At 62.4% G+C, this 109,990-nt stretch carries 118 protein-coding genes, 3 tRNA genes and 2 pseudogenes (1 of these 123 running past the window's edge); 45 read left to right on the forward strand and 78 right to left on the reverse strand.

Annotated features, from left to right (window positions below):
* The 4 genes from D8Y22_RS22615 to D8Y22_RS20380 form a co-directional block, all read right to left on the reverse strand.
* Positions 1–1,749 (reverse strand): Hpt domain-containing protein (locus D8Y22_RS22615; RefSeq protein WP_217350915.1); only part of this gene is annotated, 1,749 nt, incomplete at its 3' end.
* Positions 1,742–2,950: a chemotaxis protein CheB gene (locus D8Y22_RS20370; RefSeq protein WP_141466475.1), complete on the reverse strand. Its 1,209-nt coding sequence runs from the start codon at positions 2,948–2,950 to the stop codon at positions 1,742–1,744. The genes D8Y22_RS22615 and D8Y22_RS20370, both read right to left, overlap by 8 nt.
* A complete protein-coding gene (locus D8Y22_RS20375; RefSeq protein WP_141466476.1) occupies positions 2,947–3,309 on the reverse strand; it encodes a response regulator in 363 nt (120 codons plus the stop codon). Before D8Y22_RS20375 ends, D8Y22_RS20370 begins: the two co-directional genes overlap by 4 nt.
* A 301-nt stretch (positions 3,310–3,610) precedes the next feature.
* Positions 3,611–4,270: a chemotaxis protein CheW gene (locus D8Y22_RS20380; RefSeq protein WP_141466477.1), complete on the reverse strand. Its 660-nt coding sequence runs from the start codon at positions 4,268–4,270 to the stop codon at positions 3,611–3,613.
* 149 nt (positions 4,271–4,419) lie between these two features.
* Between D8Y22_RS20380 and D8Y22_RS20385 the strand changes: the two genes are divergently transcribed.
* Positions 4,420–4,875 (forward strand): chemotaxis protein CheW, encoded by a 456-nt coding sequence (locus D8Y22_RS20385; RefSeq protein WP_141466478.1) that lies wholly within the window; start codon positions 4,420–4,422, stop codon positions 4,873–4,875.
* Between the two features lie 30 nt (positions 4,876–4,905).
* Here D8Y22_RS20385 and D8Y22_RS20390 read toward each other — a convergent pair whose 3' ends face one another.
* From D8Y22_RS20390 to tfe, 3 genes are read right to left on the reverse strand one after another with little or no spacing between them, the layout of a single operon-like run.
* Positions 4,906–5,679: a DUF5803 family protein gene (locus D8Y22_RS20390; RefSeq protein ID WP_141466479.1), complete on the reverse strand. Its 774-nt coding sequence runs from the start codon at positions 5,677–5,679 to the stop codon at positions 4,906–4,908.
* A 1-nt stretch (position 5,680) separates the two neighbouring features.
* Positions 5,681–6,367 (reverse strand): DUF2110 family protein, encoded by a 687-nt coding sequence (locus D8Y22_RS20395; RefSeq protein WP_141466480.1) that lies wholly within the window; start codon positions 6,365–6,367, stop codon positions 5,681–5,683.
* Positions 6,367–6,891 carry a transcription factor E gene (gene tfe / locus D8Y22_RS20400; protein WP_141466481.1) on the reverse strand — a complete coding sequence of 175 codons (525 nt, stop codon included), beginning with the start codon at positions 6,889–6,891 and terminating at the stop codon, positions 6,367–6,369. The genes D8Y22_RS20395 and tfe overlap by 1 nt, the downstream gene beginning before the upstream one ends.
* Positions 6,892–7,034: 143 nt before the next feature.
* Between tfe and D8Y22_RS20405 the strand changes: the two genes are divergently transcribed.
* Positions 7,035–8,027 carry an MBL fold metallo-hydrolase gene (locus tag D8Y22_RS20405; protein WP_141466482.1) on the forward strand — a complete coding sequence of 331 codons (993 nt, stop codon included), beginning with the start codon at positions 7,035–7,037 and terminating at the stop codon, positions 8,025–8,027.
* 87 nt (positions 8,028–8,114) lie between these two features.
* Here D8Y22_RS20405 and D8Y22_RS20410 read toward each other — a convergent pair whose 3' ends face one another.
* Positions 8,115–8,375 (reverse strand): amphi-Trp domain-containing protein, encoded by a 261-nt coding sequence (locus D8Y22_RS20410; protein ID WP_141466483.1) that lies wholly within the window; start codon positions 8,373–8,375, stop codon positions 8,115–8,117.
* Between the two features lie 144 nt (positions 8,376–8,519).
* Here D8Y22_RS20410 and D8Y22_RS20415 point away from each other — a divergent pair, with 144 nt between their 5' ends.
* The 5 genes from D8Y22_RS20415 to D8Y22_RS20435 all read left to right on the forward strand — a co-directional run bounded on the left by D8Y22_RS20415 (position 8,520) and on the right by D8Y22_RS20435 (position 12,863).
* Entirely contained in the window at positions 8,520–8,753 is a 234-nt protein-coding gene (locus D8Y22_RS20415) for a hypothetical protein (protein WP_174811935.1), read from the forward strand.
* A 65-nt stretch (positions 8,754–8,818) separates the two neighbouring features.
* Entirely contained in the window at positions 8,819–9,229 is a 411-nt protein-coding gene (locus D8Y22_RS20420) for a DUF7124 domain-containing protein (RefSeq protein WP_141466484.1), read from the forward strand.
* A gap of 66 nt (positions 9,230–9,295) precedes the next feature.
* Positions 9,296–9,832, forward strand: coding sequence for a DUF5815 family protein (locus tag D8Y22_RS20425; protein WP_141466485.1), 537 nt, complete (start codon positions 9,296–9,298; stop codon positions 9,830–9,832).
* Positions 9,833–9,997: 165 nt separating this feature from the next.
* A complete protein-coding gene (locus tag D8Y22_RS20430; RefSeq protein WP_141466486.1) occupies positions 9,998–10,504 on the forward strand; it encodes an LUD domain-containing protein in 507 nt (168 codons plus the stop codon).
* Between the two features lies 1 nt (position 10,505).
* Positions 10,506–12,863 carry an LUD domain-containing protein gene (locus D8Y22_RS20435; RefSeq protein ID WP_141466487.1) on the forward strand — a complete coding sequence of 786 codons (2,358 nt, stop codon included), beginning with the start codon at positions 10,506–10,508 and terminating at the stop codon, positions 12,861–12,863.
* 34 nt (positions 12,864–12,897) lie between these two features.
* Here the strand turns inward: D8Y22_RS20435 and D8Y22_RS20440 are convergent, their stop codons facing one another.
* Positions 12,898–13,152 carry a DUF3194 domain-containing protein gene (locus tag D8Y22_RS20440; protein ID WP_141466488.1) on the reverse strand — a complete coding sequence of 85 codons (255 nt, stop codon included), beginning with the start codon at positions 13,150–13,152 and terminating at the stop codon, positions 12,898–12,900.
* Positions 13,153–13,551: a prefoldin subunit beta gene (locus D8Y22_RS20445; protein WP_141466489.1), complete on the reverse strand. Its 399-nt coding sequence runs from the start codon at positions 13,549–13,551 to the stop codon at positions 13,153–13,155.
* Positions 13,552–13,657: 106 nt separating this feature from the next.
* Between D8Y22_RS20445 and D8Y22_RS20450 the strand changes: the two genes are divergently transcribed.
* Both D8Y22_RS20450 and D8Y22_RS20455 read left to right on the forward strand, forming a co-directional pair.
* A complete protein-coding gene (locus tag D8Y22_RS20450) occupies positions 13,658–13,915 on the forward strand; it encodes a DUF7350 domain-containing protein (RefSeq protein WP_141466490.1) in 258 nt (85 codons plus the stop codon).
* A gap of 27 nt (positions 13,916–13,942) precedes the next feature.
* Positions 13,943–14,710 carry a HalOD1 output domain-containing protein gene (locus tag D8Y22_RS20455; RefSeq protein ID WP_141466491.1) on the forward strand — a complete coding sequence of 256 codons (768 nt, stop codon included), beginning with the start codon at positions 13,943–13,945 and terminating at the stop codon, positions 14,708–14,710.
* Positions 14,711–14,778: 68 nt separating this feature from the next.
* Here the strand turns inward: D8Y22_RS20455 and D8Y22_RS20460 are convergent, their stop codons facing one another.
* The 7 genes from D8Y22_RS20460 to surE form a co-directional block, all read right to left on the reverse strand.
* Positions 14,779–15,252 (reverse strand): DUF2243 domain-containing protein, encoded by a 474-nt coding sequence (locus D8Y22_RS20460; protein ID WP_141466492.1) that lies wholly within the window; start codon positions 15,250–15,252, stop codon positions 14,779–14,781.
* Positions 15,253–15,298: 46 nt separating this feature from the next.
* Positions 15,299–15,586 carry a KEOPS complex subunit Pcc1 gene (locus tag D8Y22_RS20465; protein WP_141466493.1) on the reverse strand — a complete coding sequence of 96 codons (288 nt, stop codon included), beginning with the start codon at positions 15,584–15,586 and terminating at the stop codon, positions 15,299–15,301.
* Between the two features lie 12 nt (positions 15,587–15,598).
* Positions 15,599–15,733, reverse strand: a complete 135-nt coding sequence (locus tag D8Y22_RS20470; protein ID WP_092928879.1) for a DNA-directed RNA polymerase subunit P — start codon at positions 15,731–15,733, stop codon at positions 15,599–15,601.
* Positions 15,734–15,754: 21 nt separating this feature from the next.
* Positions 15,755–16,018: an eL43 family ribosomal protein gene (locus D8Y22_RS20475; protein ID WP_141466494.1), complete on the reverse strand. Its 264-nt coding sequence runs from the start codon at positions 16,016–16,018 to the stop codon at positions 15,755–15,757.
* Positions 16,019–16,152: 134 nt separating this feature from the next.
* Entirely contained in the window at positions 16,153–16,365 is a 213-nt protein-coding gene (locus tag D8Y22_RS20480) for a hypothetical protein (RefSeq protein ID WP_141466495.1), read from the reverse strand.
* Between the two features lie 137 nt (positions 16,366–16,502).
* Positions 16,503–17,261: a DUF2103 domain-containing protein gene (locus D8Y22_RS20485; RefSeq protein ID WP_141466496.1), complete on the reverse strand. Its 759-nt coding sequence runs from the start codon at positions 17,259–17,261 to the stop codon at positions 16,503–16,505.
* Between the two features lie 79 nt (positions 17,262–17,340).
* The gene (gene surE, locus D8Y22_RS20490) at positions 17,341–18,171 is read right to left on the reverse strand and encodes a 5'/3'-nucleotidase SurE (protein WP_141466497.1); all 831 of its coding nucleotides are present in this window, start codon (positions 18,169–18,171) and stop codon (positions 17,341–17,343) included.
* 120 nt (positions 18,172–18,291) lie between these two features.
* Between surE and D8Y22_RS20495 the strand changes: the two genes are divergently transcribed.
* The 4 genes from D8Y22_RS20495 to D8Y22_RS20510 all read left to right on the forward strand — a co-directional run bounded on the left by D8Y22_RS20495 (position 18,292) and on the right by D8Y22_RS20510 (position 25,320).
* Entirely contained in the window at positions 18,292–18,684 is a 393-nt protein-coding gene (locus tag D8Y22_RS20495; protein ID WP_141466498.1) for an FxLYD domain-containing protein, read from the forward strand.
* Positions 18,685–18,732: 48 nt separating this feature from the next.
* A complete protein-coding gene (locus D8Y22_RS20500; RefSeq protein WP_141466499.1) occupies positions 18,733–20,253 on the forward strand; it encodes a flippase in 1,521 nt (506 codons plus the stop codon).
* 202 nt (positions 20,254–20,455) lie between these two features.
* Positions 20,456–22,636, forward strand: coding sequence for a sensor histidine kinase (locus tag D8Y22_RS20505; RefSeq protein WP_174811936.1), 2,181 nt, complete (start codon positions 20,456–20,458; stop codon positions 22,634–22,636).
* 194 nt (positions 22,637–22,830) lie between these two features.
* Entirely contained in the window at positions 22,831–25,320 is a 2,490-nt protein-coding gene (locus D8Y22_RS20510; RefSeq protein ID WP_141466501.1) for a DNA topoisomerase I, read from the forward strand.
* Positions 25,321–25,337: 17 nt separating this feature from the next.
* Here the strand turns inward: D8Y22_RS20510 and D8Y22_RS20515 are convergent, their stop codons facing one another.
* From D8Y22_RS20515 to D8Y22_RS20525, 3 genes are all read right to left on the reverse strand, one after another.
* Positions 25,338–25,928, reverse strand: a complete 591-nt coding sequence (locus D8Y22_RS20515; RefSeq protein ID WP_141466502.1) for a TlpA family protein disulfide reductase — start codon at positions 25,926–25,928, stop codon at positions 25,338–25,340.
* Positions 25,929–26,015: 87 nt separating this feature from the next.
* On the reverse strand, positions 26,016–26,690 hold the full coding sequence (locus D8Y22_RS20520; RefSeq protein ID WP_141466503.1) for a TlpA family protein disulfide reductase: 675 nt from the start codon (positions 26,688–26,690) through the stop codon (positions 26,016–26,018).
* Positions 26,691–27,011: 321 nt separating this feature from the next.
* The gene (locus D8Y22_RS20525; protein WP_141466504.1) at positions 27,012–27,938 is read right to left on the reverse strand and encodes an MBL fold metallo-hydrolase; all 927 of its coding nucleotides are present in this window, start codon (positions 27,936–27,938) and stop codon (positions 27,012–27,014) included.
* A 137-nt stretch (positions 27,939–28,075) separates the two neighbouring features.
* On the opposite strand from D8Y22_RS20525, the gene D8Y22_RS20530 reads away from it, so the two are divergent.
* Entirely contained in the window at positions 28,076–29,224 is a 1,149-nt protein-coding gene (locus D8Y22_RS20530; protein ID WP_141466505.1) for a sensor histidine kinase, read from the forward strand.
* Between the two features lie 8 nt (positions 29,225–29,232).
* Here D8Y22_RS20530 and D8Y22_RS20535 read toward each other — a convergent pair whose 3' ends face one another.
* Positions 29,233–30,138, reverse strand: coding sequence for a cation diffusion facilitator family transporter (locus tag D8Y22_RS20535; RefSeq protein ID WP_141466506.1), 906 nt, complete (start codon positions 30,136–30,138; stop codon positions 29,233–29,235).
* A 192-nt stretch (positions 30,139–30,330) separates the two neighbouring features.
* Here D8Y22_RS20535 and D8Y22_RS20540 point away from each other — a divergent pair, with 192 nt between their 5' ends.
* The 4 genes from D8Y22_RS20540 to D8Y22_RS20555 all read left to right on the forward strand — a co-directional run bounded on the left by D8Y22_RS20540 (position 30,331) and on the right by D8Y22_RS20555 (position 31,930).
* Entirely contained in the window at positions 30,331–30,720 is a 390-nt protein-coding gene (locus D8Y22_RS20540) for a fluoride efflux transporter FluC (protein WP_141466507.1), read from the forward strand.
* On the forward strand, positions 30,717–31,109 hold the full coding sequence (locus D8Y22_RS20545; protein WP_246084536.1) for a fluoride efflux transporter FluC: 393 nt from the start codon (positions 30,717–30,719) through the stop codon (positions 31,107–31,109). The genes D8Y22_RS20540 and D8Y22_RS20545 overlap by 4 nt, the downstream gene beginning before the upstream one ends.
* Positions 31,110–31,185: 76 nt before the next feature.
* Positions 31,186–31,410 carry a DUF7123 family protein gene (locus D8Y22_RS20550; protein ID WP_141466508.1) on the forward strand — a complete coding sequence of 75 codons (225 nt, stop codon included), beginning with the start codon at positions 31,186–31,188 and terminating at the stop codon, positions 31,408–31,410.
* A gap of 79 nt (positions 31,411–31,489) precedes the next feature.
* Positions 31,490–31,930 carry a CoxG family protein gene (locus D8Y22_RS20555; protein WP_141466509.1) on the forward strand — a complete coding sequence of 147 codons (441 nt, stop codon included), beginning with the start codon at positions 31,490–31,492 and terminating at the stop codon, positions 31,928–31,930.
* Positions 31,931–32,354: 424 nt separating this feature from the next.
* Here D8Y22_RS20555 and D8Y22_RS20560 read toward each other — a convergent pair whose 3' ends face one another.
* From D8Y22_RS20560 to D8Y22_RS20630, 15 genes are all read right to left on the reverse strand, one after another.
* Positions 32,355–33,161, reverse strand: coding sequence for a CBS pair associated ParBc domain-containing protein (locus D8Y22_RS20560; protein ID WP_141466510.1), 807 nt, complete (start codon positions 33,159–33,161; stop codon positions 32,355–32,357).
* 45 nt (positions 33,162–33,206) lie between these two features.
* Complete coding sequence (locus D8Y22_RS20565; protein WP_141466511.1) at positions 33,207–34,703, reverse strand: DHH family phosphoesterase; 1,497 nt, start codon at positions 34,701–34,703, stop codon at positions 33,207–33,209.
* A gap of 86 nt (positions 34,704–34,789) precedes the next feature.
* Positions 34,790–36,304: an NADH-quinone oxidoreductase subunit N gene (locus tag D8Y22_RS20570; protein WP_141466512.1), complete on the reverse strand. Its 1,515-nt coding sequence runs from the start codon at positions 36,302–36,304 to the stop codon at positions 34,790–34,792.
* The gene (locus tag D8Y22_RS20575) at positions 36,304–37,842 is read right to left on the reverse strand and encodes a complex I subunit 4 family protein (RefSeq protein ID WP_141466513.1); all 1,539 of its coding nucleotides are present in this window, start codon (positions 37,840–37,842) and stop codon (positions 36,304–36,306) included. The genes D8Y22_RS20570 and D8Y22_RS20575 overlap by 1 nt, the downstream gene beginning before the upstream one ends.
* Positions 37,842–39,875, reverse strand: a complete 2,034-nt coding sequence (gene nuoL / locus D8Y22_RS20580; RefSeq protein ID WP_141466514.1) for an NADH-quinone oxidoreductase subunit L — start codon at positions 39,873–39,875, stop codon at positions 37,842–37,844. Before nuoL ends, D8Y22_RS20575 begins: the two co-directional genes overlap by 1 nt.
* A gap of 1 nt (position 39,876) precedes the next feature.
* Positions 39,877–40,182 carry an NADH-quinone oxidoreductase subunit NuoK gene (nuoK, locus tag D8Y22_RS20585; protein ID WP_141466515.1) on the reverse strand — a complete coding sequence of 102 codons (306 nt, stop codon included), beginning with the start codon at positions 40,180–40,182 and terminating at the stop codon, positions 39,877–39,879.
* Positions 40,179–40,625, reverse strand: coding sequence for a hypothetical protein (locus D8Y22_RS20590; RefSeq protein WP_141466516.1), 447 nt, complete (start codon positions 40,623–40,625; stop codon positions 40,179–40,181). The genes nuoK and D8Y22_RS20590 overlap by 4 nt, the downstream gene beginning before the upstream one ends.
* Positions 40,622–40,894 carry an NADH-quinone oxidoreductase subunit J gene (locus tag D8Y22_RS20595; RefSeq protein ID WP_141466517.1) on the reverse strand — a complete coding sequence of 91 codons (273 nt, stop codon included), beginning with the start codon at positions 40,892–40,894 and terminating at the stop codon, positions 40,622–40,624. The genes D8Y22_RS20590 and D8Y22_RS20595 overlap by 4 nt, the downstream gene beginning before the upstream one ends.
* Entirely contained in the window at positions 40,891–41,352 is a 462-nt protein-coding gene (locus D8Y22_RS20600; RefSeq protein ID WP_141466518.1) for a NuoI/complex I 23 kDa subunit family protein, read from the reverse strand. The genes D8Y22_RS20595 and D8Y22_RS20600 overlap by 4 nt, the downstream gene beginning before the upstream one ends.
* A complete protein-coding gene (locus D8Y22_RS20605; RefSeq protein WP_141466519.1) occupies positions 41,349–42,467 on the reverse strand; it encodes a complex I subunit 1/NuoH family protein in 1,119 nt (372 codons plus the stop codon). The genes D8Y22_RS20600 and D8Y22_RS20605 overlap by 4 nt, the downstream gene beginning before the upstream one ends.
* Positions 42,464–44,116, reverse strand: coding sequence for an NADH-quinone oxidoreductase subunit D (locus D8Y22_RS20610; RefSeq protein WP_141466520.1), 1,653 nt, complete (start codon positions 44,114–44,116; stop codon positions 42,464–42,466). Before D8Y22_RS20610 ends, D8Y22_RS20605 begins: the two co-directional genes overlap by 4 nt.
* Positions 44,113–44,820 (reverse strand): NADH-quinone oxidoreductase subunit B, encoded by a 708-nt coding sequence (locus D8Y22_RS20615; RefSeq protein ID WP_141466521.1) that lies wholly within the window; start codon positions 44,818–44,820, stop codon positions 44,113–44,115. Before D8Y22_RS20615 ends, D8Y22_RS20610 begins: the two co-directional genes overlap by 4 nt.
* Entirely contained in the window at positions 44,817–45,230 is a 414-nt protein-coding gene (locus D8Y22_RS20620) for an NADH-quinone oxidoreductase subunit A (protein WP_141466522.1), read from the reverse strand. Before D8Y22_RS20620 ends, D8Y22_RS20615 begins: the two co-directional genes overlap by 4 nt.
* Positions 45,231–45,589: 359 nt before the next feature.
* Positions 45,590–46,219 carry an AIR carboxylase family protein gene (locus D8Y22_RS20625; RefSeq protein ID WP_141466523.1) on the reverse strand — a complete coding sequence of 210 codons (630 nt, stop codon included), beginning with the start codon at positions 46,217–46,219 and terminating at the stop codon, positions 45,590–45,592.
* 65 nt (positions 46,220–46,284) lie between these two features.
* Positions 46,285–47,451 carry a 5-(carboxyamino)imidazole ribonucleotide synthase gene (locus D8Y22_RS20630; protein WP_141466524.1) on the reverse strand — a complete coding sequence of 389 codons (1,167 nt, stop codon included), beginning with the start codon at positions 47,449–47,451 and terminating at the stop codon, positions 46,285–46,287.
* 204 nt (positions 47,452–47,655) lie between these two features.
* Between D8Y22_RS20630 and D8Y22_RS20635 the strand changes: the two genes are divergently transcribed.
* The 5 genes and pseudogenes from D8Y22_RS20635 to D8Y22_RS20655 all read left to right on the forward strand — a co-directional run bounded on the left by D8Y22_RS20635 (position 47,656) and on the right by D8Y22_RS20655 (position 52,501).
* Complete coding sequence (locus tag D8Y22_RS20635) at positions 47,656–49,758, forward strand: methyl-accepting chemotaxis protein (protein ID WP_141466525.1); 2,103 nt, start codon at positions 47,656–47,658, stop codon at positions 49,756–49,758.
* Between the two features lie 72 nt (positions 49,759–49,830).
* Positions 49,831–50,244, forward strand: a complete 414-nt coding sequence (gene ribH / locus D8Y22_RS20640) for a 6,7-dimethyl-8-ribityllumazine synthase (protein ID WP_141466526.1) — start codon at positions 49,831–49,833, stop codon at positions 50,242–50,244.
* 4 nt (positions 50,245–50,248) lie between these two features.
* A complete protein-coding gene (locus D8Y22_RS20645; RefSeq protein ID WP_141466527.1) occupies positions 50,249–51,445 on the forward strand; it encodes a pyridoxal phosphate-dependent aminotransferase in 1,197 nt (398 codons plus the stop codon).
* Positions 51,446–51,547: 102 nt separating this feature from the next.
* Positions 51,548–52,297, forward strand: a pseudogene (locus tag D8Y22_RS20650) (HNH endonuclease).
* A 100-nt stretch (positions 52,298–52,397) separates the two neighbouring features.
* Positions 52,398–52,501, forward strand: a tRNA-Gln gene (locus D8Y22_RS20655).
* 232 nt (positions 52,502–52,733) lie between these two features.
* On the opposite strand, the gene D8Y22_RS20660 is transcribed toward D8Y22_RS20655, so the two are convergent.
* From D8Y22_RS20660 to D8Y22_RS20670, 3 genes and pseudogenes are all read right to left on the reverse strand, one after another.
* On the reverse strand, positions 52,734–53,570 hold the full coding sequence (locus D8Y22_RS20660; protein WP_141466528.1) for a carbohydrate ABC transporter permease: 837 nt from the start codon (positions 53,568–53,570) through the stop codon (positions 52,734–52,736).
* A 24-nt stretch (positions 53,571–53,594) separates the two neighbouring features.
* A pseudogene (locus tag D8Y22_RS20665) lies at positions 53,595–54,750 on the reverse strand (ABC transporter ATP-binding protein).
* A 193-nt stretch (positions 54,751–54,943) separates the two neighbouring features.
* On the reverse strand, positions 54,944–55,534 hold the full coding sequence (locus D8Y22_RS20670; RefSeq protein ID WP_141466714.1) for a metal-dependent hydrolase: 591 nt from the start codon (positions 55,532–55,534) through the stop codon (positions 54,944–54,946).
* A gap of 67 nt (positions 55,535–55,601) precedes the next feature.
* Between D8Y22_RS20670 and D8Y22_RS20675 the strand changes: the two genes are divergently transcribed.
* The 5 genes from D8Y22_RS20675 to D8Y22_RS20695 all read left to right on the forward strand — a co-directional run bounded on the left by D8Y22_RS20675 (position 55,602) and on the right by D8Y22_RS20695 (position 58,342).
* Positions 55,602–56,315, forward strand: a complete 714-nt coding sequence (locus D8Y22_RS20675) for an alpha/beta hydrolase family protein (protein ID WP_141466529.1) — start codon at positions 55,602–55,604, stop codon at positions 56,313–56,315.
* A 106-nt stretch (positions 56,316–56,421) separates the two neighbouring features.
* Positions 56,422–56,769 (forward strand): winged helix-turn-helix domain-containing protein, encoded by a 348-nt coding sequence (locus D8Y22_RS20680; RefSeq protein ID WP_141466530.1) that lies wholly within the window; start codon positions 56,422–56,424, stop codon positions 56,767–56,769.
* Positions 56,766–57,077 (forward strand): DUF7521 family protein, encoded by a 312-nt coding sequence (locus tag D8Y22_RS20685; protein ID WP_141466531.1) that lies wholly within the window; start codon positions 56,766–56,768, stop codon positions 57,075–57,077. Before D8Y22_RS20680 ends, D8Y22_RS20685 begins: the two co-directional genes overlap by 4 nt.
* 503 nt (positions 57,078–57,580) lie before the next feature.
* Complete coding sequence (gene trmY, locus D8Y22_RS20690) at positions 57,581–58,177, forward strand: tRNA (pseudouridine(54)-N(1))-methyltransferase TrmY (protein ID WP_141466532.1); 597 nt, start codon at positions 57,581–57,583, stop codon at positions 58,175–58,177.
* Between the two features lie 92 nt (positions 58,178–58,269).
* A tRNA-Pro gene (locus D8Y22_RS20695) sits at positions 58,270–58,342 on the forward strand.
* 58 nt (positions 58,343–58,400) lie between these two features.
* Here the strand turns inward: D8Y22_RS20695 and D8Y22_RS20700 are convergent.
* The 5 genes from D8Y22_RS20700 to tatA all read right to left on the reverse strand — a co-directional run bounded on the left by D8Y22_RS20700 (position 58,401) and on the right by tatA (position 60,905).
* Positions 58,401–58,610, reverse strand: coding sequence for a hypothetical protein (locus D8Y22_RS20700; RefSeq protein WP_141466533.1), 210 nt, complete (start codon positions 58,608–58,610; stop codon positions 58,401–58,403).
* A 97-nt stretch (positions 58,611–58,707) separates the two neighbouring features.
* Positions 58,708–59,109 (reverse strand): TIGR03618 family F420-dependent PPOX class oxidoreductase, encoded by a 402-nt coding sequence (locus tag D8Y22_RS20705; RefSeq protein WP_141466534.1) that lies wholly within the window; start codon positions 59,107–59,109, stop codon positions 58,708–58,710.
* 57 nt (positions 59,110–59,166) lie between these two features.
* Positions 59,167–59,556, reverse strand: coding sequence for a hypothetical protein (locus D8Y22_RS20710; RefSeq protein ID WP_141466535.1), 390 nt, complete (start codon positions 59,554–59,556; stop codon positions 59,167–59,169).
* Positions 59,557–60,501: 945 nt separating this feature from the next.
* A tRNA-Arg gene (locus tag D8Y22_RS20715) sits at positions 60,502–60,574 on the reverse strand.
* 13 nt (positions 60,575–60,587) lie between these two features.
* A complete protein-coding gene (gene tatA, locus D8Y22_RS20720; protein ID WP_141466536.1) occupies positions 60,588–60,905 on the reverse strand; it encodes a twin-arginine translocase TatA/TatE family subunit in 318 nt (105 codons plus the stop codon).
* 498 nt (positions 60,906–61,403) lie between these two features.
* Between tatA and D8Y22_RS20725 the strand changes: the two genes are divergently transcribed.
* Both D8Y22_RS20725 and D8Y22_RS20730 read left to right on the forward strand, forming a co-directional pair.
* On the forward strand, positions 61,404–61,883 hold the full coding sequence (locus D8Y22_RS20725; protein WP_141466537.1) for a redoxin domain-containing protein: 480 nt from the start codon (positions 61,404–61,406) through the stop codon (positions 61,881–61,883).
* 48 nt (positions 61,884–61,931) lie between these two features.
* Positions 61,932–62,747, forward strand: a complete 816-nt coding sequence (locus D8Y22_RS20730) for an HD domain-containing protein (RefSeq protein WP_141466538.1) — start codon at positions 61,932–61,934, stop codon at positions 62,745–62,747.
* Here the strand turns inward: D8Y22_RS20730 and D8Y22_RS20735 are convergent.
* Positions 62,744–62,971 carry a MarR family transcriptional regulator gene (locus tag D8Y22_RS20735; protein WP_141466539.1) on the reverse strand — a complete coding sequence of 76 codons (228 nt, stop codon included), beginning with the start codon at positions 62,969–62,971 and terminating at the stop codon, positions 62,744–62,746. The two genes, D8Y22_RS20730 and D8Y22_RS20735, sit on opposite strands and share 4 nt — an antisense overlap.
* 265 nt (positions 62,972–63,236) lie before the next feature.
* On the opposite strand from D8Y22_RS20735, the gene D8Y22_RS20740 reads away from it, so the two are divergent.
* A complete protein-coding gene (locus tag D8Y22_RS20740) occupies positions 63,237–63,431 on the forward strand; it encodes a XapX domain-containing protein (protein ID WP_141466540.1) in 195 nt (64 codons plus the stop codon).
* A 46-nt stretch (positions 63,432–63,477) separates the two neighbouring features.
* Here the strand turns inward: D8Y22_RS20740 and D8Y22_RS20745 are convergent, their stop codons facing one another.
* The 6 genes from D8Y22_RS20745 to D8Y22_RS20770 all read right to left on the reverse strand — a co-directional run bounded on the left by D8Y22_RS20745 (position 63,478) and on the right by D8Y22_RS20770 (position 68,437).
* A complete protein-coding gene (locus tag D8Y22_RS20745) occupies positions 63,478–63,666 on the reverse strand; it encodes a hypothetical protein (protein ID WP_141466541.1) in 189 nt (62 codons plus the stop codon).
* Positions 63,667–63,763: 97 nt separating this feature from the next.
* Positions 63,764–65,602 (reverse strand): FAD-binding protein, encoded by a 1,839-nt coding sequence (locus D8Y22_RS20750; protein ID WP_141466542.1) that lies wholly within the window; start codon positions 65,600–65,602, stop codon positions 63,764–63,766.
* 1 nt (position 65,603) lies between these two features.
* Positions 65,604–66,479, reverse strand: coding sequence for a succinate dehydrogenase/fumarate reductase iron-sulfur subunit (locus D8Y22_RS20755; RefSeq protein ID WP_141466543.1), 876 nt, complete (start codon positions 66,477–66,479; stop codon positions 65,604–65,606).
* A gap of 1 nt (position 66,480) precedes the next feature.
* Entirely contained in the window at positions 66,481–66,849 is a 369-nt protein-coding gene (locus D8Y22_RS20760) for a succinate dehydrogenase (protein WP_141466544.1), read from the reverse strand.
* A complete protein-coding gene (gene sdhC / locus D8Y22_RS20765; protein WP_141466545.1) occupies positions 66,849–67,280 on the reverse strand; it encodes a succinate dehydrogenase, cytochrome b556 subunit in 432 nt (143 codons plus the stop codon). The genes D8Y22_RS20760 and sdhC overlap by 1 nt, the downstream gene beginning before the upstream one ends.
* 107 nt (positions 67,281–67,387) lie before the next feature.
* On the reverse strand, positions 67,388–68,437 hold the full coding sequence (locus tag D8Y22_RS20770) for a succinylglutamate desuccinylase/aspartoacylase family protein (RefSeq protein ID WP_141466546.1): 1,050 nt from the start codon (positions 68,435–68,437) through the stop codon (positions 67,388–67,390).
* Between the two features lie 101 nt (positions 68,438–68,538).
* Between D8Y22_RS20770 and D8Y22_RS20775 the strand changes: the two genes are divergently transcribed.
* From D8Y22_RS20775 to D8Y22_RS20790, 4 genes are all read left to right on the forward strand, one after another.
* Entirely contained in the window at positions 68,539–69,288 is a 750-nt protein-coding gene (locus D8Y22_RS20775; RefSeq protein WP_141466547.1) for a GNAT family N-acetyltransferase, read from the forward strand.
* 265 nt (positions 69,289–69,553) lie between these two features.
* Positions 69,554–71,017 (forward strand): flippase, encoded by a 1,464-nt coding sequence (locus D8Y22_RS20780; RefSeq protein WP_141466548.1) that lies wholly within the window; start codon positions 69,554–69,556, stop codon positions 71,015–71,017.
* Between the two features lie 88 nt (positions 71,018–71,105).
* The gene (locus D8Y22_RS20785) at positions 71,106–72,449 is read left to right on the forward strand and encodes a putative ATP-dependent zinc protease (RefSeq protein ID WP_141466549.1); all 1,344 of its coding nucleotides are present in this window, start codon (positions 71,106–71,108) and stop codon (positions 72,447–72,449) included.
* An 84-nt stretch (positions 72,450–72,533) separates the two neighbouring features.
* Positions 72,534–72,767: a PRC-barrel domain-containing protein gene (locus D8Y22_RS20790; protein WP_141466550.1), complete on the forward strand. Its 234-nt coding sequence runs from the start codon at positions 72,534–72,536 to the stop codon at positions 72,765–72,767.
* A gap of 39 nt (positions 72,768–72,806) precedes the next feature.
* Here the strand turns inward: D8Y22_RS20790 and D8Y22_RS20795 are convergent, their stop codons facing one another.
* Genes D8Y22_RS20795 through proC form a run of 3 tightly spaced genes read right to left on the reverse strand, consistent with a single transcriptional unit; the run spans position 72,807 to position 75,721 of the window.
* The gene (locus D8Y22_RS20795; protein WP_141466551.1) at positions 72,807–74,114 is read right to left on the reverse strand and encodes a glutamate-5-semialdehyde dehydrogenase; all 1,308 of its coding nucleotides are present in this window, start codon (positions 74,112–74,114) and stop codon (positions 72,807–72,809) included.
* Positions 74,107–74,955: a glutamate 5-kinase gene (proB, locus tag D8Y22_RS20800; protein WP_141466552.1), complete on the reverse strand. Its 849-nt coding sequence runs from the start codon at positions 74,953–74,955 to the stop codon at positions 74,107–74,109. Before proB ends, D8Y22_RS20795 begins: the two co-directional genes overlap by 8 nt.
* Entirely contained in the window at positions 74,948–75,721 is a 774-nt protein-coding gene (proC, locus tag D8Y22_RS20805) for a pyrroline-5-carboxylate reductase (protein ID WP_141466553.1), read from the reverse strand. Before proC ends, proB begins: the two co-directional genes overlap by 8 nt.
* 255 nt (positions 75,722–75,976) lie before the next feature.
* On the opposite strand from proC, the gene katG reads away from it, so the two are divergent.
* Positions 75,977–78,160 carry a catalase/peroxidase HPI gene (gene katG / locus D8Y22_RS20810; protein ID WP_141466554.1) on the forward strand — a complete coding sequence of 728 codons (2,184 nt, stop codon included), beginning with the start codon at positions 75,977–75,979 and terminating at the stop codon, positions 78,158–78,160.
* Between the two features lie 24 nt (positions 78,161–78,184).
* Here the strand turns inward: katG and D8Y22_RS20815 are convergent, their stop codons facing one another.
* A complete protein-coding gene (locus D8Y22_RS20815; protein WP_141466555.1) occupies positions 78,185–79,456 on the reverse strand; it encodes a hypothetical protein in 1,272 nt (423 codons plus the stop codon).
* A 474-nt stretch (positions 79,457–79,930) separates the two neighbouring features.
* Complete coding sequence (locus D8Y22_RS20825; RefSeq protein WP_141466556.1) at positions 79,931–80,521, reverse strand: DNA-3-methyladenine glycosylase family protein; 591 nt, start codon at positions 80,519–80,521, stop codon at positions 79,931–79,933.
* 347 nt (positions 80,522–80,868) lie between these two features.
* Here D8Y22_RS20825 and D8Y22_RS20830 point away from each other — a divergent pair, with 347 nt between their 5' ends.
* A complete protein-coding gene (locus D8Y22_RS20830) occupies positions 80,869–81,399 on the forward strand; it encodes a metal-dependent hydrolase (RefSeq protein WP_141466557.1) in 531 nt (176 codons plus the stop codon).
* On the opposite strand, the gene D8Y22_RS20835 is transcribed toward D8Y22_RS20830, so the two are convergent.
* The 3 genes from D8Y22_RS20835 to pan1 all read right to left on the reverse strand — a co-directional run bounded on the left by D8Y22_RS20835 (position 81,390) and on the right by pan1 (position 86,145).
* Complete coding sequence (locus D8Y22_RS20835; protein ID WP_141466558.1) at positions 81,390–83,960, reverse strand: heavy metal translocating P-type ATPase; 2,571 nt, start codon at positions 83,958–83,960, stop codon at positions 81,390–81,392. The two genes, D8Y22_RS20830 and D8Y22_RS20835, sit on opposite strands and share 10 nt — an antisense overlap.
* 135 nt (positions 83,961–84,095) lie before the next feature.
* The gene (locus D8Y22_RS20840; protein WP_141466559.1) at positions 84,096–84,839 is read right to left on the reverse strand and encodes a helix-turn-helix domain-containing protein; all 744 of its coding nucleotides are present in this window, start codon (positions 84,837–84,839) and stop codon (positions 84,096–84,098) included.
* Between the two features lie 88 nt (positions 84,840–84,927).
* On the reverse strand, positions 84,928–86,145 hold the full coding sequence (gene pan1, locus D8Y22_RS20845; RefSeq protein WP_141466560.1) for a proteasome-activating nucleotidase Pan1: 1,218 nt from the start codon (positions 86,143–86,145) through the stop codon (positions 84,928–84,930).
* Positions 86,146–86,269: 124 nt separating this feature from the next.
* Here pan1 and D8Y22_RS20850 point away from each other — a divergent pair, with 124 nt between their 5' ends.
* From D8Y22_RS20850 to rad50, 3 genes are all read left to right on the forward strand, one after another.
* On the forward strand, positions 86,270–86,539 hold the full coding sequence (locus D8Y22_RS20850; protein WP_141466561.1) for a MarR family transcriptional regulator: 270 nt from the start codon (positions 86,270–86,272) through the stop codon (positions 86,537–86,539).
* A 174-nt stretch (positions 86,540–86,713) separates the two neighbouring features.
* Entirely contained in the window at positions 86,714–88,012 is a 1,299-nt protein-coding gene (gene mre11 / locus D8Y22_RS20855; RefSeq protein WP_141466562.1) for a DNA double-strand break repair protein Mre11, read from the forward strand.
* The gene (rad50, locus tag D8Y22_RS20860) at positions 88,009–90,708 is read left to right on the forward strand and encodes a DNA double-strand break repair ATPase Rad50 (RefSeq protein ID WP_141466563.1); all 2,700 of its coding nucleotides are present in this window, start codon (positions 88,009–88,011) and stop codon (positions 90,706–90,708) included. The genes mre11 and rad50 overlap by 4 nt, the downstream gene beginning before the upstream one ends.
* Positions 90,709–90,822: 114 nt before the next feature.
* On the opposite strand, the gene D8Y22_RS20865 is transcribed toward rad50, so the two are convergent.
* Together D8Y22_RS20865 and D8Y22_RS20870 are read right to left on the reverse strand one after the other, a co-directional pair.
* Complete coding sequence (locus tag D8Y22_RS20865) at positions 90,823–91,326, reverse strand: DUF7346 family protein (protein ID WP_141466564.1); 504 nt, start codon at positions 91,324–91,326, stop codon at positions 90,823–90,825.
* A gap of 43 nt (positions 91,327–91,369) precedes the next feature.
* The gene (locus tag D8Y22_RS20870) at positions 91,370–92,095 is read right to left on the reverse strand and encodes a protein sorting system archaetidylserine synthase (protein ID WP_141466565.1); all 726 of its coding nucleotides are present in this window, start codon (positions 92,093–92,095) and stop codon (positions 91,370–91,372) included.
* A 105-nt stretch (positions 92,096–92,200) separates the two neighbouring features.
* Between D8Y22_RS20870 and D8Y22_RS20875 the strand changes: the two genes are divergently transcribed.
* Positions 92,201–92,641 (forward strand): cupredoxin domain-containing protein, encoded by a 441-nt coding sequence (locus D8Y22_RS20875; protein WP_141466566.1) that lies wholly within the window; start codon positions 92,201–92,203, stop codon positions 92,639–92,641.
* Between the two features lie 40 nt (positions 92,642–92,681).
* On the opposite strand, the gene D8Y22_RS20880 is transcribed toward D8Y22_RS20875, so the two are convergent.
* The 4 genes from D8Y22_RS20880 to D8Y22_RS20895 all read right to left on the reverse strand — a co-directional run bounded on the left by D8Y22_RS20880 (position 92,682) and on the right by D8Y22_RS20895 (position 97,719).
* Positions 92,682–93,032, reverse strand: coding sequence for an ArsR/SmtB family transcription factor (locus D8Y22_RS20880; protein WP_141466567.1), 351 nt, complete (start codon positions 93,030–93,032; stop codon positions 92,682–92,684).
* Between the two features lie 74 nt (positions 93,033–93,106).
* Entirely contained in the window at positions 93,107–94,780 is a 1,674-nt protein-coding gene (locus D8Y22_RS20885; RefSeq protein WP_141466568.1) for a type II/IV secretion system ATPase subunit, read from the reverse strand.
* Between the two features lie 15 nt (positions 94,781–94,795).
* Positions 94,796–95,554, reverse strand: a complete 759-nt coding sequence (locus D8Y22_RS20890) for an ATPase domain-containing protein (RefSeq protein ID WP_141466569.1) — start codon at positions 95,552–95,554, stop codon at positions 94,796–94,798.
* Positions 95,551–97,719, reverse strand: coding sequence for a FlaD/FlaE family flagellar protein (locus D8Y22_RS20895; protein ID WP_141466570.1), 2,169 nt, complete (start codon positions 97,717–97,719; stop codon positions 95,551–95,553). Before D8Y22_RS20895 ends, D8Y22_RS20890 begins: the two co-directional genes overlap by 4 nt.
* Before the next feature lie 312 nt (positions 97,720–98,031).
* Between D8Y22_RS20895 and D8Y22_RS20900 the strand changes: the two genes are divergently transcribed.
* A complete protein-coding gene (locus D8Y22_RS20900) occupies positions 98,032–98,688 on the forward strand; it encodes a DUF7500 family protein (RefSeq protein WP_141466571.1) in 657 nt (218 codons plus the stop codon).
* Between the two features lie 68 nt (positions 98,689–98,756).
* Here D8Y22_RS20900 and D8Y22_RS23215 read toward each other — a convergent pair whose 3' ends face one another.
* From D8Y22_RS23215 to D8Y22_RS20950, 11 genes are all read right to left on the reverse strand, one after another.
* Positions 98,757–98,891 (reverse strand): hypothetical protein, encoded by a 135-nt coding sequence (locus D8Y22_RS23215; protein ID WP_281282426.1) that lies wholly within the window; start codon positions 98,889–98,891, stop codon positions 98,757–98,759.
* Between the two features lie 96 nt (positions 98,892–98,987).
* Positions 98,988–100,715 carry an archaellar assembly protein FlaJ gene (gene flaJ / locus D8Y22_RS20905; RefSeq protein WP_141466572.1) on the reverse strand — a complete coding sequence of 576 codons (1,728 nt, stop codon included), beginning with the start codon at positions 100,713–100,715 and terminating at the stop codon, positions 98,988–98,990.
* Positions 100,716–100,948: 233 nt separating this feature from the next.
* Complete coding sequence (locus tag D8Y22_RS20910; protein WP_141466573.1) at positions 100,949–102,184, reverse strand: FlaD/FlaE family flagellar protein; 1,236 nt, start codon at positions 102,182–102,184, stop codon at positions 100,949–100,951.
* Between the two features lie 5 nt (positions 102,185–102,189).
* A complete protein-coding gene (locus D8Y22_RS20915; RefSeq protein WP_141466574.1) occupies positions 102,190–102,675 on the reverse strand; it encodes a flagellin in 486 nt (161 codons plus the stop codon).
* Complete coding sequence (locus D8Y22_RS20920; RefSeq protein WP_141466575.1) at positions 102,676–103,230, reverse strand: flagellin; 555 nt, start codon at positions 103,228–103,230, stop codon at positions 102,676–102,678.
* Positions 103,231–103,376: 146 nt separating this feature from the next.
* Positions 103,377–104,162 (reverse strand): archaellin/type IV pilin N-terminal domain-containing protein, encoded by a 786-nt coding sequence (locus D8Y22_RS20925; protein ID WP_141466576.1) that lies wholly within the window; start codon positions 104,160–104,162, stop codon positions 103,377–103,379.
* 2 nt (positions 104,163–104,164) lie between these two features.
* Complete coding sequence (locus D8Y22_RS20930) at positions 104,165–104,770, reverse strand: archaellin/type IV pilin N-terminal domain-containing protein (protein WP_141466577.1); 606 nt, start codon at positions 104,768–104,770, stop codon at positions 104,165–104,167.
* An 18-nt stretch (positions 104,771–104,788) separates the two neighbouring features.
* Entirely contained in the window at positions 104,789–105,619 is an 831-nt protein-coding gene (locus tag D8Y22_RS20935; protein WP_141466578.1) for an archaellin/type IV pilin N-terminal domain-containing protein, read from the reverse strand.
* Positions 105,620–105,621: 2 nt separating this feature from the next.
* Positions 105,622–106,230, reverse strand: a complete 609-nt coding sequence (locus D8Y22_RS20940) for an archaellin/type IV pilin N-terminal domain-containing protein (RefSeq protein ID WP_141466579.1) — start codon at positions 106,228–106,230, stop codon at positions 105,622–105,624.
* A 5-nt stretch (positions 106,231–106,235) separates the two neighbouring features.
* A complete protein-coding gene (locus tag D8Y22_RS20945) occupies positions 106,236–106,886 on the reverse strand; it encodes an archaellin/type IV pilin N-terminal domain-containing protein (protein ID WP_141466580.1) in 651 nt (216 codons plus the stop codon).
* Between the two features lie 2 nt (positions 106,887–106,888).
* Entirely contained in the window at positions 106,889–107,497 is a 609-nt protein-coding gene (locus D8Y22_RS20950; protein ID WP_141466581.1) for an archaellin/type IV pilin N-terminal domain-containing protein, read from the reverse strand.
* Between the two features lie 565 nt (positions 107,498–108,062).
* Here D8Y22_RS20950 and D8Y22_RS20955 point away from each other — a divergent pair.
* Positions 108,063–108,422 carry a winged helix-turn-helix domain-containing protein gene (locus tag D8Y22_RS20955; RefSeq protein WP_141466582.1) on the forward strand — a complete coding sequence of 120 codons (360 nt, stop codon included), beginning with the start codon at positions 108,063–108,065 and terminating at the stop codon, positions 108,420–108,422.
* A 1-nt stretch (position 108,423) separates the two neighbouring features.
* Positions 108,424–108,702 carry a DUF7521 family protein gene (locus D8Y22_RS20960; protein WP_141466583.1) on the forward strand — a complete coding sequence of 93 codons (279 nt, stop codon included), beginning with the start codon at positions 108,424–108,426 and terminating at the stop codon, positions 108,700–108,702.
* A 147-nt stretch (positions 108,703–108,849) separates the two neighbouring features.
* On the opposite strand, the gene D8Y22_RS20965 is transcribed toward D8Y22_RS20960, so the two are convergent.
* Together D8Y22_RS20965 and D8Y22_RS20970 are read right to left on the reverse strand one after the other, a co-directional pair.
* Complete coding sequence (locus tag D8Y22_RS20965; RefSeq protein WP_141466584.1) at positions 108,850–109,233, reverse strand: type II toxin-antitoxin system VapC family toxin; 384 nt, start codon at positions 109,231–109,233, stop codon at positions 108,850–108,852.
* Positions 109,230–109,454 carry an antitoxin VapB family protein gene (locus D8Y22_RS20970; protein WP_141466585.1) on the reverse strand — a complete coding sequence of 75 codons (225 nt, stop codon included), beginning with the start codon at positions 109,452–109,454 and terminating at the stop codon, positions 109,230–109,232. The genes D8Y22_RS20965 and D8Y22_RS20970 overlap by 4 nt, the downstream gene beginning before the upstream one ends.
* Before the next feature lie 142 nt (positions 109,455–109,596).
* Between D8Y22_RS20970 and D8Y22_RS20975 the strand changes: the two genes are divergently transcribed.
* Positions 109,597–109,990 carry the 5' portion of an AMP-binding protein gene (locus D8Y22_RS20975; protein WP_141466586.1) on the forward strand. Its footprint extends 1,691 nt past the window's final position, so 394 of the gene's 2,085 nt are visible here — the first part of the coding sequence; it begins with the start codon at positions 109,597–109,599; its stop codon lies beyond the right edge, outside the window.

Consider the following 109,990-nt stretch of genomic DNA (forward strand, 5'->3'; position numbering starts at 1 on the left):
ATCATCGAAGTCGGTCTCGGACGTATCGAACGAGCCGGCAGTCTCCTCGAACGAGTCATCGAAGTCGGTCTCCAAGCTGTCGGCAGCCGCCGCTTCGTCGGAGACAGCCCTTTCGAACTCGACTGTGTCGTCCGGCTCGTCGAACCCAACAGCGGTCGATTCCGGATCGAGACCAGTCTCGCTCGTCTCGGGAGGATCGTCGGCCCCGTCCTCGTCCGGTCGGACCGACACATCGTCCGTCTCACCCACCGTCGTCGTCTCGTCAAGGGCGGTCTCATCGGCGGCCGAGTCATCGTCCGACGCCTCGAGTCCGTCCGTCGTGTCGAGCCCGTCAGTTTCGGGCGTCTCGAACGTGTCGTCCTCCCAGGCGTCGGTCTGTGGTCCAGTAGAATCGTCGGCCGACCGCGTCGAATTGGTCGTCTCAGAAGCTGTCTGCGGTGATTCGGCCGCCGGTTCCCCAGCGATGGAGTCGTCGGTTTCCGACGGTGGCTCGGTTGTCGGCTCCGTCGCAAACCCGTCGGCAGCATCCGACGCCGGGTCGTCGTCGTCCTCGAACTCCTCGCCCAACAGGTCGTTCATACCGACTTCCTCTTCGTCGAACTCGTCGAACTCGAGTTCGTCGAGTTCCTCCTGAAGTTCTTCGAAGCCGACGGGATCGACCTCGTCTTTCAGTTCGTCGAAGACGGCACCAGCGTCGTCGACATCGTCGACATCGTCGTCGCTGGTCGACCCACTCGAGGTCGTGTCGGCGGTCGTCTCGGGCGACTGTTCGGTCGATGGAGTGCCCGGTTCGAGATCGGGATCGGCGACATCTGCCGACTCGAAGAGGTCGTCGAAGGAGCCGGCATCACCCATCTCCTCGAAAACCTCGAGGTCATCGTCGTTTTCGACTTCTTTGACTTTCTCTTCGAGGTCGTCGAACTCCTCGAACTCGTCGAGCAGGTCGTCGACCTCGAGATCCTGGGCTTCGGCCTCACTGAGCGTGCTCGCCTGTGGTGAAGCGTCTGGCTGTGTCGTCGCCGCCTCGAGTCGATCGGTGATATCGACGAGTTCGAAGTCGGCGATGACATCGATCGGCTCGAGTGCGGCTCCGATCGCAGTTTCGCCGACTGCGCTGCCAAAGACGGCGTCGAGTTGCCCGTCGTACTCGCCGTCGACGATCCGTTGGCGTGGCGGATCGGTGCCGACGAGATCGAACGCATCGCTCAGGGCCTCGAGGACGAGCGTCCCGTTTGTCGGCTCAGCCGTCTCGTCTTCGGAGACGGCAAAGCGAGCAAGGTAAGCGTCGTGATCGTCGTCAGCCGGCGGGTCGATGCGGGAGACGAACGAATCGATCGCGGCTGCCGAGGGTGGCTCGACGGACGTGACAGGCGAGTCGTGCTCGAGTTCCGCACGGATCGTCCGAATCGTCGGCGATGGATCGGTCCGGATCTCGCCGGTGGCCTCGATCTCGGAGACCATCTCCTCGAGTTCGTCGACGCCGTCGAAAACGACATCCATCAGGTCCGAAGAGACCTCGAGGCGACCGCTGCGGATGGCATCCAGGAGGTCTTCGATCGCGTGTGCGAGATCGCCCGCCGACTCGAAGCCGGCGGCTCCGGCGTTCCCTTTGAGCGTATGTGCGGTACGGAAGATGTTCCGCATCGCCTCCTTGTCGTCTGGATCGCGCTCGAGTGCAAGCAGTTCGTTGTTGAGTCGCGTGATCCGTTCGGTACTCTCGTCGACGAATTCACTCCAGCGGTCACTCATCGATCTCACCTGCCATCGCGTCGATGATCGTCTCAACGAGAGCGTCCGGCGGGACGATATCGTCGACACAACCGGTTTCGATCGCTTTCGCGGGAATCCCAAAGACCGAGCTCGTTGCCTCGTTTTGAGCGATTGTGTAGCCCCCAGCAGCCTTGATAGCCTGGATACCAGCGACGCCGTCTCGACCCATTCCACTCAGGACGACCCCACAGAGCGGGCCATCGATCGCCCCAGCGACCTGTGTCATCGTCACGTCGATCGACGGTGTCGGTCGCCGTCCGTCCTCCTCGAGCAGCGCCACGCGTCGATGCCCATCCGAGTCGATCTCGATACCGAGATGGCTGTTGCCCGGCGCGACGAACGCGGTTTCCGGTCGGAGTCGGTCACCATCCGTTGGCTCGATGACGTCGTACTCGCTGACGGCGTCGAGTCGGGCGGCAAACCGCGGGGTAAACGCTTCGGGCATGTGTTGGGCGACCAGTACGGTCGCCTCGAGTGCGGCCGGCAACGTTGCGAACAGTCGTTCGATCAACGACGGGCCGCCGGTGGATGCGCCCACGACGATCGTTGGGCTGTCGACAGGGGAGTGCTCACGCGTCGTCGACGGCGCTGACACCGGGCTCGATCGCTGCTCGGGCGCAGTAGCGTGCGTCGGCGTCGGCTCGACGGGAGAGCGGTCCGCCCGGTCCGGCGTCGTATTCGCACTCGAGCGTGTTACACAGCCTCTCGCGTCGTCCGCAAGCGCCCGTTGAGGGGCCGCTCGGCTCGTTCCAAGCGACCGGGCCGTCGCGGCGGTGTGTGCAACGGCGAGCGTCGCGACGTCCATCGCGGCCAACTCGTCGACGGTCTCGACCAGTTCGGTGCCGAACGCTTCCGTCTCGTCGTCCGACGGTGTCGCCAGTACGTCGACGGCGTCGTGCGTTGCAACGTCGACCGTCCGTGCTCGGTCTGCAGTCTCGTCGGGACCGACGACGAGCGTCGGGGTCGGCGACGTCGCAAGCAGTCGTTGGGCTATCTCGAGTCCGTCGGCGAGTTGGTCCGTGACGGCGATCGTGACGACATCCGGTCCTGTCGACTCGAGGTGTGTGTGTGGATCGTCGTCGAGGCGGGTGGTCACGACATCGTAGTCACCCGTGGCGAGTGCGTTGCCGATGACGGATCGCAACCGGGGCGAGTCGTCGACAACGAGTACTCGCGTCATACCACGGCAACGTCCGCCAAGGCCTTTCTGACGCTTGGCTCTTCGAACGGTTTCGTCACGTAGCCGTCGGCGCCGGCTTTGACTGCGAGTTTCATCTTTTCGCGCTGGCCGACGCTCGTACACATGATGACGCGAGCGTTCGAATCGATCTTCTTAATCGCGGCGGTCGCTTTGATTCCGTTACACTTCGGCATCACGATGTCCATCATGACGACGTCAGGATCGCGCTCTTTGTACAGTTTCACCGCCTCGGCACCGTTTGTCGCCTCTCCGATGATGCGGTAATCCTGCTCGAGGATTTGGCGCAGTAAATTCCGCATAAAATGAGAGTCGTCCACGATGAGAACCCCTGTCGACATTCAGTTGTACACCGCTCGATGATAACAGTAGCGCTACTATAAATGCTGTCTCTCGGTTATCATCCGTGATAACCGGATACGACGGGGCAAGCGTGCCGATATCCGCTTCTACCGAGTGCCAAGAGACGTTGAACGAAGCCAGTCCATCCGTTGGTCGAATTCGGTCGGCGGTCGGTACCGATTTGACGTCTCCGACACCGTTCGGTCGCTCGCTGGCACCGCGACACTCGAGTGGCCGCTCGTCGGGCGATGAAACTGGAACGTATCGCAGGCACACCGGAAATCGTTACAACAGACCGCCTCACGACTGTTCGCGTGTCACGAGGTGATTTGCCGCAGCTAACAGCGCATCGATATCGAGGAAGGGAACGACCTCGAAGACGACCGTCCGAGTGGGTTCGTCCGTCGGCAGTGACCCATCGCCGACCGAATCCGAAACCGGCCGGTCGGTGTCTCGAGTACGGCGCTCGCGCTCGAGGAGTGCGGTCACTAACGGATGCTCGAGTGGTTGGGCAGAGATCGACCGATCGGTCAGGTCGGACGCCGTCAGGACGTTGCTCTCGGGGACGGTATCGACGGTGAGAACGTCGTCGACCCGCAACGCCGCCGACTGATCGTCGTCTGGCGAATCGAACAAGAGCAACTGTTCGCGACCGGATCGGCTCTCGGCGGTCGGAAAGTACACCGTCGGGTCGATTACGGCCGTAACCGCTCCGCGAAGGTCCGTGACACCGTCGATCGCGTCCGGCGTCCGTGGCACTCGCGTAACCGTTTCGGGGACGTCGGTGATCGAGGTGACATCGTCGACCGGTACCGCGAGTCGATGCTCGCCGACGCCGAACAGGACGAACCGAACGCGATCTTCGTCCTCGGCATCCTGGTCGGTGTCGCTCCGCTCTCGACGCTCGGTAGCGGGGTCGATATCGATTCCGAGGAGCTTCTCGGGAAGGTCCGGAGCCATCGTTCCTGTTTGTCTCTCACAGCCCGCTGATAAAAATATTGACGACGACCGTCAGCGACGAATCACCGTCGTGAATCATGATAGTTCGCTGAATTCTTTTAGGATTATTCACAATATTTATTTTCCACCGACTACCCCGAACGTAGACGATGGCCCCCGAGCCCGACCGTGACGAATCCGACGCCGATCGACTAACTGTCCTGTTGTTTACGCTCGGCGAAAACCGGTACTGTGTCCGTCTCGAGGCGGTCAATTCAGTCGTCGGCGTGACCGATACCGGGCCCCTCGAGGACGCACCCGATCCGTGGAACGCCGGGACGGTGACTGTAGCGGATGGTCGCGTCCGAATCGTCGATCTCCCCCGGGTGTTTACCCCCGCGAGTGCCACACTCGAGCGCGTCGACGAGCCGGCGTTGCTCGTCCTTCGACGGACGGTCGAAGAGAATGTGGCCTACGGCTGGCTCGTCGACAACGTTGGTATCACGGCGACGATCAACGCGACCGACCTCGAGGCCCCCCGGACGAGCGCACGGCTCGTTCGCGGTCGGTTCGAACGCGATGGGGCCGATGTCGTCCTCCTCGATGAGGAGGCGATCCACGGGTAACGGCGATCGAACGCATCGGCGAGTTCACAGTTACTTGCGTCCGGGGGGCGGGTCGCGATCGGACTCGTCGTCGATCTCGACATCGAGGCCGAGCTCTTCGCGCTGTTCCCGGAGTCGTTTCATCTGGTGGTAGGAGTAGGCCAGACCCGCACCACCGAGTACCGCGACAACGCCGATCAGGCCGAGAAACAGCGGAATATCTCGAGTCTGGTAGTACCGAAGCGAGATGGTGCTATCGACCGACTCCCAGTGGAGGTGTTCGCGGTCGTCGACGATTTCGCGTTCGGCCCCACCCGGGTTGGCGCTACCAAACAGGAAGTTCGACGTTCGGTAGCCCTCGGGAAGCACGACATCGTAGGAACCGTGGATGTAGGCGGGCAACTGGAAGGTGCGACTGCCGGCGTCGCCCGAGAACGCAAGCGTGCCGTTGCCGTCCGGAACCCGAACTTCGGTGCTCGAACGACTCTGGTCGATATCCAGTTCCGAGCCGGTAACTACCGTCCCGTTTGGATACCAGTAGCGGACGCTGTGGACATCCAATGGCGTCTCGCGGTAGATGTTCGACCGATACAGCGACAGTTCGTCGGTCTCGTTCAAGTCGTAGACCGCTCGAAACTCGTCGTTAGTGATGAGACCGGCGTCTTCGATGTCGATCACGACATCGGCCTCGTGATCCCGGAGATCGTCGTACTCCTGCTCGCGGTCGAGTTCCTCGTCGGAGATGCCCCCGAAGATCATCGAACAGCCGGCTAGACTGACGAGGAGGACGACCGCGATCGAGGCGAGGACGAGCCGGCGGTTCATATCAGGGAACGACACAGCGCAGTTCGGCTGGGAGGTACTCGCCGACGCTTGCGAGCAACCCCGGCGGATCGGTGTCGTCGGTGCAGATGACGCTCTGTTCTAGCAGTCCGAGCCGTTCGACGGTGACGTAATCCTGTGCATGGCCCGCTCGGTTGAGCGTCGCACGGACCTCCGCCCGCGTGGCGCTGTTGACGTTGAGCCGACCGTCGCCCCGCGTCCAGTCGTAGAGGCGATCGCGCTCGTCGTCGGCGAGGCGAGGGGGTTGGCCGTCGGCAGCGTCAGGATCGCCGGCGACGAACGCGAGCGGGACGTGTTGGACGAGCCCGTAGCGTTCGCGGATCTGTTCGGCGGAGCCGGGACCGAGGCCGAGCTCGTCGGTCGTGATGCGGACCGACTGGCCGGCGTCGAGGACGATCCCGTCTTCGTCCCAGGACTCGAGGGTGCCGACGTAGCGTTCGCCGGCCTCGAGGTCGTCGGAAATCGCGCCAAATTCCTCCCGAAGGACGTTTTCGGCGACGGTCGCGTCCTCGCCCTCGAGCGTGACCTCGGGGAAGTCGTCGTCGCGGATCTCGAGATCGAACGCGACGGCGAGATCGCCGATCTCGTTGTCGATCAGCGATCGAAGCGAGTCGGTCGCGCGCTGGCGGGCGTCGCCGTCGACGTAGAGTTTCGTTGCGAGTGTGACCATTAGGCGCCTGCGTCGATGTTCAGTTCGTCCTCGAGGGCGTCGAGGCGGTCGTCCATCGCGTTGACGAGTCGGTCGTTATCCATCGAGTCGAGCGGCGAGCCACATTCTGGACACTCGAAGCCGAAGTCCATCGCCTCGCCGAACTCGAAGCGAATCGAGCAGATCTCACAGAGGTAGAACTCGTGGTTTCGCTCGTACTCGCGGCGGTCCTCGAGGGCGTCGTGGAGGCGGTGCATCTCCGATTCCAAGTTCTCCGGGATGTTGTCGTACTCGAACGTCCAGAGGTAGGTAAGCCAGCCCGAATCCTCGTCGCGCAGCCGTCGGTAGCTGGCCAGGTCGTTCTCGTACAGGATAAACAGCGCGCGGCGAACGTCGTTCAACTCGAGGTCCAGCTCCTCGGCAAGTTCCTCGTCGGTCACTTCGCCGTCCGGGGGTGCCGCCGCGACGGGCATCCCCTTCGGACCGACGAGCTCGTGTAGGTACTTCTGGATAACCGGATCCTCGAGGAGGTCCTCAAAAGCCATTATCGCTGTGTAACGCCGTCTGGCCATTAAGTCTTGTCAACTCCCGTGTTGACGATGGTCGAAGTGAGGACCGCGGATGGGGCGTGGGTAGTCCGGCTGGCAAAGAGCAACATTCACGGGCGTCCACGCCAGTTGCCGTGGTAATGCAAACGGACGCCGACGGATTGAATCGGGACGGACGATCTCTCTCTGCGATTCAGCGCCTCGAGTTCGAGATGCCGTGGCCGCCGGACTACGCGGCCGCCTACGTCCTCGACGGCCCGGAGCCGGTGTTGATCGACGCCGGAACCACCGAAGCGACGGCGGAATCGACGCTGCTGGATGGCCTCGACGCGATCGGCTATACGCCCTCGGACATCGAGCACGTTCTCGTTACCCACGTACACAGCGACCATATCGGGCTGGTGGCGCTCCTGCGCGAGGCGGGCTCGGAGATCCACGCACCACGAGCGGCGCTCGATCGGCTCGCGACCGACCCCGAGACGCTCCGTCGTGGCGTCGCCGAGACGGCGCGATCGGCCGGCTACCGCGGCGACGAACTCGAGGCCGTCGTCGAGTCGGAACTCGAGTCGTTTCGGCGGGACCGCCGGCTGCTCGATCCGTCGCTAACGCGACCGATCGACCCCTCGGAACCGCTTACGATCGGCGATCGGGAGTTCACGCCGTTCGAGACGCCGGGCCACGAGATTCATCACCTGTGTCTCGAGGTCGACGTCGATGGGACGCGGGTGCTGTTCTCGGGCGATACGCTCATCGAGCCGTTCCGGGCCGGCGCCTTCGATGTCGGCATCGACCGCGGTGCCTACGACGCCGTCGCGGACTACTACCTGTCGATGGACCGGCTGACCGAGACGACGGCGACGCGAGTCTACCCCGGCCACGGTCCCGTCTTCGAGGAGCCACACGATGTCGTCGAGACGACCCGCGAGCGGCTCGACGAGCTCCTCGCCGAGACGCTCGCCGCGCTCAGATCCATTGAGCCCGCGACGCCGCTTGCGGTCGCCGAAAACCGCGTGGGCGAGCTCCGCTCGAGCGCCCCGCTGCTCGATACGCTCGGCGCGCTCGGGACGCTCACCGACCGGGGAACGGTGACCTACGATGTTGCCGACGGCGTGCGACGGTATCGATCGAGCTGATTGGTCGTCATCGAGTCCGGTGTCGTTCGTTGCCGGTGGTCGTTGACCTCGTTCGAGCAGTCACCGGTACACTGGTACGACGATCTATCACTGAGTCTCGGACTCCGCCTGTTCGACCTCCCACTCGATCGTTACGGAAATTTCCTCGCGATCCCCGCCCAGCATCGGCGAGCGTTCCTCGATCTCGATGGCGTACTCGAGGACGGTTGCGGGCGACAGCGACAGGAGCTTGTTGCCGACCTGTACCTCTGCCGGGTCGTCGCCGTGGAGTTCGTGAGCGATTTCCTGCAAGCGGTTCGCTACTTCTTCGCGCGACAGATCCTCGCCGTGAGTCGTCGTGTCGCTCATATCATCTGTCCCACCGAGTGGACGGATATACGTTGGCGTCGAACTGGCAGGCCGGTCTCTTCGATCTGACTCGAGTGTCCGACGACCCGAAATCTCGCCGAACAAAACAGTTAAGTCGTATCGTGATATGTGTTAACTATAGTCATGGCCACCAGCGAACAGCTCCGGAGCGACCGACGCGGTCGGATGACGGTTCGTCCGGTCGAATCGGTTCCACCGACTGCGACCGTTCGACACGTCGACCAACTCGAGGCGGACGCTCTCGAGGCGTTTCTCGAGCTGGTGTCGGGGAACCGTTCGAGGGATGTCGACGAGACGACGCTCGAGCCGGGTGAGGTCGTCGTCTTTACGGAGTACTATCGTCTCGAGCGACCCTAACGACTGGTCTAGAGGCCGTTTGACGTATCGAAGCCGTTTTCCCCGGTGCGACCGTTCGCTCCCGTATGAACGGCGACACTGACATGACCCTGGCGTTCGAACTCGAGGCGCTCAAGGAACTGGCCTCGCCCGAGCGCGTCTTCGAGGACGCCAGAGGCTGGACCGAGTACATCGGCGTCGTCTCGGAGAAGCCGACCTACGTCGTAACCAACTTCACGCGCAAGAACCGTATCCGTCAGGACTTCTTCTCGGGCCCGCGCGGCAAAGCCGAGAGTCTCGAGGGCGTCAAAGATCAGTTCCAGACCGAACGCTACGTCTACATCGGCGCCAGCGAGGCCGACGAGCAACTTGCCGAGGACGTCGGCTGGGAGTACCTAGCCGTCGAGGACGCGGCCGAAGCAGCCGACTGGACCGTCGCCGCGAGCGTCGAACCCGACGACGAAGAAGCCGAACAGGTCCGCGACGACTGGCCCTAACCGACCGCGCCCGATATCGCTCCCGGAGTCGTCGCCCTTTTGGCCGCCGCGCCCGAACGTCGAGTGATGACAACGCCTCGCGTCCCGGGATCGACCGACGATCGACGCCTCGAGCTCCCGTGTGGGGAGTCGATCGACCCCCACGTGATCGACCTCGGCATGCGCGAGTACACCTGCGACTGCGGCTCGAATCACGCCGTCGTCACGGACGTCCATCCACCGTCGCGCTTTTTCCCCGAATCGCTCGTCGTCGTGCTTCAGGAGGCGATCGACACCGACGACGAGTTCGAGGAGTTCGGGATGCCACACCTCATGGGCGTCGTCCTCGAGGAATTTCCGGAGCAGGTCGTCACCCACGACGCCAGCGACGACGGCGCCGTCGGCTACACCCTGCTGTGGATCACCGACTTCGACGCCCGACGACTGCACGAGATCGTCGTCGAACTCGTCGTCGAACTGATGGACCACGCGATTAGTCACGCCGACGACGACGACGCGATCAGCGAGTTCGAAGCACAGATGCTCGAGTTCGATGTCGGCGAGTTCGTCGAGCAGTACCGCGCCCAACGAAACTTCGAGAGCGAACACGACGGCGCGCTGTGATCGCGTGGCTGCCGTCGCTGGTCGCCACCGCTCGTACGAGCTACTGTCGGCCAGTGCCGAGTAACCCTGCTCGTATCCGGGCCACTGATCCATCGCTACACCGGACCGTCTCGCGCTCCGCCGCAATCGCCACGCTATTGATCGTCCGGTCGAATGCGTCATTCGATGACAACCGACACTGTCGGCCGATTCGAGCGCGAACTCGAGGCCCTCGAGGTCGGGTTCACGCGGGTTCGGGCGGCCGACGCGAGCGACGCAATCGAAACGGCACTCGAGGAACCGGCCGTCGGCGTTTCGCTCCCGTTCGATGGCGTCTCCCTACCGGACTCGGTCCGACGGGCGCCGACGGCGGGCGACCTCGTCGACGCGCGAACGGGCGTGACCCCGGCGACGTTTGCGATCGCGGAGTACGGCTCCGTCGCCATCGAGTCGCGGGCCGCGGGCGACGAACCGGTCAGTCTCTACCCAGAGCGCCACGTCGCGGTCGTCGCCGAGAGCGACGTCGTCCCCGACCTGAGCGCCGGCTTCGATCGGCTCGTTCCGGCCTTCGAGGACGGTGAGGACAGTCTCGTCTTCGCGACCGGGCGCAGCGCGACGGCGGACATGGGCGGGCTCGTCCACGGCGTCCATGGTCCCGGCGAGGTACACGTGATCGTGCTGGAGGATCGGTAAGATGGCGTCCAACCGCCAATCCAACCCGTCCCAACGCGAAAAAGCGGCCCGCATTCGCCACCTCATGGAGACCGAAGGTGATGCAATCTACGCCCACGCCAGTGCCTCGAATCTCCGCCGGACACAGACCTACGCCGAGACCGACGGTATCGAGGCGCTGCGAACCGAAACGCGAGCGATCAAAGAGGACGCGATCGAACGACTCCCCTCGCTACTAGAGACCGTCCGCGAGGCCGTCGAGGAAAACGGCGGGACGGTGTATCTCGCCGACGATGCCGCTGATGCTAACGCCTATATAGCAGAGGTCGTCGAGAACGCCACGGGCGGCGATGGCGACGGAACCGACGCCACCGGAGCCAGCGATACGCCATCGGTCGTCAAGAGCAAGTCGATGACCACCGAAGAGATCGATCTCAACGACGCCCTCGAGCGCGAGGAGATCGACGTCACCGAGACCGACCTCGGCGAGTGGGTGATCCAACTCGCCGACGACACGCCGTCGCACATCGTCGGCCCGGCGATGCACGTGAGTCGCGAGGAGATCGCCGACCTGCTCCGCGAGGAGTTCGACACCGACGACCCGTTCGACACCCCCGAAGCACTCACCCGGTTCGCCCGCGACAAACTCGGCGAGCGCATCCGCGAGGCCGACGTCGGCATCACCGGTGCGAACTTCATCGCGGCCGACACCGGGACGATCACGCTCATCACCAACGAGGGCAACGCCCGCAAGACCGCGGTGACGCCCGATACCCACGTCGCGGTCGCCGGCGTCGAGAAGATCATTCCCTCGATTCGGGACGTAGAGCCCTTCGTCGATCTGATCGCCAAGAGCGCGACCGGCCAGCCGATCAGCCAGTACGTAACGATGCTGTCGCCGCCGACAGACTCGCCGACGATCGACTTCGATCGGCCGGACGAGCCGATCGCCGGCGGCGGTGACCGGACCGACGGCGAGAGCAGTGACCAAACCGTGGGTGACGACGGAGGTGCGTCCGATTCGGATCGCGATTTTCACCTCGTCCTGCTGGACAACGGCCGCATGGAGATGCGCGAGGACGATCAGCTCCGGGAGACACTGTACTGCATCCGGTGTGGGGCTTGTTCGAACTCGTGTGAAAACTTCCAGTCGGTCGGCGGCCACGGCTTCGGTGGCGAAACGTACTCCGGCGGCATCGCGACCGGCTGGGAAGCCGGCGTCCACGGTCAGGACGCCGCAGCCGAATTCAACGACCTCTGTACCGGCTGTACGCGCTGTGTCGACGCCTGCCCGGTCAAGATCGACATCCCCTGGATCAACACCGTCGTCCGGGATCGGGTCAACCGCGACGAAGCGTCCGAACCCTACGACTTCCTCGTCGACGGACTCACCCCGGACGCCGAATCCGGCGGGATCGACCTCGGCAAGCGCTTCTTCGGCAACATCGGGACGGCGGCCAAACTCGCAAGCGCGACGGCACCCGTCTCGAACTGGCTGAGCCAGGCCGATCCCGTTCGCGCCGGCCTCGAGCGGACCCTCGGCATCGACCGGCGTCGCGACCTCCCGACGTTCCAGCGCGAGTCGCTGGTCGACTGGTTCGAGCGCCGCGGCGGTCCCGAAACCTCGAGGCGGCGCGCACAGCGAGCGAACGAAAGCGGTGCTGGCGCGGCTCTCGATCGCGAGGCCGTCCTCTACCCCGACGTCTACACGAACTACGTCGACACCGACCGCGGGAAGGCCGCCGTCCGAACGCTCGAGGCGCTTGGCATCCCGGTGCGCGTTCCGGCCCTCCCCGAGAGCGGACGGGCACCGCTCTCGCAAGGCATGGTCGCGACGGCCGACCGCCAGGCCAGCGAACTCTACGCGGCCGTCGCCGAGGATCTCGACGCGGGCCGCGATCTGGTTGTCGTCGAACCGTCGGATCTGGCCGCGTTCAAGCGCGAATACGAGCGTCTATTGCCCGATCGCTCCGCCGGTCGACTCGCGGAAAACAGCTACGAAATCTGCGAGTACGTCTACGGCCTCCTCGAGAACGGCGCCGACGCCGGCGTCCTCCGGACTGGATCGGGCGACGATCCCGTCGCGTATCACTCCCACTGCCAGCAACGCACGCTCGATCTCGAGGCTCCGACGACGGCGCTGCTCGAACAGTGTGGCTACGCGCCCCGAACGACGAACGCCGAGTGTTGTGGAATGGCCGGCTCGTTCGGCTACAAACAGGAGTACTACGAGTTGAGTATGGATGTCGGCGACCGATTGGCCGGCGAGGTCGACGGCGCGGAGAGGGTCCTCGCCTCGGGAACGTCCTGTGGCGATCAACTCGAGACGCTGCTCGAGCGGTCGGTTCCCCACCCGATCGAGCTACTGGCTCCCAGATAGTACCAATCGGCAACGAAAAGATATCGGGAACCGGCTACTCGCCGAAGAGGTCGTCGACCGCGTCTCGAGCGGCGAGTGCGGCCTCGTCAGCGGTGTCTTCGGGATCGGGTCCGTCCACGTCGTCGGGAACGTTGATGTAGACATCGACCTCGAGGACGCCCGCTTCGAAGGTGACGGTGATGTCACAGTCGCGAACGTCAGATTGTTTGTACCGCGAGAAGACCAGCCCCTCCGCGGCGTCAGAAGCCGTCTGGACGACGGCCTCGTCCGTCGGCTCGTCCTGGCTCATTTACGCGCCGCCGGGGCCGCCTGGACCGGCTGGACCGCCCATGCCGCCGCCACCGGCACCGCCGAGCAGCTCTTCGAGTTCGTCCTGGAGTCCTTCGAACTGCTGCTGGACGCGTTCTTCCTGTTTCTCGAGGGTCTCGAGACGGACTTCCAGCGAGTTAACCTTGTCTTCGAGGTCGACTTCTGCCTCGTCGTAGTCGGTCTCGACGAGGAGTTCGCCGACCGACCGATACATCGTGGTGTCGCCGTCGATGTTCTCGAGCTCCTCAAGGGCGTTTTCGGCCTCGGTGAGCGTCGTTTCGGCCTCCTGTTTCTGGACGGCGACGGTCTGGGCCGTCTCCTGAAGATCCTGAAGCTGCTCGATTTTCTCCTGTGCTTCCGGCGGCAGGTTTCCTTGCATATCTCGACTCTCGCCTTCCGGACTGATAAAGCCAAGCTTTGTCGTCGACGACGCGGCCGGCGAGGGCAGCCCGGAGGGCTTTCGGTACCGATGGTATGGAGCCGGTATGCGTCGCCACACAGCGTTTGCTGCAGGCAGTTCGTTGGTCGCAAGACTGGCGGCCGGCTGTCTCGAGTCCCTCCGGCGGGAAGACGCCTGTCGCGAACTCGTCGTCGACCCGCCCGAGCGCGTCACCATTCCACCGCAGGTCACACGCCACGAAGGGTACGAAACGGCCTTTCTCGAGGCCGAGACAACGAGGATCACGCTCGAGGAGCAAAACGACAGTTCGGCGGGTGCGGACTATGACCAACCCGCAAGCTGATTGCTGTCCAGCGAGTTGGTAGCTACCATGGTGTCGGTTCGTCGGGGAACTCGGTCTCGGCATCTGCCGTCGGTACTTATCGCGGCCCTCGCCATCGGACTCGGTGGCGGCGGGATCGTACACGTGCTGAGACATCCCGAGCCGCCGGTCGTCTGGGCGTCCGAGTTCCTGTTCGTCGGAGTACCGATCGTCGGTCTGGTGTATGGCAGCTACTGGATGGCATCTCGCCACCTCCCGTCTCGGTTCCGCTGGAGCGTCGTAAGGTGGGTTCTCGGGAGTGCGTCGGTCGCGGGGGTGGTGACGTTGGGCTACCTCCTCGGCCAATCGGTCGAGCCGATTGCCGACGCGGAACTCGGATTTACGATCGTTCTCGTCAGCCTATACGGCGCGTTCGTGTCCCTGTTTACCGCCGTGTCGAACGGCCGGCGATACCTGGACAGAACGCGGTCAGAGCGCGACTCGAGCGAGCGAGGACACGCCGGCGGACGACGGATACTGTCTCCCGAAACCGACATCCTGGTCGAACAGCAATACGAGTGGACCGACACGCCGCCCGCCCACGCGGTCGTCGCTGCGATCGCCGCCGTCGAAAACACCGAGATTACCGAGATGGACGTCACGTTGTACGACCATATACACACCGACGCGTTGAACAGGATCGTCACGACCGAGACGAGCGTCGTTCTGCTCTTTCCGCTCGAGACGTACTGGGTGTTGATCGACGGGGACACGCTATCGATCCTGCAGGATCCGGTCGCTACCCACCGTGGCGTCCAGGGGAAAGACATCCTGTAAGCAGTCCTGCTTCTGGTTCCAACAGGGACGCTCCCACGACCGCAACCGGTGGCTGCAAAGCGGTACCATCAAGAAGCGGTGTGGCTGTCTGCGAGCACGAGTATTCCCGTTCCGAGAGCGAGCAGCAACACGCTGACGGCGAGCCAGTGTGGATTCCAGGTCTCGGTGCCGTGGACGACGTTGTGCAGGTCGAGGACGTAGTGGCTGAGGATCCCGTCGATCACGTTAAACGCGCCCATGCCGAGGAGAATCGAGCCGACGAGGTACGTCGTCGAGTAGCGGCGTCCGGTGCCGTTGGCCAGCCGCCAGAGCAGCCCGAACCCGACGATCATAATCGCGAGCATCCCCGCGATGAACAGCCCGTCGAACATGACGTTCGTCCGGAGCCCGTCGACGCTAGACGGGTCGTAAAATCCCGAGAAGAGGTGATGGGCCTGCAGCGTCAGGTGGAAGATCACGACATCGACGACCGCACCGAATCCGAACCCGATCGTCCCACCCGACAGGAGAAGTCGACGGCGGGGTCTGGCTGCTGTCGCCATACACGGCGAACGCGCTCGAGCCGAAAAAAGCCCGAACCAGCACGTGCTACGACTCGAGGATCCGGTTGCCGGCACTGGCTGACCGCTGGGCGACGTCGACGAGCGTGAGCCAGGTGTTGAGGGCCGCTCGCAAGGCGACGGCATCTGTGGCCTCGATCTCGACGGTGACGAGTGAGTCTTCGCGGTCGATGGTCGCCCGCGAGCGATCGTCGTCGATTTCGCCGATTTCGCGAGCGACGCTATCGGCGACGATCCGGGCACGGACATCGCTCTCGTAGGCGAACTCGAGGGTCGACTCGTGGCAGTACTCGAGGGTCGTCGCGTGAGAAGACACGGTCGCGATCGATTACTGGGCGTCGACTTCCTTGACATCGCGGCTGCGTTCTTTCAGCAGCACGCGGTGGCCACAGTACGGGCAGCGGACGCCGCCGTACTCGTCGAGCTGGACGTCGCGTTTACAGCGGGAGCACTTGTAGCTCATGCGTGAGAGTGAGAGCGGATGTTAGTCGTCGTCCTCGGCCAGCGCCGCGCGAATCGAGCGATTGACCGTCTTGCCCGCAGGGGTCTCGGGACGGTAGGCGCCGCCGGTGAACAGTTCGCCGGTCTCTTCGTTCTTCCAGATGCCGGTGCCAACGCGGGTGACGTCGTCACCGTCGACCGTCGCGTTTTGCATGTCGTTTTCGATCTCGCTGACGCGGCGTCGGGCGACGCGACCGTAGCGTGCGCCGAAACGACCCGCACTCCCGACAGTTCCTTTATCGGCCATAGTACCGCTAGGTATCCCCAGCGGATTCTTAAACCTGTTGAGTTAGCTTCGGGGTCGAGCGTCGATGGTCGACCGAGCGGTCATCGACTCGAGTACCGAACGGGGGGCGTCGTCGGTCGTCGAGTGACGTGGCGTTAGGTCGGTTCGTCGGCCGCTCGGTCGGCGACCGGGCCGGCGAGCAACTCCCAACAGACGAGCCCAAACGCGGCGAGGTAGCCGACGGCTGCAAGCGGGGCGGCGAGCAATCCCGTGCCGACACCCGTCGCGGCGATCACTGATCGAAGGACGAGCCCACTTACCGCAAGCAGCGGAATCGCAGCCAGGACGGCGTCGGGGCGCTCGAGCATGGCTAATTACATCTCATTAGCCCCACGCTGGTAAGGGCCAGACAACCAGCAGACGGTGACACTTCCATCGGGTCGGGACAATACTTGCGCGACGACGCTCGTCAGTTGTGGGATGACGGTCGCGGACGTGGCGTCGGTTACTGGAATTCGGCGTCGGTGAGCACGTCGTTCAAGTCCGCACGAATCCGTTCGCCCATCTCTCGGTTACGGGCCGTCGTGACGACCCGGTTTTCCTGCACGCTCGAGCCGTCTCGCAGAAGCATGCGAACGTTGCCGCCATCGTCGGCGCGGGTCACTTTCGCTCGCAACCCGGACTGAGAGCCCTTGCCGCCGGCGTCGATCGGTCCCGGGATGACTTTCTTGACGTGTGGGTGGTCGGCGACGGTCCGGATGGCCCGCATGCCGGTTCGACCGCCGATCAACGTCGTGTGGCTGCCGCCGATCTTTTCAGCCGGCGGCGTCTCGACGACGTCGAGGGCGCGCTCGTGGCGGCGCTCGAGGACGGCCTCGACCGGTTGCTCGTCGTCGACCCGGTAGAACGAGTGGTGGACATCCTCCCGGACGGCTCGGATGACGGGGCGTGACCCGCCGGCGTAGACCTCTTCCGGCCGCTTTCGGCGGATCTCGTCGCCGATTCGACCGGCGAAATTTCGTAGTTCGACGACGCCGTTCTCACCGCCCTCTTCTGGCGTCGTCGTAATCGTCGTCTCGCCGATGATGGGGTCGTCGGTCGTCTCTGACCGTTGTGTGTCGTGCTCGTCGTCGCCAGCGAGCATCGTTAGCGTCGCTCGCTCGCGCCCCGCCTCGAGGACGATCGCCTCGGTATTCGACTCCCGACAGACCAGACAGAAGTCCCCGGGTTTCTCGAGGGGCGAGGCACAGTGACGACACTCCATGGCGGGGTGTTGTCACCGGCCGTGTAAAACCGACGCGCTTTCTCGTCGACAGCCGGTCGGCGAGATACCGAAACCGAACCTAGAGAATGCGCTCGAGGATCCGTTCGACCGCCTCGTCTTCGACGACATCGTACGGGACCCGCATCGGGGAGATCGAGATATCGCCCTCGAGTAGGGCATGGCGATCGGTATCCGGCGGATCGGGGATGTCGCGGTTGGCCATCTGCTGCCAGAGCCGGTTGGTCAGCTGAAGTTGACCGTCGACCATGGCCCCGTCCATCTCGTAGACATCCGTCGGCCGCGTCAGTTCGAATCCGTCGGGATCGTGGCCCGGTTGCGGGACGTTGACATTCAGGTAGTCGACGCGATCGAAGAGTCCGGTACCCGGAATGCCCTCGACGAGCGCGGCCGCGACGGCGGCGGGCCGGGCGAAATCCACGGGATCGAGATCGTCTTTGAGGCCGAGCGTATCCATCGAGACGGCGATCGAGGGCGTCTCGAGGAAGGCCGCTTCCATGGCGGCACTGACGGTGCCCGATCGGCCGAAGACGTAGGTTCCGAGGTTCGCCCCGGAGTTACAACCCGAGACGACCAGATCGGGTTCGGGCTCAATGGCGTTGATGCCGACGATCGTGCAGTCACAGGGGGTGCCGTCGACGGCGTAGCCGAGCTCGTGGTCGGTGTGGGGGACCGGTGACGTGAACCCGGCATCGGCCAGATCCATCGCGAGTTCGTCGCTGTCGGTGCTGGTCCGCCCATAGGACAACGATCGACCGACGGCGCTTTGATTCCGGTCCGGAGCGACGACGGTGACCGATGCGACGTCGGAAAGCGCATCGTAGAGCGCCCGAATGCCGGGCGCGTCGATCCCGTCGTCGTTCGTCAAGAGAACGTGGGGAGCCGTCTCCATATCCAGCCCGTTTGCGTTCACGATGGATACGCGTACCTATTCCGGCGAAGCGTGGTCGAGGTCGACGATCCGTTCCCGTCTCCAGAACTCTCAAGGAGTGTCCCCACGAATAGCGGGCAGATGCACCGCCGTGGGTTCCTCGCACTTTCGCTCGCCGTTGCGGGGTCGGGCTGTCTCGAGTACGTCACGGAGGACAACGGCGAGCAGATCACCGAACCCGGCGACGTCGAGATCGTCTGGCACGACCTCGTTCGGGACGATCCCGGAACGGAAGACGAACGCGTCGCCGTCTGGGGTGCCGTTCGAAACGTCGGCGAGCGAACGCTGAGCTACATCGAGATTCGAGCAACGTTTTTCGATGTCGACGGCGAGGAACTCGAAAGCGTCATCGAAAACGTCGACGAGGACGTTACGTCGGGCGCCGAGTGGACGTTCGAAGTGGAGTTTCCCCACTTCGGAGAGCGAGCCGCCGAGGTCGACACGTACGAACTCGAGCCCGCAACGGGGGTCTGATGGAACACGGTCGCGAGCCGTTACGGCGAACGGACGACGGGGGTTGCCATGACTGAACACGACGAAGGCGTCTCGACGCTCGCCAAGCAAGGGAGCATCACGTTCGTCGGCAACGTCGTCAACGGCATTCTCGGCTTCGCGATCGTCATGTTGATGACGCGGTTCGTCAGCCCGTCCGTCTACGGGCTGTTCGTGTTGGCGACGTCGGTTATTCTCTTCATGCAGGTGTTTGCGAACCTCGGACTGCCGCTTGCGATCGATTACTTCGTCCCGCAGTACTTAGACGAGGACGAACACGGGAAAGCCAAGGGTGTCATCGTCCAGGTGACGGCGACCGTACTCGTCACCTCCTCGATTATCGCGTTCGTACTCGCGTCCAGCGCGGCGTTCATCGGAGAATTCTTCCAGGAACCGTCGATGCAGATCGCTCTGCTCTTTCTCTCGATAACCGTGCCGATGCTGGCGATCTACAACGTCTTGCTTACCTCCTACTACAGCATCAAGAAGCTCCAGTATCGCGTCATCATGCGCGACCTCGTGCGCCCGATCGTTCGCTTTACTGTCACCGCTGGGCTGTTGCTCGTGGGCTACGGCCTGCTCGGGCTCATCGTCGGCTACATCGTCGGGTTGTTCGTCGCGATTACGATCGGTGCGGCGATTTTCACCTACAAAGCGTGGGACCTCCTCTCGACGAAACTCGAGCTCGTTGCCCCGCGGCCGCTCGTGACCTACTCCGTCCCGCTGGCGATGACCAGCGTCGTCTTCGTGCTGATGGGCCACGTCGACTACTTCGTGCTCGGGTTCTTCCTCGACTCCGACGATGTCGGCATCTACCGCGTCGGCTATATGCTCGGCTCCGGGTTGATGATCATCTTCAATTCGCTGTCGCCGGTGTTCAAGCCCCTCATCGCGGAGAGCCGCGACGACCTCGAGCTGGTCGAACGGCGGTTCCGGATCATGGCTCGCTGGATCGCCGGTATCACCCTGCCGATCACGATTGTCCTCTCGCTGGGGGCGAGTTCCTACCTCGCGGTGTTGTACACGCCCCAGTACGCCGAGGCGAACGCGGTCGTGGCACTGCTGGCTGGCGCCTTCCTGTTCAACGTCACCTTCGGCGGCCCCGACGGCTCGTTGCTCCAGGGACTGGGCTACTCACGCTACGTCTTCGCGAACACGCTCGCGCTCTTCGGCGTGAACTTCCTCGTCTCGATGGTGCTCGTTCCGATCGTCGGCATCGAGGGGGCCGCGATCGGGTCCGCGGCGGCGCTCTTTCTGGTCGGGACGCTTACCCTGATCGAACTCTACTACCTCGATCGGCTCCACCCCTTCACCAAGGACTTCGCCAAAATCGTCGCCGCGGGCGTGCCAGCGACGATCGCCGGAGCACCGATCGTCCTCGTCGTCGACAGCGATCTCGTCGTCGCTGCCGTGCTCCCAATCGTCGTCATCGGCACGTACGTCCTCACGCTGATCGCGACGGACGCCTTCACCGACGCCGACGCGCAGATGGCTGCCGAGTTCAGTCCCACCCTCGAGAAGTGGCTGTCAGTTGGTCTGTTCGGTCGATAATTCCTCTCACCACCGCTTGGCCACTCGACGGCTTCGATAGGGGCGTTCGAGTAATCGACTGGGCCGTTCACGATCGACCTCGAGTGCATTTTGGCCGAAACGTTGAATTATAATCAATATAACTGCTATTCACACGAAACGGATGTCTGACGCGTCACGGGAAAACGTCGACAGCGGTGAGAAATTGTCGTCAAGCCGAGTGGTGACGCTCGTCGTGTCGGACGATCACGAGCAGGAGACGGCGGTTAGATCGACCCTCGAGAACGCACCCGAGCCACTGGATGTCCTCGTCACGGACATCGATACGCTCGCGGAGTACGCCGACGATGCAGTCGACTGTCTGGTCTGTCTTGGGAGACTCCTCGATGAGCACCGTGACGCGCTCGAAGCGATCACCGAACACGCGCCCTCGTTGCCGGTCATCTGTTGGGGGATGCCCGAGCGACTCGGCCTCGAGACGGCACTCGAGGCAGGCATCACCGATTACGTCCGGTCGCCACAGACGGACGATCAACGGCGGATCGCTGCCCGCCGCGTCCACGCACACGGCAATCGGTATCAAGCGACACGGGCGGCCGCGACGTATCGGTCGATCTTCGAACGACTACCCGACGCCGTCGTCGTCCACGATGCAACTGGCGACTACGAGCGAGCGAACGAGCGTGCGACGGAGTTGCTCGGGTACGATCGGTCGACACTGCTCGAAAAGAGCGTTTCGGAGATCGAACTGACCACAGATGCAGCTGCACTCGAATCGCAACTCACGCGTTGTGATCCCGGCGAGACGATCGTCGTCACCGGTCGAAATCAGCGAGCAGACGGGGACGTGTTCCCGGTTCGGGTGAATATCCGCCGACTCGAGGCCGATCCCGACCGATTCATCGCTTCTATCCAGGAGATCACCGAACTGAAAGCTCGCGAACGGGAACTCGAGCGCAACCTCGATCTCCTCGAGAAGATGGAAGAACTGACCAACGCGGGTGGCTGGGAGGTTGACTACGAGCGCGAGACGGTCCGGTGGACCGGTGGCACCCGACGACTCGTCGGCGTCGACGCGGCGTACGAACCGACCCTCGAAACCACGCTTCAGTTCTTCCATCCGGACGACCGACCACGACTCGAATCGGCGGTGAAGACGGCGATCGTGGATGGCGAGCCGTTCGACGAACAGTTCCGGCTGGTGACCGTCGATGACCGGGTACGACACGTTCGGGTTCGCGGCGACCCGTATCAGGTAAATGGGTATACCACTCGCGTTCGCGGCTCGATCTGGGACATTACCGATCGAAAAGCTGCCGAAGACGAGCTTCGACAACGGGAGGCACATCTGAGCCAAGCGCAGTCGGTAGCCGAACTCGGCAGTTGGTACAAGGAGATCGCCACTGACGTGATCCACTGGTCGGACGAGGTGTACGAGATCTACGGGATCGAGAAACGCACCGGTCCCATCGACCACGCGTTTTTCATGGAACACGTCCATCCCGACGACCGCGAGCTCGTCAACCGCAAGTGGGACGCAGCGAAGCGAGGCGATCGCTACGATGTCGAACACCGGATCATCACTGGGGATGGCGAGACGAAGTGGGTGCGTCAGAAAGCGAAAATCGAGTTCGACGACGGCCTCCCGACCGACGCGACCGGGGTCGTCCAAGATGTCACCGATCGAAAGGCCTACGAGCGTCGTCTCGAGGCCCAAAACGAGCAACTCGACGTGTTGAACCGAATCATTCGTCACGACCTCCGAAATCAGCTGAACGTCATCGATGGCTATGCCGCCGTTCTCGAAGAGCACAGCGACGCCACAGCGCCGTTAGCGACCGAGATACGAACCGTCACCGAGGACCTGCTCGAGATGGCCGAGGAGATTCGGACGGCCAACCGACTGCTGGTCGAGGGCGATGACTACCATCGCGTCGATGTCGAAGCGATCGTTGAGGCTGCAATGGCGTCGGTTCGAGACGAGTACGATACGTTCACGTGTGCCTGTTCGATCGACGACGGCCTGTGGGTCCGAGGGACGAACGCCCTCGAAATCGCTCTCGAGCAAATCGTCGAAAACGCAATCGAACACAACGACGCGGCGACGCCTCGAGTCGAGATCAGCGCCGAACACTGTTCGGAGACCGACACCGTTTCGATTCGGATCGCCGACAACGGCCCCGGAATTCCCGACTCGGAGCGCGAACTCCTGACCGGAACCCGAGAACGCTCACAGATCGAACACTCGAGCGGACTCGGTCTGTGGGTCGTCAACTGGATCGTCTCTAGCGTCGAGGGAACCCTCGGGTTCGAGACCGACGACGACGGGACGGTCGTCACGCTCGAGTTGCCATCCGCGACGGACCGACCCCACACGAAACCTGGCGAGCCGTCTCGACGCTAACGGTTGGCGGTCGAGTACAGCCGTGGGCGATGCTGTGACGGTCTGGCCGCTACGCGATCGTACGACACACACGCGCGCTGTCTGTCGGTTTTGGCGAAAGCGTTATCAGCGCTTCAATCGTAACCCTCGCCAATGTGGATACTGCAGTCGTCGACACGGCGAGTGCGATCGATCGATCGCGGAGGTGAGCAACGGTGGAACTAATTATTACGGAAAAGGACAACGCTGCGCGGCGAATCGCCGACATTCTCAGCGGCGGGAGCTACGATTCGACGCGCGAAAACGGCGTCAACGTCTACGAGTGGGGCGGCAAGCGCTGTGTGGGGCTATCGGGCCACGTCGTCGGCGTCGACTTCCCGCCGGAGTACGGCGACTGGCGTGATGTCGAACCGGTAGAACTCATCGACGCGGATATCGAAAAGACCGCGACGAAAGACGACATCGTCGCGACGCTTCGAATCCTCTCGCGGAAAGCCACGCGCGTGACGATCGCGACCGACTACGACCGAGAGGGCGAACTCATCGGCAAGGAAGCCTACGACATCGTCCGCGACGTCGACGAAGACGTGCCGATCCGCCGGGTTCGGTTCTCCTCGATCACGGAAAACGAGGTCCAAAGCGCGTTCGACGACCCCGACGATCTGGACTTCGACCTCGCGGCGGCTGGCGAAGCCCGCCAGATCATCGATCTCATCTGGGGTGCCGCACTCACGCGATTTCTCTCGCTTTCGGCGGGCCAACTCGGCAACGACTTCATCTCCGTCGGCCGCGTGCAGTCGCCGACGCTCAAGCTGATCGTCGACCGCGAGCGTGAGATCGAAGCCTTCGATCCCAAGGCCTACTGGGAACTGTTCGCCGATCTCACGAAGCAGAGCGACGACGCCGACCCCTTCGACGCACAGTACTTCTACCGCGACGAAGACGACAACGAAGCCGAACGCGTCTGGGACGAAGCGACCGCTGATGAGGTCTACGACACCCTCTCGAGTGCCGAGACAGCGACCGTCGTCGACGTCAACCGTCGCACTCGAACCGACGAGCCGCCGACGCCATTTAATACGACCCAGTTCATCCGCGCAGCCGGCGCACTCGGCTACACCGCACAGCGGGCGATGTCGATCGCCGAGGATCTCTACACCGCCGGCTACATCACCTACCCCCGTACCGACAACACCGTCTACCCCGACGATCTCGATCCCGGGGCACTGCTCGAGGAGTTCGAGGGCCACTCCGCACTCGGCGAATCCGCCGCGTCGCTGCTCGAGGCCGACGCAATCGAGCCGACACGGGGCGACGAGGAGACGACCGACCACCCACCGATCCACCCGACGGGCGAGATTCCGACCCGCGGCGACGTCTCCGACGACGAGTGGGAGATTTTCGAACTGGTCGTCCGCCGATTCTACGCGACCGTCGCCGACGCCGCCGTCTGGGAACACCTCAAGGTCGTCGCCGAGGTCGCCGACTGCCGGCTCAAGGCAAACGGCAAACGGCTGCTCGAGGCCGGCTACCACGACGTCTATCCGTACTTCAGCACGGCCGAGAATCACGTCCCCGACGTCGACGAGGGCGAGACGCTCGCGCTCTCGAACGTCGAACTCGAGGACAAGGAAACCCAGCCGCCGCGTCGCTACGGCCAATCGCGGCTCATCGAGACGATGGAAGACATGGGCGTCGGGACGAAAGCGACCCGCCACGACATCTTGGAGAAGCTCTACGATCGGGGCTACGTCGAGAGCGATCCGCCGCGACCGACGCGGCTCGCGATGGCCGTCGTCGAAGCCGCCGAAAACTACGCCGACCGGGTCGTCAGCGAGGAGATGACCGCCCAGCTCGAGGCCGATATGGACGCCATCGCGTCGGGCCAGGCCAGCCTCGAGGATGTCACCGAGGAGTCCCGCGAGATGCTCGAGGACATCTTCGCCAACCTCGCCGACTCCCGCGACGAGATCGGCGATCACCTCCGGAAGTCGCTCAAAGACGACAAACGGCTCGGCCCCTGTCCGGAGTGTGGCGAGGACCTGCTGGTCCGGCGCAGCCGCCACGGATCCTACTTCGTCGGCTGTGACGGCTATCCCGACTGCGAGAACACCCTGCCGCTGCCCTCGAATGGCAAGCCCCTCATTCTCGAGGACGAGTGCGAGGACCACGGCCTCCACGAGATCAAGATGCTCGCCGGCCGCCAGACGTTCGTCCACGGCTGTCCGCTCTGTACGGCCGAGGACGCGGGTGAAGGACCGGTTCTGGGTGTGTGCCCGGACTGTGGCGACGAACACGATGGCGAACTCGCGATCAAGACCCTCCAGAGCGGCTCCCGGCTCGTCGGCTGTACGCGCTATCCCGACTGCGAGTACTCGTTGCCCCTCCCCCGTCGCGGCGAGATCGAGGTCACCGACGAACGGTGCGAGGACCACGACCTCCCGGAACTCGTCGTCCACAGCGGCGACGAGCCCTGGGAACTGGGCTGTCCGATCTGTAACTACCGGGAGTTCCAGGCCCGGGAAGCAGAGAGTGGCTCGGACCTCGAGTCGATCGACGGTATCGGCGCGAAAACCGTCGAGAAACTCGCCGCTGCCGGCATCGAGAGCATCGACGACCTCACCGAGGCCGAACCCGACGCCGTCGCCGAGACGGTCGACGGGATCAGCGCCGATCGCGTGCGAAACTGGCAGGCCGAAGCCTGATCCGGCGGCGAACCTGTTTACTCGGTCGACCCGTCTCCGTCGTTCTCGAGGACGTGACTGACTTCGCTGACGATCCGATCGGCCTCGAGGACGCCGTCGTCTTCCCACCGAACGGTTCCGTCGGCGTCGATCGCGAGGACAACGGGATGGCGGGCGATGTCGTAGGCCGTCACGAACGACCGGTCGGGGTCGAACGCGAGGGTCCAGTCGCCGTCGTGTTCGACCCACCAGGACCGAAGCTGGTCTTCGGTCTGTTGGTTGGTGATCGAGACCACCGTTATCGCGTCGCCGTACGCGTCAGTAAGGCGTTCCCGCGCCGCGGCGAGCTCGGGCATCGACGCCTGACACCGCTGGCACACTGGCGAGAAGGCGACCGCGATCGTGAGGCCATCGTTTGGGATCTCGATCGTCCCGGCGTCGCTGCCCGGCACTTCGAGCGTGCGAAGCTCGAGCGGGGCCGAATCGTCGGTGGGGTCGTCGCTCGTCGTCTGTTCCGGCGGTGTCCCGGTGTCGTCGCTTCCGACGGGGAACCCCCGTCGGAGAATCGCGGCGCTCCCGCCGAGGATACCCACGCTCGCGAGGCCGGCGACGAGTTCGCGTCGGTTCATTCGTGATGGTTCGCCACCGATACCGATCGTCGGCGGCCGATCGACTACAGATACGGGATCGACGTGCAAAAATCTCTCCGTGCAGTGTCACGGGCCGGTACCGTCGGACGCCGACGCGTTCGCGTTCGAATCGACCCCACTATCGGCACGCGTCGCCTCGAGTCCACGCTCGAGTTCGGATTCGATATTGTTGGCCTCGACGCTCCCGCGGGTGCGCCAGTAGACCTCGCCGTCGGGGTCGATCGCGACGAGCGTCGGAAAGCCGACGACGTCGTAGTAGTCGTTACAGGCGCCGGTCTCGTCGATACCGATCGGCCACTCGCCGTCGTGTTCGGCCCACCAGTCGGCGAGTTCCGCCGGCGTCGGCGTCGGTCCCTGGGTGGCGTCGGTGACCGACAGAAAGGCGATATCGCCGTCCGGACCGACATCGTAACGGTTGGCGAGACTCGATCGGGCGTCACCGATCGGCTCGAGTGCGCCGGCGCTCGTCGGACACTGGGTTCTGGTAAAGTTGACCAGCAGGTGCTGGTCGGATCGCGGAACGGTCGCGATGCCAGCCTCGCTGCCGGGCGCGTCGATCGTCGCGATGTCGAACGGCGGTTCCGTCGAGCCGTCGTCGCCACGCCCGTCGCTGGTACCACCGCCACTGCCGTCGTCAGTATCGCGTCCGTCGTCGCTCGAGGTGAAATCGTCCTCGAGACAGCCCGTGAGTGTGAGTGTACAAACGGTCGCAGTCACGAGTTCACGACGGGTCGGTGCCATTGTCGGACAGTTGCGGTGCTGGTGACAAGTAACCGATGGACTTCGAACGACGATGACCCTCCATCGGGACGAAAGCGGCACAGACGTACTCTGCGGATCGATACATCGAATCCGGCCTCGTAGGTAGCCGGTTCGTTATAGGGAGTATCGTCGCCAGCCGGATGGGTCGCCTCGCAGGGATTGGTACCCTGTTTCAATCCCCGGTCGGGAACGCTATGAACGCCGACGATAATCCCTCTCATACGGTTTACTGTAAGTCATTTCCGGCGCAATCGCCGTCCGGGTCGCGGTTGCGCCGGTAAATCGTTACAGCAATCCGTATCAGTCCTCGTCGCTCGAGTCGAGCGAGGCGAGGACGCCACGCGTGTTCATCGCAGCTTCGGCCTGGACCTTGCGTTCGTTCCAGGCACCGGGCAGGGTCGCGTTCTGTGCGAAGTACTCGACCACCGCGTCGTCGTCCTCGAGTTCCTCGCGTTTTGTCGCGACGGATTCGACCCACTCGGTGAGTACCTCGGCGTACTCCTCGAGGGCCTGTTCGGGATCGTCGCTCACGTCCCGGGGACCGAAGTGCGTGTAGAAGATGACATCGGGGTCGATATCTGCGAGCATCTCGAGGTCCGCGAGACAGCCCTCGAGGTCGAAGTCCGAGGGTGGGGAGGTCTCTTTCATCTCCTCGCGTTCGGGCACCCAGATGCCGGCGGCGTCGCCGGCGAAGACCGCGTTCATCGTCGGCTCTTCGAAGACGACCTGATGGAAAGCGTGGCCGGGCGCATCGTGGACGCGAAGTTCGTGGTCGCCGAGATCGACGACGTCGCCATCCTCGAGTTCGACGATCCGATCCTCGGGAACGGGTTCGGGTTCGACGTAGTACTGCCACTGGTCGCCGACGGCGGCTTTCGTCCCCGCGACCAGTCGCGAGGGATCGACGAGCATACCCGCGCCCACGGCGGGCACGTAGACATCGGCGTTCGGACAGGCCTCGGCGAGCAACCCGGCACCGCCGGCGTGATCGAGGTGGATGTGGGTCACTGCGATCACCTCGAGGTCGTCGCGCTCGATGCCGATTTCCGCGAGCGCCTCGAGGATGTACTCGTAGTTCGTGCCGATACCGGTTTCGACGATCGCCGGCCGTTCGGCGTCGAGTACGTAGGCTGCACCGTAGGCCGCCGTATCGTACATACCGGTATCGACGTAGTAACAATCCGAACAGCCGTCGATGTCGACTTCGTACGTGTCACCAGGTGCCATACTACAGTGCTGTGTGTGATGGGGTAAAAACTGTCCGCTCGGCGGAAAGCGTATGCAGCCACCGACACACCCTTTACACACACTTTCGTTGGACGGTGTAGGAGTGAGTTGGTCGGACGGGTCGGAGGACTGTAACGATGCGTGATGACAGTATCGACACACTTGTGCGAGATTACGGTGCGACGGCGAGTAGTGGGTTCGGGCTCGCCTTGCTTGGACTCCTCTGTAGCTGGCTCGTCGCGTTTCGGGCGACAGTCGAGATGGTCGGGGCCCTCCTGGCGATCGTAACGGTCGGTGTACCGGCGCTCGGACTGGTCTGGGCCGGGTTCCGGCTCGGACAGAGTAACATCGAGCCGACACGCTACGGTCGAATCGTACGCTGGACGGTCGGTTGCAGCCTCGGGTTTTTCCTCGTCAACGCCGTCATTATCGTCACCTACCCGTGGTACGACCAGTCCGGTAACCTGATCTGGGGGCTCTGGTCGATCACGACCGGTGGCGTCGGCGGGTTCGTGATCGGGTTCGTCGAGGCGCGGGCGATCCAACGGGAAGTCGAAGCAACCGCCGCATCCGTTCGTGCCGAGCAACTCGCGGGCGAACGCGAGGTCCTTGAGTATCTGAACGATCTCCTGCGACACGAAGTGTTGAATAGCGCACAGATTATCGACGGCCACGCGTCGTTGGTGCTTGCGGACGACCCCGACGACCGAACTCGAGAGCGCCTCGAGACGATCCGCCACGAAAGCGACGCCCTCACGGATGTCATCGACGACGTTCGAGGGATGCTCGAGGCGACCCGACAGTCGGACGAGGCGCCAGCCATCGATCTCTCGGTACTGCTTACGGACCTGGTCGATGGATTTCGGGTGCGACATCCCGACGCCGATATCGACCTCTCGACCCCGCCATCAGTGATGGTTGTGGGCAACGACGGACTCGCGTGGCTATTCGGTAACCTACTCGAGAACGCGATCGAACACAACGACAGCGAGACGGCTCGTGTGGCGGTAACTGTCGAACCGACCGAGGAGACCGTCGTCGTCAGCGTCACGGACAACGGACCGGGGATCGACGCGGAGAGCCGAGACCGGCTGTTCGAACGAAAGTCCCGAAATCACGGTCTCGGCCTGTATCTGGTGCGTGTACTGGCGGATCGATACGAAGGCAGCGTCGACCTCACAGCAAGTGGAACGGACGGAACGACGATAGCCGTCACGTTACGACGTGTCGATGGCGTCGAGACCGACAAAGACCCGACGGAACGGACGCACCGATCAGCGATCTAGAACGCCGATTACACCTCTTCGGACTGATCTTTCCACTCGCCGATACCCGAGGGATCGAGATGGACGTGGGCGTCGCCGACATCGTCGACGTCACGCAAGCGATCGACGAGCTCCGATTCGACGTTGTGAGCACGGCGGAACGGCATATCGCCGTCGACTTCGACGTGAACCTCGACCTCGAGGACGGTGCCGTCGTAGAACACTGTTAGATCGTGGACGCCTTCGACATCGGAGTGGTCGCGGATCGTCTGCCGAATCGTGGCTCGCTGTTGTGGATCGGCCGCCGCACCGACGAGGTACTCGACGTTCTCCCGACCGATCTCCACACCCTGATAGACCACGAGCAGGCTCACGAGCCCGCCCGCGATGGGATCGAGCAACGGGATACCGAGCAAGACACCGAGTACGCCGACGACGGCAGCGATCGAGGTGTAGATGTCGTTCAGACAGTCCGTCGCAAGCGCCTCGAGAGCGGTCGATTCGAGCGTGTCGTTGACGAGAGTGGTGTAGCGATAGACCAGATACATATCGACAATCGCGAACGCCAACGCGGCGAGCAACAGGGGACTGAAGACGACATCGACGCCGTCGATGATCCCCCGCGCAGACTCATAGAGGAGGTTCAACCCGAGAAGGGCGATGACGGCACCGACGAACAATGCCGTCAGTGGTTCGATCCGGGCGTGCCCGTGAGGGTGGGTGTCGTCGGGATCGTCGAAAGAATTCCGTCCCCAGACGAGGACGACGAGGCTGGCGACGAGATCCGCGACCGAGTGTGCAGCGTCCGCGATGAGGGCGACGCTGCCGAAAGCGATGCCAACGGCACCCTCGACGACGATCTTGGCCGCGTTGCCGACGACGTTTACGGCGGCGGCCCGCGTGAACGGCCGTCGTCCGTCCGGCGCTGTACCCATACAGTGTTTTAGACGCAGTCTAAACTTGGGTCTTTTCCTTCTGGACGCCACCGCGTTCCACAAATCTCATATCGCTGGTGTGAGAACCTCGGGTAACCGGGCGATGGGGCCCGCCTGACCCAACTGCCGGCGTTCGTCACACCTCACGGCGAGTGGCGATCGGCTGACGGTCCCTGTCTCGACCAGTCAGCTATGCCAGACCGACATCCACTCGTCCGACTCGAGACGCTCGCACTGATCGGCGTCGGCGGTTTCGCCGGCGCGAACCTCCGCTACTTCGCGATGGGGATCGTCCCCGAGGACCTAGCGATTCTACTCGTCAACGTCGTCGGCTGTGCCGTACTCGGGTTTTTGGTCTACGAAGCCCAGTACACCGGGCTCGTCGATCGACAGTCGCGACTCGTGTTTACGACCGGCTTTCTCTCGTCGCTGACGACCTACAGCGGCTTCGCACTCGGTATCGCCGAGGCCGGATCGCTGGCGGTTGCCCTGGCGATCGTCGCCGGGAACTACGGACTCGGGTTCGTGGGGGTCCTCCTCGGGCGGCTCGTCGCCGGCCGATTGCGAGGTGAGCCATCGTGATTGTGGCCGCCCTCGAGATCGTCTCGTTCGATCCCGAGCCGGCACACGTGGTCGGTACCGGCGGAGCGATGGGCGCGATCTGTCGCCACTGGGTCTATCGCTACGCCGCCGTCGAAGACGTCCCGATCCCAACGCTCGTGGTCAACGTCGTCGGTAGTTTCGTCTTCGGGGTACTCGTCTTTGCGGGCGCGACCGAATCGACGATCCAGTTGCTTGGAATCGGTGCGTGTGGCGCGTTTACGACGTTTTCGTCGTTCTCGGTCGAGACGGTACAGATCTGGGAACGCGGCGATCGTCGACTCGCGGCGTTGATCGCCGGTGGCAACCTCGTGCTTGCACTCGCTGGAATTGCCCTCGCCTGGGTACTCGTTACACAGTGGCCGTTGTAGGGGTCGCGCCAGTCTCGAGTGTGGAATCATGCTACAAGAGTTAAGAGCACAGAGCACCAACAGACCGGTACGGACGATGACCGACTACTCCGACGAAGAGCAGCGGATTCTCTCGTATCTCCGCGAGAGTGCCGCCCGCGGTGAGCGATACTTCCGGGCAAAAAACATCGCGAACGCGATCGGACTCTCGTCGAAACAGGTGGGTTCCCGCCTCCCGCATCTCGCCGAAAAATCGGACGACATCGACATCGAAAAGTGGGGCCGTGCACGGTCGACGACCTGGAAAGTAACCGTTAGTTAACCGTTACGGCGTCTCCGGTCCGGGACGTGGCCGATCGCGGTCCAGGGCCTTTTTATCGGTGAGTCCCCCACGTCAAGCCATGACTGTACGGGTCGAGCGATCGTTCGAACTGTCGGCACCGCCCGACCGCGTCTGGGAGTTCATCGCCGATCCGGAAAACCGGGCACGGTCGATCAGCGTCGTCGACGAGTACTCCACTACCGACCCCAGCGGCCGTCGCGTTACGTGGCACGTCAAACTCCCGATCCCGCTCGTTCGAAAATCGGTAACCGTCGACACCGAAGATGTCTCCCGCAAACCACCGGACTACGTCAAGTTCGTCGGTGACTCGAAGGTGATGCAAGTCACCGGTGAGCATCACATCGTCGAAACCGACGCTGGCTCCCGCCTCGAGAATCACTTCGTCGTCGAGGGCAAACTCCCGGGCGTCGAAAAGTTCTTCAAGCACAACTTAGACGGCGAACTCGAGAACCTTCGACGAGCGCTCGAGCGCGACCTCCGGACACCGTCGGAGGAGTGACACGGCAGGTGTCTCATCCGCGTGCACTGACCGCGGACTTTTTGTTTCGCCAACCCCAAGTGACACTGCCGGCATAGGCGCTTTTCACGTCTCTCCGGCATTGCCCATCTCCAGCCCGTCTCCGGCCCATCGACGCTCGGCTCCCGGGACCGAGCGTCCTCTCGTCCACGTCCTCTCGATCTCGAGTTTCGTAGTCGCCTCTCGGGCTACATACGCCATCTGTAATAGAAGCATCAGGGTTCCACGCGCCGCTATCACCGGCAATCTTCGTACGGACTGGTGTCGTTCGTCACCGGGGATCGCTGCACCCACTCGAGTGATCACCGGTACGACGCTACTCCAATTCGTAGCAACCACGCGTGTCCTTGGACCGAAGTCGTTTCGTCGCCGGACGGCAATCGTTTGGCCCTCGAACCGGCGTCCGTTAGTCTTCGGACTGGAGTCGTTTCGTCGTCTGAACGAGCGGATGACGCGCGTAGTCGACGACCTCGATATCGTCGATTCGCTCGAGGTCTTCTTTGTCGGCCGTTTTTGCCATTCCAAGGTCGATCTCGTGGTCGACGACGATCACGTAGGCATCCATCTCGTCGATACCGAGACGGTCGGCGGCGAGTACCCGGTGGTGGCCATCGGCGAGCAACAACGTCCCGCCGTTGTCGATGACGACGAGCGGTTCGGCGAGGCCCCGCTCGAGTTCGTAGCGCCGGCCCTCGAGTTCGTCGGCGTAGACCCGTCCCTGGGTCGGTGTCAACCCCTCGAGAGGAACCGTCCGCCGTTCCTGCTCGAGGTCAATCTCGTGGATCTGCTCTAGGGTTCGCATGAGTTTGCCGACCTTTTCGGGTGTCGCGCGTTCGATCTGGCTGCGGATGACGTCGGCGTTCGAGATGATGCCGACGAGGTTGCCCGCGTCGTCGACGACAGGGAGTTTCTGGATGCCAGACCGAAGGATAACGCGAGCTGCGTCGTTGACTTTCATCTCGGGATGGGCGACCAGCAGATCGGTCGTCATCACTTTGAAGATCGGCTCGTCGTCGTCGGCGAGCAAGAGATCACGAGCGCTGACGAAGCCTTCGACGCGGCGGCGTTCACAGACTGGAAAGCCGCTGTGATCGTCGCTTTCGGCGATTCGCGTTGCGACCGTACCGACCGTGGCGCTGGGCGAGACGGTGGCCACGTCTCGGGTCATGTACTCTTCGACCTGCGGTTTGGTCCGGTCCGACGTGACCTCCATACGTAAGATAGCACGGAGGGCGCCAAAAGACCTTTCGCGACGCCGTCACTGCGGATCACCGGCCTCGTCGCCGGTCGTAAACAGCCACTCGCTGGTTCGGGAGTACGTACCGACGGGCGTTCCAGGCCGGGTCTGGATCGCTTCGAAAAAGCGGTCCGTGATAACTTCTTCGACGACGCTGACGAGCGACTCCACTTCTTCTTCGTCGTCGATATCGCCGAGAATACCGACCTCGAGTTGGGCACCGGCCATATCCGCGTGGCCGCCCGCGCTCCCGATCCGATCGAACGCGTCGCGAAGCGTCTCACCGAGGTCGATGTCGTTGGCCCGCGAGCGGGCGGAGAGAAACGCCATCTCGTCCCGAAAGCCAAAGACGAGCGTCGTATCGACGCCGTCCATGGCGAGCAACTGGTCGGCCGCCTGGGGCAAGGCGTCCCGGTTCGAGAGCTGGCCGACACTCGCGACGGCGACCGAATCGTGGTGGACGCGATTCTTGATGGCTCGAGCGATCGTCTCCAAGATGTCTCCCTCGACGGTCGGTTGCTCGACCTGCTCTAAGGCCGCCGTATCGGCGTGGGGCCAGAGCCGTGCGGCAGCGTGAAAGTCCGCCGGCGATACCTCGCGTGTAAACTCGTTCGTATCGATACGAATGCCGTACAGCAGTGCAGTCGCCGTCGCCCGATCGATCTCGAGGTCGAAGCGCTCGAGATACTCCGTCATGATCGTACTGGTCGCGCCAGCGTGTTCGCGCAGTTCGACGAACGTCGCCGAAACCGGGCCACGTGGCGGATGGTGGTCGATGACGACATCGATGTGCAACGATTCGGGAAGCCCGTCGTTGATCCCCGGGCGAGAGTGGTCGACGAGTGCGAACCCGTCGTAGTCCGCAAGGGAGTCGTCGGGCGCCAGATGTCGCAAGTCGAGATCCAACAGGTTGACCATCGCTCGGTTTTCCTGATGGGAGATCTCACCGAAGTAACAGGCGTCGGCCTCGAGACCGAGGGATTCGGCGATATCGACGAGTGCAACCGCACTCGCGATGGCGTCGGGATCGGGATTGTCGTGCATCACGACGGCGAGTCGACCGTCGATCGAGAGCAACTGCTGGCGAAGCGACACCGTCGCTTCGGTCGTCGGACCGGTCGCTTCCGCCAGCACGCCGGCAACGATCGCATCCGCAGCGGCAACGACATCGTCTGCCAGCGACTCGAAGACCGCGCGGTCGTCGGCAGCCGGATTACCGCCCAGATACGCGACGATCGACGCGTCCGGGAATCGCTCGCGTGCGTACTCGAGGGCGACGCGGTTGACGTCGGTCCGGTCGCCCCCGACGAAAACGGTCGCCGGCTCGTCGATGGCCTCGATCACGCCGGGATCGGTCGGATCGCCCGTTCGAGCCGGAATGCTCTCGTCACGGAGTGCGTCGACGACGCTCTCGTCGGCAGTGATAACGAGCAGTCGATCGGTCCCCCCGTCTTCGGCAAGCCGGTCGACGATCTGTCGACCCACGGTCCCACAACCCAGCACGAGCCGAAATCCCATCTACCGGCGCTTGCCACCGGGACGGGTAAAAACTACCGGGTCCTCGAACGACAGCCAAAACGGCGGGCTCCAAATCGGGGTACCGATCAGACGATGGCCGCCGCAGCCTCGAGGGCGGTGTCGACGACCGGACCGAAGCCCGGCAACAGGACGACCGTCATCACGGCGGCGACGACGATCGCGGCGTAGAGCCCGGTCGGTTGGGTCAGCGCGTCGCGCTCGAGGACGGGATCCTCAATCCAGACGGCCTTGACCAGCCGCGAGTAGTAGTACAGCGAGAGCGCGCTGTTGATCACCAGCGCCGCGGCGACGACCAGCAGGCCTGCCTCGAGCGCGCTCGAGAAGAGGAAGTACTTGCTCCAGAAGCCACCGAGCGGCGGGATGCCGGCGAGACTGAACATGAAGATCGCGAGCGCGAAACAGGCGACGGGAGCGCGCCGGCCGAGGCCGTTGTAGTCCTCGAAGGTGCGTCCGACGCCCCAGTGTTCGGCCAGCGCGACGAACAGGAACGCGCCCGTGTTCATGAAGCCGTAGACCAGCAGGTGCATCATCGCCGCACCCATGACGAGCTCGCCGCCGTCGGCCGAGAGGCCGGCGAGTCCGATCAAGGCGTAGCCGGCATGGCCGATCGAGGAGTAGGCGAGCATTCGCTTGACGTTGTCCTGGGTCGCGGCCGCGAAGTTCCCGACGGTCATCGTCACGATCGCGAGCGCGACGAACGCGACCGTCCAGTCGATGCCGATCACGCCCGCCGTCGCCTCGAGCGGGAACGCCTCGGTAAACACGCGGAAGGCGATGACGAAGCCGGCGGCCTTCGAGGCCGACGAGAGGAACGCGCTGATCGGTGCGGGTGCGCCCTCGTAGGCCTCGGGGGCCCAGAAGTGGAAGGGCACGCTCGCGGTCTTGAACGCGATGCCACCGATCAGGAACAGGATGCCAAGCCCGAGCAGCCCGTCGTAGGCGGCCGCGTCGCCAGCCTCGATGACCGAGGCGATGTTACCGAGTTGCAGGTAGCCCGTCGCACCGTAAACCAGCGAGATGCCATAGAGGAAGATCGCCGACGACAGGGCGCCGACCAGGAAGTACTTCAGCCCGGCTTCGACGCTGCCGCGGTTGTCCTTCAGGATCGAGACGAGCGCGTACGACGGCAGGCTCGCCAGCTCGAGGGCGATGAAGATGGTGACGAGGCTGTTGGCGGCGGCCATCGTCGCCATCCCGGTCGCAGCGAGCAAGACCAGCGAGTAGTACTCGGCCTGGTAGGTGTGGCCGGCCATGTAGTCGTAGCTGGCGACGACCACCAACGCGGTGACGACCGCGACGATGATCATGAAGTAAAGCGCCAGCTGGTCGACGACGAACTGGCCGTCGAACAGTTCGATGACGCCGAAGCCGTCGACGCCGGTCGCGCCGACGCCGGCCATGCTGAACCAGACCGCGACACCCAGTGCCGCCAGCGAGCCGGTCGTCGCGATCCCCGCGAGGACGTTCCGGTTCGTCGAGCGCGGGCTGATACTGTCGACGACGAACAACGCGATGGCGGTCGCAGCCAACAGCAAGGCCGGGCCGAGTGCGGTCCACTCCGGCAGTTGAATCGGTTCCATCACAGGTCACCTCCGTTCGCTATGATCGGATCGACTGCGTCGGTAATCATCTCGAAGATCAACTCCGGTGCGACGCCGAGTGCGATGATGAGCCCGAGCAAGACGAACATCGGCGCGATGTCGTGCAGCGGCGCTCGAGTCACCTCGTACTCCGTTTCCAGATTGTAGGGTCCGAAGACGGCGCGTTGCATCGCAAACAGCAGGTAGCCGGCCACGATGACGATGCCGAACATCGCCGCCGCGGTGAAGACGGGTGCGTACGCGAGGAACTCGGAGCCAAAGGAGCCAAAGAAGATGGCGAACTCGCCGTAGAACCCGCTCATCAGCGGCAGTCCCATGTAGCCGAAGGCGCCGGCGATCAGGATGCCGACGGCGACGGGCATCCGATCGGCCATCCCGGACATGTCCGTGACCATCCGGGTGTGGGTCGCGTTGTAGATGACGCCGACCGCCATGAACATCAGCCCGGAGATCAGGCCGTGACTGACCATCTGGAAGGTTGCGCCGCCGACCCCGAACTGGGTGAACGCGATCAGCCCGAGGATGACGTAGCCCATCGACGACACGGAGGAGTAGGCGACGATCCGTTTCAGGTCGGTCTGGGCCAGCGCGAGCATCGCGCCGTAGATGACGCTGATGACGGCGATGGCCGCGATCGGGACCACGAACGGCTCGATGACATCCGTCGGGAACATGGTGAAGTTGAACCGCAACAGTGCGTAGGTTCCCATCTTCAGCAAGACGCCGGCAAGCAGCACCGACGCGGGCGTCGGCGCCTCGACGTGGGCGTCGGGCAACCACGTGTGGAAAGGGACGATCGGCACCTTCACCGCGAACCCGAGGAACATCGCGACGAAGACCAGCGCCGTCAACGTCGTCGGATCGACACCGAACAGCGCCGTCTGAACGCCGTCGCCGTTGATCATCGCGTCCGTGATCTCGGGCAGGGCGAAACTCGAGACGGCGTCACCGAGCCCGAACACGAGCGCGACGAAGGCGCCGAACATCACGAGCGACGCCACGTTCGTGTAGACGAAGAACTTGATCGCGGCGTACTTCCGTCGTGGGCCGCCCCAGATGCCGATCAGCAGGTACATCGGGATCAACACCGCTTCCCAGAAGATGAACCAGACGAAGAAATCCAGCGCGACGAAGACGCCGATCAGGTTCGCCTCGATAAAGAGGATGAGCCCGTAGAACTGGGACTCGCGTTCGTCGATCGGCGTCCACGAGCTGAGGATCGCCAGCGACGTCAGGATCGTCGTCAGCACGACCAGGGGCAGGCTGATGCCGTCGACGCCGACGAACCACGTGATCGCGTAGTCGCCAAACTGGATCCACTCCATCTGGGACTCGAAGGCCAGATCGCCCTCGAGCAAGGCGTTCCCGCTGCCGTCGAAGGCGGCGAACAGCCACAGGCTGATCGCGGCCGGCACGAGGCTGATCGCAAAGGCCAGTTTGCCGGCGATACGGTTCGGCGCGACGAAGACGACCGCCGCCCCGAGCAGTGCGACCGCGAGCAGTGTCTCGAGCAACATTAGAACCACCCTCCGAGGAATCCGAGCACGAGCAACAGGACGATGACACCCGTGACGATCAGTGCTGCGTAGTTGGTCACGATACCAGTTTGTAGTCGACGTATCCGATCGCTACCGAAGAGACTCGCCGTCGAGGTACCGTCGACGATCCCGTCGATAACGGTCTGGTCGAATCGATCGGCCGCTCGAGCGAGTGGGAGCGTCAGTCCTTCGGCGAGCCAGACCTGGTACTCGTCCTGATAGTAGTTGTCCTCGATGACTTTTCCAGCCGAGCCGAGGCGTTCCGTGTGGGCGACCGGTTCCGGTTTGTTGTACAACAGCCAGGCCAGTCCGGCACCCGAGAACGCCAGCAGCAGCGAGAGGCCGGCCGCGACGAGGACGGTGACCTGTTCGCTGCCGATGTAGCTCGTCTCGTAGGCCAGCAACTCGCCGTAGGCGGTGTAGGTCAGCCCCTCGATGGCACCGTACTCACCGTCAAGCCAGTGCTCTAAGAAGGTGATATCGACGCCAGCGAGCTTCGCGACGGGCGCGAGGTTGGCGATGCCGGCGACGACCGCGAGGACGCCGAGGACGAGCAGCGGCGCCTTGATCGACCAGCCGACCGGGTGTGGATCCTCGGCGACCTCGGATCGTGGCTCACCGTGGAAGGTGAGAAACACCATCCGGAAGGTGTAGAAGCCGGTGAAGAAGACGGCCAACAGGCCCATCGCGTAGGCTGCCATAATAACCGGCTCCTCGAGGCCGACGATCAGCGCGTCGTACAGAATTTCGTCCTTGGACCAGAAGCCCGAGAACGGAATGATACCCGCGAGCGCGAGCGCGCCCGCGAGGAACGTGTAGTAGGTGACGGGTGCCTTGTCTTTCAGGCCGCCCATCTTCCACATGTCCTGTTCGTGGTGCATGATGACGATGACGGCACCGGCACCGAGGAACAGCAAGGCCTTGAAGAAGGCGTGGTTCATCAGGTGGAAGACGCCGGCGACGTAGCCGCCGACGCCGAGACCGAGCATCATGTAGCCGTACTGGCTGATCGTCGAGTACGCCAGCACCTGCTTGATGTCGTCTTTGACGACGCCCATCGTCGCCGCGAACAGTGCGGTGAAGCCGCCGACGAACGCGATGATCGCGAGCGTCGTCGGACTGAGCGCGTAGTAGCCGAACATCCGGGCGACCAGGTAGACACCGGCTGCAACCATCGTCGCCGCATGGATGAGCGCGGAGACGGTCGTCGGGCCCTCCATCGCGTCGGGCAGCCAGGTGTGCAGCGGGAATTGGGCGGACTTCCCAATCACGCCACCCAGTACCAGCAGGCCGGTGATCGTCACCCACGTCTGGGCGTCGAAGCCGAACAGCTGATCGCCGCCGTCGATGGCGGTCTCGGCGGCCGTGACGAACGAGTCGTCACCGGCGAACGCGACCGTGCCGAAGGTTGCGGCGATGGCCACGACCCCGATCAGGAAGAAGTAGTCACCGAAGCGGGTGACCAGAAACGCCTTCTTCGCGGCCGAGGGTGCGGACTTCGTGCGGAACCAGAACCCGATCAGCAGGAACGAACACAGCCCCACCAGTTCGAAGAAGATGAAGGCCATCAGCAGGTTGTCCGCGACGACGAACGCGAGCATGCTGAACGTAAAGAGCCCGAGTCCGGCGTAGTATCGCGGTAACCCGGTCTCGCCCTCGGCGTTCATGTAGCCGAGGCTGAAGACGTGGACCAGGAAGGCCACGAGCGAGACGATGACGAGCATCAACGCCGCTAGCGGATCGATCAGCAGTCCGAACGTGAACGAGACGCCCTCGACGCCGGTCGCGCTCGTCGCGTCGCCAGCCGCCCACTCGTAGAGCGTCTCGTGATACGCTTCGCCACTCGCGACGGCCGCGGCCATCACGAGCGACAGGAGCAACGAGCCCCCGGTCGCGATGATACCCGGCAACGCCCCCTTCTTCGGCAAGTACGTGCCGAAAGCGAGGACGACGACGAACGCCACGAGCGGGAACAGTGCAATCGCCGGCGCGTAGTCGAATACACCTTCCATCTTACCACCTCATCGTCGTCGGCACCGTGACATCGACGTCACGGAAGTTTCGGTACAACACCAGGATGATCCCGAGTCCGACGGCGACCTCCGCCGCGGCCAGTGCCATCGCAAACAGCGCGAACACTTGCCCGGTAAGGTTGCCGTGATAGAACGCAAACGCGATCAGGTTGATATTCGCTGCGTTCAGCAGTAACTCGACAGACATCAAGAACATCAGTGCGTTGCGACGCGTCAACACGCCGAAGAGACCGATACAGAACAGCCCCATCGACAGCAGGACGTAGTACTCGATCGCGACCGTCATCGAGCGTCACCTCCCGGAGTGCCGTCAAACTCGTCGGTACCGCTCGAGTCGCTCGCTGCTGTGTCGAAACCGCCGTCGGTGGCGGTTGCATCGGTCTCGCCTGACGGCCCCTGACTCGAGAGCGGGGAGACGGGTTCGCCCGCGTCCTCGCGTTTGGCGAGGACGAGCGAGGCGTCGAGTGCGGCGTCTAGGACGATCGCGATCAGCAAGAACGCCGCGAGGAACGGCTCGGTGTCGGGGATGGCTCCCTCGTTCGATTGTAACGGCTCGAGATCGAACATCGCGTAGCCGATCTCGGACACGATCGACAGATCGTCGGGGAAGCCAGCCATCTGGCCGAAGCCGGTGTTCAAGACGATCGCTGCCATCAGTCCGAACAGCGCAACGGCGAGCAGGCCGGGTGCGAGGACGCTGCCGAGGCGGAGTTCCGGACGGGTCGTCACGTTCGAACCACCTCGTCCATCTCGGTCTCCTCACGCTGGGTGAGCATGACCGCGAAGGTGACGAGAATGAGCACGCCACCGACGTAGACCAGCACCTGCATCATCGCGACGAACTCCGCGGCCAGCATGACGTAGTGGACCGCGACGCTGAGTAGGGCGATCCCGAGCATGAGCGCGGAGTGCCAGGGGTCTTTCAGCAGGACGACCCCGGCGGCGCTGCCAAGCGTCACGGCTGCGAACAGTGCGAACGCGATCAGGTCGGCGGTCATTGGTAATCGACCTCCCCGTCGCCCTCACCAATCCAGGCGCCTCGATCGGGTTCTCTGGACTCGAGCGGATCGATGTCCTTGTACCACGGAACGGATTTGAGCTGTTCTTTGTTGTAGACCAGATCCTGCTTGGTGTCGGCCGTGAACTCGAAGTTCTGGGTGAGCAGGATGGCGTCGACGGGACAGACCTCCTCGCAGAGCCGACAGTAGATACACTGGCCGATGTGGAGGTTGTACTGTTCACCGTTCCGTTTGTCGTCCATCACGATCTGGATCGTATCGTTCGGACAGACGTTCTCACACTGTCGACACCAGATACAGCGCTCCTGGCTGAACTTGTGGACGCCGCGGAATCGCGGTGAGACGTCCGGTGCCGTTTCGGGGTATTCGACCGTGAAGGTCGAGCCGTCCAGTGCGTGTTTCATCGTCGTCGCCATGGATTTGAGCAGTCCGATCATGCTATCACCCACACGATTGCTGCGGTCAGGCCAAGATTGGCAAAGGAAAGGACCAGTAGGCCCTTCCAGCCGATCTCGATCAAGTGGTCGATGCGGACGCGTGGGATCGCCGATCGAAGCCACTGCGTGAGGAAGAACACTGCCCAGATCTTGAGCAGGAACCAGACGATACCGAGTTCGGCCGGACCGGGGCCGGCCGGTCCGCCGAGGAAGATCGTCGCGATGATCGCCCCACCGAGGAAGATGTGCAGGAACTCGCCGAGGTAGACCAGCACGAACTGCACCGAGGAGTACTCGGTCTGGTAGCCGGCGATCAGTTCTGCCGGCGCTTCCGGCATGTCGAATGGGTTCCGGCCGACCTCCGCGAAGTTCGCGATCAGGAACAGGACGAACGCGAAGGGGTTGACCAGCGCGTACCAGGCCGGCACTGCCCACTCGAGGCCGGGAATCGTAAACAGGACCGTCTCGTTCTGGACGGCGACGATCTCGCTCATCCGGAGCGAGCCGGCGAAGAGAACGACCGACAGCCCGGTCACGACGAGGGGGATCTCGTACGCGATATTCTGTGCGACGGCACGCAGGCCGCCGAGCATCGAGTACTTGTTCCCCGAGGCGTAGCCGGCCATCACGAGGCCGATCGAGGCGATACCTGCGACCGCGAAGACGAACGCCAGACCGACCTCGGGATCGGCAAGGTGGATGCCGCTGCCCATCGGAATCACGGCAAAGCCCAACAGGGCCGACCCCGCGATGACGATCGGTGCGAGGTCGTAGGCCGGGCGGTCGGCGTGTTCCGGAATGATGTTTTCCTTCGAGAGCAGTCGAACCGCGTCGGCGACGATGATAAAGATGCCGCCGGGGCCGAGGTGGTTGACCGCGATTCGGTCCGTGAAGGCGGCGGTGATCTTTCGTTTCGCCCACGGCCCGGCGACGCCGGTCATCGCCATCATGATGTTGGCGACAATGAAGGCCGCGATGAAGGCCGCGAACAACTCGCCGGCGAGACCGAACTCGCCGAGTCCGGTCAGGTCGCCGATCCGTTCGGGCAACAGGACCGTCTCGCCGGCCTGCAGCGGCGTCGCTGCCGGGAACCCGAGGCTCGTACCCGCACTCATCGATCCACCTCCCCGAGCACGATGTCGAGGCTGCCCAGCGAGGCGATCAGGTCGGGGATGTACTCCCCTTCGGACATCTCCTCGAGTGCCTGCAGGTTCGAGAAGCACGGACTCCGGATCTTGAACCGACCGGGTTTGTCCGTCCCGTCCGAACGCAGGTAGATGCCGAGTTCGCCTTTGGCGGCCTCGACGGCCCGGTAGGTCTCGGTATCGGCGTCGGGTTTGAGCGTCCGCGGCACGTTGGCCTGTACCGTCCGCTCGTCTTCTGGCCAGTCCTCGAGCAGATCGACACACTGCTCGATGATCTTGGCCGACTCTTCGACTTCTTGCATGCGACAGAGGACGCGAGCGTAGTTGTCACAGCCGTCGCGGGTGATAACGTCCCACTCGAGGTCCTCGTAGTAGCCGTAGGGATCGTCCCGACGGAGATCGTAATCGACGCCCGAACCGCGTGCGACGGGGCCTGTACAGCCGTAGTCCTTGACAGTTTCGGCGTCGATGACGCCGGTGTCGACACACCGGGTCTGGAAGATTTCGTTCGAGGTCACCATGTCGTTGTACTCGGCGACCTTCGCGGGGAGTTCGTCGAGGAAATCTCGCGTCTGCTCAAGGAAGTCCTCGCGGGGTTCGGGCAAGTCCCAGGCGACGCCGCCGACGCGGAAGTAGTTGAACATCATCCGCTGGCCGGTTAGTTCCTCTAAGATGTCCTGGACGACCTCGCGGTCGCGGAACGTATACTGGAAGATGGCGGTGAACTCGCCGTAGACGTCGAGTGCGAACGTGCCAAGCGCGAGCATGTGCGAGGCGATCCGACAGAGTTCGGCACTCATCGTCCGGATCACCTGTGCGTACTCGGGCACCTCGATATCGGCCATATCTTCTATCGCGCGTGCGTAGGCCCACTCGTTGAGCAGGCCGGCCGAGACGTAGTCCCAGCGGTCCGGGTAAGGCATGATCTGGTGGCGATAGGTGCCCTGCTGGCACATCTGCTCCTCACAGCGATGCAGATAGCCGATGTCGGGTTCGACATCGACGACCGTCTCACCGTCCAGCACCGTCTTGACGTGGAGCACGCCATGGGTCGCCGGGTGGTGGGGTCCGATGTTGAGGAACATCGTGTCCGACTCCTGATCGTGGTGATCGGGCTGGATCGGATTCTCGTGTTCGGTTAACGTCACGAGCTGGGGTTTTTCCTGGTCGTAGTCCCCGCCGAGTGGATGCCCCTGCCAGGTTTCGGGCAGGAGGATCCGTCGCAGATCCGGGTGATCTTCGTACTCGATACCGACGAGGTCGTAGGCCTCGCGCTCGTGCCAATCTGCGGTGCGAAACACCGGCTCGGCGCTCTGACTAACCGGGTTCGAGAGCGAGGTTGGGACGACGACGCTCACCTCGTCGGTTCGATCGGCGAATTTCGTGAGGTGATAGATCGTCTCGTATCGGTCTTCGTACTGCTGGCTCGTGACACACGAGAGGTGGTCGTAGCCGGCCTCTTCGCGCAGGTCCGTCAGCACGTCCTGGACATCGGTCGGGTTGACGACGAATCCCGGCGCGTTCAGGTGGTCGTCGTGCGCGATGGCACGATCAGCGAGGAGTGCCTCGAGGGCATCCTCCTCGCCTGTGGCCTCGGATTTCTCGATGCCAGTGCTCATGGCGAATCAGCCCAGTTGTAGCGCATGACCAGATCGTCCTCGTCGATCTCGCCGGCGAGTTTCTGTATCAGTTCGTCCTCGGGCAGGTCGCCGAACTCCTCGAGTTCGTAGGGTTTGACGACGACGGGTGCGGATTCACCGTGCTGGATCCGCTCTTGGAGTTTGAGGATGCCGTAGATCAGCGCCTCCGGTCGCGGCGGACAGCCGGGGACGTGGATGTCGATGGGGATGATCTCCTCGGCGCCCTTGACGACGTTGTACCCTTCCTGGAAGGGGCCGCCGGAGATCGTACACGAACCCATGCCGACGACGAACTTGGGTTCGGGCATCTGGTCGTAGACGCGTTTCATGCGGGGACCGAACTTCGAGACGATCGTTCCGGGGACGATCATGACGTCGGCCTGTCGTGGCGAGGCGCGGGGAACGCCAGCGCCGTAGCGGTCGACGTCGTGTTTGATCGCGTACGTGTGGATCATCTCGATGCTGCAGCAGGCGATACCGAACTGCAGCATGAACATCGAGTTCCCGCGAACCCAGTTCATGAACTTATCGAACTTCGTGAGGATGAACGGCGACGCGCCGAAGGCCTCCCGAAGTTTGGAGTTGAATCGGTCGTCGACGCCCTCGCCGATACGGGAGTCGCGGGTGTCCGTCGACGGAGCGGTACTGTCGTGGATCGTCTGTCTGGGGTCGTCGCTACTCATGGTCGGTCACGGTCAGCTTCCACCTGGCGGGGTGTCTGTGCCCACTGTACTGCACCGTTTCGCCACGCCCACCCGAGCCCGAGCAAGAGGATCGCGACGAACACGACCATCGGGCCCATGATCTCGAACAGCGAGACGGCGTCCGACTCGAGCGCATCCAGGTACACGACCGCCCACGGAAAGAGGAGGACGGTTTCGATATCGAAGACGAGAAAGAGGAGCGCTACCATGTAGTACTGGATGTTGAACCGGACGCGTGTGCCGCCGGTCGGCACCTCGCCACTCTCGTAGGTGGCACGTTTGCTCGTTTCGGGAACGCTCGGCCGAATGAGATACGATACCGCCATCATACCGAGCGGTATCAGCAATCCCACCAGCGCGAGTGCCCCGATCGCTATCCAATCGTTCATCTCCGTAACGTTCGGAGCTTCAAACCCCACGCACATAAGGGTTGATTGTTCGTTTTCCGGCCAAACACGGCCCGAGCGTCGACTTCAGGACGCGAGTATCTGCCTGAATAATCACCAGAAACTATCTGTATAGGGACGAGGGCTGAACAAAACGGTAGTGAGACATTACCGAACGTCATCCCGCCAGCGGGCGTCGCTGTCCGAGCCGAGGGATATCGAGCAGTGCGGTGCGGACAGGTGCCCACCCTCGAGTCGCCGGCCTCGGAGAGAGAGTGGACGACGTGAGACCACAGCTTGGTGACACAGTGTCGACCGCGACGTGATAGCCTCCAACACGGTCGTCCGCCCACAAGCGCCCCTTACTTCCGGAAGGAGTCGGTTCCCTGGTCGTGGAGGTCACGCGAGACCGTCCCGACGCCGTCCCGAAGGCCGTCGTGGTAGGCCACGAGACGCTCGCGAACCTCGTCGTACTGGCGAGCGAGGATCTGGGCCGCAGACAGCGCAGCGTTGAACGACTTGCCGGCGTCGACCGCGACGAGTGGCGCCCCCGTCGGCATGCCGATGACGCTATCGACGGACTTCTCCTGGACCGGGACGCCGATGACCGGCAGCGGATAGGCGATCGAGGCGGTCATGTTCGGCAGATCCGCGGATTTCCCGCCCGCGCCCGCGATGATAACCTCGAGCCCTCGCGCCTCGGCCGTCTCCGCGTACGCGGTCATCAGATCCGGGGTGCGATGTGCGGACGTGACGTAGGTCTCGAACGTGAACCGTTCGTCGGGCGCGTCTTCGTAGTCGGTCTGTTCGGCGAACTCGAGTTCGTCGACGAAGGCGTCGTAGGCGCCGCGGCGGTCCCCGCCCGTCGACATGGTCTCGAGGTCGCTGTCCGATCCCATGACGATGCCGACGTCGGGCGTCTCCTCGGTCGGGCGGTCCTGCTCGGCCTCGCGGTGCAATCTGTCGATGAGGGCCGACACGCTGTCGCTCATACACGTAGCTGACGGGGGAAGTGACTTCAAATGAGTGTACTCACGATAGCCGAATTCGAAACCCGTTAGGACGACCGGAACGTCACGCTGTCCTCGAGTTCCCGTGCGGTCCCGAGGAGGTCGTCGGTCGCCACACCGTCGTCGCGAGCCGACACCGTCACGTGGCCCAGCTTCCGCAGCGGCCGGGCCTCCCGTTTGCCGTACCAGTGGAGGTTCGCGCCGGGTTCCTCGAGGATGCGGTCGACGCCCGACAGTGCCGCGTCGCGCTCCTCCTCGACATCGCCCAGCAGGTTCACCGAGACGGTCGGCGACCGAAGGTCGGTCGAGCCGAGCGGCCACCCCAGGACGGCGCGGACGTGCTGTTCGAACTGGGAACTGTGGGCCCCCTCGATGGTCCAGTGGCCGGAGTTGTGTGGGCGCGGGGCGATCTCGTTCAACAGAATCTCTTCGGCCGGTGTTTCGAACAGTTCGATCCCGTAGACGCCGCGTCCGTCCATCACCTCGAGGACATCCTCGGCGACCTCGCGAGCGCGCTTCCGGACGGGGTCGCTCGAGCCCGCGGGGACGATCGTCTCGCGGAGGATCTCGTCTTCGTGGACGTTCTCGCCGATGGGAAACGCCGCGGTCTCGCCGTCGCCCTCGACTGCGATGACCGAGATTTCGCGTTCGAACTCGACGAAGGCCTCGACCATCGCGGGGCCGGCAACGGACTCGAGGGCGTCCTCGGCGTCGGCCGTCGATTCGACGGGGACGTTCCCGCGCCCGTCGTAGCCGCCGGTTCGGGCCTTGAGCATCACGGGCGCGCCGTAGTCGTCGATCGCCTCGCGAATATCGGCGGCCGACTCGACCGCGCGAAACGGCGGGACCGGAACGCCGGCGGCCTCGAGTTCGCGTTTCTGGACGAGTTTGTCGTGGATCGTCTCGAGGGACGCCGGCTTCGGATGGACCGGCGTCCCAGTCTCGTCGCTGACGCGCTCTAAGATGTCCTGGTTGGCAAGTTCGATCTCGAACGTGAGAACGTCGACCCGTGTAGCGAGATCGCGCATGGCCGCTTCGTCGTCGAAATCCGCGACGAGCTGGTCGCGAGCGATGGTCGCCGCCGGACAATCCGGCGTCGGGTCCAGTACGACGATATCGACGCCAAGCGGTGACGCTGCTTCGGCGAGCATTCGTCCGAGTTGCCCGCCGCCGACGACGCCGACGGTCGGGCCAGGGGTCCGTAACCTCGTCATTGCGCGGCGGTTGGCCGTCCCCTCGCTTAAGCATTCTCAATCCCCCTGGCAACGGCCTGTCACGGCCCCCGGAACAGCCAGAGACGTCGAACTGGCGTCGCACAGTTCATCCCCACAGTAAATATTCGATTTATGACCTGTGTGTTTTTGGCCAATAACCCATTTGGTGATGGTATCCATTCTCACCCAGAGCAAGGACTATTCATGAACTATCTGGATCGAATTACGGGCGGTAGACGGCAACATGAAGACGATGAATCCGACCGACCGAGCCACGAGTCGACGGACAAACGCCAAGAAACGGCGGCCGACGGTAGCGGTGGGACGGTCACACTGGACGACACCGAAACGGTCGGGGAGATACCGGATGCAGATACGAGACTCGAGCGGGCGAGAGCGACCGTCGGATACACGGATGCAACCGACCGCAAGCTCGAGCAGGTTGGCGACGGTGACGAACTCGATATCGCGGTTCCCGATATCGAAGCAGTGTATCCGACATCGGTCCCGGTCGATGCCGCCGCACGACAGGCACGCATCCTCGCGACGGCACTGGAGCGCGACCGCGACGCGGATCGAGCGAGTCGGGTCGCCTCGAGTGCGACCCAACAGGCCGAAGCAGGCATCCCGCCGTCGGCCTACGTGGCGACGTATCAGCGATCACTCCACCAGCTGGTCGAACGAACGTTCGAGACGCTCGAGGACGGTGGCGACCTCGAGGACGCTCGAGAGGAGCTGAAAGCCGGCATCGACGCGACGCTCGTCGACTGCCAGCTCGGCGTCGACGAGTTCGTCGAGCAGGACGGTACACCCCCAATCACGGAAGACGGAGGCGAAGACGAGTACGTCGACGCCGTCGGCATCGACGACGTCCTCGATGCGATGCCGCGACCGGCGTTTCTCATCGACGACGAGCACACGGTGTTGCACTACAACGTGGCGCTCAATCGCCTCCTCAACCTGGAGGACGACCACCGCGAGTACCTCGGCAAGGACAGCCGCGAGACCGTCGCCGCCGCTACCTATCAGGACGGCCGGCGACACAACACGCTCGCGGACAAGATTCTGAAAAATCCACACGACGCCCACGAGGCGTGGGATGTCGAACGCGTCGACGATGACATCGAATACGCCGACCACATCGTCTACGAGGACACGAGCATCGCCACGGACCACACCGGCGCCGAGACCCACATCGAATTCTACGGCATGCCGTTTTTCGACGACGATGGGGAGTTACTGGGCGTCCTCGAGTTTACCGAGGATCGCAGCGAAGCGGTTCGTCGTCAGCGCTCCGTCGAGGAGTTGATCACCGAGGTGACGGATACGCTGTACCAGATCGGTGACGGAAATCTCGCCGCCAGAGCCGAGTTCGAGGACGAACACGACGTCGTCGAGTCGGAACTCCTCGAGTTGACCGACGACGTCAACGAGATGGCGACGAACTTCGAACAGATCGTGACACAGGTCGATCAGCGGACGACCGACCTCGCCGACTCGATCGAACACTCGATCGACTATGCCGATCGAATCGACGAGCAGGCGATGCATCAAAACGAGTCCCTGGAGACGGTCGCCGACGAGATGGAAGACTTCTCCGCGACGATGGAAGAGGTCGCGGCGTCGTCCCAAGAGGTCGCCGACGCCGCCGAATCTGCCCTCGAGGAGGTCGATACCGGGGTCGAGGCGAGTCAAGATGCCAGCGACGTCACCGACGAAGTGCTGGCGATCAGCGAGGAACTGGTCGACACCGTCGAACAGCTCGACAGCTATATGGACGAGATCAGTGAGGTCGCCGACGTGATCGCCGATGTCGCCGATCAGACGAACTTGCTCGCGCTCAATGCAAACATCGAGGCGGCCAAAGCCGACGACGCTGGCGCCGGATTCGCCGTCGTCGCAAACGAAGTGAAGAATCTCGCGGCCGAAACGCAAAATCACACCGACGAAATCGCCGCGCACATCGACCAGGTTCAAAGCCAGACCGTCGAAACCGTCGACGAAGTCGAACGATCACACGACCACATCCAGGACGTTGAAACGGAAATCGACAGCGTGCTCGAGTCACTCGAGACGATCTCCGAACGGGTGGAATCGGCCGCAGACGGCATCCAGGAGGTCGCAGACGCAAACGACAAACAAGCCGCCACCGTCGAGGAAGTGATGGCGACCGTCGAAGACGTCCGCGAGAGCTCACAGCGTGTCACCGAGACGACCGATGAGATCGTCGACGAGACGGAACGACAGGAACAGACCGTCTTCGAACTCTCCGATCGGGTCGAGCAGCTATCGAGCAGCGATTCGTAACGCCAGTTTGGGACACCATCGAGGAAGTCGAGAACGGTAACCTCTTTTACCCACCCTCTCTTCGGCTCGCATATGACCACGCTCGGACTGGTGGTCGCGCAATTCAATCGCCCGATCACCGAGCAGATGGAGCAGGCCGCGATCGAGGCCGCCGAGGCTGGGGGTGCCGACATCTCCGAGACGGTGTCCGTACCGGGCGTCTACGATGCGCCACTGGCCGCGGATCGTCTCGCACGGCAACCGGAGATCGACGCCGTCGCCGTCATCGGAACCGTCATCACCGGCGACACCGATCACGATCAGGTAATCTCCGACGCGACGGCCCAGCGGCTCTCCGACGTGAGTCTCGAGCGTGATACCCCCGTTACCCTCGGCGTAACGGGTCCCGGAATGTCAGCCGCCGAAGCGCGCGAACGCGTCGAAAACGCGGCGAAAGCCGTCGACGGCGCGCTCGAACTCGTTTCGGAACTGCCGAGCCCCGAGTGATACGATGACGATGGAATTCACCGACCGTCTGACCCGAGTCGAACCGTCCGCAACGCTTGCCATCTCCGCACTCGCGACCGAACTCGAGAACGAGGGTGAAGACGTCGTCGACCTCTCCGTCGGCGAGCCCGACTTCCCGACGCCCGACAACATCGTCGACGCGGGCCAGGACGCCATGGACGCCGGCCACACCGGCTACACGACCTCCGCGGGGATCATCGACCTCCGTGAGGCAATCGCCGAAAAGTTGGCCGACGATGGGCTGGAGCACACGGCTGACGAAATTATCGTCACGCCCGGCGCGAAGCAGGCCCTCTACGAGATCGTTCAGGCGTTGATCGCCGAGGGTGACGAGGTCGCCCTGCTCGATCCCGCCTGGGTCTCCTACGAGGCGATGGTCAAGATGGCCGGGGGCGACCTGACGCGCGTCGACCTCTCCGACGCCGACTTCCAGCTCGAGCCTGCACTCGAAGATCTCGCCGACGCCGTCTCCGACGAGACCGAACTGCTGATCGTCAACTCGCCGTCGAACCCCACTGGTGCAGTCTACTCCGACGCTGCCCTCGAGGGCGTGCGCGATCTAGCCGTCGAACACGATATCACCGTCATCTCCGACGAAATCTACAAGGAGATCACCTACGGCGTTTCCCCGACCAGCCTCGGTACGCTCGAGGGGATGGCCGACCGGACGATCACGGTCAACGGCTTCTCGAAGGCCTACTCGATGACCGGCTGGCGGCTGGGCTACTTCGCGGGTCCCGAAGAGCTGATCGATCAGGCCGGCAAACTCCACAGCCACTCCGTCTCCTCGGCCGTCAACTTCGTCCAGCACGCCGGTATCGAAGCGCTCGCAAACACCGACGAGGCCGTCACGGAGATGACCGACGCCTTCGAGGAGCGACGTGACCTCGTCGTCGACCTGCTGGCCGAGCACGACGTCGACGTCGCCGTGCCCGAGGGCGCGTTCTACATGATGCTCCCCGTCGACGACAGCGAGGCGCTACGCGCCTCGGACGCGAGCGACGACGAGTCGCGAGCAGACGATCAGGCCTGGTGTGAGGGTGCGATCGAGGACGCCCACGTCGCGACCGTTCCAGGGAGTGCGTTTGGGACCCCCGGCTACGCACGAATTTCCTACGCGGCGAGCGAGGAGCGACTCGAGGAGGGCATCGACCGGCTGGCTGCAGAAGGGTATCTGTAGGGCGCGCTCTCGAGGCGCTGACGGCTGTTTGTCTCCTGGCGATTCGTTTTACTTTCACTCCCCTAGACTCGAATTTATTAGTGGCTCGAACGGTCTTTTATCATGGAGTGTCCGACCTGTGGAAAAGGATTGACGACCGAACGGGGTATGCGCCAACACCACACGAAAGTCCACGACGAACCGCTTCCGAACCGAACCTGCAAGGGGTGTGAGACGGAGTTCTACGATCTGAAAGCGCGGCGGGAATTCTACGACGAGTGTAACCCAAACGGTGGCGAGCACAACGGCAACTGGAAGGGGGCGAAGCAAACGATGGCGTGCGAACAGTGCAATGCGGAGTTCGAGTACTATCCGTCCGATAAACCGGGGGTTTTCTGCGCTGAGTGTGTCGAATCGGCGGACGGACTCCTCCCCAAAAACTACGCCGAAACGGTTCCCAGAGTGGCGGTCGAGTGTGGCGCCTGCGGCGCTGCACTCGAGGTTCGTCCAGCAGCGATCGAGCAGCACGAGCACGGCTTCTTCTGTGGACTCGAGTGTTACGGACGGTGGCTGTCGTCGAACGTCGTCGGTCCGGACCACCACCAGTGGGAAGGTGGCACAATCGAGTACGGGCAAACGTGATGGCGGATCAGACGGCGAGCGCTCGAACGCGACGGATACGAGTGCCAACACTGTGGTGTGACCAAATCCGAACTCGGTCGCAATCCCGACGTCCATCATCTCCAACCAGTCCGCTCGTTCGACGACCCCGAAGACGCTCACACACTGGACAACGTGGTTACACTTTGCCGAAGCTGTCACCGCTACGCCGAAGCGGGCACGCTCGAGGGTTCGCCTGACGGCGAAAAGTAACACTATTGTGTGGCCGACGCCTACGTGTCGAGTGAAGTCCCGTGGTGGTGAGCAAATCCGAAGGATTTGTGAGGTACACGGGACGACGAGTGAATCGAGGAGTCCCGTGGTGTAGTGGCCAATCATCTGAGCCTTTGGACGTGCTCGGTTGCGGCCGTTCACGGAAGTGAGCTCAGGACGGCGGTTCGAATCCGCCCGGGACTATGTCATCTTTCTTATATTTTCTCACTACTGTTCTTGCTGTAGTGTGTCCACCGCTCGAGCGACGGAGGAATCGACGTCCCAATGTCGCACAGTGCGCATTCGAGACAGTACGTCGTTGGCGGTCGCTGGCTCGAGGTGATCGGTGCGGACGAACGCGATGAGGTGGGTTGGCGCGGTCACGAGCCGTGTTTCGGCCGGGGACACGGAGACGAGAGCAGGCCGGTTGCATTCGTCACGGAGCCATCGTAATGGCTCGAGTGTACTCGTTCGAGATTGGATTGCAATCGACTGGAGACCGTTTATCGTCCAGCGATGTCTCCATGATGACGACGACGGCAGTCACCGGTTTGACCAGCGGCCAGATGATGTCCCAGAACCGTCGCCACGCGCCGGCACCGTCGACTTTAGCGGACTCGATCAGGGACGGATCGATCGCGGAGAGCGCGGAGCTGTAGAGCAACATGCTAAATCCGGTGTGGACCCAGATCCCGCCCGCGATGAGCGCGTAGATCGCCACCTGGGGCGATTGCGTCCAGTTGCGAACCCACTGTTCCTGGCCGAGCACGCGCAACACCTCGTTGAAGATCCCGGCCTGTGGATCGTAGACGAACAGCAGCACCAATCCGATGACGATCGGCGGGACGGTAAAGCCCGCAAAAACCATCGATCGGAGAATCCGCCATCCGCGCAGATCGGCGAACAACAACGCCAGCGCGAGACCCAGCAGCGTGCTCGCGGGCACGTGTACGACGACCCATAGCAGGTTGTGTGTGAGTGCCCCCATCGGGTACCGCAGCTCCTGTATGTTCGACCAGTGGACGATCAACGGATCGGTCAGCGACCGAGCCCAGTTGTCCAGTCCGACGAACTGCTCCATCGTGAAGGTGTCCCAGGCGTAGAAGCTCCTGATCGCCGAGTAGACGATCGGTCCGACGGAGAAGATCGCAAACAGCGTCAGTCCAGGGACCAGAAACACCGCCAGCGCGACGGCCTTCTCGCGGTCGATGTCCATGCCGACGGACAGCTGGCGGTCGGTGGTGAGTCCGTCGACGTGATCTCGGATTCCCATGTGCGTAGCTCTCGATGGTGACGGTCAGACGACCAGTTCGCCGTCGTCGTAGACGTAGGCGTCGTCGTTCTCGAACGTCAGATAGACCGTTTCTCCCCGCGAGACGATCGGCTCCGGTATCTTCGCGTTCACGATCTGGTCGTCGACGCGCACGTTGACGAGGACGTACTCGCCCAGCGGTTCGATCGTATCGACCGTCCCTTCGAGCACGTTACCCGTAGACGGCGGCGTCGTCGAGAGGGTCAGATCCTCCGGCCGAATCCCGAGCGACAGTTCTCCCTGGACGTCGGTAGCCAGCATCCCTCCGGCGCTCGAGCCCGACCGTTCTGTCCCTGCAACCGTATCCTCGGCTCCCAGCGCGTCCACCGCGTCGTGGGCCGCCAACACGCCCTCAAGGTCGACGCTGCCCGCATCGCCGAGATCGATCGAGCCGTTCTCTCGGATTCCCCGAAAGAGATTCATGGGTGGCGAGCCGATGAACCGGGCGACCCAGACCGTCCGCGGGTGTTTATAGAGTTCCTGTGGGGGTGCGACCTGCTGGACCGTTCCCCGGTTCATGACGGCGACCCTATCGGCCATCCCCATCGCCTCCTCCTGGTTGTGGATGACGTAGACCGTCGTAATATCGAGCTCGTTCTGCAGGCGCTTGAGTTCGATGCGCATCTCCTCGGAGTTTGGCGTCGAGATTCGACAGCGGCTCGTCGAGGAGGAAGACCGACGGCTCTCGGACGATCGCCCGTGCGAGGGCCACGCGCTGGCGTTGACCGCCAGACAACGCCGCCGGTTTCTTGTCGACCTGATCCTCGATGTGCAACAGCTCCGTCACTTCCTCGACCTTTCGATCGCGTTCGTCGGGCGAGAGACCACGGACCTTCAGCGGGTAGCCGATGTTCTGTGCGACGGTCATGTGGGGGTAGAGCGCGTAGTTCTGGAACACCATCGCCACGTTTCGAGCGCTCGGCGATCGACCTTCGACTCGCTCGTCGTCGAAGTAGATCTCCTCCTCCGAGGGCTGCTCGAGGCCAGCGATCAACCGCAGCGCCGTCGTCTTCCCACAGCCCGACGGCCCGAGAAAGACGAGAAACTCGCCGTCCTCGATATCGAGCGAGACGCGATAGTTCGCGACGGTCGCCCCGGAATCGAAGTACTTGCTTACGTTCTGTAACGAAACCCGGGTCATCTACCAGTATATATGGTCGATGATACCGATTAATCCCCACACGACACGGTCTGTAACGTGAAATTTCGGCGGTATAGACAGTCAGTGTGTTCCACTGGTAAGTCGCGGTTACTGGAACGATATGGGACCCCTCGAGCGACCGGAGATTGCACATGGCCGATAGTCGAAACGCGGGCATGCGACCGTCCGGTTGCTATGACGGCGAGACGACGCGAACGAAACCCCGGAGGAACTCTCGGAGGACGGGCGCACCGTCGGCGAGCCAGACGAGAACCGCCAACCCCGCCAGTCCGGTTTGTATCCACATGTACGTCGACAGCTCACCCGCCAGTAGCTCCTGGGAGTATCGCCCGAACAAACGCGTGAACTCCCCGAGAAAGTCGGTGTGTTCGTGGCCGTGGCCAGGTTCGATGGGATCGACTGGCCAAAGCATTACATTGAAGGCGAGTTGCCCGCCACGCACGTAGGTGTCCAGAACGTCCGCGGGCAAGTGCAACAGATAGCCGACACCGAAGGCGACACCGGCTCGTCCACGGCCGACGCGTCTCGCGAGCAACCCGACGGCGATCGAAAGCGGTACGGCGAAGAAAATCGAGTGACCGAGCGCGTACCCCGTCTCGAAGACGCCGTACTCCCAGGCCAGGGGCTTGTCGATGAGGTCCGGAAGCACTGATGCGAAGACCACCGCGAACGCCTCGAGCCCGTTCGGCGACGCTCGATAATAGAGATGGGCAAACAGCGAGTACGCGAGATAGCCGACGATGGCGTGTTCCCAGGGCCACATCACCGGAGGATGGTGCCCTCGAGCGGTTAGTTATGGGATTAATACCGCGGAAGCGAAACGTGGTAGCATGCCCACGAAACACGAGGTTACGGTCGACGGCGAGACGATCGTCGCGGTCCACCACGGGGCGCCATCGCAGAAGTGGTTCGTCTGCTGCCACGGACTCCGTAGCGACAAGTCCGGCAGCTACCAGCGACGCTGTGGGCGCGCGGTCGAGCACGGGTACAACGCCGTCCGCTTCGACTTTCGGGGTTGTGGCGAGTCCGACGGCGCGTTCGTCGAGTCGACGCTCTCCGCTCGACTGGCCGACCTCGAGGCTGTCCTCGAGTACTTCGATCCGTCCTCGTGCGTGCTCTTTGGCTCGAGTTTCGGCGGGAACGTCGCCTTCCACACGGCCGCGGCCGACGACCGCGTCGTCGCAGTCGTCACGCGAGCCCCCGTTACGGATCCGGCGACGTTCGACCGCTATCGCGAGATCGTCGCGGACGAGGGCGAGGTACGGTTCGAGACCGGCGAACGCCTCGACGAAGCCTTTCTCGACGACATCACACAGTATCCGTTCGCGCCCATCGCCGACACACTCGACGTTCCCGTCGCGATTTTCCACGGCGACGCCGACGACTCGGTCGACGTTGCGGACAGTTATCGGGCCGCCGAGGCCCTCGAGACCGACGTTCTCTTGCAGACCTATGCGCGTGAAGGTCACCGCTTTTCGCCGGCCGCCGAACGACGGTTACTCGCGGTAACGTTTGCCTGGCTCGAGGCCGCCGAAACCGTGTAGAAAAGCATCGAATCCGCCAGCAAGTGTTGTCGGGGAGTTTCGGGCGTTTTCTCGGTCAGAAAAACCGGATCGCTTTTGATATCCATGCCAGAACGATGGGGTACAAGTGAGTGAGGAGATCGATCCGTCGACGATACTTGCGATCCTCGACGACGAGTACGCACGTGCTATCCTCACCCACACGAGCGTCGAACCCATGTCTGCCAGTACGCTGAGTGACCGATGTGACGCATCCCTCCCGACGATCTATCGGCGTCTCGATCGTCTCCAGGAGTGTCGACTCATTACCGAAGAGACCGAACTTGCCCCCGACGGCAATCACTACAGTATCTACAGTGCGAACCTACAGCGGCTGGAGCTCTCTCTCGACGATGGGACCTTCGATCTCGAGCTCACCTATCGCGAGGACGACGTTGCGGACAGATTCACACGCATGTGGGAGGGATTACGATGAGCCAGAACATCGTGCGAATCGACGAAGCGACCCTCTTCGAACTGTTGACCGTCACGAGTCTCTTCCTGGTTGCACTCTTTGGCACGGTCATCGCCTACCAAGCCTACAGGGGATACCGACGCAACGACGTCGCGTCGATGCTCTACTTGGCTGTCGGACTTCTACTGCTTACCATGTTCCCGTTTCTTATCAACGTCGCTATCAACACGCTGACCGGTGCCGAACAGATCGTGACGGTTCTGCTCGAGAACGTGAGCCGACTGCTTGGCCTCCTCGCGATTATGTACTCGCTGTACGGCCATCACTGATACGGATTGCTGTAACGATTTACCGGCGAAACCGCAGACGGGTCGCGGTTTCGGCGGGAACGACTTACAGTAAACCGTATGAGACCGTCTACTGGAACGATAGTGCTCTGCCTCGAGACAGCCGGGGTATGGCTACGGGAGCGGCGATCGACGCGATATCGTCGTACTCCGCGTCGAGTAACTGACCGACCGCGGCGGGCCGAAGCGGACGAAAGGGCGGTGGTGAGAGACCACTACGAGGGGCGGGATCGGGCCAGCCGACGCGACTCGAGCCCCAGAATGAGGGCGATGGGGCGGTCGGTGGGGAGGGCGTCGACAGGCCCAGGTGATCGGGCAGCGGGGGACCGATCAGGTGCGTTCGGTCAGTCCTGGGTCGTCCCCCGTCGGTTCCTTTAGCCGGACACCTATTAGTGGTAGGAGGGCATTTTCTGAGCCGGAAAATCCGGTCGGTAGCCGGCGATCGAAACCGTGGCGGCTATCCCACCGGTATCCGTCGTCTCCGTATGCGCCAGTTCGTACTCATCGGGCACGATATTCCGACGACACCCGAATTCTCGCTCGACGATCTCGCAGGCGGTGCCGGTCGGCTCGATGCTCTCTGTCGATCGATCACCGCCGCCTTCGTGACCTCCCACGGGATCCGCACCGACGTTCGCGTCCACCTCGTCGCCCAGGACGAACTGACGATCACGTTCGACGGCGGCGACCTCAAACGACTGAACCCCGACGAACGCAGTACCGCCGCCCTCGTCCGAACCGCACTCGAGCACCGCGAGGAAGCCATCGGCGCACTTCCAGCCGAACCCAGCCCCGGAATCGAACTGTATCGTCGCGGCCTCGAGGAGACGCTCGAGGCCCTCGCCGACGACGGACCGGTCGTCCAGTTACACGAAGACGGCGAGGCAGTGACCGAGATCGACGACCTCGAGGATCCGATTTTCGTGCTGTCCGATCACCGGGATTTCACCGCCGACGAGCGGATTCTACTCGAAGGCGTCGTCGACCAACGGCTTCGACTCGGCCCCGAACTGCTCCACGCCGACCAGGCGGTCACGATCGCTCACCACTGGTTGGATACTGACGGTTACGAGACGTTCTAGCCCGACTCGACGAACCGCGTGTCGAACCGCTTGCGTGCGATTATCTACTGGTTCGGAACCGTTAAACGGTCGGATGCATTGTATTCGAACGTGGGCCGGTGGGGTAGCTTGGTATCCTTCGGCCTTCGGGTGGCCGTAACCGCGATTCGAATTCGCGCCGGCCCACTTCCCCATCCTATCGCTTCCTCGAACGATATGCACCGCTCTACAACGCGTAGCCGCATCAACTTCGTTCTTCGTCGACGCCTTTGAACACCTGCCAGACACCCAGAAGAACCACGAAAAGCAGGGCGGCGATCCCGACGCGTAAGCCAATCTCTTCCCATCCCGTTGCCTCCGTGTGGACGAGCCCCCCGGCCCAGCCGCCGACGACCACTGCGAACCCAGTCGCGACGATGAGCATGATCAGGAGCCGGTCAGTGGGAACGTTCATCGGCGGATATCCACCTGGATGGCGAGTAAGCGATGAGCCTGAAACAGCCACGTTGGCGACAACCGGTACGCATCCGCAGACGCCGACAGAGACAGCGCTATCCAGTCGCGTCGACGACCTCGTCGACCCGAATCCGAACGATTATGCGTTCGGTTTCGATCGGCATCTGGTACTCGTCGGCATCAGTATAGCGTCGGGCGAGTTCGTCGATGTGCGCTCGAGCGCCGTCAGTCGTCAGTTCGTCGACCTCGCCGATGATCGCAAGCCGGCGGTACGGATCGTCCGGATCGGTCATACTCACACCGACCGACGGATTGTCACGCAGGTTGCGCTCCTTCCGGCGACCGCGCTCGGTGTTGACCAACAGTCGCTGCTCGTCCTCGTCGTAGTCGATCCAGACCGGCGTCACGTGTGGCTCGTGTTCGTCGGTCAGCGTTGCGATGTGGGCGAACGTTTGCTTGTCGAATAGATCCAGGTATTCGGCGGGGATCTCGGCCATATTCGTGGTATACTGACGATGGGTTTGTACGTCGTGCTTGCATGCAGGAATTGCAACTCACGACAATTCGCGAAGTCGAATCCCATCGTCGACGAGTCGGGCGTTGCGCTCGCGCTCGAGATGCTCGCCGAGCTCGTCGTGGGCGTACAGTTGAGCGATCACGTCCGCGTACAGTGTTCGCCAGGCGATCGCATAAATCGGCGACTGGCCCCACGCCCGAAGTTCCGGAACGAGATCGTCGTAGGTTTCGTACCGATCTTCGAATCGATCGATCGCCTCGAGCACTCGGCTCGCCGCTTCGTGGTCGGTATCGGCCTCCTCGAGAAACTGGTTGAGCGTCGCTTCCCAGCCGGCGACAGCCTTCTGCATGTCGGCCTCGGCTGTCTGATCGTCCGCAGGAAGTCGCTCGAGGACCGGTTCGGGAACGCCGAGTGAGATGTCGTCCATGCGACGCAGTAGACGTTGGACGGGCAAGAAACTACGCAGGAGTCGCCATCTTCTGTATCGCAGTAAGAGGTTTATTAGTTCGGCGGTGTTCTCCAGGTCGGTTGTCCCAGCCGTCGCCGTGGCGCACTCATACTGTCGGCCAGCAGCCAGCGAGCAGTCGGTCGCGAATTCACGGTCGTTCTCGAGGACGACGGCTACGGGAGTGCGACGATCTTCGAATAGTCAGTATCAGGGAAACGTGTCGCGTCGACTCGACTCACCTGTCCGGGGGCTGCAGACGGTGATTCGGTCCTTCCGTTCGACCGGTCGTGCAGGTGTCGATCGCAGTCTCGAGGCCGATTGTTGGTAGCGACCCGTCGAGCGCGTGGTTGCACGTTCCGTCGTACCCCGGCTGAACCAGCCAGTCGTCGACTGGTGCTCGCTGCAAACCACTCGAGCGAGTGTCCGATCGATCCAGTTCTGCGGATCGATCGACTCTCGACCGTTGTGGGGGAAGAACCCCCCCTCGGCAGTCAGCTCGAGGTTATAATAAATCCTATGTCGTGATATCAAATTCGGACGGTTGGGGATACGAGTTCGGGATGGGAATCTATACGAGCACCTGCCTACACGAGTCACCACGCGCCGCTACACTGACTTTCCGTTGCGAACGGACTCGTCTCGAGGGCGAGATTTCGGCCTCGAACACAATCTGGACACACAGTTTGGGCCCGGTCTGTCGTTCGCTTACATGTTGGATCCAGTACGCGACGACCGCCACACGAGTGGACTCCGGCATCGTGATTGAAGTCCTGCTCGCAACCCCTCGATCCGTCGTCCGTGTCTCTGCCCGTGACCCATCACTGATACTGGGCGTGGCGGGATTCGAACCACGGTCACAGCGAAGCTGCTCGCTGATTCCAATCTCGCCATGCCGGTTCACTCGCCACTACGTGGCTCGCTGCACGGGCGTGACGGGATTCGAACCCGCGATCAGAAGGTTAGGAACCTCCTGCCCTCTCCGCTAGGCCACACGCCCCGGAGAAAAACGGTTAGTTCGTCTCGGTCTCCGTCTCTGCGTCTGTGTCAGCGTCGGCATCGTCGTTCGTGACTGGTTCGGTGTCGACGAAGTCGGTGTCTGCGTCCTCCTCCTCGTCGAGTTCTTCGAAGTCACCGTCGCGCATCTCCTCGAGTTCTGTTTCGACCTTTTCACGCCCCTTCTGGAATTCGCCCATGGCCTCCCCGGTCGACCGCGCCAGCTTCGGGATCTTGTTGGCCCCGAACAGCAAGATGGCGATGAAAAGGATGATCAGTAGTTCCGGACCCCCGGGTACGCCGGGGATGAACAGCGGTGCGATTTCGGCTACCATCTCTATGCGTGGCTTACCCGCTGGCAATTATAACCTTTTTGGACCGCTCAACGGAACGAGAGCCAGCGAGCGGACCCGACGGTGTCGAACGAACGAATATCCCACCACGACGCAACTCGAAAAATACGAGCGACCGCACGACGGCTGTGAAGTGGTTCCCGCTGAAACCACTACCCCCATCAGCGCGGCACGCGGCCGGGCGTCGTGGTGGTGAGTGATAGCGGGGTGGCCTCCGTCTCGGAAGGCAGTTGGCAACGACAGACTGTCGCCCCGCTAGAATTGGTGTCTTCGTGCGCCGCTGTAAGCTTGATGGCCGAGAACGGCATCGACAGTAACAGCCAACAGTGGCGGTCAACGGATGCAGCCGATGCTGATGTGGATTCCGGGCAAGATTATCACAGCGCGACACGCCCAGGGGATTCTCCGTCCCGCCGCCGAACGGACGAAACCGTTCCGCGAACGAAACTGTCTTTCCCGCTAGCACGTAATACGAAACCGATGCCAGCAACTGGCGACACTGCACCGGACTTTACCGCACCGCTTGCAAACGGCGACGTAGACGCCATCACGCTGTCGGACCGCCTCGACGAGGAGGCACCGATCGTGCTCGCGTTCTTCCCCGCAGCGTTTACGGGCGTCTGTACCGACGAGATGTGTACGTTTCAGGATCGGCTCTCGGCGTTCAAAGATGTCGATGCGACCGTCTACGGCGTCAGTCGCGACTCGCCGTTTACGCTCAACGAGTTTCGCGACCAGAACGACCTCGAGTTCGGGCTGATCAGCGACTTCAACGGCGAGATCATCGGCGACTACGACGTTTCGATGGACTTCGCCGATCTGGGCGTCTACGGCGTCGCGAAGCGCTCGGTGTTCGTCGTCGACAGCGACGGCGAGATCACGTATTCGTGGGTCAGCGACGACCCGGGCGTCGAGCCGGAGTACGCCGAGGTCGAAGCCGCTGTCGACGACGCAGCGTAACTCTCGAGCGCCGCAGGGCTTTTCTCGTCCGCTATCGACCCATCAAGTATGAGTGATTCAGCCGCCGACGAGGACTCCCGCCGCGTCTACGATCCCGACGCCTCCCACGGCTTTCCCGACGCAAAACTCAACGCCGTCCTCGAGTTCGTCGATCGGGACGAGGAGATTCAGACCTACCTCGAGGCCCAGAATATCAACGCGGTCGATCGGATGCGCTACAACGACCACGGCGTCAAACACATCGAAATCGTTCGCAACCGCGCGCTGTGTCTCTACGAGTTGCTCAAAGCGAGCAACGTCGAGTTCAACGGCGCGGGCGAGCAGGGACTGTCAGAGGCCGACGAATCGGTGATCATCGCGCTGGCGGCCACACTCCACGACATCGGCCACGTCGTCCACCGTGACGAGCACGTCTACTACTCGATTCCGCTGGCTGCCGATATCCTCGACCGCGTCCTCGAGGAGTTCTACAACCTTGCCGAGGCCGTCCGGATGAAAGGTGAGGTGTTACACGCGATTCTCTGTCATCACACGGCTGAGACCCCGCTGACGACCGAGGCCGGCATCATTCGCGTCGCCGACGCCCTCGACATGGAACGTGGCCGGTCCCGAATTCCGTACGAACACGGTGGCCGCGGCATCAACACGCTCTCGAGCCAGGCGATCAAGCGCGTCTCGCTGTACGAGGGTGAGACCAGCCCCGTCCTGGTCGAGATCGCGATGACCAACGCCGCGGGCGTCTACCAGGTCGACAACCTCTTGAAGGCGAAACTCCGCGGGTCGGGACTCGAGGACGAGATCCGTATCGTCGCCGTCAACACCAACGAAAACCACGAGCAGTTAGTCGAACGAATCGAACTCTAATCGACGAGTTCGAATCTACCGTCCGTCCGCTCGAGATGACCCCGTTTCCGTAACGTTCCCGTGATCGAGAGCGCGGTCCCTTTCTTGATGCCGAGATCGGTACAGAGCTGATCGATCGTCGTCTCGCCGCTCGCCCCGACGTAGAGGAAGACGAGCTTTGCGCGAGCGGACTCGAGATCTGTGGGTATCGTGAAATCGATGCTGTGTGCCGATTGTGATGACATAGTCGACCGATGTTTTTCGACGATAATAAATCTCTGTTACAACAGATGTCGAAATGGGGCCGGCGCATGTGGCTCTCGGGCGTGTCAAAGAAATTGTATGGCTACGACACCGACGTTTCGAGGACGAACGCTCACGATTCTCGTCGTGCGATGATTGTACGATCGACGAATGACACGGTTGTGGACGGTGCTTGCTACCGCAAAACACGATCTGGGATTACCAACAGGCGTATCGTTTTTATCTCCGCCACAGAATCGGTACGGTATGTCGACTCAAATTACTATCCTCGCACTCCTGACCGGGCTGGTTACCGGAGCGTTGTTTCGGTTTCTCAATATCCCCATTCCCGCACCGCCGGAACTACCAGGGATCATGGGTATCGTCGGTATCTACGTCGGCTACAAGCTGATCGATCACTTCGGGGTTGGCGTCGACATCCTCGAGTTAATCGGGACGTAGGCCTCCCGACAAATAGCTGGCACCGTCGGCTGTACCGATCCGGCCGTCAGGACGACTCCAGCGCCAGCGACGCCTTCGCGAGCAGCCAGAAGACCGTGACGACGGCGACGAACACGGCGGCGATGTAGCCGATCCACACCAAGATCCCAGGAGCGTAGGCGACCATTTCGAGAACGTATAGCAACAATAGATAGCCGGCGACGATCGACAGCAAGACGCCGATTCGCTTGATCATGGGTTCGATATTGGTGACGTGCCTTCAAAAGATGTCGAAACGGTAGCTTCCGGCCGGAGACGAGAGTCCGTCCGAGTGCTCACCACACCAATCCGTATCAGTAACTGCGTTCTTTCGGCTCGTAGGTTTTTTCCTCGCCCTCGAGGATGACCGGTCGATAGAAGATCGACGGCTCGCCGTCGTCCCAAGAGACGAGCGTGTGTTTGAGCCAGTTTTCGTCGTCGCGGATCTGGTTCTCCTGGCGCCAGTGGGCGCCGCGGAACTCGTTTCGCACCAAGGCACCGAGCGCGATCGTTTCGGCGACGTCGATCAGGTTGCGCGTCTCGTAGGTCTGCTGGAGGTCGGTGTTGAACGTCGTCGAGGGATCGTCGACGTAGACGTCCTGGTACTCCTCGCGACACTCTCGGATGATCTTCAGTGCCTTCTTGACGCCCGCTTCGGTCCGGAAGACGTTGACGTAGTCGGTCATCGCCTGCTGGAGCTTCGAGCGGATCTCGGCGTGTTGAACGCCGCTGTCTTTGTTCATCAGCCGGTCGACGCGGTCGCGTTCGCGTTCGACGGCACGCTCGAGGGCACCCTCGGCATCGGCTGCGACTCCGCCGTCTGCGGCGACGCCACCGGAGCGCTCGAGGCCGGCAGCACCGGGCTGGACGGGAAGGTCGGTCTCGGTCTCGTCCTCGACATCGTCGCCGTACCCAGTCCGAATTTCGGGGTCGCCGAGATCCTCGCCGGCAGCGTGACGGCCCGCGCGTTTCCCGAAGACGATCAGCTCGGGCAGGGCGTTGCCGCCCAGTCGGTTGCCGCCGTGGACGGACACACAGGCACACTCGCCGGCGGCGTAGAGCCCGTTGATGCAGGTCTGGCCGTTCTCGTCGGTCTCGATACCGCCCATCGCGTAGTGTTGGCCGGGTTTGACCGGCATCGGCTCGACGAGACCGTCGACGCCCTCGAAGTCCTCCGCGAGGTGGAGGATGTTCTCGAGGCGATCCAGAATGCGCTCCTCGCCGAGGTGGCGCATGTCGAGGTGGACGTACTCGTCGTCGACACCGCGGCCCTCGTCGACCTCGGTCAGTTCGGCACGCGCGACGACGTCACGGCTGGCGAGTTCGCCGGAGTTGTTCGCGTACCCGTACTCGAACATGAAGCGTTCACCCTCGTTGTTGAAGAGGATACCACCCTCGCCACGGACACCCTCACTGATGAGGACGCCCGTCGAGGGGAGCGACGTGGGGTGGAACTGGATGAACTCCATGTCTTCCAACGGTGCGCCCGCACGATATGCCATCGCGTGGCCGTCGCCGGTACAGGAGACGGCGTTGGTGGTGTGATCGAACGCCTGCCCGGGGCCGCCGGTCGCGAGCACGACGCCGTTGTTCGCTTTGAAACCCTCGATCTGGCCGGACTGGACGTCGTAGGCGACGACGCCGTGACACTCCCGATCGTTGGGGTCGTCCTCGTCGCTGGTCGCTAGGTTCATCACGTACCACTCGTCGTAGACCTGAATGCCGCGTTTGACGACCTGCTCGTACATCGTGTGCAGCAGGTGGTGGCCGGTTTCGGCGCCGGCGTAGGTGGTCCGCGGGTACGAGAGGCCGCCGAACGGTCGCTGGGAGACGCGGCCGTCCTCCTCCCGGGAGAATGGCATCCCCCAGTGTTCCAGGCGCATCGTGTCCTCTCGAGCGTCCTGTGCGAGGGTCTCGACTGCCGGGGCGTCGCCCAGGTAGTCCGAGCCCTTCATCGTGTCGTAGGCGTGCAGTTCCCAGTCGTCGCCCTCCTGGAGGGCGGCGTTGATCCCACCCTCCGCAGCGCCGGTGTGGCTGCGGACGGGGTGGAGTTTCGAGACGATCGCCGTATCGGCTCCCGCCTCGTTCGCTGCGATCGCGGCTCGGAGGCCGGCGCCGCCTGCGCCGACCACGATGACGTCGTGTTCGTACATATTACCAGAATTTCAGGTTTTTCTTGACCGCTTCCCGCTTGAGCTCCTGAATGTGCTCGGTCAGCGGGATGTCCTTCGGGCACACCTCGGTACAGGAGAACTGGGTCTGGCAGCGCCAGACGCCGTGTTCCTGCTCGAGAATGCGGAGTCGGTGCTCTTTGATCGCCTCGCTCTCGCGGTCGTCCATCGCGAACTTGTAGGCCTTGTTGATCGCCGCGGGACCGAGGTACTCGTTGTCGCCGGCGGCGATGTTACAGGAAGACATACACGCGCCACACCAGATACACCGCGAGGACATCTTGATCTTTTCGCGGTTCTCGGGGCTCTGGCGTTGCTCCTCGAGATCGGCCGCAGCGGGCGTCTCCTCGTCCTGGAAGTACGGCTCGACGGCGTGCATCTGGTCGTAGAAGTGATCCATATCGACGACCAGATCCTTGACGACCTCCTGGTGGGGCAACGGTTCGATACGAACCGGCTGTTCGAGTTCGACGATCTGTGTCTTACAGCCGAGTCGCTGTTTGCCGTTGACGAAGAAGGCGTCGGAGCCACAGACGGCCTGCCGACAGGAGTGTCGGAAGGTTAGCGAAGAGTCGTACTCGTCGCGGGCGTACATGACCGCGTCGAGAACCGTCATCCCTTTTTCGAACGGAACGTGAAAGTCGTCGAACCGCGGTTCCTGTTTCCCCTCGACTTCGGGGTCGTATCGGAACACCTTGAGGTGGACCGTCTCGCCCTCGAGGTCGCCCGCCGAATCGGCGTCTTCGGTCAGCCCCGATTCCTTTTCCTCGAGTCGCCGTTCCTGTGGCGACTGAGTCCCTTTCATCTCGGGGTCTTCCGGTGCTTCCTGTGTCTCTGGTTCCTGTTGTTGTGTACTCATGTTAGTAGATCATCCCCGACATCGCGAGTGCAACCCAGATACCCTGTGCGATGAGTGCAACACTAGCAATGATCAGGACCCCAAGCACTACCTTCTTTGGGGTGCCGGTGAGTCCCTGGTTGACCAAGGCGTTGTAGACGCCGTTGACGCCGTGGAAGGTTCCGGCGATGAGGAACAACACCATCGCCAGGAAGTAGCCAATGTTCTCCATCCGTGCTTGGGTCCCCATGAAGGTAACGTCCGCAGCGTGATTGACGAAGTGAAGCTGGAAGAAGTGAAAGGCGAGCACGACCACGAGAAACGCGGCCGTGAGCCGTTGCAAGAGCCAGCCGGTCCCACCAGGCGTGAACGACGAGTAGCGTTCCGCCATCAGAGACCCACCCCCGTCAGGAAGGTCGGGACGCTCGCGACGGTGATCACGCCCGTCAGGATCAACGAGGCGTAGAAACTCTTATCCTGGGCCGTCAATCCGATGCCGAGATCGACCATCAGCAATCGAAGCCCGTTCAGAATGTGAAAGACAGCGACGGCAAGCAAGCCGACCTCGAGTACGCGGATAATAAAGAGACTCTCCAGTCCCTGGATCGTCCCCGTATAGACGTCGACCTGTTCGCTCGCGAGCATCATCGTTTCGCCCTGTGCAGCACCGATGGCGGTACTCAGTACGGCGATGTGCGTGAACAAGTACCCGATCAGCATCCACCCGGTGAACTTGTGGAAGATCCACGCCCACATGCCGGCCGAGAACTCCTTCCACCGACCGAAGTCCTCGATGAGACCGCGATTGTAAGACTGACTCATGCGCTCATGTGGACGGTTTGACCGTGGGGGTATAGAACTTACTTTTATCGCCTCGTCACACGCTGGCGATCAGCATTGTTTTCCGGGAGGATCATATCATCTGAGTGTTATAAATCGGATCGAGACCGCCCGGTCGTCCGCTCGTACTCGATGGCCGTCCGTGTAGCCGAGGACAGTCCGACCAGATGACAGAGCGGGTTTCCCGGATAGACGACGGGGTTCTCGAGGACGCCGACGATCAGGCCGGTAAAGGGCGCCTCGACGGTAACGATGTCCGCTTCCTCTTTGAACGGGTTGGTGATCGTACAGATGACTTCGTCCTCGTGGACGAGGGCACCGCGACCGCGTTTCATGTCGACGATGCCGCCGGCGTCGGCCCGCAACCAGGTTTTTTCGTCGTCGTCGTCGATAATGGTTCGCCAGCCGGGCCAGTGGACCGAGGAGTCGCGATGACAGCCAAATTCGGCAAGGACGCTCGCAACGCCGGTCAGCGCGCGGTCGATGAGCCGGCGCTGGAAGCGGTGGGCTTCGCCCATCTCGACGGTGATCGTCGGAACGCCGGCGTCGGTGGCCTCACGCCGGAGCGTTCCGGTGGGACCTTCGCCGGCGATGATGACGTTGGAACTGAACGCCTTCGCGAGACGGTCAACCGATGGATCCTCCGTGTTGGCCCGGACGTGAAGCATGTTCGTCCGGCCTCGAGTGGACGTATGAAAGTCGATTCCGAGGTCGCAGGGATCGATGAAGTTCGTGAAGATCTGGTGGGCCATTCGTCGGGCGCTGGTCGAACCTTCACGGCCGGGAAAGGATCGGTTGAGGTCGCGGTCGTAGATCGGAAGATACCGCTCCTGGGCCAGGAAACCGGGGACGTTCATCACGGGAAGACAGACTAACGTGCCGTGTAACTCGGCGTGATCCCAGTCGTGGGCGACCTCCCGGACGACCTCGATACCGTTGAGTTCGTCGCCGTGGGCGGCCGCCGAGAGAAACACCGTCGGCCCCGGCTTCGCCCCGTTGACGATCGTCACTGGAATTCGCACCGGGTCTCCGAGATACGTTTCGCTGATACCGTAGCGGATATTGGCGGTCTCTCCGGGATCGACGCGACCGCCGTTATAGGTAAAGGCATCGTCGTTCGTCTCGCCAGCCTCGCTCATATCCCCTCCACCGCACTCACCGACGTGAATCTTGTCGTCTGTGGCTGGCGAGTTTAGCCACGTGGGCATACGTTTTGTACGAGGGGGTGGTATGATAGCATATGGAGATTCGTGATGCAACCACCGACGACGTCGATGCCATCCGGTCGATCGCCAACGACTCGCTCAACTCGACGTACACCGACTTTCTCGACGCGGAGACGATCGACGACGCTATCGAGCAGTGGTACGGCGACGGATTCAGTGAGGACCTGTCGGACGACAGCTCGCTCGTTCTCAGCATCGAGCGCGGCGGCGATTTGGCGGGCTTCGCCCAGTGTGACCTCGTCGGACACCAACACAAGACCGGCCGCATCCTCTGGCTCCACATCGGCCCCGACCACCGCGGTGACGGGACGGGCGTCCGGTTGCTCGTTCGCGCCCGCGAACGACTCTTAGACGCCGGTGCCGAACAGGTTCAGGCGTTCGTCCTCGAGGACAACGAGGGCGGTAACACGTTCTACCGAGACCACGGCTTCGAACACGCCGGCCAGCGCGAGGTCGAAATCGGGTCGGAAACGTTCACCGAAAACGTCTACGTCGAAACCGACCTCGAGGACGAGGGCTGGGGCGCGGTCGACGAACTCGAGGTCGATGGCCAGACCGTCTACGTCAGCTACGGCGAAGCTGACCGGGGATCGAAAGCGCCCTTCTACAGCGCTTACGAGACCGACGACCGCGAAGAGCTCTACGCCTGGTTCTGTGGGAACTGCGATTCGCTCGACAACGCGATGGACGCGATGGGCCGTCTCGAGTGCAACGTCTGTGGCAACCAGCGCAAGGCGACGCGGTGGGATTCGTCGTACCTCTAACCCAACGCACCGCGAGCCCCTGCCGCCAGAACCGACGCCACAGACCGCCACACGTCGTCACAACCGATCCGTAACGTCGGTTTGCAGTCGTGGTATCTCGTCCTTACTGCTGTTGTCACCGCATTACAATTGGCGGATTCCACAATCGCCCGAGTAGTCGGCCAAGGACCGCATTACAATTAGTGGCCTCCACGTCCGAGCGAGCAGTCGGCCAGGGTGCTCTGGCGGTTCCGCCCAGCCGTCCTTGCAGCCGCGCAGACACAGCATGAGCACACGGGAGCACATCGTTCGCGGATTCAAAGCGACGCTCGTCTCGAGAGCGATCTACATGCTCTCGAGTGCGCTGTTGATGTTTATCCTCGCACGGGTGTTGAACCCGGACGGCTACGGGGCGTTGTACTGGGCGATCGGGATTCTGATGGTCGTCCAGCTGTTCGCCGACCTCGGACTGGGGAAATCCACCGCCCGGTACATCTCGGAGTACAGCGAGACGGACGAGGGCCAGATCCCGTATCTGCTTCGGTCGGCGATTACCTACAAGCTGATTGTCCTGGCGGCCGTCTCGTTCGCTCTCTTGCTCTTACACGAGCACATCGCGATCGTGCTGGGCGATCCGAGCGCGACGCCGTTTCTGGCTGTCGGGGTGTTGTTCGTCATCGCCCAATCGTTCAGCAGTTTTTCGATGATGGCGTTTCAAGGACTCAACCGCCTGGGCTACAGCGCGGCCGTCCAGGCAGTCAGCGGGGCGACGCGGCTCGTGTTCGCCGTCACGTTCGTCTTCCTCGGGTTTGGGGCACTCGGTGCGCTGTACGGCTACATCGTCGGCTACGCGCTCGCCGGTGCGTTCGGCCTTCTCGTCCTCTACATCGGTTTCTATCGACACTACGACCAGGCCGACGCCTACGAGGACGGGCTATCGCGCCGGCTCGCCGAGTACAGCGTCCCGTTGACGGCGACACGAAGTGCCAACGTCATTGACAAGCGGATCGACGTCGTCCTCGTCGGCGTCTTCCTCACGCCCGCTGCGGTCGGTTTCTACCAGCTCGGCAAGCAGATCACCGACTTCGTCCTCGCGCCGGCTGAGTCGCTCGGCTTTACGATCTCGCCGAACTTCGGCGAGCAGAAGGCGTCGGACCAACTCCAGCAGGCCCGCCGGATCTACGAGGAGTCGTTGACCCATACGATGTTGGTCTACGTGCCGGCAGCCGTCGGGATCGTCCTCGTCGCCGAGCCGTTCATCGGGATGGTGTTTCCGGAGTACGCGGGGGCGGTGGTGGTGTTGCAGGTGTTGGCAGGGTTCATGGTGTTACAGGCGATTACGAACCTGACGAGCGATAGCCTGGACTATCTCGGGCGCGCGCGGTCGCGAGCGATCGCGAAGGGCGCGACATCGATCGCGAACTTCGGGTTGAACCTCGTGCTCATTCCGACCATCGGCGTCGTCGGCGCGGCGATCGCGACGGTCGCGACTCACACCGTCTACGTCGCGGTGAACCTCTACATTATCCACAGCGAACTGGCGCTCCGGCTCGGCCAACTCGCCCGGTCGATGGGGCTGATCTGTGCGATCACGCTCGCGATGGCCGTCGCCGTCTCCCTCGTCACGCCGCTGGCGTCGAATATCCTCATGCTGCTCGGCGCGATCGCGCTCGGTACCCTCGTCTGGGCGATTCTCGCGGTCGCCAGTGGCATGGTCGATCCACACGAGGTCCGTGCGATCGTTCGGTAGCCGAAACCGTCGACTAACTCGAGCGAAAAAATGGCCGACGGCAGCGTTAACTGGCAATGCTTATCCCCTCGGTTGTCGTTCACTCAGTATGACCGTTGCCGATCCCGTCACCGTCGGGGTACTCAGTTTACATACGAGCAAGGAGACGAAAGCGATTCTTAACGCCGTCGAGGCCCTCGGCCACGACACGGAGTGGCTCCGGACCGAGAACACGACGATCAGTGTCACCGACGGCACTGTCGTCTTGGAACCCGACGTGGACGTGATCGCCAACCGAATGCTGCTCTCGAACACCGAACATCCCGCCGAAGAGCTCGGTCTCGCGAACACGTTCGCACAACTGGTGCCGATGCTCAACGAACCCGCAACCGTTCTGACGGCGATTCACAAACTCTCGACGGCGACGACGCTTGCAACCCACGACGTACGAACGCCCGACGTCACCCTCGCACTGAACAACGAAGGGCTGGCCGCCGCTCGAGATCGGTACGGCGAGGAAGCTGTCTATAAGACCGCGATCGGCACCCACGGCGGCGGCACCTGGAAAGTCGGTCTCGAGGAACCGATCAACGCGAAAGTTGGCAACCGATACGCGTTCTTACAGGAGTTGCTCGATCGGGAGGGCGAGCGACACCGTGACGCTCGAGTCTACCTCGTCGGTAGCGAGATCGTCGGCGCGATGTACCGCTATGCACCCGACAACGACTGGCGAACCAACGTCGCACTCGGCGGCACCGTCGAGGATGCAAGCGACGATCTCCCGGCGGAAGCGCGGGATCTCGCTCGCCGGTCGGCAACGGCTATCGGCCTCGATTACGCCGGTGTCGACCTCGTCGAAGGCGAGGACGGCTGGTACGTCCTCGAGGTCAATCCCACGGCAGGGTTCAAGGGGCTCTACGAGGCGACACAGATCAGCCCGGCACCGTACATCGCCCGCCTGGCGATCGAGCGGGCCGGCGGATCGGTCGACGACGAACGGGTCGTCGAACTCTCGAGGGCGCTCGACGACAGCCAACCCGCTGCACAGCCGCCGAGACCGGCACAGACTGACAACGAGGCGGCCATCATCGGCTACATCGAAGATATCGTCCTCTCGGGGACGAGCGGCTCGACATCAGTCCTCGCAAAGTCCGACACGGGAGCGACCCGAACCAGTATCGACACCTCGCTGGCGGCCGAGATCGGTGCCGGCCCAATCAAATCGATCACCCGCGTCAAATCCGGCAGTTCGAAGACCGCCAAGAGCCGCCCGGTCGTCGACGTCGTCGTCGGCGTCGGCGGCAACCAACACACCGTCACCGCGAGCGTCGAGGATCGTAGCCACATGGACTACCCGGTATTGCTCGGGCGGGACATTCTCGAGCAGTATCGAGTCGACGTCAGCCGTCGCGTCGATGCCGACGAACCCGAGTCGCCGGAAGAAGAGGAGTAACGGCGATCAATGCCGTCGGCTTGGCCGTGCGATCTTCGAGTGAACAGATAACTTTATTGTCCAATACAGCTAGCATAAACGCGTATGACGACGGTCCTCGCATCCACGCTCTCCAGCAAGCCCGTGATGGGATCGGACGGGAAAGAACTCGGCACGGTTCACAACATCACGATGAACGTCACTACCGGCGAACTCGAGTCCGTCCTCGTCACGCCGAAAGACGACGACGTTTACCGGTTCGAAACGACCGACGACGGGAATCTCCGCATTCCCGCCCATCAGGTCCAGGGCGTCGACGACTATCTGATGGTCGAGTGATCGCCACCAGAATCGACGGCGACGGCCCCGCGACGCCGTCTACCAGGTGCCGTCGAAATCCTCGTGCGTGAACGCCTTCGCGTCGGCGCCCGCGTATGTTCCCACGAGGTGGCCGTCGCCCTCGAGGTAGTACTGGTAGGTGGTCAGCCCCTCGAGGCCGACGGGGCCGCGGGCGTGAATCTTGCCGGTGCTGATCCCGACCTCGGCGCCGAGCCCGAACCGGTAGCCGTCGCTGAATCGGGTCGAGGCGTTGTGGAAGACGCTCGCGGAGTCGAGTCGGCGCATGAACGTCCGGGCGCGGTCGTCGTCCGCGGTGACGATCGACTCCGTGTGTTTCGAGCCGTAGGTCGTCACGTGCGCCAAGGCGTCCTCGAGCGAATCGACGACCCGGACCGAGACGATCAGATCGCCGTACTCGGTCGCCCAGTCGGCCTCGTTCGCGGCCTCGACATCGACGATCGAACGGGTCCGCTCGTCGCCGCGAACCTCGACGCCCGCCTCCTCCCAGCGGGCGACGATGTCGGGCAGGAACGCTTCGGCGACATCGGTGTGGACCAACAGCGTCTCGACGGCGTTACAGACGGCCGGATACTGAACCTTCGCGTCGTAGGCGATCTCCGTGGCCATCTCGAGGTCGGCCTTGCTATCGACGAAGACGTGACAGATGCCCTCGGTGTGGCCGAGGACGGGAATGCTCGTGTTGTCCTGGATGTAGCTGACGAACTCCGAGCTTCCGCGGGGCATGACCAGATCGATCTCGTCGTCCATCTCGAGGATAGTGTCGACGTCCTCGCGGGCCTCGATGAGTTGGGCCCAGCCGTCGACGATGTCGTCGGTCGCCTCGCGGATGATCTCGAAGAGGGTTCGGTTGGATTCGCTGGCCTCGCTGCCGCCTTTCAGGATGACGGCGTTGCCCGACTTCAGGCTAAGCGCGGCGATCTGGACGAGCGCGTCGGGTCGGGATTCGAAGATCGTCCCGACGACGCCGATCGGCACCGTCTGCTTGTACAGCTCGAGGTCGTCGTCGAGTTCGCGGGCTTGCTGGGTCGTCCCCAGCGGATCGTCCTGGGCGGCGACGCTGCGGACCATCTCAGTGATGCTCTCGAGTTTCGTCGGCGAGAGCTCGAGGCGGTCGACAAGCGCCTGGCTGTACTCGCCGGCCTCGAGCAGTTGCTCGGCTTCCTCGACATCGATCTCGTTGGCCGCGAGGATCTCCTCGTGGCGCGCGTCGATCGCGTCGGCGATGGCGTGGAGCGCGCTCGAGCGTCGCTGCTCGTCGTAGGTCGCCAGCTCGAGGGCTGCGGACTGTGCCTCCTCGACTTTCTGTTCGGTGGCTTGCTCAGTCATCGATGACACCGTTCGTTGGGACGAATACGGTCCCCACGGACTTCTCGGCAGCGATTTTCTCGAGGACGTTCGGCTCGGTCGACTTGGCGATGACGGCCGGGATACCGTGTTCGCTGACGGATCGCGCACCCGCTACCTTGGTCTGGATGCCGCCAAACTGCGTGCTCGAGCTATCGTCGACCAGTTCCTGGATCTCGTCGTAGTTTCGGCCGACGGCTTCGATGCGTTCGGCGTCGGGATTGTCCTTCGGATTGGCCGTGTAGACGCCCCCGACGTCGGTCAAGGTGACCAGCAGATCGCTATCGATGCCGACCGCGACCGACGAGGAGAGCATGTCGTTGTCGCCGATGCGGATCTCTTCGGTCGCGACGGCGTCGTTTTCGTTGATAATCGGGACGATGTCCCACTCGAGTAACGTCTCGATGGTGTTTTTGAAATTGGTGAACCGATCGGGATTGTCCAGATCCGTCTGGGTCAACAGGATCTGCGCGACTTTCCGGTCGTAGCGCGCGAAACTCTCGGTGTAGCGGTGCATGAGGTGTGATTGGCCAACCGTCGACAGCGCCTGTGACTCCTCGACCGTTTCCCCGTTGTCGTCGCCGCCGTCGTAGCCGACCCGTCCCTTACCGGCCCCGACCGCGCCGGAGGAGACGAGGATGACTTCGCGGTCGCCGGCGAGTAGATCGGCGATATCGTCGACGAGTTTGTCGAGTTTCGCGTCATCGAGATTCGACTCCTCGTCGGTCAGCGAGTTCGTCCCGGCTTTGACCACGACGCGGTCGGCCTCGGCCGCGAGTTGACGCGTCGCTTCGACGACGCCGAGTTCGACCGTCTCAGTCATCGTCGATATCGGCTGCGAGTTCCGCGGATCGTTGCTCGGCTGCGCCGACGGCGTCGGCGACCGCCTCGTCGGCCGTGCTGTCCCAGAGGACCTCCATGCCCTCGATCGTCGTTCCCTTCGGCGAACAGACGGCGTCGATCAGCTCCTCGATCGACCGCTCGGATCGCAGGACCGTCTCCGCAGCTCCCTTGAACGTCTGTGCGGCGAGGACTTCGGCGTCGTCGGGCTCGAGTCCCGCGTCGACGCCAGCGTCTCGCATCGCGCCAATCAGATAGAAGACGAACGCGGGACCGCTCCCGTTGACCGCCGTCGCGATATCCATCTGGGATTCCTCGACCTCGACGAACTCCCCGACCGCCCCGAGCAGGGTCGTGACCTCCTCGGGGATCGTCTCGCCGGTGACGGCCGCCGCCATATTCTGCGTCTCGGCCGCGAGATTCGGCATCGCTCGAACGAGCGTTGCGTCCGTATGCGGCTCGAGAACGGACGTCGGAACGCCCGCGGCGAAGGAGACGAGTATCTGATCGGGCGAGAGATCGAGATCGTCGACGACGTCGACGACCAGTCCCGGCTTGATCGCGACGACGACGACATCCGCCTCGGCCGCGACCGACGGATCGGTCGTCGTTTCCGCACAGTCTTCGACTGTCTCGAGTGCTGCCGGATCGACGTCGCAAGCGGTGACCGCGTGCGTTCCGCTCTCCGAGAGGCCCCGTACGAGGGCACTCCCCATGTTTCCACAGCCAATGACGCTGGCACGTACCATTCTATTTCGACAAACGGGGAGTGGGGGACATAGCAACTTTGATTTCGAATCGCAGTTGGTGTCGCTCACACGGATGCGAGAGAACCAATCACGGACGACATCGATTCCGAAGACGGCTCAGCGATCGTACCAGGGACGCAGTCGGATCTCGATGCGAACGGCAGTTTATGAGTCAAGAATATTTTTTGGTCTGCAAGAAAGACTTCATCATTGGATTAGGAAATCTTAATAGGGAAAAGTAGCAACTGTCTGTTGATGACTAGATCTAACCAAGACTGGTGGCCGAACCGGTTGAACGTGGATATCCTCGATCAGAACGTCCCCACGTCCGATCCGATGGACGAGGACTTCGACTACGCCGAGGAGTTCGAGAAACTCGATCTCGAGGCGGTAAAGGCGGATATCGAGGACGTCATGACGACGTCGCAGGATTGGTGGCCGGCCGATTACGGGCACTACGGGCCGCTTTTTATCCGGATGGCCTGGCACAGCGCCGGGACGTACCGCACCAGCGACGGCCGTGGTGGCGCAAGCGGCGGCCGACAGCGCTTTGCCCCGCTCAACAGCTGGCCCGACAACGCGAACCTCGACAAGGCCCGCCGGCTGCTCTATCCGGTCAAACAGAAGTACGGCCGCAAGCTCTCGTGGGCCGACCTGATCGTCCTCGCCGGAAACGTCGCCCTCGAGTCGATGGGATTCGAGACGTTCGGCTTCGCCGGCGGGCGCAAAGACGAGTACAAGCCCGACGACGCCGTCGACTGGGGACCCGAAGACGAGTGGGAAGCCTCCGAGCGATTCGACGAAGAAGGTGAACTCGAGGGCGCACTCGCCGCCACCGTGATGGGATTGATCTACGTGAACCCGGAGGGTCCCGACGGTGAGCCGGATCCGGAGGCCTCGGCGGAGCGAATTCGTGAGTCGTTCGGCCTGATGGCAATGAGCGACGAAGAGACGGCCGCGCTCATCGCCGGCGGACACACGTTCGGGAAGGTCCACGGCGCCGACGACCCCGACGAACACGTCGGCCCCGAGCCCGAGGCAGCCCCGATCGACCAGCAAGGTCTCGGCTGGGAGAGCGAGCACGGCTCCGGGAAGGGAGCCGATACGATCACCAGCGGGATCGAAGGCCCGTGGAACGCCACGCCGACCCAGTGGGACATGGGCTACATCGACAACTTACTCGAGTACCAGTGGTGGCCCGAGAAGGGTCCTGGCGGTGCCTGGCAGTGGACGACGCAGAACGGCGAACTCGACGAGGCCGCACCGGGTGCCGAGGACCCGGACGAGAAAGAGGACGTGATGATGCTGACGACGGACGTCGCGCTCAAGCGCGATCCCGAGTTCCGGGAGATCTTAGAGCGCTTCCAGGAAAACCCCAAGGAGTTCCAGGAGGCGTTCGCGAAGGCCTGGTACAAGCTGATCCACCGCGATATGGGGCCGTCGGAGCGGTTCCTCGGTCCGGAGGTTCCCGAGGAGGAGATGCTGTGGCAAGATCCCATCCCCGAGGCCGACTACGAGCTGATCGGCGAGGAAGCGATCGACGAACTCAAAGCGGAACTCCTCGCGTCGGAGCTCTCGATTTCCCAGCTGGCCAAGACTGCCTGGGCGGCGGCCTCGACCTACCGCGACAGCGACAAGCGCGGCGGTGCCAACGGCGCGCGCATCCGCCTCGAGCCCCAGCGAAGTTGGGAGGTCAACGAGCCCGACCAGCTCGAGACAGTACTCGAGACCTACGAGGAGATTCAGGCGGCGTTCAACGACTCCCGATCCGACGACGTGCGCGTCTCGCTGGCTGACCTGATCGTGCTGGGCGGTAACGCGGCCGTCGAGGAGGCCGCAGCCGAGGCCGGCTACGATATCGAGGTCCCGTTCGAGCCAGGTCGGACCGACGCGTCCCAGGAACAGACCGACATCGAGTCCTTCGAGGCGCTCAAGCCCGCGGCCGACGGCTTCCGTAACTACTACAGCGACGAGGCCGACCAGTCCCAGGAAGAGCTACTGGTCGACAAAGCGGACCTACTCGACCTGACGGCACCCGAAATGACGGTGCTCGTCGGCGGCATGCGAGCGCTCGGTGCGACCCACCAGGATTCCGACCTCGGTGTCCTCACGGACCAGCCCGAGACGCTGACCAACGATTTCTTCCGAACCCTGCTCGACATGGACTACGAGTGGGAGGCGTCCGACGACTCCCAGGATATTCTGGGCTGGGAGGCGTCCCCGGAATCCGAAACTGATCAGGTGTTCGAACTGCGCGACCGCGAGACCGGCGAGATCGAGTGGACGGCAACCCGTGCGGATCTCATCTTCGGGTCGAACTCCCGACTTCGAGCCATCGCGGACGTCTACGCATCCGACGACGCCGAAGAGAAATTCGTCCAGGACTTCGTCGAGGCGTGGCACAAAGTGATGAGCCACGATCGCTTCGACCTCGAGTAACGACCGCAAATCGTCGTTCTCGAGTCACTCCATTTCGTCGGCGTCCGTTGGACTCTCGACGATCACTTCCTCGTCGGTTATTTCGTTGATCTCGGCGGCCTCGACCGGATAGTCCTCGGCGTCGTGACCACCCCAGTTGAGTCGGGCCCTGAGTCGATCCGCCAGCCCCGGCTCGGGATCGACGTACGCGGTCTGGCCCTCGACTTCGGCGACGATACCGATCTGTTCACCCGTCTCGCCGACGACCACTTTCCCCTGATCGTCCGCCGAGAACTCGACCGATCCCGACCCGGCAGTCGGCATCTCCGATCCGGCGTTGGCCGCCGTGCCCGCAGTGTCGGACGCAGCCGTCGGCCCCATCTCTCCGTACTCCTCGAGGTCCATGATCCCGCCCTCGAGGACATCGCTGCCGACCACCTCGGACTCGAGCACCTCGGTCTCTTCGAGTCTGAAGGTCAGTCGCGATCGTTCGTCGATCTGCTCTTCGACGGTTCGGCGCTCGAGTAGCTCGCTGCGAACGGTATCACCCTCGCCGCGTCGACTCTCGATAACCTCTCGATCGACGACATCGGCGGCGGCTACGTCCGCCCGCACGACATCGCTCTCGAGGATTGAGCGCTGGACGCTCTCGAGTTCGACGTTCGTCTCGACCTCGTCGTGCTCGAGTTCGTCGTGCTGGTCAATGTCGACATCGACGACCTGGCTCTCAATCGTGTAGCGTTCGACCTCCTCGACCGTCTCGAGGCGGGATTCGTCAGTTGTCACCTTGATTAGATCTGCACTGACGAACTTGGTATCGACGATTTCGCGGTTCAACAGTTCGGAGTCGACGGGCTGGCGCTCGACCAGTTCGGTCTCGACGATCTCGCTCTCGATCGTGTCGCGTTCGACGACCTGGGTCTCGACCACCTGCGTTTCGATGATTTCGGTCGTCACCGTCTCGCCCTTCCGGAGCTGGTCCTCGAGTTTGCTGCGACCGAGCGAGGCGCGGTCGAACGCCGCCTCGCGTTCGATCAGTTCGAACTGACCGAGCTCCTCGCCGGTCGACTCCTCCTCCTCATGGTAGACGAACACTAGATCCTCCGTACGGATCGTCTCGGCGAACGCTTCCCAGGTGGACTCCTCGTGGTCGCTTTCGAGTTCGTCCCGGCGGACGAGCGAGTGACCGTGGCCCTCGCCGCCGTGTGTCGAGACGGGAACGGCGTCGTGCGTGTCTGCCCACTCTCGAATACGGTCCGGATCGGTCGTCATTCGGCGTTGTCCGGGACCGTCGTCTGGGGATGGATCGTTCGACATCTCGTGTTCGAACGCGACCCAATCGCACTTGAGTCGGCGTGGCCGTCTCGAGTATCAGTATCGGGTTTCTTCGATCCTCGATTCCGGCCTGCACTATCAGGGCCGTAATCCGCGCTTGGTCCACTGCAACGCCAGCGCCGGGCGCGTGACTCGAGGGTCAGACGGGTTACTTACTGTTGGACAGAACTATTCAACGATCGGTCGCAGTACTGCGGCCGTCACCGCAAGGACGGCCGCGAATTCGCGACCGACGTTTCACTGATACGGTTTACTGTAACGATGTACCGGCCCAGCCGCCGCCCGGGTCGCGGCTGGGCCGGAAATGACTTACAGTAAACCGTATGACTTCTGTCCGACAGTAACTGGAAGTCAGTTCCGGCGCTCGCCGCACGGGTCTCGAGTGCGCCGGTACATCGGTACAGGAATCCGTATCAGTGTGGGGTTACCGACCTTGAACGGCGACGAGACAGACCGCTACTCCGATTCGTACTCGGCCCAGATGTACCGGGTTGCGACGCTGCGGTAGGGCCGCCAGGCCTCGGCGACCTCGCGCATCTCCGCTCGCGTCATCTCGTCACCGTCGGCGTACAGTTGTTCGATCCCGCGACGAACGGCGAGGTCGCCAAGCGGAAGGGTATCGGGTCGCTCAAGGACGAACAGCAGATACATCCGGGCAGTCCACTTGCCGATCCCTTTGATCTCGGTAAGTGCGTCGACAACCTCGTCGTTTGTGTGATCGGCCAGCCCCGATCGCGTGTAGTCTCGCTCCTGAAACGCGCGAGCGGCGTTGTTGACGTACTCGATCTTCTGTCTCGAGAGCCCGGCCGACCGGAGCGCCTCCGTCTCGGCTGCGAGGACGGTCTCGGGTGTGACCTCGTCGTCCAATACCTCGAAGAATCGCTCGCGGACGGCCGCCGCGCTCGCCGTCGACAGTTGCTGATTGAGGATCGAGATGCAGAGCCGCTCGAACTCGGTCCAGTCGGATTCGACGTACGGGTCGTGGCGCTCGAGAAGGTCGGCCATCACGGGGTCGTTTCGGAGGATAGAGTGAGCCTCATCGAACATTCGTCGTGTCCGATCACGGGACCGAGTGGGCATATACGTCTCGGTCGCAGTCGCAAACGCCTCCCACCGACCGCCGGCCACCGCAGCGAGCCGAACCCGTCCACGGGTCGCCCGATCGTTCGCTCGATCCCGGCAGCTCGAGCGGCCCTCGTCCGTCCCAGTTCGCGCGACCTATCGGTATCGGACGGTTGTGGTGTCATCAATGCAACAGAGGTGGCGGACACCTATACGTGTCGTCCCAAACAGCATGGATCGTCCGGTTTCGAGGATTTCAGTCGCTCTAATGGACATGTCGGGATCACCATTCCGGCCGGGAATTTAGGGGGGTTGCGATCGTAGAGCCGTCCGTGCAACCGGTCGTTCATCCGGTCGTCGGCTATCTCTGTTATGCGGCCTACGCCCGCTGGGCGGACGGCAATCCACCGGCATCGACTCCGGCGACCGTAGCGATCGTGGCCGCGACGATCCCCGACCTGCTAGATCAACCGCTGTACCACGCGGGGATCACGCCCGTTGGTCGGACGGTCGGTCACTCCTTGCTGTTTGCCGTTCCCGTCGTCGCGCTGGCGTGGCTCGTCGCTCGACGGCGCGGCCGAGACCGGCTCGGCGTCGCCTTCGCGATCGGCTACAGTTCCCACGTCGCGACCGACATCCCCTGGCACGTCCTGGCCGACGACTACCACGAACTCGGCTTCCTGCTGTGGCCGGCCACGCAGATGCCGGAGTACTCCGGCGTCAAACCGCTGGGAACGGTCCCCGGGCTAGGCCTCGAGGCGACGACGCTGTGGCTCGAGGCGGTGATCTTTCTCGGTGGGGTCGCGCTATGGTGGCGCAACGGAATGCCTGGGCTCGACCTCGTTCGCGATCGCTACGGGTGATCGTCGGGCGTCTCGGGTTCGACGTTCGCGAGTCGCATCGCGTTGCCGGTGACGCCGAGGCTCATCCCCATGTCCCCGATGACGACGGCGTGGATCACCGTGACGATGCCGACGGGGGCGCCGGCGGCCAGGACAGCCTTGACGGCCAGACTCGCCCAGATGTTCTGACGGATGACGCCGTTTGCCGTCCCCGAGAGCTCGAAGAGGTACGGCAGCCGGGTGAGGTCGTCACCCATCAGCGCCACGTCGGCCGTCTCGAGGGCCGTATCGGTGCCTGCGGCACCCATCGCAATGCCGACGCTCGCGGTCGCCAGCGCGGGCGCGTCGTTGATACCGTCGCCGACCATGGCGACGCGATTGTCGTCGGCGTCGGGTCCACCATCGTCGAGACGATCGATCCACTCGAGTTTCTCGTCGGGCAGCAGTTCGGCGTGGTACTCATCGATACCGACCGCCTCGGCGATGGCGCGAGCGGTCCCCTCGTTGTCGCCGGTGAGCATCACGACGCGGATGCCCTGCTCTTGTACCCTCGAGACGGCCCACTCGGCCTCGGGGCGAACGCGGTCCGCGACGGCGATCACGCCGATCGGTCGCTCGTCGGTACCGACGACCACGACAGTCTTGCCCTCGGACTCGAGGTCCGGGACGACCTCCGTGAGGACATCCAGACAGCACTCGCGGTCACACTGGGGGGTCGTCTCGTAGCCCATGCCCGAAAGCGTGGCGCCACCGTCAGTCGTCGCGTGAGCGTGCTCGAGATCCGCCAGCCCGTCGAAGAGACCCGGTTTGCCGACGTAGTGGGTCACGCCGTCGACATCGGCGCGGACGCCCTCGCCGGTCAGCGCTTCGAAGTTCGAGACCTCGAGGTCGTGATCGTCGTCTGGCTCCGAGTCACTGCCGTTCTGACCGACGCCCTGCTCGTCGGCGTAGCCAACGATCGCTTGCCCGATCGGGTGCTCGCTGCGCCGTTCGGCGGCGCTCGCCCGTCGGAGAACCTCGTCCTCGTCGGCCCCCTCGAGAGGAATCACGTCGGTGATGGAGAGGTCGCCCTCCGTCAGCGTCCCCGTCTTGTCGACCGCGAGTACGTCGGTTTCGCCGGCAGTCTCGAGGTGACGGCCGCCCTTGATGAGCACGCCGTTTCGTGCGGCGCTCGTGATCCCCGAGACGACACTGACCGGCGTCGAGATGACGAGCGCGCAGGGACAGGAGATCACGAGTAGCGTCAGTCCGACGAGGAACCAGTAGCTCCACGACGCCCCGAAAAGCAAGGGCGGAACGAGGGCGAACGCGACGGCCAGCGCGACCACGATCGGCGTGTAGACGCTCGCAAACCGATCGATAAACTGTTCGCGGTCGGTCTTCTCGCGCTCGGCGTCCTCGACCATCCGGACGATCCGGGCGATCGTCGAGTCGTCGGCCTCGCTCTCGACCGCGACCTCGAGGTAACCCGACTCGGGAATGGTGCCGGCGTAAATCTCGTCGCCCTCGCTCTTGTCGGCTGGGACACTCTCGCCCGTGATCGGCGACTGGTCGACTGCACTCTGGCCCTCGAGGACCGTACCGTCGGCGGGGATTTTCTCGCCCGGCCTGACGATCACGGTATCGCCGATCTCGAGGTCGTCGGCGGGGATCGTCTCCTCGCTTCCGTCCGCTCGGCGAACCGTCGCCGTGTCGGGCGAGAGGTCCATCAACTCGCGCAGCGAGTCTCGCGCGCGATCCATCGAGAAGCGCTCTAAGAGCTCCGCGACCGAGAACAGCACGGCGAGCATCGCCCCTTCGAAAGGGTGGTGGGCCGCGACGCTTGCCACGATCCCGACGCTCATCAGGAAGTCGATGTCGAGGCTGCGATTGCGCGCGGAGTAGTAGCCGTTTCGCAGGATCGGCGTCCCCGCGACGACGGCAGCCGCGATAAAGAGGAGGTGAGACAGTTCGTAGGACCGACCCGCGACGGTGCCAAGCAACGGATCGATGCCGGGGACGACGAACTCGAGAGCGATTCCGACGGCGACGAGCACGCCACCGATCGCCGTGCCGAGGGCTCGTCGACTCCGCCAGACCGCGCGCTCGTCACCGATCGACCCGGCGGCGTCGTCCGCGAGCGGGGCCGCCTCGTAGCCGGCCGACTCGATTGCCGCCACGATGGCTCCCGAATCGGCTCCTTCGCTCGCCGTGACGGTGACCCGCCCCGACGTCGGCCGTGTTTCGACCGCCGAGACATCCTCGAGCCCCTCGAGGGCGTTTGCGACCTTGTTCGCACAGGAGGCACAGTCCATGTCCGGGACCGAGACCGTCAGCTCCGAGGCCGACGAATCGTCGTCGATCGCGTAGCCGGCCGCCTGTACCCGCTCGCGGATCTCTGCCTCGCTCGTCGCCGTAGGGTCGTACTCGACGACCAGCCGCCCGCTCGTCACCTGCGGCTCGAGCGCGTCGATCCCCTCGAGGCGCTCGACGCTGTTGGTCACCTTGCCCGCACAGGAGGGACAGTCCATATCCGGGACTCGTAGCTCGAGGGTGCGGTTCGCGTCCGGATCGGGCGGCACGGCGGGAGATGAATCGCTCATTACTGGCTCCTAGCGGGTCGATCATCTTACGGGTTATTTGGCGTGTGCCAACTCGAGTGTCGGCCCGGGCCAGGGCGAGGTGTCGGGATGGCCGTATTTCGACCACGTCTTCGATGCACAACGCGGTCAGCAGAACTACAACCGCGCCGCGAGCTGTTCTATCGACTCGTCGCCGACGAACGCCGACGCGAGCGATGCTTCGGCTCGCCTGAGTCGATACGAGAGCGTCGAGCGTGGAATTCCGACCCGCTCCGCGAGTTCCGAGAGTTCGATCTCCCGTGGCGTCTCGTAGTAGCCGTGTTCGACGGCGGCTGCGAGGGCCTCACGCTGCTCGAGCGGGATCGATTCGTCGGGGGCGATCCCGTTTCGGCCGGGATCGAGTTCGGTCAGTCGAAGCATCTCGATGCCGGTACACTCGCCGACTTCCTCGCCCAGCGCGTCGAAGAAGTCGTGGATCGGCGCGTCGCTGGCGAGGACGATCCGCCAGCGGTAGCGCCGGCCCTCGCGGTAGGTCTCGAAGAGGAGTCCGTCACCGAGGTGCTCCAAGGCGACGTGGGGCACCGACGTACAGAGCTCGGTGCGCTCCCAGTAGGTGTAGACGACGAGTTCGTCGCTCGAGCGGTCGAGGACCTGCACCTCGCAGTCGGCGCCGCAGTCGTCCTTGACGAGACAGTCCGCGAAGTAGTCGGCGTTCGCGTAGGCGCGTTCTAGGGCCTCGAGGGCGTTGTCGGGGCCGGTCGCGTGGTCGACGCGCCAGAGGCTGTCGGCGCTGACGTGACAGGATAGCGAGCGGACCGCGGTCTCGGGATACTCGGCGAGTACGTCGGCAACCGGGTTCGTGCCCGGTTCGTACTCGAGGGCGAAGACGAATTCTCTCATAGGAACGTGTAGGGTGGCAATCGACAAAGGCTGCTCGCTCGTCGACGCCGGCCGTCGAACAGTCAACAGGAGAAATCGCCGGGCCAGGTTAGGCGAAGGTCTTCGAGATGTCGTCGGTCTCGTCGGAGTCGGCCTGGACTTTCTCCCAGGCGTTGTGGAAGTCTTGCATCTGGATTTCGGTCCGGTCGTCGCGGATGGCGAACATCCCGGCTTCCGTACAGACGGCCTTGATATCGGCGCCGGAGGCCTCCTCGGCGTCGTCGGCCAGTTGCGCGAAGTCGACCCCGTCGGCGACGTTCATGTCGCGCGTGTGGATGTCGAAGATGATCTCGCGGCCTTCGTCGTTAGGCTTTGGCACTTCGATGAGTCGGTCGAAGCGACCGGGTCGGAGGATGGCCCGATCGAGCATGTCGAAGCGGTTGGTGGCGGCGATGATGCGGATCTCGCCGCGATCCTCGAAGCCGTCCATCTCGCTTAACAGTTGCATCATCGTCCGCTGGACCTCGGCGTCGCCGGAGGTCTTCGATTCGGTTCGCTTGGCGGCGATGGCGTCGATCTCGTCGATGAAGATCACCGCAGGCTCGTGTTCGCGAGCGACGTCGAACAGGTCACGGACGAGTTTCGCACCCTCGCCGATGAACTTGTGAACCAGTTCCGAACCGGCCATCTTGATGAAGGTGGCGTCGGTCTGGTTGGCGACGGCTTTCGCGAGCATCGTCTTACCGGTCCCTGGTGGACCGTACAGCAAGACGCCGCTTGGCGGATCGATCCCGACATCCTCGAAGGCGTCGGGCTTCTCTAAGGGCATCTCGACGGTTTCTCGAACCTCCTGCATCTGCTCTTCGAGTCCGCCGATATCCTCGTAGCTCACCTCGGGGCTCTCGGTGACTTCCATGACGCGGGCGCGAACGTCGGTCTCACTCGAGAGCGATTTGACGATCGACAGCGAGTTGTTGACCGCGACCCGATCGTCGGGGTCTAACTCCTCGCGCATCTCTTCGGTGACCTCGGTCAGTGCCTCCTGGTTGTTCCCGTGCTGTTTGATGATGACGCCTTCGTCCGTGATCTCTTGGATCGTGGCGACGAACAGCGGGGACTGTTTCAGTTTCTTGTTCTCGTGGGTCAGCCGCTCGAGTTTCTGCTGGTACTTGTTGTTCTCGGCGTTAGCATCGAGGAGCTTGTCCCGCATCTCCTCGTTTTGGGCCTCGAGGATCTCCAGGCGTTCCTCGAGCGTCTGGATTTTCTCCTGTTGGGACGCCTCGTCCTCGTCGTATGGGAGGTCGACGTCGTCCACAGTGTCGCTCATCACCCGTCCATTGGGTGTTGGTTCATAAGAGACTTCGGGTCGGCACAGTTCGCCGAGAATTATAACTGAAGGACATAATACGAAACAGAAAATATTATCACCCTGTATTCGATACGAGTATACGATGAGTGCTTCAGAGTCGATCTCGCAGGACGCCGACACCCCGGGAACCTGGGACGACGTACGCGATCTTCCCCCGAGTGCAAAACTCGTCGCAAAAGTTCTCGAGTACAACGACACGATGACCCAACAGCAACTCGCCGACGAGACGATGCTGCCCTCGCGGACGGTTCGGTACGCACTGAACCGCCTCGACGAAGAAAACGTCATCGACTCCCGGTTTTCCTTCTCGGACGCTCGAAAGCGCCTCTACAGCCTGGATATCGAGTCCTGATACGGTTTACTGTAAGTCATTTCCGGCCCAGCCGCGACCCGGGCGGCGGCTGGGCCGGTAACTCGTTACAGTAAACCGTATGACTCGTTTCTCGTCGTCGCTATCGTTTCGGTTCGCTTCACTTTCACCGCGGTCGCGGAATCCCTTTAGGGACGGCCGACCAACCACCGTGCAATGACACGGGTGCTCCACACGGGCGATACCCACATCGGCTATCAGCAATACAACTCGCCCGCGCGCCGCCAGGACTTCCTCGAGGCGTTCGAGCAGGTCGCCAACGATGCCATTGCCGACGATGTCGACGCCGTAGTCCACGCCGGCGACCTCTTTCACGACCGACGACCGAGTTTGATCGACCTTCAGGGCACCGTCGAGATTCTGCGAACGCTCGCCGACGCCGACGTGCCCTTCCTCGCCGTCGTCGGCAACCACGAGGGTAAACGCGACGCCCAGTGGCTCGATCTCTTTGCCGATCTCGGGCTGGCAACCCGACTCGACGCTGAACCGACGGTAATCGGCGATGTCGCCTTCTACGGGCTCGATTTCGTCCCACGGTCCCGTCGCGAGGACCTCGAGTACGAGTTCGCTCCGCTCCCGGACGACGCCGAGTACGCCACGCTCGTGAGCCACGGCCTCTTCGAACCCTTCCCCCACGCCGACTGGGATACCCAACGCCTGCTCGCCGAATCGACCGTCGACTTCGACGCCGTCCTGCTCGGGGACAACCACGACGCCCACACCGCCCAAGTCGACGACACGTGGGTCACCTACTGCGGGTCGACCGAGCGCGCGAGCGCGAGCGAGCGCGAACCGCGGGGGTACAACTGCCTCGAGTTCGACGAGGAGGTTGCGATCTCCCGACGCGGGCTCACCTCGACCCGGGAGTTCGTCTTCGTCGACGTCGAGTTGGCCGAGAGCGAGGGGGTCGACCGCGTCCAGGAACGGGTTCGCCAGCACGAGGTCGACGATGCCGTCGTCGTCGTCACCATCGAAGGCGACGGCCGGCCGATTACGCCGGCGTCGATCGAGGAGTTGGCCATCGACCGCGGTGCCCTCGTCGCCCGCGTCAACGACCGACGCGAGCTCCCCGACGAGGAAGAGGCCGTCTCGGTGAGCTTCGCCGATCCCGACGACGCCGTCCGCGATCGAATCCGCGATCTCGGGCTCAGCGACGCGGCCCTCGAGATCGACGAGACGGTCCGTGACGACGATCTGGCCGACGCCAACGTCCGCGAGTCGGTCGAGCGCCGCGTCAGGGAGCTACTTGAGGACGACGACGCGGCATTCGAGCCGGCACCCGAACGCGAACCGAGCGACGAGAACGTGACGACGGTCGCGGACCAACTCGATGACTCCGGGTCGACGGCCGACAGCGAGGAGAGTCAGACCCCTGAAACGAGTGTGACACCACCGGATAGCGATCAGGAAGCCGATCCCGACGCTGCAGACGCCTCGCTGGGTGATTTCGCGTGAGAGTGGATCGGGTTCGCCTGCAAAATTTCAAGTGCTACGGCGAGAGCGAACTCGCCCTCGAGCGCGGCGTGACGATCGTCCACGGCGTCAACGGCAGCGGGAAGTCGACCCTGCTCGAGGCGGTCTTCTTCGCGCTGTACGGTTCGAAATCCCTCGACGACCGCACCTTAGACGACGTGATCACGACCGGTGAAGACGAGTGTGAGATCGAACTCGCGTTCGCCCACGACGGGCTGGACTACCGCGTCGAACGCCACCTCAAGCGCCGCGGTGACCGGGCGACAACCACGAAATGTGTCCTCGAGACGCCCACCGAGACGATCGAAGGGGCTCGCGACGTCCGCCACGAGATCACGACGCTCCTGCGGATGGACGCCGAAGCGTTCGTCAACTGCGCGTACGTCCGCCAGGGCGAAGTCAACAAGCTCATCCACGCCTCGCCCAGCGACCGCCAGGACATGATCGACGACCTCCTGCAACTGGGTGCCCTCGAGGAGTACCGCGAGCGCGCAAGCGACGCCCGGCTGGGGGTCAAGACCGTCCTCGACGGCCAGCAGGAAGTCATCGACGACGTCAGCAAGCAAGTCGAACAGAAAGAACAGAAAGAGCTTCACGACCGTCTCAACGGCCTCGAGTCGCGACTGGCCGAGATCAGCGAGGAGATCGACCGCTACGAGCAACAGCGCAAACAGGCCGTCGAAACCCGCGACACCGCGATCGAGGTCCTCGAGCGCCACGAGGAAACCCGCGAGGAGATCGACACGCTGGAAGCGGATATCGAACGCCTTCGCTCGAAGATCACCGAGACCGAACGCAAACGCGAGGATGCCGGCGATGCGATCAGCGAGCTCGAGACCGAACGCGAGGAACTCGCCGACGAGCGCGACGAGCTACTCACCGAGATCGACGCCGACGCCGGTTCGGACTCGGTCGACGGCGTCGACGAGGACGCGCTCGAGCGCCGGATCGACGACCTCGAAGCCCGCGACGAGGACCTGCGGGACAACCTCGAGGACGTTCGCGTCGAGATCAACTCGAAGACCGAGGCGATCGAACGGCTCCGCGAAGCGGCCGACGACTGCGAGACGAAGGCCGAACAGGCCCGCGAGGAAGCCGCCGATCTCGCCTCGACACTGGCGGCCGACGAGGCGACGATCGAGGACCGCGAAGCCAAACTCGAGACACTCGCCGAGGAAATCGAGGCCGCACGCGAGCGGTTCGAGGACGCGCCGATCGCGTTCGGCGAGGCCGACACCCACCTCGAGGACCTCGAGGCCGACCGCGACGATCTCGAGGCAGAGCGCAACGAACTCACGGCCGAGATTCGGACGGTCGAAGCTACCATCGAGGAGGGCGAGCGCCTCCGCGAGGAAGGGAAGTGCCCCGAGTGTGGCCAGCCCGTCGAAGAGTCCCCCCACGTCGACGTGCTCGAGGACAAACGCGAGGCACTCGCCGATCTCGAGAATCGGCTCGAGGACCTCGAGGCCGATCGCGACGATCTCGACGAGCGGATCGCTCGCGCCGAACGGCTTCGCGAGGCCGAGCGACGCGTCGATCGCCTCGAGAACAACCGCGAGAACGTCACTCAGTTGCTCACCGAGAAACGCGAGGCCCTTGCCGACCGGCGCGAGCACCGCAAGCAGTTGCGCGAGGACGCGAGCGAGTACGCGGCCGACGCCGAGGAAAAACGCAACGAGGCGGCCGAGATCGAGGACGAACTCGAGGCGACGCGGTCGCGGATCGGCGAGATCAACACCGAACGCGCCGAGATCAAGAACACTCTCGAAACGTACCATCGGCTCCAAGAGATCGTCGCCGAACGCGCGGATATCGCGAGCGAGATCGAGACGCGACGCGAGCGGCGCCAGGATTGGGGCAAGATAAACGACGAGCGCCGCGAGACGCTCTCGGACAAACGCGACCGCAAGCGAGATCTCGAGGACGAGTTCGACGAAAACCAGGTCGAAACGGCCCGCGAGGACAAGCAAAAGGCACAGAGCTACATCGAGAACGTCGACGAGAAACTCGACGAACTCGACGCAAACCGCGACGAGATCCAGAACGCCATCGGCGCCGTCGAGAACGAACTCGAGGAACTCGAGCGCTTGCGCGACCGTCTGGCTGCCCTCGAGGATCGGTACGCGAAACTCGAGTCGCTGTACGACGAGGCAGAGACCTTGCAGACGACCTATGGCGAGTTGCGCTCGGAGCTGCGCCAGCGAAACGTCGAGACCCTAGAACGACTTTTGAACGAGACGTTCGATCTCATCTACCAGAACGATTCGTACGCCTCGATCGAACTCGACGGCGACTACCGGCTGACGGTCTATCAGAAAGACGGCGAGGCGCTTGATCCCGAACAGCTATCGGGCGGCGAACGTGCGTTGTTCAACCTCAGCCTCCGGTGTGCGATCTACCGGCTGCTGGCCGAAGGCGTCGAGGGAACCGCCCCGATGCCGCCGCTCATCCTGGACGAGCCGACGGTCTTTCTGGACTCGGGCCACGTCACGCAACTCGTCGAACTGGTCGAGTCGATGCGCGACCTCGGGGTCGAACAGATCGTCCTCGTCAGTCACGACGAAGAACTCGTCGGTGCGGCCGACTCGGTGGTCCGCGTCGAAAAGGACGCGACGTCGAATCGGTCGCGACTCGAGCGCGACGAGACGCCGGCGGCGGCGCTGCTTGCGTCCGATTGAGCGATCACGTCGATCGAGTCCGTCGATTCATACGGTCTGCTGTACGTACGTCATTTCCGGCGCAACCGCGAGCCATCCTGCGGTAGCGCCGGTACATCGGTACAGCAGTCCGTATCAGGGATCGAACTCGAGATCGCTACCCTCGGTGGCGGTATCAGCGAGCGTTTCGGAGGCGTCGCTCGATCGCGATCCGGACGACGGGTCGGCGAGTGCGTCGAGCGCCGTCGTACACGTCTCGGTGGTCCGGTAACCGCGCTGGCCGTCGACATCGGTCTCCTCGAGCAGCCCCGACGCTTTCAGCACCGTCAGCTGACCGTGTAGATCACTCTCACAGACATCGTAGGCGTCGAGCAGCGTCCGAACGCCGAGTGGCCCGCGCGCGTCGAGTTCGACGAGCAACCCGAGGGTGTGCTCGTCGTGGACGCTCGTGACGAGGCTGCGAACCGAGTCGGGAATCATCGTCGCAGCCGTCTCGAGCGGCCGTTCGTCGACCGACTCGAGGCGGTCGTTTTGGATGTAACACTCGTTGCCACTTTCGGGATCGCGAACGAGACTCGCGTGATCGGCGTGTTTGAGCAACAGGTAGCGTCTGCCGGTGTCGTCCTGGACGGTTTGCATGGGTGGGGTCCGTCGTCTGCTATCGGTAATGGGGGCAGCGGGTTTAGAAGTTTTCGTGGGCGTCGACCGTCCCCAGCCAGGAACCGCCTCGCCAGTAGAGCCACGGGCCGAAGGTCATGTACGCGAGTCCGAGGATCAGGAGTGCGAACGGAAAGGAACGGTTGGCAAATTCGGGGACGAGAATCGCCAGCACGTGGACGACGCCCATGATGGCGGCGTCGCGGGCCAGCAGATCGGGATAGGGGATTCGCGAGACCATGAGATAGCAGAACGCGCCCGTGATCGCGAGGACGAGCACGGGACCGGCGACATCGGCGAGGATCGCGGCGCCGAGAATCGTCGCCGCGAGCGTCGTCTGGACGCCTTCGGTGTAGGCTTCGGCCGTGTCGTAGGCGGTGTAGAGCCCGAGCCGCGCAACCGCCATCGCGACGAACAACGCACAGACGACCGTCACGAGCAAGAGCGCGGGGGAGACCGCCTCGAAGCCGATTCCAAGGCCGTCGCTGACGACGACGAACGCGAGGACTGCCGGTGCGACCGCAAAGGAGGCGACATCGGCCAGCGAATCGAGATAGGGGCCGGCGTCGGTGCCGCCGTACCGTCGCGCGAGGATGCCGTCGAGTCCGTCGGCGACGGCCGCCAGCAGGATGAGTCGCGCCGCCAGGTCGATGTCGACGAACGCGACGACGACCGCGACGAATCCCAACGCAGCGTTGGCGACCGTCACTGCGTCGGCGACGCCGAGGCGGCCGACGAATCGAGGAAGCATGTTCCCGGATTCGGCGGGCACCCTTCTTACCTGTTTTCGTTTTCGGTTCCGGTCGACTGGGAACGAACCGGGTTCGTTATATCACGACCCGCCTAACCCAGCGACATGAACCGGCGTTGCTATCTCGCCGCTGTCGGGACTGGCGCGGCCGTGAGCCTCGCAGGCTGTTCGTCCGTGCTCTCTGCCTTCGACGACGACGAACTCTGTCGCGGCGAGGACTGCGACATCGGCATGACCCGCAACGAATTCGTCCCCGAAACGTACGAGGCACGCGTCGGCGAGACCGTCGTCTGGAAGAACACGAGCGGCGCCGACCACACCGTGACGGCCCTCGAGAACAGCGTTCCAGACGATGGGGCGTACTTCGCGACGGGCGACTACGACGACGAATCGACCGCTCGAGACGCCTGGCACGAGTACCGGGGCGGTCGTCTTGGCACTCGAGAGACGTTCGAACACACGTTCGCGGTCGCCGGCACGTACGACTATATCTGTGAACCCCACGTGACGGGCGGTATGATCGGCTCTGTCGTCGTGACCGAGTGAGAGCGTCTCGGTGGCACGAAATCGAGTTCGGGGCCGCGGACTACTCCTCGAGCTGGTCTTGGAGTCGATTTTTGGCTTCCGTTCGGCGCTTCCGGGAGAAGTCGGGAGCGTCACCAGAGAAGTCGACCTCGATCTCGTCGAGCGTTCGTCGGTAGATGTTCGTTCGGCGACCCTCCTCGGAAAGCTGTCGGCCCTCACAGGTCAATAGTCCGGCGTCGACGAGTTCCTCGATACGGCGGTAACACGTCGCAATCGGAATTCCGACGTTCTCACTGAGGGTCTGTGCTGATTTCGGCGTGCCAGCTTCACAGAGAATCTTGGCGCTGTACTTGTTGCCAAGCGCCGAGAGGACGGCCGCCGAGGTCACGTCGTTTCGCTCCGAACGGGACATCGTTCTTCTGTTATCAATTATCAAAATTGAATCTTATGGTTACCGTGAATGATTCGACAGGTGGTACATATCGATCAGTCCGGTCGTGTAATGTGGAACGGCAGCCCTTCGATGCCGTCGCGCTGGAATGCATCGATCGTCGAGTTGACCTCGTGATACTCGAGGATGTTCTCCTGGATCATTCGTTCGATGATGTTCGAGCGAAACTCGAGGTCGTCGTAGATGTCGCGGGTGTCGGCGTAGCCAAGCAGGGTTGCGATCTGTTCTTCGAGCACGTACGAGTTGTTCATCCCCTGGAAGACGATTTCGTCTTCGACAGGATCCCAGTAGAACACCTGACGGGTAACGACGCCTTCCATCTCCTCGGAGTAGCCTTCGATTTCCTGGACGCTGGTAACGCGTCGCAAGACGTCGTCGCCCTGCTTGACCCGGTTCTGGAAGAGTGCAACGTCGGCGTTGTCCATGAACGTCTCCGGGACGTTGATCGGATCGCCGGTAAAGCGCTGGATCATCGAGACAATGTCGCTCGCGTGGAACGTCAACATGACGGGGTGGCCGGTCTGGGCTGCCTGGAAGGCCATCCGACCCTCCTCACCACGAACCTCACCCACGACGATGTACTCGGGGCGAGAACGCAGCGCCGCCTCGACGAGATTGAACATGTCGACATCCGCGCTGTCCTCGCTACGGCTCTCACGGGTCAGTAGCTGCTGCCAGGTGTCGTGTGGGGGCAGGACCTCCGCGGTGTCTTCCGCGGTGTAGATCTTCGAGTCCCGCGGAATGAACGTCATGATGGAGTTCAGCGTCGTCGTCTTCCCCGACGCCGTCTCGCCGACGACGAAGACGGTTCGTTCGTTCTCGAGACAGAGCCAGAGATAGGCCGCAAGTTGCGGCGAGAGCGTCCCCCAGTTCGTAATCTGGGTCACCGAGAGCGGCACCTCGTCGCCCTGACGGATGGTGAGACTCGGCCCTTTCACACTGACGTCCGAGCTGTAGATGACGTTCAGACGCGAGCCATCGGGAAGCGTGGAGTCGACGATCGGTTCGGCGTCGGTCATCGGATTCCCGATCCGTTCGCCCATATTGGAGAGCCAGTTGTCGAAGTCCTCGGCCGTGCCGAAATCGACCGTCGTTTCGACCATGCCATAGACCCCGTGGTCGACGTAACACTCGTTGGGGCCAATGACGTGAATGTCTTCGTTTGCCGGATCGCGCATCACCGGCTCGAGCGGTCCGAGGCCGACGATATCCCGATTGAGCCGATACCGAATATTCTCGTAGGTTTCCTGTGGAACTTCCTGGATGCCGGGATGGAATCGGATCTTCAACTGCTCGAGAACGTTCTCTACCTCCTCACCTTTGATGTGGGTCGTCTCGTTGAGCAACTCTTCGATCCGGTCGCCGTACTCGGCGTCGCCGTCGGGCGCTTTCTTCGCCGCACTCTTGCGAAGCAAGGAGTCTTTGACCGTCTGGAAGACGTCCTGTTCTTCCTCCGAGAGCGTCGGCTCGACGGCGAAGTACTGCATCTTGGTTCCGACATCGCCGTAAATATGGCTGTATATCGGGCCGCCAACGGGATAGAGGACGTTCGGATGTGCCGTCTCGTATTCCGCGGTCGGCTCCTGAATCAACACCGGGAACTCGCCGGTGATTTGCCTGAACTTCTTCAAGTGTTCGCGGAGGTGTGGCCGACGGGCAGCAAGTTCCTGTAGCTCGTCCGACGGTTTCGGCCGTCCCATTTCCGTCATCGATCGACCACCGTCCTAGGCGACGCTGCGGTTCTCGATGACGATTCCTGCACCCGACCGGACCGAGTAGCCGATCCGGTCGCCGACCTGTTCACCCATCCCTGCAAATCGCTTGATGAACAGCTGTCGACGGATGTCGTTGCCGACCTCGATCATCTCGAGCTCGATGAAGACGTCGGCGATCGATCGGAAGGGGCCGATCGCTTCCTCGCCGACCGTCGACGGATCGACGGTCAGGACGATGACCTTCCCTTGTGAGATGATGTCACGGAAGAACGAGATGATCTCGAGGGCGGCCTGTCGCTCTTCGTTTTCACGAACGAGCGCTTCGAACTTCGGATCGTTTCGAAGGATCGCATCGAAGGTATCGATGACGATGACATCGGCCGACCAGAGCGTATCTTCGTCCATCAGATCCGTCAGGAGGTCCTGACGGTTGTCCTCCTCGTCGGTCGAAGAGAGTACGCCGCCGCTGTCGAGGTCGCCGTGGAGGAACAGCAGGTTCTCGAACAGGAGATGTTCCTCGACGTTGTAATTGAGCGAGTCCATCTGCTCGAGAAAGCCCTTGACCTCGAGTTCGGTCGACAGCACCGTGACGGATTTGCCGGTTTCACACAGTCCGTAGGCAAACCGCTGGGAGATGGCGCTTTTCCCGGCACCGTAATCCCCCTCCATCAAGACGATACTACCGGTCGGAATGCCGCCGCCGAGTTCCTTGTTGAGCCTATCTCGGTCGTCTAACCCGATCGAAAAGATGTTTTTGAACGTACTCATGTCGATTTCCCTACCGCAGAGTCTTCTTCAGGAGCGAACAGTGATCGAATGAGATCGACCTGCCACGATTCTAAATCGGCGCGCTCCTCCGAGACGACGAGTGGTTTGACGTAGCCATCGTCGTCCGATTGTTCCCCCGCTGGCTCGAGCATCGACTGGACGCGTTCGACCTGCCCGGAACGGTCGGCCGTTCGCTGAAGTTCGACACCCGAGTCCGAGAGGACGACGTCGGAGTCGACCCAGATCATCTGCCCACCGTCGGTGTCGACCTGTGCCTCCGGCAGTTCCAGCCCATCGTCGGCCCCAGGTCGTTCGATCGGTTCCGGGTCGTCACCGACGTCGTCGACGCCGCTACCGGAATCGTCGATGGTGATCGTGTGTGCCTCGCCCGCCGAGAGCTGATGCTCGTCGGCACCGTCGGAGGGGCCGGCGCTCGTCGCCCCGGAATCCGGTTCCGTCCCGTCGTCACCAACGTCGACGTCGATAGCGTCGTCGTCCCCGACGCCGTCGACAGCGTCTTCCGTGTAGGTTAGCTGTGCACCCGTCTGTTCGTGCTGGGCGTTCTCGTCGTTCGCCGCCGATGGATCCGGCGCTGACGCGGTGGCCGTGATGTCGAGATCGGACGCGCCACTGTCGCGATCAACGGCGGCTGGCGTCTCGAGGATCGGTGTCGATTCGGCCTCGAGCCAGGCCTCGTAGGATTGGCGGTTCTTTTTCGGCGTCGAAATCTGGGTGAGCCGCCAGAGGCTCCGCTTGTGATCGACGCCGAGTCCCGATCGGGGCTCGGGATCCTCGACGTCGGGGCCACCGTGGAATCCGTTGAGAATCGTCTGGAGGTACTGCTCGACCGGCTCGCCGATCCAGTGGATTGCCCCGTAGAACCGGATCGTCTCGGCTGCCCCGTCGAGGCCGGCCTCGCCGACGAGATAGTCGAGCCAGTCCATCACGACGAACTCGGTTTCGTACTCCGCGGGAACCGTCGCCAGATACGGCCGTCCACCGTCGTCCCACGGAATCGTCGGCTCGTCGGCTGGCGTCTCCGTGGCAGTCCCGTCGTCCTCGAGTGTCTCCTCGCCGGCCTCGAAGTCGTCTGTGAGCGAACCGGCGTCGTCCTCGAGGGCGGCGCCGTCGGGGTCGCTGGCGACTTCGTCACCCGCTGGCTCGTCCTCGAGGCTCTCGAACTCGTCGTCTCCCGTCTCCCCACGGTCCTCCGCAAATTCGTTGTCGATAGCGCCATCCGCGTCGTCGCTCTCGCCGTCGGCACCCTCGCCCCAATCCGCGTCACCCGATTCGTACTCGGATTTGAGCTCGTCGAAAGAGAGGTCGTCGCCGCCGGCTGCGTCGTCGCCATCGTCCTCGAGTCCGAGGTCGTCGTCGCCGTCACCGTCTTCCTCGAGGGCGAATTCGTCCTCGTCGTCCGCGTCGAAGTCGTCCATCTCCTCGTCGTCGCCATCGATGATGCTCTCGTCGAGGAACTCCTCGGCGTCGGCGTCGGCGATGTTGTCGTCCATCGACTCCTCGTTCTCGCCATCGTCGTCAGTATCGAAGAGACTCTGGCCGCCGAAGTTCCCGCTGCCGGCTGTATCGCCGCCGGCGCCGGGGCCGAACGTATCGTTCAACGAATCGTCTTCGACGAAGGGATTGACCCCCTGTGTCACCATCTCGTAGACCTCGAGGAGCTTTCGAATGTTCTCCTCGATATCGTCGAGCGAGTCGTTTATTTTCTCGTTTTCACTCTGAACGGTGTTGACCGTCGAGGACAGCGATCCGATCTCGTTTTCCATCTCCTCGACGCGGGCTTCGACCTCGCTCGAGACGCTCTCGTCGCCACCGGCTTCCATACCGTCGATCGACATCTCGTCGCCCATCTCGCCGTCGCCGCCCTCGAGATCGAAGTCGTCGCCGCCGTCGTCGCCGAAGACATCGCCCATGGCGTCGTCCATGGTGTCGTCGCCGCCATCGCCACCACCGATCTCGGTCGTGCCGTCGATCCCATCGCCACCGGCGTCGTTCGTACCCGAGGAACTCGCGGAACCCGGGAGTAGCTCGTCTTCGCTCATGCTGCCGGCGAGTTCGCCACCGATTCCGTCGTCACCACCGCCGGAACTCGTATTGGCGTTCTCGCCATCACTGCCGAGTATATCGCCGATTATGGATAGTAACATTGTGAACTCATCACGGTTGTCCGCTGCTGTGTCCGATTGCGTGTTCCCGTAGTCGACCGCCGCCGAGTTCGGAATGTGGGGGTGTTGGGTCGGTCGGCGGGACTACGAGCGGTCATCTGTAAACACTATGCGAATCGATGTATTAAGTAATTGTGGCCGGTTTTCGGAAGATATCAACGGAGTTCTGGTTAGTATTACACTAGTTCCCGATAATATTGTGTCGGTCGGCGATACGTTATCCCACAGCAGAGTCTTACGCTGAGCAACAGTTTCTTTTCGCCGCGCGTGTAACTCCCCCACAGTGGAGAGGCCATGACCGATAGCAACGAGGGGGGAGATCCCAAAGAAAAAGCAGACGTCCCACCCGTCTTACCGAACGAACAACCCACGGCGTCTGAGGCGGGTGGCGTGCTCTCGCCGGACGAACTCGATTTTACCGACAGTCCACACGTCGCCGAGGTGGCCGACGATCGGTACGTCGTCTCCGCTGATAAGCGGCCGCCGACCCCATCGAATCGGGAGACGAATCAGCCCGATCGATCGTCCGACCCGTCGAGTGCACACTCGACCCCGACGCCGTCCGAGCCATCGGCCGAATCGGCAACGAATCGACAGCCCGCAGCCACCCAACAGCCAGTCCAGAGCCCGGAAACTGCACGGTCGGTCCTGGCAACCGAACTCGAGCGAGCGAACGCCCGCTACGCGATGGATATCGTCTCGCAGTTCAACGGGACGACCATCCGCCACCGGACGACCTCGGACGACGTCGTCGGCACCTTCGACAACCTCGTGCTCTGGTACGCCCAACACGTCGCGAGTGACACCTCGACCCAGCGAACCGCCTCGTTGCTGTTCGAGAAGTCTGAGTTTTCGTCCCCACTTTCTCCCGACGAGGTCCGGCGAGAAGCGAAGCAACGTGGTCTCTCGCGCTCGAGTTCGATCGGCGAACTACTCGACGCACTCGAGTAACGGGTTCGGCCTCGAACGATCGTGACCGAACCAGCCATACAAGACGATCGACGCAAACCCGTGGCCAGTCAGCCGCCGTTGATGAACATCACTGCCCCCATAAACAGCGACAGCAGGACCGAAAACCCAAACAGGAGGATGCCGCTGTGTGCCGATTCGATGCCACGCGATTCGCGGACGAATCGGAGGGGATCAGCGTCCATTGTACGTCGACTCCATTCGACGCTCACCCCTTTGATCTTGTGGCCACGAACTCGCGGTTCGCAGGGTGAGTCGGGTCCCCGGGACGGCAGTCGGCATCAGAGATCGACCGTGATAATCAAGTCGACGAGCCACTCCGTTATCGTCCCCGTGACTGCGCCGACCCACAGCAACGCCGTAAAGTGGAGATAGGAGTTGCCGAAGTGACCGCCGTCGGCAACCCGCAACACCAGCGACGAGATGAACGCGTTGAAGATCAACACGAGGACGATCAGAAATCGCAGCATTGGAACGTCGTACTGTTCGGTGTGGATCAACGAGCCGCCGATGATGTCGCCTTGCAAATCGATATCGAAACTCGAGAGCATGACCGCGAGCTCGAGGCCGATGAAAAACGCGAACGCCGAGGCGGCGGTAATGCCGTAGATGACGCCGACGAGCGTTCGCGCCTGTTGGCGTCGCTCCTCGCGGAGGTTGACGATCTCGCTCATATTCGTACTGATGAGTTCGCCCAGCCGTTTCGGACCGCCACCCATTTCCCGGCCAACCAGGTACATCTCGCTGAACTTTTGGATCAAAAACGAATGCGAGTCGCCCGTAAAAAACCGCCAGGACTTCTCGGTCGAGAGACGCATATTCAGCCGTCGATACAGTTCGTCGACGTTCTCGGTCAACGGCCCGAAATCCTTCGTCCGAAGCGTCGCGAGGACGTCGGTCGTCGTGCTCTGGGTTGCGCTTTCGCTGGTCCCGAGTGCACGGATGAAGTTCGGAAACTCGCGGTCGCGCTCGAACACCTGTCGTTCGACGTGCCAGAAGACGATCCCCGGAATCATCAGGGGCAGGGTCGCAATCGGCATGTACAGTAACTGTGGAATTTCCGTAAACTCGAGTGTGGGGAGTATCGGTAGGTGGGCGAGATACGCGACCGTCATGCCGGCGATGAGCAGGACGCTCAATCCGACGCCAGCGATCGTCGAGCCGAGCATGAGTCTCTTCGTCCGCGTTCGATACCCCTCCTCGAGATACCAGATCGGATCGTCGGGGACGACCGCGCGGATGACGAAGAAAAAGCCGATCTGGACGAAGATGAACAACACGATGACAATACTCGTGACGATGGTCGGATCGTTCCCCGTCAACAACGGGAGCACGATCGCAAACACCAGCGCGAACGTCATCGAGATGATCAAGGAGAGATACAGGTCTTTCAGCACGTCGAGATTGCCGAGCGACTGGCGATACACCGTCGAATACTTCTCGATCAGGACGTCCTGTTCCTGAAAGAGGAACTCGTCGAGTTCCTGGCCCGCCTCGAGCGTGTAGGCCATGCGCTCTAAGAGGTCCTCGACGGACTCGCTGGGGACGGCCTTCGCTCTGCGGCGACAGGCGTCGCCGAGACTCAGGTGCCAGACGTCGACCAGATCGACGACCTTCTGGGCTTCGACCGCGAGCTCGCCGTACTCCTCCTCCTGGGCGAGTCGCCGAAGCACCTCCATCCGGTCGATGTTTGTCGTCGAGAGAATCGTCATGTGGATGACGAACAGATGGAACCGATTCTCCATCTCGATCCGGCGCTGGTCGACCGCCAGGCGCGGATAGCCGATCGCCGACAGCAAGATCAAGAGTCCAAGTGCGGGAATCAGCAGTCGAACCAGAAAGAATGCCTCGACCGCCACTGCAGCCAGAATCGTGAGTACGAAGACGAATACCGACGGTAACAACACGACGAGGAGGTAGATCCGCGTCGGCATCTCCATCTCGTCGTAGGCCTGAATGATGGACTTGGCGAGTTCGCCCGCAGCCGTAGACTTTCCAACGATTCCCATGATACCCGTCGTCGACTCCTGACACCAGAACCGCACCCGAGTCGATTCTCGACCAGAGTCTCTCGATGGACAGCATACAAAACTTCTGGCTACCGGCTCGCTGGGCTCGCCAGTCCCCTAACGGATCCGGCGTGTTCGAGTCGGTTGTGGGCCCCTCGAGGACGACAGGTACTCGTGACGGGAATCATTACTCGAGTTCGTCTCAATAGCGCTCCCGCGATCTGACTACCGAGTTACTGCGAGGGCGTCTCGGCGTCCTCGAGCGTGCCGTCGTCGAATGGACTGACCCGTTTTTCCGGGGTCGCGATAGCGGAGATATAGGCCAGACTGCGTTTGTGTTCGTCGGTGCTCAGCCCGGAGCGTGGCTCGGGGTCGTCCTCGGGGACGGTCGACTCCTCGCCGAAGCCGGCCAGTAGCGTGTGCAGGTAGGTCTCGATACCGGGTGCGATCCAGTCGATCGACTCGTAGTAGGCGATCGTCTGGGCCGCCCCGTCGACGCCCGCCGTCTCGACGAGATACGCGAGCCAGTCCAGAGTCGTGATCTCGGCGTCGGGACGCGAGGGGTGGCTGGCCAGATACGGCGGCGAGCCCATCTCGCCGTTGGCCTCGTCTTCGATCGTCGGCATCTCCTCGGCGTCGTCGGCCTCGAGTGATTCCTCGCTCGCGAGGGCCTCGTCCTCGTCGTCGGCGAACGGGTCGTCCGCGCCGTCGTCGGCTTCGAGGTCGTCGGCGTCACCCTCGAGTGGGTCCGCATCGCCCTCGAGCGGGTCGTCATCGAGGTCGTCCGCGACGGCCTCGTCCTCGAGGTCGTCGTCACCATCCGCGCTGAAGGACTCGTCGTCCTCGCCGGGGAGGAACTGCTCGATGTCGTCGTCCGGTTCGTCCGAATCGTCCGCGAGCGTCTCGTCGTCCATGGGTTCGTCCTCGAGTGGGTCGTCCGCGAAGGGGTCGTCGTCGGCCGGTTCGTCGGTCACGTCCTCGAAGTCATCTTCGGATTCGTCCTCGATGGGGAGGTCGTCGCCGAGGAAGTCCTCGGCTTCGGCACCGGCGATGTCGGGGTCGATCTCGTCTTCGTCGTCAGCGCCGATGAGGCCGTCCTGGCCGGTGGCGGTCTCGAAAGCGTCGCCGATCTCCTGGTCGGCCGCGAAGGGGTTGACGCCGTGGGTGACGATCTCGTACATGTCGACGAGTTTGTCGACGTTGCGCTCGACGCTCTCGATGGAGTCGCTGATCTGTTCGTTCTCGCCCCGGACGGTCTCGACCTTGCCCTGAAGGCCGTCGATCTCCTTTTCGATCTCGTCTAAGCGATAGTTGAGTTCGTCGTCGTCCGACTGGTCGTCGTCGCCGCCGAACATATCGTCGCCAGCGCCCATCATCCCGTCCTCGGCGCCGCCCAACAGGTCGTCCTCGTCGTCGCCGTCCTCGGTTTCATCGTCGGGGTCGCCCCCGATTTCGCTGAATAGTACCATGGTTGTTACTCTGGGTAGTAGAACGTCATCGTGTCCTCGTTGCCGCTGACGATGATCGTCACGTCGATGTCGCCACTTGGTTCCTGTTCGTCGGCGATCGCGAGATCGATCTCGGTGACGCCACCCGGTTCCCACGTCCTCGCATCGTCTTCCTCTACGTGGGAGACAGTGTCTACCGTGGTGTAGGAGCCGTCCACGGTCGCATCGACCGCACTCGGATCCGCAGGAATGTCTTCGGAGCCGATATTCTTGACCAGCACGGTTATCGTATCGAGGTTCCCCTGCCCGTCCTCGGAAACGATCGCGTCGGTCTGGGACTCGTCGCTGATGATCGCGATTTCGGTTTCGATTTCGGTGGTGACCGAAGCGCTTCGGTCCTCGATCGAGTTACTCACGTGGCCGACCTCGACGACGACCGTCCCGGCGACGGCGGTCGCGATGACGAGGCTGCCGATGAACATAATCAAGTGGGTGGCCGAGACGCTGCCCATCTATTCGGCGCCTCCGTCCGTTTCTTCGACCGTCGTCAGTTCGGCGGTATCGGAGATACCGCCCTCGGTCGTGATTTTGATGCGGTCTCCCTCCTCGAAATCATCATGGTCGTCGTAGCCGTCGACATCGAGAGGCCCGAGCTGGTACTCGCTGAACTCGATCTCGAGGTGTGATCCTGGAAGCCAGGCGTCAGTATCGGATCGGTACTCATCGCCGACGACAACGGTCGTGACGGAATTACTACCGACATCTCGAGTCGAATAATACTCGCCACCGATAAGCACGTCCGTGTCACTCACCGAGAGCGTTCTCGAGCCAGTGTTCGTGACGTTCACGGTCGGACTATCGACGATATCGTCGGTTTCGTTGACGGGCGCCTCGAACGACTCGATCTCGATATCGGTGTTGACCTGGTCCCGGAGTTGGTCACCCTGCGTGGAAAAGGCCTCCCCGCTCGAGGCCCCGACGCTGAATATCGTAGGGACGATGACGCTGACGGCGACTAAAAAGCCGATGAGGATGACCACGACAGCGCCACTCGTACTGAACCCCATGCTCGAGTTGTGATGTTATCTCAGATTCTTAAAAGCCCATTGGCCACATCGGACGTGGGGCGGTACCGCCTCTCAGTAGCGAGTGCGGCGACGCATCTCAAGTGCAATAGCCGACAAAGAAAAGGAATTACTCGATTGAGAGCCGCTTAGAGCCGGACTGCTTCACCGTCTTCAGTGTAGAGGTCGGGCGATCGCAGTTCAACCTGCGAGGTCGCGCCCGATGGTGAGACGATGTCGAGGGTTGCCTCGTCGCCCTCACCGAAGACATCTTCATCATCAAGATTGTCAAGATCTAGCTCGGTTCCTCCATCACTAATAGAATCATGTTCACCGAACGGGTCCACCTTGGGGTTGATCAGAATAGTGAACTCACTATTCTCATCGGTGAGAACAGCCTCGCTCGGTTGGACGAAATTACCGTCATCGTCCTCAACTGCGAAGTAACCGCTTTCTATATGGCGGGGTAAGGCATTTTCATCTGCGTCATTAGTATCAACAGTATCATCACCCGTTGGGACATCAATCCCTTCAGCGTCAGCAATACTTTCATCTTCATCTTCTGGACCTGCTAATACGAGATTCTCCTGTCCTTCTGGAGCGACAACCTGGATAATCGTCTCATTGAGATCGATGTCGTCGGCACCAGGGGCACCAGTTACACCGAGACGAATTTCACTGAGCTCACCACGGTCAGCACCACCATCAATACCGTCGTCATACTCTGAGACGATACCAACTTCACTCGTGACTTCAATCTGCTCGGAGACGAGGTCAGTACTCTCTTCACCCGTTGCTTCGGCCTGCGTCTGCAACATGCCGGCCGTGTTGATCAGTACGCCTGCGGCAATGGCAGCGACCAGCACCATCGCGATAAACACGATAAGCGTGCCGATCCCTACCTGACCTCTGTCAGTTGATTCGTTTGCGAACATGATTACAGCCTCACCGATTCATCCTCGTCAGTGATCGTCGTCGGGACCCGGATCTCCGCTTGCGTCGTTGCACCGGCATCCGTCGTGAAGATCACCGTTAGTTGTTCACCTTCCTCGAGATTGTCCCAACTGTTATCAATCTCATTATCAGATCCATCTCCGACAGTGAATACGACTTCAGCACGATCACTGGTATCAGTCAGGACAGGATCGTTATCAGCATCCGAGACACCCTGAATGTTATTGACGTACTCGTTAGTGGCATCGGCATCGATGACAACTGTCTGCTCACCCTGTTCACCGATGAACTGAGCCGTCGTCTTGTTCAGGTCGATCGGATCGGAGCCTGGGGCCATCGCCATGACGAATCGAAGATCTTCGACTTCGTTACTATCGTCAACGGTCCCCGAGATACTCACGATTTCCAGTCGATCGCTGACCTGCTGGGTCGATTCTTCACCGGTGGCTTCTGCTTGCGTCTGCAGCATACCAGCCGTGTTGATCAGTACACCTGCGGCAATGGCAGCGACCAGTACCATCGCGATGAACACGATGAGCGTACCGATCCCTACTTGACCGCGATCCGATTCCGAGTTGTTGACAAACATGTATAATTCTAGGAGTTATTAGAGTTGCACTGCTTCACCGGCATCAGTGTAGAGGTCAGGTGATCGCAATTCGACCTGCGAGGTAGCGCCCGATGGCGAGACGATGCTGAGGGTTGCCTCGTCACCTTCGCCGAAGGCGGATTCGCCACCGCCGTCGCCATCAGCAAGGGCGTGGATTTCAAGGTCACCATCGCTTTCGCTTTCTTGTGATCCGAACGGCTCTACCATCGGATTGATAACAATAGTGAACTCACCATTATTATCATTCAAGACTGCATCGCTTGCTGAGACGAAATTACCGTCCTCGTCTTCAACCGCGAAGTAACCCTGTGCAATGTGCCGGGGTTCAGTTTCAGTAGATGCATCTGTAGTAGTTGGATCCCCAGGGTCGTCCTCGTCCTCTTCATCCGAGACTTGGACAAAGCTATCCGTCTCATCCATATCACCATCACCGGGATCAGCAAGGACAAGATTTGCTTGTCCTTCCGGACCAACAACCTGAATGATGGTCTCGTTGAGATCAATGTCATCAGCACCTGGTGCACCAGTCACACCGAGGCGAATTTCGCTGAGTTCACCGCGGTCAGCTCCATCAAAAGTCTCGGCAGGGTTAGCAGGATCATCCTCTACATCCGCTTCAGAGACGATCCCAACGTCACTCGTCACGTCAATCCGTTCGGAGACGAGGTCGGTACTCTCTTCACCAGTCGCTTCGGCCTGGGTCTGCAACATACCGGCCGTGTTGATTAGCACGCCGGCAGCGATCGCAGCGACCAGCACCATCGCGATGAACACGATGAGCGTGCCGATCCCCACTTGGCCTCTGTCAGTTGAGTCGTTTGCGAACATGGTTACAGCCTCACTGCGTCATCCTCGTCGATGATCGTCGTCGGAACCCGGATTTCGGTTTGCGTCGTCGCACCGGAGTCCGTCGTGAAGACCACCGTTACTTGTTCACCCTCTGGGAGGGGATCCCAATCGCCTACATCTCCGTCGTCAAGATCAAACTGGATCTCGACACGATCACTGTTATCAGTTAATACAGGTTCTTCTGCATCACTGACACCCTGGATCGGCTCAAATTCTTCTTCGCTGGCACCCGTTTCAGTAGCATCCAGCGCCAACGTTTCCTCACCTTGTGGACCGATGAACTGGGCCGTCGTTTGATTCAGATCAATCGGGTCGGAGCCAGGTGCCATCGCCATGACGAACCGAAGTTCATCAATGACATTATCCCCAGCATCTTCACCAACATCTCCCGAAACACTCACGACTTCTAGTCGATCGCTGACCTGCTGGGTCGATTCTTCACCGGTGGCTTCTGCCTGGGTCTGCAGCATGCCGGCCGTGTTGATCAAGACGCCCGCGGCGATTGCGGCGACCAGCACCATCGCGATGAACACGATGAGTGTCCCGATCCCCACTTGACCACGGTCGTCTTCGCTTTGCGTAGTGAACATGGGCCTTAGAGTTGGACTGCCTCTCCGTCCTCAGTGAACAGATCCGGTGCGATGAGTTCGACCTGCGTGGTTGCACCCGATGGCGAGACGATGTCGAGGGTTGCCTCGTCGCCTTCACCGAAGGCATCTGGACCTGTGCCAGCTCCAAACGGATCTTCCTTAGGGTCAAGGGTAATGACGAAGTCTCCGTTATCCGACCTCAGAACGGCATCATCGGGGCCACTAAGAGTCCCGTCACCTGTCTTTTCGACACCGAATGCCCCGGCACCATGATCGAGCCCAGTTCCAGAAGTCCCATCGTCCTCAGATAATATGAGATTCTCTTGCCCTTCTGGTCCCACAGCCTGAATGATCGTCTCGTTGAGATCAATGTCATCAGCACCTGCTGCTCCGGTCACGCCAATACGGATTTCCTCCAGCGCGCCATCGTCTGCACCGGAAGTGTCTTCGACAATCCCGACTTCACTCGTCACATCAATCCGTTCGGAGACGAGATCCGTACTCTCTTCACCGGTTGCTTCAGCCTGCGTCTGCAACATGCCGGCGGTGTTGATGAGCACACCCGCGGCGATTGCAGCGACCAGTACCATCGCGATGAACACGATGAGCGTCCCGATTCCCACCTGACCGCGCTCTGTAGAGTCGTTTGCGAACATGATTACAGCCTCACCGATTCGTCTTCATCGGTAATCGTCGTCGGCACACGGATTTCCGTCTGCGTCGACGCACCAGCGTCCGTCGTGAAGATTACCGTTAGTTGTTCTCCTTCCTCGAGTGGGTCCCAATCGAGGCCATTCTCGCCATCCCCATCAACATCAAATATCAATTCGACACGATCACTAGTATCCGTCAAAACCGGTTCGTCCTCATCGTCAACACCTTGGATTAGTTCGACGTAGTCGTTAGTGCCGCCACCACCAGATTCATCAGCGTTAATGGCCTTCATTTCTTCACCCTGTTCACCGATGAACTGGGCAGTCGTCTGATTCAGATCGATCGGATCCGAGCCAGGCGCCATCGCCATAACGAACTTTAGCTGGTTGACCTCGTTACTCTCATCAATCTCTCCCGAGGTACTCACAATTTCCAGCCGATCGCTCACTTGCTGTGTCGATTCTTCACCGGTGGCTTCTGCTTGCGTTTGCAGCATACCAGCCGTATTGATCAGTACGCCCGCGGCAATCGCAGCGACCAGCACCATCGCGATAAACACGATAAGCGTGCCGATCCCCACCTGACCGCGCTCTGTATCGTCGTTCGTAAACATGTGTAGGGGGGTGAACACCCGCTCAGGGCGGGCGTCACCGGATACTCAGGACTACCGGATATTAAACCTGAGCCAGTATTTTCATGTATGAAAACGGATCGGCGAGCGTGACAGTCACTCACTACTCGAGTTTAATCGACGAATACAACCGCGCCAAAGCCGCCGTGCCTGTCGGGAACTCGAGCATCGTCACCACCACACGAAAATCGACCCGTCGACAGATACCCCTCACAGCCTCGAGAACGGGCGTTTTTACGGATCGAAACGGGTCGCCGGGCCAAAACTCGGCGAAATCGGCCGTAATTCGGGGCGACTCCCACGCCGAGTGTCCCACCTGCGCGCCACCGATCGGCTATCGTTCCGGTGTCGTACCCCGTCGTACTCGAGACGCACGCGCGTACTGGACTCGACCATCGCCTCGACTCGAGTCCACGACCACCAGCCTGCCAATCACCACCCCTGCCGGTAGTGGGCTCGAGAACGTATCTACGGACGTATTTTCACGTTCGAAAATGGTCTCGAATCGGTCAATACGGTTTAGTGACTGCACTACAGAGGCCATGGCATGGATCCGACCGAGGTACTGGGGAATCTGGGGAAGAAGTACAGCCCCGATATCCTCCGTTCGGCTCACGAACCCAAATCGGCCCAGGAGTTGAGCGACGAGCTCGACATCCCGGTGACGACCAGCTACCGCCGGGTCGAGGCGTTGAACGAACTCGGCCTGCTCGAGGACGACGAGGACGACCGCGAGTTCGGCGAGACGGGCCAAAGTCAGACCCTCTACCAGCGCAACGTCTCGGAAATCGTCATCCGATTCGAGGAGGAAGACGTCGAAATCGAATCGAAAGAGCGCGACGTCACCGAACAGCCCCTCAGTAGCGTGTGGGAGGACCTGAGTCGGGGCATCGGTGGTGACGACTGAGATGGAGTTCATCGAGATTCTCTACGTCGTCTTCTCCGCGACGCTCGTGACCTCCGGGCTGGTGATGGCCGGGATGGCCGTCCAGGCCTACGCCGAAACCGAACGCACGGCGATGATCTATCTCTCGGTCGGCTTTACGCTGATCGTCGCCGCCGCCGTCGCGACCACGATGAGCGCGTTTCTGAACGACTTCCAGAATCCCCGCCAACTGCTGACGGTCAACTACTTCGTGACGACGCTTGGCTTCGTCGCGGTGATCTTGAGTCTCTACGCCGAGTAACCGAATCCGACGGCAGAGCGACTACGATTTCGTCCCGTCGACCTGTCCCCAATCCAGACGTCCCGCTCGTTCCGACGCTGTTCGTATCCCGGATGTCCCGATGTCACACGCCCAAAACACGACCACAGGCGGAGTAATACGCAGGTGTCAATACCCCACCGTTTCCACTCCCTCGACACGCTCGAAGTCCCCGTCACGGGTCACGAGACGAGCCCCGTTGTGGCGACAGGTGGCCGCGATCAGGATGTCCCCGAGATTGATCGGTGCGCCGGCCTCGAGCAGTTCGGCTTCGATCACCGCAGCTTCACGAGCGATCGACTCGGTCTGTTCCAGTGGTTCGATCCAATCGAGGGCGTCTGCGACACGATCGACGCCATCGCGGCCGGCCGTGCGTGCCCCACCCCGATACGCTTCGAACAGCGTCAGCGTCGTCGCGAAGAACGGCTTGTTCCGGTGGGCCTCGAGAAACGCGGCCGTCGCAGGCTCCTCCTCAAGGTAATCCACGAGAAACGTCGTGTCAAGGACTATCACCGCCGCTCACGCTCTCTGAGGTCGGAATCGAACTCCGCACGCGAGGATTCGACCGCGTCCGCGAACCCGTCGACGTCTTTCATCGCACCGAAGCCTTTCATTACGTCCCGGTTGCTCCCAGTGATTCGAACGATCGTCTCGGTAAAGCTTTCGTCGTCGCGTTTGTGCTCTTTCAGGGCTTCGTAGGCCGCTTCGGTGATCGTTATCGTTTTGGTGCCCATACACGTACTTGTACACGTACGATAGTATATCTGTCGTCCACCGTACCGGCGGCTGTCATCCCGGCAGTTCTCGAGAGCCCACTCCCGGACGGGACGACCAGACGTTTGATGGTGGGACATCGCCAACGGCTACGTACGACACATGCCATCAGACACCGCACTCGAGGATGTCGACGAGATCGTTCACGAACCGAGCGAAGAATTCGTCGAATCGACGAACGTCTCCGAGTTCATGCAGAGCTACGATATCGACGACTACGACGAGCTCGTCGAGCGCACGACGACCGACCTCGAGGGAGTCGAAGCGTCGGGTCTCGAGTGGTTCTGGGACGAGGTGGTCGACTATCTCGACATCGAGTTTTACGAAGCGTACGACACGGTTCGAGACGATAGCGAGGGCCCGCAGTTCAGCGATTGGTATCCCGGCGGGAAACTCAACGTCGCCCACAACGTCGTCGATCGCCACGCGGCCGTCGACGCGGAACGACGGAACAAAGTAGCGACCATCTGGGAAGGTGAAGACGGCGAGGTTCGAG

It is taken from the genome of Salinadaptatus halalkaliphilus, assembly GCF_006543045.1.
Lineage (GTDB): Archaea > Halobacteriota > Halobacteria > Halobacteriales > Natrialbaceae > Salinadaptatus > Salinadaptatus halalkaliphilus.

Bases quoted from the DNA above. Each gene is read 5' to 3' on its own strand.
- D8Y22_RS20370 (WP_141466475.1), bottom strand. From the start codon at position 2,950: ATGACGCGAGTACTCGTTGTCGACGACTCGCCCCGGTTGCGATCCGTC.
- D8Y22_RS20375 (WP_141466476.1), bottom strand. From the start codon at position 3,309: ATGTCGACAGGGGTTCTCATCGTGGACGACTCTCATTTTATGCGGAAT.
- D8Y22_RS20380 (WP_141466477.1), bottom strand. From the start codon at position 4,270: ATGGCTCCGGACCTTCCCGAGAAGCTCCTCGGAATCGATATCGACCCC.
- D8Y22_RS20385 (WP_141466478.1), top strand. From the start codon at position 4,420: ATGGCCCCCGAGCCCGACCGTGACGAATCCGACGCCGATCGACTAACT.
- D8Y22_RS20390 (WP_141466479.1), bottom strand. From the start codon at position 5,679: ATGAACCGCCGGCTCGTCCTCGCCTCGATCGCGGTCGTCCTCCTCGTC.
- D8Y22_RS20395 (WP_141466480.1), bottom strand. From the start codon at position 6,367: ATGGTCACACTCGCAACGAAACTCTACGTCGACGGCGACGCCCGCCAG.
- tfe (WP_141466481.1), bottom strand. From the start codon at position 6,891: ATGGCTTTTGAGGACCTCCTCGAGGATCCGGTTATCCAGAAGTACCTA.
- D8Y22_RS20405 (WP_141466482.1), top strand. From the start codon at position 7,035: ATGCAAACGGACGCCGACGGATTGAATCGGGACGGACGATCTCTCTCT.
- D8Y22_RS20410 (WP_141466483.1), bottom strand. From the start codon at position 8,375: ATGAGCGACACGACGACTCACGGCGAGGATCTGTCGCGCGAAGAAGTA.
- D8Y22_RS20415 (WP_174811935.1), top strand. From the start codon at position 8,520: ATGGCCACCAGCGAACAGCTCCGGAGCGACCGACGCGGTCGGATGACG.
- D8Y22_RS20420 (WP_141466484.1), top strand. From the start codon at position 8,819: ATGAACGGCGACACTGACATGACCCTGGCGTTCGAACTCGAGGCGCTC.
- D8Y22_RS20425 (WP_141466485.1), top strand. From the start codon at position 9,296: ATGACAACGCCTCGCGTCCCGGGATCGACCGACGATCGACGCCTCGAG.
- D8Y22_RS20430 (WP_141466486.1), top strand. From the start codon at position 9,998: ATGACAACCGACACTGTCGGCCGATTCGAGCGCGAACTCGAGGCCCTC.
- D8Y22_RS20435 (WP_141466487.1), top strand. From the start codon at position 10,506: ATGGCGTCCAACCGCCAATCCAACCCGTCCCAACGCGAAAAAGCGGCC.
- D8Y22_RS20440 (WP_141466488.1), bottom strand. From the start codon at position 13,152: ATGAGCCAGGACGAGCCGACGGACGAGGCCGTCGTCCAGACGGCTTCT.
- D8Y22_RS20445 (WP_141466489.1), bottom strand. From the start codon at position 13,551: ATGCAAGGAAACCTGCCGCCGGAAGCACAGGAGAAAATCGAGCAGCTT.
- D8Y22_RS20450 (WP_141466490.1), top strand. From the start codon at position 13,658: ATGCGTCGCCACACAGCGTTTGCTGCAGGCAGTTCGTTGGTCGCAAGA.
- D8Y22_RS20455 (WP_141466491.1), top strand. From the start codon at position 13,943: ATGGTGTCGGTTCGTCGGGGAACTCGGTCTCGGCATCTGCCGTCGGTA.
- D8Y22_RS20460 (WP_141466492.1), bottom strand. From the start codon at position 15,252: ATGGCGACAGCAGCCAGACCCCGCCGTCGACTTCTCCTGTCGGGTGGG.
- D8Y22_RS20470 (WP_092928879.1), bottom strand. From the start codon at position 15,733: ATGAGCTACAAGTGCTCCCGCTGTAAACGCGACGTCCAGCTCGACGAG.
- D8Y22_RS20475 (WP_141466494.1), bottom strand. From the start codon at position 16,018: ATGGCCGATAAAGGAACTGTCGGGAGTGCGGGTCGTTTCGGCGCACGC.
- D8Y22_RS20480 (WP_141466495.1), bottom strand. From the start codon at position 16,365: ATGCTCGAGCGCCCCGACGCCGTCCTGGCTGCGATTCCGCTGCTTGCG.
- D8Y22_RS20485 (WP_141466496.1), bottom strand. From the start codon at position 17,261: ATGGAGTGTCGTCACTGTGCCTCGCCCCTCGAGAAACCCGGGGACTTC.
- surE (WP_141466497.1), bottom strand. From the start codon at position 18,171: ATGGAGACGGCTCCCCACGTTCTCTTGACGAACGACGACGGGATCGAC.
- D8Y22_RS20495 (WP_141466498.1), top strand. From the start codon at position 18,292: ATGCACCGCCGTGGGTTCCTCGCACTTTCGCTCGCCGTTGCGGGGTCG.
- D8Y22_RS20500 (WP_141466499.1), top strand. From the start codon at position 18,733: ATGACTGAACACGACGAAGGCGTCTCGACGCTCGCCAAGCAAGGGAGC.
- D8Y22_RS20515 (WP_141466502.1), bottom strand. From the start codon at position 25,928: ATGAACCGACGCGAACTCGTCGCCGGCCTCGCGAGCGTGGGTATCCTC.
- D8Y22_RS20520 (WP_141466503.1), bottom strand. From the start codon at position 26,690: ATGGCACCGACCCGTCGTGAACTCGTGACTGCGACCGTTTGTACACTC.
- D8Y22_RS20525 (WP_141466504.1), bottom strand. From the start codon at position 27,938: ATGGCACCTGGTGACACGTACGAAGTCGACATCGACGGCTGTTCGGAT.
- D8Y22_RS20530 (WP_141466505.1), top strand. From the start codon at position 28,076: ATGCGTGATGACAGTATCGACACACTTGTGCGAGATTACGGTGCGACG.
- D8Y22_RS20535 (WP_141466506.1), bottom strand. From the start codon at position 30,138: ATGGGTACAGCGCCGGACGGACGACGGCCGTTCACGCGGGCCGCCGCC.
- D8Y22_RS20540 (WP_141466507.1), top strand. From the start codon at position 30,331: ATGCCAGACCGACATCCACTCGTCCGACTCGAGACGCTCGCACTGATC.
- D8Y22_RS20550 (WP_141466508.1), top strand. From the start codon at position 31,186: ATGACCGACTACTCCGACGAAGAGCAGCGGATTCTCTCGTATCTCCGC.
- D8Y22_RS20555 (WP_141466509.1), top strand. From the start codon at position 31,490: ATGACTGTACGGGTCGAGCGATCGTTCGAACTGTCGGCACCGCCCGAC.
- D8Y22_RS20560 (WP_141466510.1), bottom strand. From the start codon at position 33,161: ATGGAGGTCACGTCGGACCGGACCAAACCGCAGGTCGAAGAGTACATG.
- D8Y22_RS20565 (WP_141466511.1), bottom strand. From the start codon at position 34,703: ATGGGATTTCGGCTCGTGCTGGGTTGTGGGACCGTGGGTCGACAGATC.
- D8Y22_RS20570 (WP_141466512.1), bottom strand. From the start codon at position 36,304: ATGGAACCGATTCAACTGCCGGAGTGGACCGCACTCGGCCCGGCCTTG.
- D8Y22_RS20575 (WP_141466513.1), bottom strand. From the start codon at position 37,842: ATGTTGCTCGAGACACTGCTCGCGGTCGCACTGCTCGGGGCGGCGGTC.
- nuoL (WP_141466514.1), bottom strand. From the start codon at position 39,875: ATGGAAGGTGTATTCGACTACGCGCCGGCGATTGCACTGTTCCCGCTC.
- nuoK (WP_141466515.1), bottom strand. From the start codon at position 40,182: ATGACGGTCGCGATCGAGTACTACGTCCTGCTGTCGATGGGGCTGTTC.
- D8Y22_RS20595 (WP_141466517.1), bottom strand. From the start codon at position 40,894: ATGACCGCCGACCTGATCGCGTTCGCACTGTTCGCAGCCGTGACGCTT.
- D8Y22_RS20600 (WP_141466518.1), bottom strand. From the start codon at position 41,352: ATGATCGGACTGCTCAAATCCATGGCGACGACGATGAAACACGCACTG.
- D8Y22_RS20605 (WP_141466519.1), bottom strand. From the start codon at position 42,467: ATGAGTGCGGGTACGAGCCTCGGGTTCCCGGCAGCGACGCCGCTGCAG.
- D8Y22_RS20610 (WP_141466520.1), bottom strand. From the start codon at position 44,116: ATGAGCACTGGCATCGAGAAATCCGAGGCCACAGGCGAGGAGGATGCC.
- D8Y22_RS20615 (WP_141466521.1), bottom strand. From the start codon at position 44,820: ATGAGTAGCGACGACCCCAGACAGACGATCCACGACAGTACCGCTCCG.
- D8Y22_RS20620 (WP_141466522.1), bottom strand. From the start codon at position 45,230: ATGAACGATTGGATAGCGATCGGGGCACTCGCGCTGGTGGGATTGCTG.
- D8Y22_RS20625 (WP_141466523.1), bottom strand. From the start codon at position 46,219: ATGAGCGACAGCGTGTCGGCCCTCATCGACAGATTGCACCGCGAGGCC.
- D8Y22_RS20630 (WP_141466524.1), bottom strand. From the start codon at position 47,451: ATGACGAGGTTACGGACCCCTGGCCCGACCGTCGGCGTCGTCGGCGGC.
- D8Y22_RS20635 (WP_141466525.1), top strand. From the start codon at position 47,656: ATGAACTATCTGGATCGAATTACGGGCGGTAGACGGCAACATGAAGAC.
- ribH (WP_141466526.1), top strand. From the start codon at position 49,831: ATGACCACGCTCGGACTGGTGGTCGCGCAATTCAATCGCCCGATCACC.
- D8Y22_RS20645 (WP_141466527.1), top strand. From the start codon at position 50,249: ATGACGATGGAATTCACCGACCGTCTGACCCGAGTCGAACCGTCCGCA.
- D8Y22_RS20660 (WP_141466528.1), bottom strand. From the start codon at position 53,570: ATGGGAATCCGAGATCACGTCGACGGACTCACCACCGACCGCCAGCTG.
- D8Y22_RS20670 (WP_141466714.1), bottom strand. From the start codon at position 55,534: ATGTGGCCCTGGGAACACGCCATCGTCGGCTATCTCGCGTACTCGCTG.
- D8Y22_RS20675 (WP_141466529.1), top strand. From the start codon at position 55,602: ATGCCCACGAAACACGAGGTTACGGTCGACGGCGAGACGATCGTCGCG.
- D8Y22_RS20685 (WP_141466531.1), top strand. From the start codon at position 56,766: ATGAGCCAGAACATCGTGCGAATCGACGAAGCGACCCTCTTCGAACTG.
- trmY (WP_141466532.1), top strand. From the start codon at position 57,581: ATGCGCCAGTTCGTACTCATCGGGCACGATATTCCGACGACACCCGAA.
- D8Y22_RS20700 (WP_141466533.1), bottom strand. From the start codon at position 58,610: ATGAACGTTCCCACTGACCGGCTCCTGATCATGCTCATCGTCGCGACT.
- D8Y22_RS20705 (WP_141466534.1), bottom strand. From the start codon at position 59,109: ATGGCCGAGATCCCCGCCGAATACCTGGATCTATTCGACAAGCAAACG.
- D8Y22_RS20710 (WP_141466535.1), bottom strand. From the start codon at position 59,556: ATGGACGACATCTCACTCGGCGTTCCCGAACCGGTCCTCGAGCGACTT.
- tatA (WP_141466536.1), bottom strand. From the start codon at position 60,905: ATGGTAGCCGAAATCGCACCGCTGTTCATCCCCGGCGTACCCGGGGGT.
- D8Y22_RS20725 (WP_141466537.1), top strand. From the start codon at position 61,404: ATGCCAGCAACTGGCGACACTGCACCGGACTTTACCGCACCGCTTGCA.
- D8Y22_RS20730 (WP_141466538.1), top strand. From the start codon at position 61,932: ATGAGTGATTCAGCCGCCGACGAGGACTCCCGCCGCGTCTACGATCCC.
- D8Y22_RS20735 (WP_141466539.1), bottom strand. From the start codon at position 62,971: ATGTCATCACAATCGGCACACAGCATCGATTTCACGATACCCACAGAT.
- D8Y22_RS20740 (WP_141466540.1), top strand. From the start codon at position 63,237: ATGTCGACTCAAATTACTATCCTCGCACTCCTGACCGGGCTGGTTACC.
- D8Y22_RS20745 (WP_141466541.1), bottom strand. From the start codon at position 63,666: ATGATCAAGCGAATCGGCGTCTTGCTGTCGATCGTCGCCGGCTATCTA.
- D8Y22_RS20750 (WP_141466542.1), bottom strand. From the start codon at position 65,602: ATGTACGAACACGACGTCATCGTGGTCGGCGCAGGCGGCGCCGGCCTC.
- D8Y22_RS20755 (WP_141466543.1), bottom strand. From the start codon at position 66,479: ATGAGTACACAACAACAGGAACCAGAGACACAGGAAGCACCGGAAGAC.
- D8Y22_RS20760 (WP_141466544.1), bottom strand. From the start codon at position 66,849: ATGGCGGAACGCTACTCGTCGTTCACGCCTGGTGGGACCGGCTGGCTC.
- sdhC (WP_141466545.1), bottom strand. From the start codon at position 67,280: ATGAGTCAGTCTTACAATCGCGGTCTCATCGAGGACTTCGGTCGGTGG.
- D8Y22_RS20770 (WP_141466546.1), bottom strand. From the start codon at position 68,437: ATGAGCGAGGCTGGCGAGACGAACGACGATGCCTTTACCTATAACGGC.
- D8Y22_RS20775 (WP_141466547.1), top strand. From the start codon at position 68,539: ATGGAGATTCGTGATGCAACCACCGACGACGTCGATGCCATCCGGTCG.
- D8Y22_RS20780 (WP_141466548.1), top strand. From the start codon at position 69,554: ATGAGCACACGGGAGCACATCGTTCGCGGATTCAAAGCGACGCTCGTC.
- D8Y22_RS20785 (WP_141466549.1), top strand. From the start codon at position 71,106: ATGACCGTTGCCGATCCCGTCACCGTCGGGGTACTCAGTTTACATACG.
- D8Y22_RS20790 (WP_141466550.1), top strand. From the start codon at position 72,534: ATGACGACGGTCCTCGCATCCACGCTCTCCAGCAAGCCCGTGATGGGA.
- D8Y22_RS20795 (WP_141466551.1), bottom strand. From the start codon at position 74,114: ATGACTGAGCAAGCCACCGAACAGAAAGTCGAGGAGGCACAGTCCGCA.
- proB (WP_141466552.1), bottom strand. From the start codon at position 74,955: ATGACTGAGACGGTCGAACTCGGCGTCGTCGAAGCGACGCGTCAACTC.
- proC (WP_141466553.1), bottom strand. From the start codon at position 75,721: ATGGTACGTGCCAGCGTCATTGGCTGTGGAAACATGGGGAGTGCCCTC.
- katG (WP_141466554.1), top strand. From the start codon at position 75,977: ATGACTAGATCTAACCAAGACTGGTGGCCGAACCGGTTGAACGTGGAT.
- D8Y22_RS20815 (WP_141466555.1), bottom strand. From the start codon at position 79,456: ATGTCGAACGATCCATCCCCAGACGACGGTCCCGGACAACGCCGAATG.
- D8Y22_RS20825 (WP_141466556.1), bottom strand. From the start codon at position 80,521: ATGTTCGATGAGGCTCACTCTATCCTCCGAAACGACCCCGTGATGGCC.
- D8Y22_RS20835 (WP_141466558.1), bottom strand. From the start codon at position 83,960: ATGAGCGATTCATCTCCCGCCGTGCCGCCCGATCCGGACGCGAACCGC.
- D8Y22_RS20840 (WP_141466559.1), bottom strand. From the start codon at position 84,839: ATGAGAGAATTCGTCTTCGCCCTCGAGTACGAACCGGGCACGAACCCG.
- pan1 (WP_141466560.1), bottom strand. From the start codon at position 86,145: ATGAGCGACACTGTGGACGACGTCGACCTCCCATACGACGAGGACGAG.
- D8Y22_RS20850 (WP_141466561.1), top strand. From the start codon at position 86,270: ATGAGTGCTTCAGAGTCGATCTCGCAGGACGCCGACACCCCGGGAACC.
- mre11 (WP_141466562.1), top strand. From the start codon at position 86,714: ATGACACGGGTGCTCCACACGGGCGATACCCACATCGGCTATCAGCAA.
- D8Y22_RS20865 (WP_141466564.1), bottom strand. From the start codon at position 91,326: ATGCAAACCGTCCAGGACGACACCGGCAGACGCTACCTGTTGCTCAAA.
- D8Y22_RS20870 (WP_141466565.1), bottom strand. From the start codon at position 92,095: ATGCTTCCTCGATTCGTCGGCCGCCTCGGCGTCGCCGACGCAGTGACG.
- D8Y22_RS20875 (WP_141466566.1), top strand. From the start codon at position 92,201: ATGAACCGGCGTTGCTATCTCGCCGCTGTCGGGACTGGCGCGGCCGTG.
- D8Y22_RS20880 (WP_141466567.1), bottom strand. From the start codon at position 93,032: ATGTCCCGTTCGGAGCGAAACGACGTGACCTCGGCGGCCGTCCTCTCG.
- D8Y22_RS20885 (WP_141466568.1), bottom strand. From the start codon at position 94,780: ATGACGGAAATGGGACGGCCGAAACCGTCGGACGAGCTACAGGAACTT.
- D8Y22_RS20890 (WP_141466569.1), bottom strand. From the start codon at position 95,554: ATGAGTACGTTCAAAAACATCTTTTCGATCGGGTTAGACGACCGAGAT.
- D8Y22_RS20895 (WP_141466570.1), bottom strand. From the start codon at position 97,719: ATGTTACTATCCATAATCGGCGATATACTCGGCAGTGATGGCGAGAAC.
- D8Y22_RS20900 (WP_141466571.1), top strand. From the start codon at position 98,032: ATGACCGATAGCAACGAGGGGGGAGATCCCAAAGAAAAAGCAGACGTC.
- D8Y22_RS23215 (WP_281282426.1), bottom strand. From the start codon at position 98,891: ATGGACGCTGATCCCCTCCGATTCGTCCGCGAATCGCGTGGCATCGAA.
- flaJ (WP_141466572.1), bottom strand. From the start codon at position 100,715: ATGGGAATCGTTGGAAAGTCTACGGCTGCGGGCGAACTCGCCAAGTCC.
- D8Y22_RS20910 (WP_141466573.1), bottom strand. From the start codon at position 102,184: ATGGTACTATTCAGCGAAATCGGGGGCGACCCCGACGATGAAACCGAG.
- D8Y22_RS20915 (WP_141466574.1), bottom strand. From the start codon at position 102,675: ATGGGCAGCGTCTCGGCCACCCACTTGATTATGTTCATCGGCAGCCTC.
- D8Y22_RS20920 (WP_141466575.1), bottom strand. From the start codon at position 103,230: ATGGGGTTCAGTACGAGTGGCGCTGTCGTGGTCATCCTCATCGGCTTT.
- D8Y22_RS20925 (WP_141466576.1), bottom strand. From the start codon at position 104,162: ATGTTCGCAAACGAATCAACTGACAGAGGTCAGGTAGGGATCGGCACG.
- D8Y22_RS20930 (WP_141466577.1), bottom strand. From the start codon at position 104,770: ATGTTTGTCAACAACTCGGAATCGGATCGCGGTCAAGTAGGGATCGGT.
- D8Y22_RS20935 (WP_141466578.1), bottom strand. From the start codon at position 105,619: ATGTTCGCAAACGACTCAACTGACAGAGGCCAAGTGGGGATCGGCACG.
- D8Y22_RS20940 (WP_141466579.1), bottom strand. From the start codon at position 106,230: ATGTTCACTACGCAAAGCGAAGACGACCGTGGTCAAGTGGGGATCGGG.
- D8Y22_RS20945 (WP_141466580.1), bottom strand. From the start codon at position 106,886: ATGTTCGCAAACGACTCTACAGAGCGCGGTCAGGTGGGAATCGGGACG.
- D8Y22_RS20950 (WP_141466581.1), bottom strand. From the start codon at position 107,497: ATGTTTACGAACGACGATACAGAGCGCGGTCAGGTGGGGATCGGCACG.
- D8Y22_RS20955 (WP_141466582.1), top strand. From the start codon at position 108,063: ATGGATCCGACCGAGGTACTGGGGAATCTGGGGAAGAAGTACAGCCCC.
- D8Y22_RS20960 (WP_141466583.1), top strand. From the start codon at position 108,424: ATGGAGTTCATCGAGATTCTCTACGTCGTCTTCTCCGCGACGCTCGTG.
- D8Y22_RS20970 (WP_141466585.1), bottom strand. From the start codon at position 109,454: ATGGGCACCAAAACGATAACGATCACCGAAGCGGCCTACGAAGCCCTG.